General features: G+C 67.7%; 98 protein-coding genes, 2 rRNA genes and 1 riboswitch (2 of these 101 only partly in view). Of the genes, 30 read left to right on the top strand and 70 right to left on the bottom strand.

What is annotated here, in order from left to right; genetic code table 11:
- The 3 genes from UC35_RS12595 to UC35_RS12585 all read right to left on the bottom strand — a co-directional run.
- A protein-coding gene (locus tag UC35_RS12595) for a DUF5801 repeats-in-toxin domain-containing protein (protein WP_061500128.1) crosses the window boundary here: on the bottom strand, positions 1-552 show its 5' end (the start). The gene continues 3,366 nt to the left of window position 1, outside the view; the window shows 552 of its 3,918 coding nt (coding positions 1-552); its start codon is at positions 550-552; its stop codon lies off the left edge, out of view.
- 419 nt (positions 553-971) lie between these two features.
- Positions 972-7,730 (bottom strand): beta strand repeat-containing protein, encoded by a 6,759-nt coding sequence (locus UC35_RS12590; protein WP_061500125.1) that lies wholly within the window; start codon positions 7,728-7,730, stop codon positions 972-974.
- A gap of 131 nt (positions 7,731-7,861) precedes the next feature.
- Positions 7,862-8,074 (bottom strand): hypothetical protein, encoded by a 213-nt coding sequence (locus UC35_RS12585; protein ID WP_061500122.1) that lies wholly within the window; start codon positions 8,072-8,074, stop codon positions 7,862-7,864.
- Positions 8,075-8,220: 146 nt separating this feature from the next.
- Between UC35_RS12585 and UC35_RS12580 the strand changes: the two genes are divergently transcribed.
- Positions 8,221-8,871 carry a LuxR family transcriptional regulator gene (locus tag UC35_RS12580; RefSeq protein WP_061500118.1) on the top strand — a complete coding sequence of 217 codons (651 nt, stop codon included), beginning with the start codon at positions 8,221-8,223 and terminating at the stop codon, positions 8,869-8,871.
- Between the two features lie 22 nt (positions 8,872-8,893).
- Here the strand turns inward: UC35_RS12580 and metF are convergent, their stop codons facing one another.
- The 4 genes from metF to UC35_RS12560 all read right to left on the bottom strand — a co-directional run bounded on the left by metF (position 8,894) and on the right by UC35_RS12560 (position 12,803).
- Positions 8,894-9,727 (bottom strand): methylenetetrahydrofolate reductase [NAD(P)H], encoded by an 834-nt coding sequence (gene metF / locus UC35_RS12575; protein WP_061500115.1) that lies wholly within the window; start codon positions 9,725-9,727, stop codon positions 8,894-8,896.
- 9 nt (positions 9,728-9,736) lie between these two features.
- On the bottom strand, positions 9,737-10,477 hold the full coding sequence (locus tag UC35_RS12570; RefSeq protein WP_061500112.1) for a TlyA family RNA methyltransferase: 741 nt from the start codon (positions 10,475-10,477) through the stop codon (positions 9,737-9,739).
- Positions 10,478-10,585: 108 nt separating this feature from the next.
- Positions 10,586-12,025, bottom strand: coding sequence for an adenosylhomocysteinase (gene ahcY, locus UC35_RS12565; RefSeq protein ID WP_061500108.1), 1,440 nt, complete (start codon positions 12,023-12,025; stop codon positions 10,586-10,588).
- 58 nt (positions 12,026-12,083) lie between these two features.
- Positions 12,084-12,155: riboswitch (S-adenosyl-L-homocysteine riboswitch) on the bottom strand.
- A gap of 81 nt (positions 12,156-12,236) precedes the next feature.
- The gene (locus UC35_RS12560; protein ID WP_061500105.1) at positions 12,237-12,803 is read right to left on the bottom strand and encodes a DNA-3-methyladenine glycosylase I; all 567 of its coding nucleotides are present in this window, start codon (positions 12,801-12,803) and stop codon (positions 12,237-12,239) included.
- 80 nt (positions 12,804-12,883) lie between these two features.
- Between UC35_RS12560 and UC35_RS12555 the strand changes: the two genes are divergently transcribed.
- From UC35_RS12555 to UC35_RS12540, 5 genes are all read left to right on the top strand, one after another.
- Positions 12,884-13,960 carry an ATP-dependent DNA ligase gene (locus UC35_RS12555; protein WP_061500102.1) on the top strand — a complete coding sequence of 359 codons (1,077 nt, stop codon included), beginning with the start codon at positions 12,884-12,886 and terminating at the stop codon, positions 13,958-13,960.
- 371 nt (positions 13,961-14,331) lie between these two features.
- On the top strand, positions 14,332-15,972 hold the full coding sequence (locus UC35_RS12550; protein WP_061500100.1) for a peptide chain release factor 3: 1,641 nt from the start codon (positions 14,332-14,334) through the stop codon (positions 15,970-15,972).
- A gap of 35 nt (positions 15,973-16,007) precedes the next feature.
- Complete coding sequence (locus UC35_RS23945; RefSeq protein WP_158513890.1) at positions 16,008-16,151, top strand: hypothetical protein; 144 nt, start codon at positions 16,008-16,010, stop codon at positions 16,149-16,151.
- Positions 16,148-17,572 carry a S41 family peptidase gene (locus tag UC35_RS12545; RefSeq protein WP_145979413.1) on the top strand — a complete coding sequence of 475 codons (1,425 nt, stop codon included), beginning with the start codon at positions 16,148-16,150 and terminating at the stop codon, positions 17,570-17,572. The genes UC35_RS23945 and UC35_RS12545 overlap by 4 nt, the downstream gene beginning before the upstream one ends.
- Positions 17,569-18,351, top strand: coding sequence for an HAD-IIB family hydrolase (locus UC35_RS12540; protein WP_061500092.1), 783 nt, complete (start codon positions 17,569-17,571; stop codon positions 18,349-18,351). The genes UC35_RS12545 and UC35_RS12540 overlap by 4 nt, the downstream gene beginning before the upstream one ends.
- Before the next feature lie 34 nt (positions 18,352-18,385).
- Here the strand turns inward: UC35_RS12540 and UC35_RS12535 are convergent, their stop codons facing one another.
- Positions 18,386-19,348 (bottom strand): Bug family tripartite tricarboxylate transporter substrate binding protein, encoded by a 963-nt coding sequence (locus tag UC35_RS12535; protein ID WP_061500089.1) that lies wholly within the window; start codon positions 19,346-19,348, stop codon positions 18,386-18,388.
- A 267-nt stretch (positions 19,349-19,615) separates the two neighbouring features.
- Between UC35_RS12535 and UC35_RS23055 the strand changes: the two genes are divergently transcribed.
- On the top strand, positions 19,616-20,176 hold the full coding sequence (locus UC35_RS23055; RefSeq protein WP_158513889.1) for an outer membrane beta-barrel protein: 561 nt from the start codon (positions 19,616-19,618) through the stop codon (positions 20,174-20,176).
- A 110-nt stretch (positions 20,177-20,286) separates the two neighbouring features.
- Here the strand turns inward: UC35_RS23055 and uvrA are convergent, their stop codons facing one another.
- The 12 genes from uvrA to UC35_RS12470 form a co-directional block, all read right to left on the bottom strand.
- The gene (uvrA, locus tag UC35_RS12525) at positions 20,287-26,115 is read right to left on the bottom strand and encodes an excinuclease ABC subunit UvrA (protein ID WP_061500083.1); all 5,829 of its coding nucleotides are present in this window, start codon (positions 26,113-26,115) and stop codon (positions 20,287-20,289) included.
- A gap of 140 nt (positions 26,116-26,255) precedes the next feature.
- Positions 26,256-27,047, bottom strand: coding sequence for an enoyl-CoA hydratase/isomerase family protein (locus UC35_RS12520; protein ID WP_082793093.1), 792 nt, complete (start codon positions 27,045-27,047; stop codon positions 26,256-26,258).
- A gap of 39 nt (positions 27,048-27,086) precedes the next feature.
- On the bottom strand, positions 27,087-27,851 hold the full coding sequence (locus tag UC35_RS12515; protein ID WP_061500077.1) for an ABC transporter permease: 765 nt from the start codon (positions 27,849-27,851) through the stop codon (positions 27,087-27,089).
- 9 nt (positions 27,852-27,860) lie between these two features.
- On the bottom strand, positions 27,861-28,646 hold the full coding sequence (locus tag UC35_RS12510; protein ID WP_061500075.1) for an ABC transporter ATP-binding protein: 786 nt from the start codon (positions 28,644-28,646) through the stop codon (positions 27,861-27,863).
- A gap of 4 nt (positions 28,647-28,650) precedes the next feature.
- Positions 28,651-29,667 carry an ABC transporter substrate-binding protein gene (locus UC35_RS12505; RefSeq protein ID WP_061500072.1) on the bottom strand — a complete coding sequence of 339 codons (1,017 nt, stop codon included), beginning with the start codon at positions 29,665-29,667 and terminating at the stop codon, positions 28,651-28,653.
- A gap of 50 nt (positions 29,668-29,717) precedes the next feature.
- Positions 29,718-30,893 (bottom strand): thiolase C-terminal domain-containing protein, encoded by a 1,176-nt coding sequence (locus UC35_RS12500; protein ID WP_061500070.1) that lies wholly within the window; start codon positions 30,891-30,893, stop codon positions 29,718-29,720.
- A gap of 3 nt (positions 30,894-30,896) precedes the next feature.
- A complete protein-coding gene (locus tag UC35_RS12495) occupies positions 30,897-32,435 on the bottom strand; it encodes an AMP-binding protein (RefSeq protein WP_061500067.1) in 1,539 nt (512 codons plus the stop codon).
- Entirely contained in the window at positions 32,432-32,845 is a 414-nt protein-coding gene (locus UC35_RS12490) for a Zn-ribbon domain-containing OB-fold protein (protein WP_061500065.1), read from the bottom strand. Before UC35_RS12490 ends, UC35_RS12495 begins: the two co-directional genes overlap by 4 nt.
- Complete coding sequence (locus tag UC35_RS12485; RefSeq protein WP_061500061.1) at positions 32,842-34,350, bottom strand: hypothetical protein; 1,509 nt, start codon at positions 34,348-34,350, stop codon at positions 32,842-32,844. Before UC35_RS12485 ends, UC35_RS12490 begins: the two co-directional genes overlap by 4 nt.
- Before the next feature lie 264 nt (positions 34,351-34,614).
- The gene (locus UC35_RS12480; protein ID WP_061500058.1) at positions 34,615-36,048 is read right to left on the bottom strand and encodes a hypothetical protein; all 1,434 of its coding nucleotides are present in this window, start codon (positions 36,046-36,048) and stop codon (positions 34,615-34,617) included.
- Positions 36,045-37,460 carry an acetyl-CoA carboxylase biotin carboxylase subunit gene (gene accC / locus UC35_RS12475; RefSeq protein ID WP_061500055.1) on the bottom strand — a complete coding sequence of 472 codons (1,416 nt, stop codon included), beginning with the start codon at positions 37,458-37,460 and terminating at the stop codon, positions 36,045-36,047. Before accC ends, UC35_RS12480 begins: the two co-directional genes overlap by 4 nt.
- Before the next feature lie 3 nt (positions 37,461-37,463).
- Positions 37,464-37,949 (bottom strand): acetyl-CoA carboxylase biotin carboxyl carrier protein, encoded by a 486-nt coding sequence (locus UC35_RS12470; RefSeq protein WP_061500052.1) that lies wholly within the window; start codon positions 37,947-37,949, stop codon positions 37,464-37,466.
- Positions 37,950-38,162: 213 nt separating this feature from the next.
- On the opposite strand from UC35_RS12470, the gene UC35_RS12465 reads away from it, so the two are divergent.
- The 5 genes from UC35_RS12465 to UC35_RS12445 are packed head-to-tail and all read left to right on the top strand — an operon-like array spanning position 38,163 to position 43,077.
- Entirely contained in the window at positions 38,163-38,387 is a 225-nt protein-coding gene (locus tag UC35_RS12465) for a biotin/lipoyl-binding carrier protein (protein ID WP_061500050.1), read from the top strand.
- An 8-nt stretch (positions 38,388-38,395) separates the two neighbouring features.
- Complete coding sequence (locus UC35_RS12460) at positions 38,396-39,103, top strand: GntR family transcriptional regulator (protein ID WP_061500048.1); 708 nt, start codon at positions 38,396-38,398, stop codon at positions 39,101-39,103.
- A gap of 29 nt (positions 39,104-39,132) precedes the next feature.
- Positions 39,133-40,716: a class I adenylate-forming enzyme family protein gene (locus UC35_RS12455; RefSeq protein ID WP_061500045.1), complete on the top strand. Its 1,584-nt coding sequence runs from the start codon at positions 39,133-39,135 to the stop codon at positions 40,714-40,716.
- Positions 40,713-42,281: an acyl-CoA carboxylase subunit beta gene (locus UC35_RS12450; protein WP_061500043.1), complete on the top strand. Its 1,569-nt coding sequence runs from the start codon at positions 40,713-40,715 to the stop codon at positions 42,279-42,281. The genes UC35_RS12455 and UC35_RS12450 overlap by 4 nt, the downstream gene beginning before the upstream one ends.
- A 49-nt stretch (positions 42,282-42,330) precedes the next feature.
- Positions 42,331-43,077 (top strand): SDR family oxidoreductase, encoded by a 747-nt coding sequence (locus UC35_RS12445; protein WP_061500040.1) that lies wholly within the window; start codon positions 42,331-42,333, stop codon positions 43,075-43,077.
- A gap of 147 nt (positions 43,078-43,224) precedes the next feature.
- Here UC35_RS12445 and UC35_RS24075 read toward each other — a convergent pair whose 3' ends face one another.
- The 12 genes from UC35_RS24075 to UC35_RS12390 form a co-directional block, all read right to left on the bottom strand.
- Positions 43,225-43,380, bottom strand: a complete 156-nt coding sequence (locus UC35_RS24075) for a hypothetical protein (protein WP_173861257.1) — start codon at positions 43,378-43,380, stop codon at positions 43,225-43,227.
- Positions 43,381-43,450: 70 nt separating this feature from the next.
- Positions 43,451-45,121: an MFS transporter gene (locus UC35_RS12440; RefSeq protein WP_061500038.1), complete on the bottom strand. Its 1,671-nt coding sequence runs from the start codon at positions 45,119-45,121 to the stop codon at positions 43,451-43,453.
- Between the two features lie 204 nt (positions 45,122-45,325).
- Positions 45,326-45,967 carry a 2-hydroxychromene-2-carboxylate isomerase gene (locus UC35_RS12435; protein WP_061500034.1) on the bottom strand — a complete coding sequence of 214 codons (642 nt, stop codon included), beginning with the start codon at positions 45,965-45,967 and terminating at the stop codon, positions 45,326-45,328.
- On the bottom strand, positions 45,964-46,206 hold the full coding sequence (locus tag UC35_RS12430; RefSeq protein ID WP_061503816.1) for a DUF1289 domain-containing protein: 243 nt from the start codon (positions 46,204-46,206) through the stop codon (positions 45,964-45,966). Before UC35_RS12430 ends, UC35_RS12435 begins: the two co-directional genes overlap by 4 nt.
- Before the next feature lie 8 nt (positions 46,207-46,214).
- On the bottom strand, positions 46,215-46,715 hold the full coding sequence (locus tag UC35_RS12425) for a YbaK/EbsC family protein (protein WP_061500031.1): 501 nt from the start codon (positions 46,713-46,715) through the stop codon (positions 46,215-46,217).
- The gene (locus UC35_RS12420; RefSeq protein ID WP_173861256.1) at positions 46,697-47,626 is read right to left on the bottom strand and encodes a hydroxymethylglutaryl-CoA lyase; all 930 of its coding nucleotides are present in this window, start codon (positions 47,624-47,626) and stop codon (positions 46,697-46,699) included. Before UC35_RS12420 ends, UC35_RS12425 begins: the two co-directional genes overlap by 19 nt.
- Before the next feature lie 5 nt (positions 47,627-47,631).
- Entirely contained in the window at positions 47,632-48,552 is a 921-nt protein-coding gene (locus UC35_RS12415; protein ID WP_061503815.1) for a 2-hydroxyacid dehydrogenase, read from the bottom strand.
- A 12-nt stretch (positions 48,553-48,564) separates the two neighbouring features.
- The gene (locus UC35_RS12410) at positions 48,565-50,667 is read right to left on the bottom strand and encodes an acetyl/propionyl/methylcrotonyl-CoA carboxylase subunit alpha (RefSeq protein WP_061500025.1); all 2,103 of its coding nucleotides are present in this window, start codon (positions 50,665-50,667) and stop codon (positions 48,565-48,567) included.
- Between the two features lie 16 nt (positions 50,668-50,683).
- The gene (locus tag UC35_RS12405; RefSeq protein WP_061503814.1) at positions 50,684-51,307 is read right to left on the bottom strand and encodes a DUF4126 domain-containing protein; all 624 of its coding nucleotides are present in this window, start codon (positions 51,305-51,307) and stop codon (positions 50,684-50,686) included.
- A 12-nt stretch (positions 51,308-51,319) separates the two neighbouring features.
- A complete protein-coding gene (locus UC35_RS12400) occupies positions 51,320-52,105 on the bottom strand; it encodes an enoyl-CoA hydratase/isomerase family protein (RefSeq protein ID WP_061500023.1) in 786 nt (261 codons plus the stop codon).
- A gap of 21 nt (positions 52,106-52,126) precedes the next feature.
- Complete coding sequence (locus UC35_RS12395; protein WP_061500020.1) at positions 52,127-53,260, bottom strand: acyl-CoA dehydrogenase family protein; 1,134 nt, start codon at positions 53,258-53,260, stop codon at positions 52,127-52,129.
- Between the two features lie 13 nt (positions 53,261-53,273).
- Entirely contained in the window at positions 53,274-54,878 is a 1,605-nt protein-coding gene (locus UC35_RS12390) for a carboxyl transferase domain-containing protein (RefSeq protein ID WP_061500016.1), read from the bottom strand.
- 147 nt (positions 54,879-55,025) lie between these two features.
- Between UC35_RS12390 and UC35_RS12385 the strand changes: the two genes are divergently transcribed.
- From UC35_RS12385 to UC35_RS12370, 4 genes are all read left to right on the top strand, one after another.
- Positions 55,026-56,048, top strand: coding sequence for an AraC family transcriptional regulator (locus tag UC35_RS12385; protein WP_227820320.1), 1,023 nt, complete (start codon positions 55,026-55,028; stop codon positions 56,046-56,048).
- A 38-nt stretch (positions 56,049-56,086) separates the two neighbouring features.
- A complete protein-coding gene (locus UC35_RS12380; protein ID WP_061500009.1) occupies positions 56,087-56,548 on the top strand; it encodes a PaaI family thioesterase in 462 nt (153 codons plus the stop codon).
- A 113-nt stretch (positions 56,549-56,661) separates the two neighbouring features.
- Entirely contained in the window at positions 56,662-56,991 is a 330-nt protein-coding gene (locus UC35_RS12375; RefSeq protein WP_061500006.1) for a hypothetical protein, read from the top strand.
- Between the two features lie 336 nt (positions 56,992-57,327).
- A complete protein-coding gene (locus UC35_RS12370; protein ID WP_061500003.1) occupies positions 57,328-58,377 on the top strand; it encodes a hypothetical protein in 1,050 nt (349 codons plus the stop codon).
- A 10-nt stretch (positions 58,378-58,387) separates the two neighbouring features.
- On the opposite strand, the gene UC35_RS12365 is transcribed toward UC35_RS12370, so the two are convergent.
- The 5 genes from UC35_RS12365 to UC35_RS12345 form a co-directional block, all read right to left on the bottom strand.
- The gene (locus UC35_RS12365; protein WP_145979412.1) at positions 58,388-58,927 is read right to left on the bottom strand and encodes a pentapeptide repeat-containing protein; all 540 of its coding nucleotides are present in this window, start codon (positions 58,925-58,927) and stop codon (positions 58,388-58,390) included.
- On the bottom strand, positions 58,924-59,499 hold the full coding sequence (locus tag UC35_RS12360) for a hypothetical protein (RefSeq protein ID WP_061499998.1): 576 nt from the start codon (positions 59,497-59,499) through the stop codon (positions 58,924-58,926). Before UC35_RS12360 ends, UC35_RS12365 begins: the two co-directional genes overlap by 4 nt.
- Positions 59,500-59,666: 167 nt before the next feature.
- Positions 59,667-59,927, bottom strand: coding sequence for a translation initiation factor IF-1 (gene infA / locus UC35_RS12355; RefSeq protein WP_061499994.1), 261 nt, complete (start codon positions 59,925-59,927; stop codon positions 59,667-59,669).
- Positions 59,928-60,186: 259 nt separating this feature from the next.
- Complete coding sequence (locus UC35_RS12350; RefSeq protein WP_061499991.1) at positions 60,187-61,167, bottom strand: aldo/keto reductase; 981 nt, start codon at positions 61,165-61,167, stop codon at positions 60,187-60,189.
- Positions 61,168-61,220: 53 nt separating this feature from the next.
- The gene (locus UC35_RS12345; protein WP_061499988.1) at positions 61,221-63,713 is read right to left on the bottom strand and encodes a glycoside hydrolase family 5 protein; all 2,493 of its coding nucleotides are present in this window, start codon (positions 63,711-63,713) and stop codon (positions 61,221-61,223) included.
- 250 nt (positions 63,714-63,963) lie between these two features.
- On the opposite strand from UC35_RS12345, the gene UC35_RS12340 reads away from it, so the two are divergent.
- A complete protein-coding gene (locus UC35_RS12340) occupies positions 63,964-64,176 on the top strand; it encodes a hypothetical protein (protein WP_061499983.1) in 213 nt (70 codons plus the stop codon).
- Positions 64,177-64,221: 45 nt separating this feature from the next.
- Here the strand turns inward: UC35_RS12340 and UC35_RS12335 are convergent, their stop codons facing one another.
- Positions 64,222-64,695, bottom strand: coding sequence for a hypothetical protein (locus tag UC35_RS12335; RefSeq protein WP_061499980.1), 474 nt, complete (start codon positions 64,693-64,695; stop codon positions 64,222-64,224).
- Between the two features lie 209 nt (positions 64,696-64,904).
- Here UC35_RS12335 and UC35_RS12330 point away from each other — a divergent pair, with 209 nt between their 5' ends.
- A complete protein-coding gene (locus UC35_RS12330) occupies positions 64,905-65,174 on the top strand; it encodes a YkvA family protein (protein WP_061499977.1) in 270 nt (89 codons plus the stop codon).
- Between the two features lie 15 nt (positions 65,175-65,189).
- Here the strand turns inward: UC35_RS12330 and epsE are convergent, their stop codons facing one another.
- Entirely contained in the window at positions 65,190-66,059 is an 870-nt protein-coding gene (gene epsE / locus UC35_RS12325) for a polysaccharide export protein EpsE (protein WP_061503813.1), read from the bottom strand.
- Between the two features lie 116 nt (positions 66,060-66,175).
- Between epsE and UC35_RS12320 the strand changes: the two genes are divergently transcribed.
- Positions 66,176-66,859 carry an alpha/beta family hydrolase gene (locus UC35_RS12320; protein ID WP_321572368.1) on the top strand — a complete coding sequence of 228 codons (684 nt, stop codon included), beginning with the start codon at positions 66,176-66,178 and terminating at the stop codon, positions 66,857-66,859.
- Between the two features lie 19 nt (positions 66,860-66,878).
- Here the strand turns inward: UC35_RS12320 and UC35_RS12315 are convergent, their stop codons facing one another.
- Positions 66,879-67,364, bottom strand: a complete 486-nt coding sequence (locus tag UC35_RS12315; RefSeq protein ID WP_061499972.1) for a c-type cytochrome — start codon at positions 67,362-67,364, stop codon at positions 66,879-66,881.
- 214 nt (positions 67,365-67,578) lie between these two features.
- Here UC35_RS12315 and UC35_RS12310 point away from each other — a divergent pair, with 214 nt between their 5' ends.
- Both UC35_RS12310 and UC35_RS12305 read left to right on the top strand, forming a co-directional pair.
- Positions 67,579-72,750, top strand: coding sequence for a beta strand repeat-containing protein (locus UC35_RS12310; protein ID WP_061499969.1), 5,172 nt, complete (start codon positions 67,579-67,581; stop codon positions 72,748-72,750).
- 116 nt (positions 72,751-72,866) lie between these two features.
- A complete protein-coding gene (locus tag UC35_RS12305; RefSeq protein WP_061499965.1) occupies positions 72,867-73,640 on the top strand; it encodes a ferredoxin--NADP reductase in 774 nt (257 codons plus the stop codon).
- Positions 73,641-73,665: 25 nt separating this feature from the next.
- Here the strand turns inward: UC35_RS12305 and UC35_RS12300 are convergent, their stop codons facing one another.
- From UC35_RS12300 to UC35_RS12285, 4 genes are all read right to left on the bottom strand, one after another.
- Entirely contained in the window at positions 73,666-74,328 is a 663-nt protein-coding gene (locus UC35_RS12300) for an HAD family hydrolase (protein ID WP_061503812.1), read from the bottom strand.
- Positions 74,329-74,360: 32 nt separating this feature from the next.
- Positions 74,361-74,786 carry a hypothetical protein gene (locus UC35_RS12295; RefSeq protein ID WP_061499961.1) on the bottom strand — a complete coding sequence of 142 codons (426 nt, stop codon included), beginning with the start codon at positions 74,784-74,786 and terminating at the stop codon, positions 74,361-74,363.
- 203 nt (positions 74,787-74,989) lie between these two features.
- Positions 74,990-76,012, bottom strand: a complete 1,023-nt coding sequence (locus UC35_RS12290; protein WP_061499958.1) for a Fe(3+) ABC transporter substrate-binding protein — start codon at positions 76,010-76,012, stop codon at positions 74,990-74,992.
- Between the two features lie 63 nt (positions 76,013-76,075).
- Entirely contained in the window at positions 76,076-77,164 is a 1,089-nt protein-coding gene (locus tag UC35_RS12285; protein ID WP_061499956.1) for an ABC transporter ATP-binding protein, read from the bottom strand.
- A gap of 17 nt (positions 77,165-77,181) precedes the next feature.
- Here UC35_RS12285 and UC35_RS12280 point away from each other — a divergent pair, with 17 nt between their 5' ends.
- A complete protein-coding gene (locus UC35_RS12280; protein WP_061499954.1) occupies positions 77,182-78,804 on the top strand; it encodes an ABC transporter permease in 1,623 nt (540 codons plus the stop codon).
- Between the two features lie 61 nt (positions 78,805-78,865).
- Here UC35_RS12280 and UC35_RS12275 read toward each other — a convergent pair whose 3' ends face one another.
- The 10 genes from UC35_RS12275 to UC35_RS12230 all read right to left on the bottom strand — a co-directional run bounded on the left by UC35_RS12275 (position 78,866) and on the right by UC35_RS12230 (position 87,669).
- Positions 78,866-79,261: a YchJ family protein gene (locus UC35_RS12275; protein WP_061499951.1), complete on the bottom strand. Its 396-nt coding sequence runs from the start codon at positions 79,259-79,261 to the stop codon at positions 78,866-78,868.
- Positions 79,261-80,388, bottom strand: a complete 1,128-nt coding sequence (locus tag UC35_RS12270; RefSeq protein ID WP_061499948.1) for an acyl-CoA dehydrogenase family protein — start codon at positions 80,386-80,388, stop codon at positions 79,261-79,263. Before UC35_RS12270 ends, UC35_RS12275 begins: the two co-directional genes overlap by 1 nt.
- 9 nt (positions 80,389-80,397) lie before the next feature.
- Positions 80,398-81,066 (bottom strand): SDR family oxidoreductase, encoded by a 669-nt coding sequence (locus tag UC35_RS12265; RefSeq protein WP_061499946.1) that lies wholly within the window; start codon positions 81,064-81,066, stop codon positions 80,398-80,400.
- A gap of 79 nt (positions 81,067-81,145) precedes the next feature.
- Positions 81,146-82,327 (bottom strand): acetyl-CoA C-acyltransferase, encoded by a 1,182-nt coding sequence (locus UC35_RS12260; protein ID WP_061499944.1) that lies wholly within the window; start codon positions 82,325-82,327, stop codon positions 81,146-81,148.
- Positions 82,328-82,338: 11 nt separating this feature from the next.
- The gene (locus tag UC35_RS12255; RefSeq protein WP_061499940.1) at positions 82,339-82,821 is read right to left on the bottom strand and encodes a hypothetical protein; all 483 of its coding nucleotides are present in this window, start codon (positions 82,819-82,821) and stop codon (positions 82,339-82,341) included.
- Positions 82,822-82,850: 29 nt separating this feature from the next.
- Positions 82,851-84,716 (bottom strand): bifunctional isocitrate dehydrogenase kinase/phosphatase, encoded by a 1,866-nt coding sequence (aceK, locus tag UC35_RS12250; protein WP_061499937.1) that lies wholly within the window; start codon positions 84,714-84,716, stop codon positions 82,851-82,853.
- A 16-nt stretch (positions 84,717-84,732) separates the two neighbouring features.
- Complete coding sequence (gene can / locus UC35_RS12245; RefSeq protein WP_061499933.1) at positions 84,733-85,386, bottom strand: carbonate dehydratase; 654 nt, start codon at positions 85,384-85,386, stop codon at positions 84,733-84,735.
- 84 nt (positions 85,387-85,470) lie between these two features.
- Positions 85,471-86,652 carry an isovaleryl-CoA dehydrogenase gene (locus UC35_RS12240; RefSeq protein WP_061499931.1) on the bottom strand — a complete coding sequence of 394 codons (1,182 nt, stop codon included), beginning with the start codon at positions 86,650-86,652 and terminating at the stop codon, positions 85,471-85,473.
- An 18-nt stretch (positions 86,653-86,670) separates the two neighbouring features.
- The gene (locus UC35_RS12235) at positions 86,671-87,129 is read right to left on the bottom strand and encodes a PaaI family thioesterase (RefSeq protein WP_061499928.1); all 459 of its coding nucleotides are present in this window, start codon (positions 87,127-87,129) and stop codon (positions 86,671-86,673) included.
- A gap of 129 nt (positions 87,130-87,258) precedes the next feature.
- The gene (locus UC35_RS12230; RefSeq protein WP_061499925.1) at positions 87,259-87,669 is read right to left on the bottom strand and encodes a MerR family transcriptional regulator; all 411 of its coding nucleotides are present in this window, start codon (positions 87,667-87,669) and stop codon (positions 87,259-87,261) included.
- A gap of 106 nt (positions 87,670-87,775) precedes the next feature.
- On the opposite strand from UC35_RS12230, the gene UC35_RS12225 reads away from it, so the two are divergent.
- A complete protein-coding gene (locus UC35_RS12225; protein ID WP_061499923.1) occupies positions 87,776-88,831 on the top strand; it encodes an MBL fold metallo-hydrolase in 1,056 nt (351 codons plus the stop codon).
- Between the two features lie 15 nt (positions 88,832-88,846).
- On the opposite strand, the gene UC35_RS12220 is transcribed toward UC35_RS12225, so the two are convergent.
- The 9 genes from UC35_RS12220 to UC35_RS12180 form a co-directional block, all read right to left on the bottom strand.
- Entirely contained in the window at positions 88,847-89,773 is a 927-nt protein-coding gene (locus UC35_RS12220; protein ID WP_061499921.1) for a M48 family metallopeptidase, read from the bottom strand.
- Between the two features lie 72 nt (positions 89,774-89,845).
- Positions 89,846-90,580: a lysophospholipid acyltransferase family protein gene (locus UC35_RS12215; protein WP_061499918.1), complete on the bottom strand. Its 735-nt coding sequence runs from the start codon at positions 90,578-90,580 to the stop codon at positions 89,846-89,848.
- Positions 90,580-91,143 carry a D-glycero-beta-D-manno-heptose 1,7-bisphosphate 7-phosphatase gene (gene gmhB / locus UC35_RS12210; RefSeq protein ID WP_061499916.1) on the bottom strand — a complete coding sequence of 188 codons (564 nt, stop codon included), beginning with the start codon at positions 91,141-91,143 and terminating at the stop codon, positions 90,580-90,582. Before gmhB ends, UC35_RS12215 begins: the two co-directional genes overlap by 1 nt.
- Before the next feature lie 93 nt (positions 91,144-91,236).
- Positions 91,237-93,345, bottom strand: a complete 2,109-nt coding sequence (glyS, locus tag UC35_RS12205; protein ID WP_061499913.1) for a glycine--tRNA ligase subunit beta — start codon at positions 93,343-93,345, stop codon at positions 91,237-91,239.
- Positions 93,346-93,348: 3 nt separating this feature from the next.
- On the bottom strand, positions 93,349-94,254 hold the full coding sequence (gene glyQ / locus UC35_RS12200) for a glycine--tRNA ligase subunit alpha (protein WP_061499909.1): 906 nt from the start codon (positions 94,252-94,254) through the stop codon (positions 93,349-93,351).
- A gap of 26 nt (positions 94,255-94,280) precedes the next feature.
- Positions 94,281-95,771 carry an apolipoprotein N-acyltransferase gene (gene lnt / locus UC35_RS12195; RefSeq protein ID WP_082793567.1) on the bottom strand — a complete coding sequence of 497 codons (1,491 nt, stop codon included), beginning with the start codon at positions 95,769-95,771 and terminating at the stop codon, positions 94,281-94,283.
- 61 nt (positions 95,772-95,832) lie between these two features.
- A complete protein-coding gene (locus UC35_RS12190; RefSeq protein WP_061499903.1) occupies positions 95,833-96,711 on the bottom strand; it encodes an HlyC/CorC family transporter in 879 nt (292 codons plus the stop codon).
- A 91-nt stretch (positions 96,712-96,802) separates the two neighbouring features.
- On the bottom strand, positions 96,803-97,459 hold the full coding sequence (locus UC35_RS12185) for a GNAT family N-acetyltransferase (RefSeq protein WP_061499899.1): 657 nt from the start codon (positions 97,457-97,459) through the stop codon (positions 96,803-96,805).
- Positions 97,460-97,530: 71 nt separating this feature from the next.
- Entirely contained in the window at positions 97,531-98,019 is a 489-nt protein-coding gene (locus tag UC35_RS12180) for an Lrp/AsnC family transcriptional regulator (protein ID WP_061499897.1), read from the bottom strand.
- Between the two features lie 105 nt (positions 98,020-98,124).
- Here UC35_RS12180 and hppD point away from each other — a divergent pair, with 105 nt between their 5' ends.
- The 3 genes from hppD (at position 98,125) to UC35_RS23935 (ending at position 100,527) form a co-directional block, all read left to right on the top strand.
- A complete protein-coding gene (gene hppD / locus UC35_RS12175) occupies positions 98,125-99,261 on the top strand; it encodes a 4-hydroxyphenylpyruvate dioxygenase (RefSeq protein ID WP_061499894.1) in 1,137 nt (378 codons plus the stop codon).
- 121 nt (positions 99,262-99,382) lie between these two features.
- Complete coding sequence (locus tag UC35_RS23940; RefSeq protein WP_061499891.1) at positions 99,383-99,904, top strand: hypothetical protein; 522 nt, start codon at positions 99,383-99,385, stop codon at positions 99,902-99,904.
- Positions 99,901-100,527 (top strand): methyltransferase domain-containing protein, encoded by a 627-nt coding sequence (locus tag UC35_RS23935; protein WP_061499887.1) that lies wholly within the window; start codon positions 99,901-99,903, stop codon positions 100,525-100,527. The genes UC35_RS23940 and UC35_RS23935 overlap by 4 nt, the downstream gene beginning before the upstream one ends.
- On the opposite strand, the gene UC35_RS12160 is transcribed toward UC35_RS23935, so the two are convergent.
- From UC35_RS12160 to UC35_RS12140, 5 genes are all read right to left on the bottom strand, one after another.
- Entirely contained in the window at positions 100,508-103,732 is a 3,225-nt protein-coding gene (locus UC35_RS12160; protein ID WP_061499884.1) for an adenylate/guanylate cyclase domain-containing protein, read from the bottom strand. The genes UC35_RS23935 and UC35_RS12160 overlap by 20 nt on opposite strands.
- Before the next feature lie 41 nt (positions 103,733-103,773).
- Positions 103,774-104,832: a M4 family metallopeptidase gene (locus UC35_RS12155; RefSeq protein ID WP_061499880.1), complete on the bottom strand. Its 1,059-nt coding sequence runs from the start codon at positions 104,830-104,832 to the stop codon at positions 103,774-103,776.
- A 4-nt stretch (positions 104,833-104,836) separates the two neighbouring features.
- Positions 104,837-105,496 carry a Crp/Fnr family transcriptional regulator gene (locus tag UC35_RS12150; protein WP_061499877.1) on the bottom strand — a complete coding sequence of 220 codons (660 nt, stop codon included), beginning with the start codon at positions 105,494-105,496 and terminating at the stop codon, positions 104,837-104,839.
- Positions 105,497-105,562: 66 nt separating this feature from the next.
- A complete protein-coding gene (locus UC35_RS12145; protein WP_061499874.1) occupies positions 105,563-106,132 on the bottom strand; it encodes a helix-turn-helix transcriptional regulator in 570 nt (189 codons plus the stop codon).
- Positions 106,133-106,279: 147 nt separating this feature from the next.
- Positions 106,280-107,209 (bottom strand): esterase/lipase family protein, encoded by a 930-nt coding sequence (locus tag UC35_RS12140; RefSeq protein WP_061499872.1) that lies wholly within the window; start codon positions 107,207-107,209, stop codon positions 106,280-106,282.
- 63 nt (positions 107,210-107,272) lie between these two features.
- On the opposite strand from UC35_RS12140, the gene UC35_RS12135 reads away from it, so the two are divergent.
- Genes UC35_RS12135 through UC35_RS12120 form a run of 4 tightly spaced genes read left to right on the top strand, consistent with a single transcriptional unit; the run spans position 107,273 to position 112,268 of the window.
- Positions 107,273-108,010 carry an FFLEELY motif protein gene (locus UC35_RS12135; RefSeq protein ID WP_061499869.1) on the top strand — a complete coding sequence of 246 codons (738 nt, stop codon included), beginning with the start codon at positions 107,273-107,275 and terminating at the stop codon, positions 108,008-108,010.
- 46 nt (positions 108,011-108,056) lie between these two features.
- Positions 108,057-109,742: an AMP-binding protein gene (locus UC35_RS12130; protein WP_061499866.1), complete on the top strand. Its 1,686-nt coding sequence runs from the start codon at positions 108,057-108,059 to the stop codon at positions 109,740-109,742.
- The gene (locus UC35_RS12125) at positions 109,739-110,671 is read left to right on the top strand and encodes an MBL fold metallo-hydrolase (protein ID WP_061499862.1); all 933 of its coding nucleotides are present in this window, start codon (positions 109,739-109,741) and stop codon (positions 110,669-110,671) included. Before UC35_RS12130 ends, UC35_RS12125 begins: the two co-directional genes overlap by 4 nt.
- A gap of 13 nt (positions 110,672-110,684) precedes the next feature.
- Positions 110,685-112,268 (top strand): thioredoxin family protein, encoded by a 1,584-nt coding sequence (locus tag UC35_RS12120; RefSeq protein WP_061499859.1) that lies wholly within the window; start codon positions 110,685-110,687, stop codon positions 112,266-112,268.
- A gap of 100 nt (positions 112,269-112,368) precedes the next feature.
- Here the strand turns inward: UC35_RS12120 and rrf are convergent.
- Together rrf and UC35_RS12110 are read right to left on the bottom strand one after the other, a co-directional pair.
- Positions 112,369-112,481, bottom strand: a 5S ribosomal RNA gene (gene rrf, locus UC35_RS12115).
- Between the two features lie 111 nt (positions 112,482-112,592).
- Positions 112,593-115,022, bottom strand: a 23S ribosomal RNA gene (locus UC35_RS12110); it runs 444 nt beyond the window's last position.

Here is a 115,022-nt window from a genome sequence, read left to right as displayed (position 1 = left end):
CGATATGAACAGGTCCTGCGCCAGCGTCACGAAATCGTTGGCCAGCGTCGGGTCGTTGTGGTGAATGGCCTCGAACTGCGTCATCCAGAGCTTGGCCCCGGTTGCGCCCGCGTCGCTGATCGACCCCGTGCCCGTGTCCAGGTACAACGCGAAGGCGACGGCCCCGCTGGAATTCGCCGTGCCATCGGCGTTCGCTTCGCGGCCCAGCAGGACGTTGTTGTCGTTCGCGGACGTGTACAGATAGAGCTTGACCCCGGCCGTGGTCGTCAGGCCGCTGTCCTGCCCTGCCAGCAGCGCTCCGTTGGAATCGGTGAACTTGATGTCCGTCACGGCGCCGCTGAAGGTGGTGATATTGGTGCCGGTGGAAGTTGGCGTGGTGGCCCCGCTCAAGGCGGTGGCTGACACCGGGTTCACCGACCCCGCGAGGGTCTCGAATGCCAATGCATTCGAAAACAGCACCGGCAGGCTGGTCGTGACGTCGTTGCTGGTTGCGCCGCCTTGCGTCGTGTCCTGCGCGCCACTTGTTTCGTCGATGCCGAGAAGAATGGCCATGATTCGTGTCCTCGAACAGTGATGCGTGCGGCCAAAGAGGGGCCTGACCGCAAGGCCATGTGCTTGGGGAAAATGAGCGGGAAGCCCGCGTCAGGGATGAAACAAGGCCCCCGGAGGGCTCCGCTTCTATGAAGGCGGCGACACGCCGCAGCCGAGTTCGGCGCCTGCCAGGCTCGGCTGTAAATCACCCATCGGGATCATTACCGGCTCCTTGGACGTGGTTATTGGGCATCACGCTGAACGATAGGGGCCAGCACGGCATTGGCAATACACCGCATGGTGTAATGCCCGACACAGACTGCCGCGCCAGCCTGGGCGCCGGTTCATACCCAGCGCCTCGGCGCGTAACCCGCAACGAGAAGAAGCCGCCCCTGGGGCCAGCCTGGCCTCGATCAGGAGGCCAGGCCGCGCCTCCAGGCTCAGACGATGTTGGTAAACGCCAGGTCAGTCACTCCCGTGAGCTCCAGGATGGCAGTGATGCCGATGCCGTCGGTGTCCACGGCCAGGTAGCCGTTGCCGCCGATCACGCCGAAGTAGTACTTCACCGTGCCGTTGAGCGCAGCGTCGGCGGCGGCGATGTAGGCCGCCAGCGTGCCCGCATCGGCCAGCGATTCGCCGTAGTTGGTGGCCGTGCCGGCGGCGGTGAAGTCCAGGCTGAAGGTGCCGGCGTTGAAGCCGTTGACCACGGTCGTCACGGCCGCGAGCAGTGCGTCGGTGTCGGTATCGTTGCCACCGCTGAACACCGTGTCGCCCTCGATGCGAACATTCAGCGTCTGGGTGCCCGTGGAGTCGCCGTCGTTGTCGGTCACCGCCACGTTGAAGACCAGGGTCGCATCCGGCGTGCTGGAGGACACGAAGCCCATGTCGGAGATCTTCACCACGTCGGTGTCCCAGGTGCCTGCCTCGCCCGCCTCGTTCGGGTTGCTGGACGAACCTTCGTTGACCTCGTTGCCAAAGTTCAATGTGGCGCCGGTGCTCACCCCGTTGACGCCGATGGCGCCATTCAGGTTGTAGCCGCTGCCGGTCAGGCCTTCCGTGGAAGTCATGACCTGTACGCCCCGGATCAGGTAGTTTTCGGTGCCGAAGTTGAAGTCGTTCCTCTCGATGATCACCAGCCCGTCGTTCTGGTCCAGCGTGACGCCGTAGCTCGCCGGGTTGGCGATCGGATGGAAGTTGTTGGCGCGGGTGGAGGCCGTCTTGATGATGACGTCTTCGCTGTCGACGATGATGGCACGCGTCGTTTCATCACCCGTCACCAGATTGACCAGCTTGAGGATCACCACCAGGTCCTCGTTGCCGATGCCGTCGAACTTCAGGTAGATGCCGCTGGCCGTGGCATCCGGCTCGGCGGCCGTGTTGCCGAACGGGTTGGCTTTGAAGAAGTCCGCGTCCAGCACTTCTCCGCTCTGCATGGTGTCGCCCGCCACACCGACGGCCGCGCCGGAAACGCTGACCCAGGAGTTCGAGGCGGTCAGCACCTCGCCGGCGGCAAACGCCCGATTTCCGCCCGAGGTGATCGCCACCGGCGAGCTGCCGCCCACGCTTTGGACGCCCGAGAACTGCACCTGGAAGTCCGACACCAGGCGTGCCACCGATACCGGCGGCTGCTGGTTGATCGGCGTCTGGTCGATCGGCGGCGTGGTGTCGATGTTGTAGCCAGTGAAGCCCTGGGCGGTGGAGGTCCGGACGATGCTGAAGCTCTGGATCTCGTCGCTCAGGCGCACCGTGTAGGTGTCGTTGACCTTGTCGAAGGTCAGCGTGCCGGTGGCGTTGGTCGTGGTGTTCAGGACCGGATTGGACAAATAGGTGAAGCTGATGTTGAACACGGCCTGCGCATCGGTCTCCGACGCCCAGGTGATCACCGGGCTGGTGATGGCGGCAGCGCCCACCGTTCCCGTGAAGCTCATGGACGAGAAGTCGGTGCTGCTGGCGCTGTAGGGCGTGAGGTGCTTGTCCGCGCCGATGTTGTAGCCAAAGATGCCGGTGCCGCCCGCGTCCGCGTTGGGGGGCGGGTTGCCGGCGTTGGCGTACACCAGATTGGACGTAGCGGTGATCACCGGCGTGTCGTCGTCGACGTTGATGGTGAACGAGTTGTCGGCCGTATCGCCATCGCCGTCGGTGACGCGGTAGTTGATTGTGAAACTCTGGTTGTTCTCGGTGCTGCCTGCCGCGTGCACGATCGGGTTGTTCTGCGTCACCGTGTAGGCGCCGGTGGCGGCCACCATGGTGAGCGTCAGCACCGTGGTCGTGCCCTGCTTGACCAGCAGGCTGGTGCCGGCCAGTTCATAGGTGAACCCCGCCGGATTGCCGGTGGTCAGGTAGGCCACCGTGCCGGCACCGTCCGCGCCGAAGGTATTGCCCAGCGTGCCGCTGACGTTGGTCGAATCGGCGTCGTCGCCGGTGCCACCCGCGTTGCCGCCGGAGAGCGCGTCGTCGTCCAACTGGACCGCGATGGTGCCCGTGGCCGTCGGCCCGTCGTCGGCAAAGCGCACGTTGCCGCCCAGGTCGACGTCCACGCTGTGCGTGGCGGTGTCGCCGTCGCCGTCGGTGGTCAGCGCCGTGCCGGTGAGCTTGACCAGGTTGTTGGCCAGGGTGGCGAACTGGTCGTCGAAGGGCGAGCCGGTGGTCTGCTCCACCGCGTGGTCGATCTCGGCGAACTGCGTCAGGGTGACGATGCCGGTGGAGGCGCCCACGGTGATGGAGAAGATCGTGTTGGCGGCGCTGACGTCGTTGGCCGTGAGCGCAGTCGAGCCGACCACGCCGCTGGCCGTCGTGTACAGGTTGATGCCGACGCCGTTGCTGCTCATGCCCGATGCACCGCCGTTGGCCCCGTACAGGCTGACCACGTAGCTCAGGGTGGTGGTGCCGGCGCCGTCGGCGCCGTAGACGGGGATGCTGCCGAACACGCCGCTGAAGTTGGCGGTGGTGACGTCGCTGTCGCTGAGCGCGCCGATCGTCTGGGCGTCCTGCGTGGTCAGCACCACCGCCGCCTCGTTGGTGGCCGTGGCCGTCACGCTCGGGCCGTCGTCGGCAAAGCGCACGTTGCCGCCCAGGTCGACTTCCACGCTGTGCGTGGCGGTGTCGCCGTCGCCGTCGGTGGTCAGCGCCGTGCCGGTGAGCTTGACCAGGTTGTTGGCCAGGGTGGCGAACTGGTCGTCGAAGGGCGAGCCGGTGGTCTGCTCCACCGCGTGGTCGATCTCGGCGAACTGCGTCAGGGTGACGATGCCGGTGGAGGCGCCCACCGTGATCGAGAAGATCGTGTTGGCGGCGCTGACGCTGGCCGCGTCCGCGGCGGTCGAGCCGACCACGCCGCTGGCCGTCGTGTACAGGTTGATGCCGACGCCGTTGCTGCTCATGCCCGATGCACCGCCGCTGGCCCCGTACAGGCTGACCACGTAGCTCAGGGTGGTGGTGCCGGCACCATCGGCGCCGTAGACGGGGATGCTGCCGAACACGCCGCTGAAGTTGGCGGTGGTGGTGGCGCTGTCGCTGAGCGCGCCGATCGTCTGGGCGTCCTGCGTGGTCAGCACCACCGCCGCCTCGTTGGTGGCCGTGGCCGTCACGCTCGGGCCGTCGTCGGCAAAGCGCACGTTGCCGCCCAGGTCGACGTCCACGCTGTGCGTGGCGGTGTCGCCATCGCCGTCGGTGGTCAGCGCCGTGCCGGTGAGCTTGACCAGGTTGTTGGCCAGGGTGGCGAACTGGTCGTCGAAGGGCGAGCCGGTGGTCTGCTCCACCGCGTGGTCGATCTCGGCGAACTGCGTCAGGGTGACGATGCCGGTGGAAGCGCCCACGGTGATGGAGAAGATCGTGTTGGCGGCGCTGACATTCGCGGCGCTGGTGGCCGTGGAGCCCACCACCCCGCCAACGGCCGTGTACAGCCGGATGGCCACGCCGTCGCTGCTCATGCCCGACAGGCCGCCATTGGCGCCATACAGGCTGACCACATAACTCAGGCTGGTGGTGCCGGCACCGTCGGCGCCGTAGACGGGGGTGCTGCCGAACACGCCGCTGAAGTTGGCGGTGGTGACGTCGCTGTCGCTGAGCGCGCCGATCGTCTGGGCGTCCTGCGTGGTCAGCACCACCGCCGCCTCGTTGGTGGCCGTGGCCGTCACGCTCGGGCCGTCGTCGGCAAAGCGCACGTTGCCGCCCAGGTCGACGTCCACGCTGTGCGTGGCGGTGTCGCCGTCGCCGTCGGTGGTCAGTGCCGTGCCGGTGAGCTTGACCAGGTTGTTGGCCAGGGTGGCGAACTGGTCGTCGAAGGGCGAGCCGGTGGTCTGCTCCACCGCGTGGTCGATCTCGGCGAACTGCGTCAGGGTGACGATGCCGGTGGAAGCGCCTACGGTGATCGAGAAGATCGTGTTGGCGGCGCTGACGTCGTTGGCCGTGAGCGCAGTCGAGCCGACCACGCCATTGGCCGTCGTGTACAGGTTGATGCCTGCGCCATTGCTGCTCATGCCCGATGCATCGCCGTTGGCCCCGTACAGGCTGACCACATAACTCAGGCTGGTGGTGCCGGCACCATCGGCGCCGTAGACGGGGATGCTGCCGAACACGCCGCTGAAGTTGGCGGTGGTGACGTCGCTGTCGCTGAGCGCGCCGATCGTCTGGGCGTCCTGCGTGGTGAGCACCACCGCCGCCTCGTTGGTGGCCGTGGCCGTCACGCTCGGGCCGTCATCGGCAAAGCGCACGTTGCCGCCCAGGTCGACGTCGACGCTGTGCGTGGCGGTGTCGCCATCGCCGTCGGTGGTCAGCGCCGTGCCGGTGAGCTTGACCAGGTTGTTGGCCAGGGTGGCGAACTGGTCGTCGAAGGGCGAGCCGGTGGTCTGCTCCACTGCGTGGTCGATCTCGGCGAACTGCGTCAGGGTGACGATGCCGGTGGAAGCGCCGACGGTGATGGAGAAGATCGTGTTGGCAACGGTCACGCCGGCGGCTGTCGTCGCGGTCGAGCCAACCACGCCGCCTGCTGCCGTGTACAGGTTGATCGCCACGCCATTGCTGGCCATGCCCGAAGCACTGCCGTTGGCGCCGTACAGGCTCACCACATAGCTCAGGGTCGTGGTGCCCGCGCCATCGGCGCCGTAGGCGGGGGTGGCGCCGAACACACCGCTGAAGTTGGCGGTGGTGACGTCGCTGTCGCTGAGCGCGCCGATCGTCTGGGCGTCCTGTGTGGTGAGCACCACCGCCGCCTCGTTGGTGGCCGTGGCCGTCACGCTCGGGCCGTCGTCGGCAAAGCGCACGTTGCCGCCCAGGTCGACGTCCACGCTGTGGGTGGCGGTGTCGCCATCGCCGTCGGTGGTCAGCGCCGTGCCGGTGAGCTTGACCAGGTTGTTGGCCAGGGTGGCGAACTGGTCGTCGAAGGGCGAGCCGGTGGTCTGCTCCACTGCGTGGTCGATCTCGGCGAACTGCGTCAGGGTGACGATGCCGGTGGAAGCGCCCACGGTGATGGAGAAGATCGTGTTGGCGGCGCTGACATTCGCGGCGCTGGTGGCCGTGGAGCCCACCACCCCGCCGGCGGCCGTGTACAGCCGGATGGCCACGCCGTCGCTGCTCATGCCCGACAGGCCGCCGTTGGCCCCGTACAGGCTGACCACATAGCTCAGGGTCGTGGTGCCGGCGCCGTCGGCGCCGTAGACGGGGATGCTGCCGAACACGCCGCTGAAGTTGGCGGTGGTGACGTCGCTGTCGCTGAGCGCGCCGATCGTCTGGGCGTCCTGCGTGGTCAGCACCACCGCCGCCTCGTTGGTGGCCGTGGCCGTCACGCTGGGCCCGTCATCCTGGAACGAAAGGGCCGAGAACGGGTTGGGGGTGGACGAAGCACTGATCAGCCGGAAACCGCCGATGTCGAAGGGCGCGTCATAGGCTGAGTCAGCCGTCACGGGGTTGTCGATCAGCACCCGGTGGTGAACGCCAACGGTGTGGTACTGGATCACGTAGTCTTGTTCGACGCCCTGGATCTTCGCCGTGGAGGCGCCAAAGCTCACCGTGATCACATTGCCGGTGTTGGTCGTGACTGTGGTGGGCCCGCCGACCTTGTTGAACACGAATGTTTGGCTGGCAAAGGTGTTCGGGCCCTGCTTCACGGCCGGCGTGACGACGGTGACTTGGTCGATCCCGACCGCCGTGTTGTTGTGTAGGTTGTCGAGGAACTGCGTCCCCGACTGGTTCACCGTGGTCGAGGCGAACAGCTCCACGGTGGCGTCATCGCCGCCGCCCACCTGCACCACCTTGAATTCGGCCGCTGTGGCGCTGAACAGGTTGGTGAAGCTGATGTTGGCCTCCAGACCCGCCTCACCCTGTGTCAGGTTGGGCACCGTGAAATTGGGATCGGCGCCCGTTACGAAGGTGAAGTACAGGCCCTTGCCCTCGACGATCTGCTGACTGTTGGTGCCCAGGGTGGTCGGTCCGCCGCCTTGGCCGGTGTTGACGGTGTCGCCGCTGGTGATGGGATCCTTGCCGGTGACGACGATGGCGGTTTCAGTGAGGCTGGGCGTGCCGTCGCCGAACATCATGAACAGGTTCTGGCCCGAGGGTGCATTGTTCAGGTTGAAGTCGATGGAGCTGTTCACCGACACGTGAAGGTTCTGCAGGGTCAGGGAATCGTCCGGGTTTGTGGTGACCGGATGCTGGATCGCCTCGTACTGCACCAGCCACACCTTGGCTCCAGTCGCTCCCACATCGGAAGACAACACGGCGCCGTTGGCGTCCGTCGGTTGCAGGTAGGCGGCGAACACGACGGCGCCGTCCACCTTCGCACTGCCATCGGCGTTGGCCTTGCGGCCGAACACGACGTTGTCGTTGCCCGCATGGCTGTAGAGATAGATCTGGAAGCCGTCCGCAGTCAAAAGCGGCACATCCGGCGAGGCCGAAGACAGGGCCAGTTGCCCTGACAGAGCTCCGCCTGTGGAGTTCGTGAAGGCCAGGTTCGTCACGTTCGCAAGGCCGGTGATCAACGCAGAGCCGTCCGAGCTGTCGCTTGCGGCGTTGCTGACCGCCACGCCCGTGGGGGTGCCACCGGGCACCACCGCTGCCAGGATCGAATGGAACGGCAGCGCCTTGGTCTGGAGCGTGGTCAACCCGCCCGAGACATCGTTGCCAGTCTTGTCCGCGCCACTCGAGCCCGCGTTCTGCGTGCTCGCTGTCTCGTCAACCGCCAGGGAACCAGTGATCGTGAATGCCATGATTCTTCCTCGATGTGTTCAGCAGCGGCCAAAGAAGGGGCTGACCGCAGAGCCTCGAAATCTCTGAGGGGACGGAATGCGCGGCGAGCGCGCGAGGGAAAAGAAGAAAAGCTCCCGGACGGGAGCTCAGCTTATGAAGGGGGCGGCATCGCGAGCCGGGCGATCAGCGCGGCAGCGCCACCCACGGTCGAGTCGCCGCCGCAGCGGATGGCAGGCACGCACGCCTGCTTCTTCTTGTACGACCAAGGCATCGCCAGCTCCCTGTATGTTGCCTCGACGGCAACAGGCTCGACGATAAGCGCTGGCTCGGCGCTGGCAATACACCAGATGGTGTACGGGGCCACACGATCAAAATTTGCCTTGGATGAGTTTTCTTTAGTGGCAAAGTTCCTGCATTCCTGCTTTTTTGTGGCTTCTACGCCTCGGAACTGGACTACATAGCAGGACTGTCGAGACTGAGTTTGTTCGCTTGCCCTTGGGAGGGTTTGCAATGCAGATCGAGTTGCTCTTTGCCGGCGCTGATGCAGGCGTGCGCGCGGCCGCCGTGAACATGCTGGCGTGCGAGGGCGACGAATTGCGGATCAAGGTTGTCGACTTCGAGGAGGCAGCCTCTGCAGCAGCCTCCCAGCAGCCCGATGTCCTGCTGCTCGAACGATGCGAATGGACGCAGACTTTGGCGCTGCTGACGCAGATCGGCATCGCCAGCCCGCGAACCCGATCGCTGCTGCTTTGCGACGGCTGCGCGAGTGAGCGACTGATCGATGCGCTTCGCCATCACAGCTGGGGCTGCGTGATCAAGCCCGTCGAGCCGCAGACCCTGGCCAAGGCTGTTCGCACGGTGCACCAGGGCGGTACCTGGTATGGCCGCGGCGTGTTGTTGCAGGCCTTGCAGGCGCAGCTGGGCCTCATCGGGGCATCTGGCGCGGCTGAAGAAGGCAAGCTCACGCGCCGCGAGGAAGAAATCCTGCGCTTGATCGGCCAGGGCATGACAAACAAGGAAATCGGCCGCGTCCTGGACATCAGCGACCAGACGGTGAAGACGCACCTGCACCGCGTCTACGCCAAACTGCACCAAAGCGGCCGCTACAAGGCCTTCCTCGCAAAGCCGGGCTCTCGTCAGGCGCACCTGGGTCCGGCTTGAGCCGAGTCCAGGTCCCGTAGCGTCAGGGCGCGAGGCCGATGCGCCGGCAGATCTCCGCCGTCGCCTTTGCCTGGTTCATCGTGTAGAAGTGGAAGCCCGGCACGCCGCCGGCCTTCAGGTGCTCGCACAGCTGGGACACGACGTCGAGGCCGAAGGCCTTGATCGACGCGCTGTCGTCGCCGAAGCCCTGCAGCCGCAAGCGGATCCAGCGCGGGATTTCCGCGCCGCAGCTGTCCGAAAAGCGCATCAGCTGCGACGAGTTGGTGATCGGCATGATGCCCGGCACCACCGGCACGCGGATGCCGCGCCTGTGCAGTTCGTTCAGATAGCCGAAGTACGCGTCCGCATTGAAGAAGTACTGCGTGATGCCGGAGTCGGCGCCGGCCTCGACCTTGGCCGCGAAGGCGTCGAGGTCCGAGGTCGGCGACTTCGATTGCGGGTGCATCTCGGGATAGGCCGCCACTTCGAGGTGGAACTGGCGCCCGGTCTCGCTGCGGATGAAGGCGACCAGGTCGCTGGCATAGCGGAACTCGCCGCCCAGCCCGTAACCACTGGGCATGTCACCGCGCAGCGCGACGATGCGCTTGACGCCGGCGGCGCTGTAGGCGGCCAGCCGCTCCCGGATGCTGTCCTTGGTCTGGCCGATGCACGACAGGTGCGGCGCCGCCGGGCAGCCCTCGGCCATGATTTCGCTGACGGCCTGCAAGGTGCCTTCCTGCGTCGAGCCGCCGGCGCCGAAGGTGACCGAGCAGAACTCGGGCTTGAGCGCATAGAGTTGCTCCCGCGCGGCGCGCAGCTTGTCCGCCCCCTCGGGCGTCTTGGGCGGGAAGAATTCCAGGCTGATCGAAAGCGTCATCGTCTCGCCTCAGTGTGTGTTGCTTGCATGAATGAAAAATTCGCGGTTGCCGTCACCGCCGGCGATCGGGCTGTCGAACCAGCCGCGCACCGTCAGGGCGAGCGAGGCGCAGCACTCGCGCAGCCTGCGCTCCACTTCGGCATACAGCGCGGCGTCGCGCACGATGCCGCCCTTGCCGACCTGCCCCGGCTGCAATTCGAACTGGGGCTTGACCAGCATCAGCAGCTCGCCCCCGGGCTTGAGCAACGGCGCGAGTGCCGGCAGCACCAGCGTCAGCGAGATGAATGACAGGTCGCCGACCACGAGGTCGAAGTCGTGGCCGACCCGTTCTGGCGAGAGTTCGCGGGCATTGAGCTTCTCGATGGCGGTCACGCGCGCGTCCTGCCTCAGCTTCTCGTGCAACTGGCCGTGGCCGACGTCCACCCCCGTCACGCGGGCGGCGCCGTGCTGCAGCAGGCAATCGGTGAAGCCGCCGGTCGATTGGCCGACGTCCAGGCAGGCCTTGCCGGCCGCGTCGATGCCGGCGGCGCGCAAGGCGCCTTCCAGCTTCAAGCCGCCGCGCGAGACATAGCGCGCCTCGGCAGTGTCGAGCAGCTCGATCTCGGCCTGCGCCGGCAACTCGTCGCCGTTCTTGGCGACCGGCTTCCAGCCGTCCGCCGCCCGCCAGCGCACGCCCGAAGCGATCAGGCGCTGCGCCTGCGAGCGCGAGGCGGCCAGGCCGCGTTCGACGAGCAATTGATCCGCGCGCATGCTTTTACTCCCTCTCCCCTCCGGGGAGAGGGCGGGGGTGAGGGGCGCTGGTCAAAGTTGCGAGCGCCCCCACCCCTGCCCTCCCCCGGAGGGGGAGGGTGTCCTGGGTCAATACCGGTACGTGTCCGGCTTGTACGGGCCCTGCTTGGGCACGCCCAGGTATTCGGCCTGGGAGTCGGTGAGCTCGGTCAGCATCGAGCCCAGCTTCTTGAGTTGCAGGCGCGCGACCTTCTCGTCCAGGTGCTTGGGCAGCACGTAGACCTTGTTCAGGTCGTAGGACTCGCTGTGCGTGAACAGCTCGATCTGTGCGATCGTCTGGTTGGCGAACGACGAGGACATCACGTAGCTCGGGTGGCCCGTGCCGCAGCCCAGGTTCACCAGCCGGCCCTTGGCCAGCAGGATGATGCGCTTGCCGTCCGGGAAGATCACGTGGTCGACCTGCGGCTTGATCTCTTCCCACTGGTACTTCTCCAGCGAGGCGACATCGATCTCGTTGTCGAAGTGGCCGATGTTGCAGACGATCGCCTGGTCCTTCATCTTGGCCATGTGGGCGTGGGTGATCACGTCCTTGTTGCCGGTGGCGGTGACGAAGATGTCGGCCTTGTCGGCCGCGTAGTCCATGGTCACGACGCGGTAGCCTTCCATGGCGGCCTGCAGCGCGTTGATCGGGTCGATCTCGGTGACCCACACCTGCGCCGACAGCGCGCGCAGCGCCTGCGCCGAGCCCTTGCCCACGTCGCCGTAGCCGGCCACCAGCGCGACCTTGCCGGCAATCATCACGTCGGTGGCGCGCTTGATGCCGTCCACCAGCGATTCGCGGCAACCGTACAGGTTGTCGAACTTGCTCTTGGTGACCGAGTCGTTGACGTTGATGGCCTTGAACATCAGCTCGCCGCGCGCGGCCATCTGCTTCAGGCGGTTCACGCCGGTGGTGGTCTCTTCGGTCACGCCGATGATCTTGCCGCTCTTCCGGCTGTACCAGGTGGGGTCTTCGGCCAGCTTCTTGCGGATCGAGGCGAACAGGATCTTCTCCTCCTCGCTGTGGCCGTTGCCGGCGACCAGCGACGCGTCCTTCTCGGCGCGCTTGCCCAGGTGCATCAGCAGCGTGGCGTCGCCGCCGTCGTCCAGGATCATGTTGGGGCCTTCGCCCTCGGCACCCTTGGGGCCGAACTCGAAGATGCGGTGGGTGTAGTCCCAGTAGTCCTCGAGCGACTCGCCCTTGATCGCGAACACCGGCGTGCCGGTCGCGGCGATCGCCGAGGCGGCATGGTCCTGCGTCGAGAAGATGTTGCAGGAAGCCCAGCGCACGGTCGCGCCCAGCGCCTGCAGGGTCTCGATCAGCACCGCGGTCTGGATCGTCATGTGCAGCGAGCCGGTGATGCGCGCGCCCCGGAGCGGTTGGCTCTTCGCGAACTCCTCGCGGATCGCCATCAGGCCCGGCATCTCGGTCTCGGCGATGCGGATTTCCTTGCGGCCCCAGTCGGCGAGCGAGAGGTCGGCGATCGCGCAGTCCTGCGCGGCTTGGGGTTTGAGAACGGCAGCGTTCATGGTGACTCCATTGGTGTCGAGTTGACCACTGCCTGCTGGGATACTCACCGCACAGAACAGTGGGTGAGCGTCGTTGCGTAGGTTCCGAGCCTCACACCCGCATGGGGATGCTGCAACGCTCCTCGGATGCGGCCGATTTTAGCCCAAGCCCGGGCTTCGCGGCACCGCGCCGCTGCGGATGAGTCCGGGCGGCCGGCGCCGGCGCCGGAGCTCAGCGGGCGTCGCGCCGCCGGAAGCAGCCGAGCGCGTGGTCGTCGACGATCCCCACCGCCTGCATCCAGGCATAGACGATGACCGGGCCGACGAACTTGAAGCCGCGCCGCCGCAGCTCCTTGGAGATCGCTTCGGATTGCGGCGTGCTCGCCGGGACGCTGCGGCCATCGCCGGCCAGCACCTTGCCGCCGGTGAAGGCCCAGCAAAAGTCCGCGAAGTCCTCGCCGCGTTCCTGCATATCGCAATAGATGCGGGCTGCGGCAATGGTCGCGTCAATCTTCGCCCGCGAGCGGATGATGCCGGGGTCGGCGAGCAAGCGCTCGATCTGCCGGTCGCCGAAGCGAGCCACCTTGGCGGGTTCGAAACTGGCGAAGGCCTTGCGGAACGCCTCGCGCTTGGTCAGCACCGTCCGCCACGACAGGCCGGCCTGGAAGCCCTCCAGCATCAGCATCTCCCACAGCATGCGGCCATCGCGCTGCGGCACGCCCCATTCCTCGTCGTGGTAGCGGGCCATCAGGGCGTCGCCCTGGGCCCAGGCGCAGCGGTGCTGGTCGGTATGGCTCATGCAATCCCCGGGATTCGGACCCGGGAGTCTGTCACGCTTTGCGCTTGCCGCAGCTATAAAACCTGCGCTACAAGCAAGCCATGGCCGTCACGCCGCCGATCGCGCCCATGCTGGCCAAGCTTGCCGATGAGCTGCCGCAGCAGGACGGCTTCATCTTCGAGCCGAAATGGGACGGCTTCCGCGCCGTCGTGTTCCGTCCCGGGCAGGAGGCCTTCATCCAGAGCCGCGACCTGCGGCCGCTCAACCGTTACTTCCCCGAGCTGGAGCGGGCCTTCGTCGAGCGCCTGCCCAAGGGCTGCGTCATCGATGGCGAGATCGTGGTGGTGGGCCAGCGGGGGCTGGACTTCGACAGCCTGCAGCAGCGCCTGCACCCGGCGGCCTCGCGCGTGGCGAAGCTGTCTGACGCGACGCCGGCATCCTTCATCGCCTTCGACCTGCTGGCCGCCGGCGGGCGTTCCACCATGCAACTGCCGCAGTCCGAACGCCGCGCGCGGCTGGAGCGGTTGCTCGGCAGCGTGCTGCCGCCGATCCACCTCACGCCCGCCACCCAGGACCGCGTCACCGCGCAGGACTGGCTGCAGCGCTTCGAAGGCGCGGGACTCGACGGCGTGATCGCCAAGCCGATGGCCGCCACCTACCAGCCCGGCCGGCGCGCGATGCTGAAGGTCAAGCACGCGCGCACCGCCGACTGCGTGGTAGCCGGCTTCCGCTGGTACCGCGACACGCAGGACGCAGTGGGGTCGCTGCTGCTCGGCTTGTACGACGAGGCGGGCGTGCTGCAGCACGTGGGCGTGACGGCATCGTTCACCGCCGACATGCGCCGCCAGTTCGCCACCGAACTGGAGCCCCTGCGCGGCGATGCCCTGCGCGACCACCCCTGGCGTGACTGGGCCGAGGCCGTCGCGCAGGAACAAAGCCGCATGCCCGGCGGCGAGAGCCGCTGGAGCGCGGGCAAGGACCTGTCGTGGGAACCGCTGCGGCCGGAGCGCGTCTGCGAGGTCAAGTACGACCACCTGCAGGGCGACCGCTTCCGCCACGCGGCCCAGTTTCTGCGCTGGCGGCCGGACAAGCCGGCTGCGGGGTGCCGGTATGACCAGCTCGAAGTGGTGGCGCCGTTTGAGTTGGAGAAGGTGTTCAGGGCTGTCCAGCGGAGCTGAGTCCGCGCCTCGTTTTCCGGGCCGCCGGCCCTGGTGCCCCCACCCCGTCCTGTCCTGGGCCGGTGGTCGGGATGGGTCGGGCGCAGGTCCATTCGCGTGTTCGCTGACGTCGATGGCGCACGCCGGTCGTGGGCGGGCGCTGCCTGCAACCATTCACGGCCGTAGCCGCGAGCGTGACCGGAGAACGACCCGTCCCGGCCGCCGGCCCCGCCCCGAAAGGCGCCCTGCCCGAAATCGCCGTGACCAATTCACGCTCACCCCTGGGAGATGGCCGCCAAGCGCCGGCTTCCGGCCGCCAGCTCAACCCCATGGGAAAATATAGGGTTTGCACAGCGGCCTGCGTCCCGAGCCGCATCTCCCCGGAGTTCCCTTTGTCCGCATCGACCTACGCCGCAGAAACCCGGCGCCGCCGAACCTTTGCCATCATTTCTCACCCCGACGCGGGCAAGACCACGCTGACGGAAAAGCTGCTGCTGTTTTCCGGCGCGATCCAGATCGCCGGCTCGGTGAAGGCGCGCAAGGCCTCGCGCCACGCGACCTCGGACTGGATGGAGATCGAAAAGCAGCGCGGCATCTCGGTGGCGAGCTCGGTGATGCAGATGCTGTACCGCGAGCACGTGATCAACCTGCTGGACACGCCCGGCCACAAGGACTTCTCCGAGGACACCTACCGCGTGCTCACCGCGGTCGACTCCGCGCTGATGGTGATCGACGCGGCCAATGGCGTGGAAGCGCAGACGCGGCGCCTGATCGAGGTCTGCCGGCAGCGCGACACGCCCATCATCACCTTCGTCAACAAGATGGACCGCGAGGTGCGCGAGCCGCTGGAGCTGCTCGACGAGATCGAGCGTGAACTGGGCATGCCCTGCGTGCCCATGACCTGGCCGGTGGGCCAGGGCAAGACCTTCGGCGGCATCATGAACCTGCGCACGCAGGCCATGACCGTGTTCGAGGCGGGTTCCGAGCGCCTGCCGCAGGACTTCGAGACCATTCCCCTTTCGCAGCGCGACACGCTGATGAAGCGCTTCGGCCACGAGTTCGAGACGGCTGAGCAGAGCATGGAGCTGGCGATCGGCGCCTCGCCCGAGTGGGACCACGAGGCCTTCCTGGCAGGCAAGCAGACGCCGGTGTTCTTCGGCTCCGGCGTCAACAACTTCGGCGTGATGGAAGTGCTGGAGGCACTGGTGGACCTGGCGCCTTCGCCGCGTCCGCGCACCAGCCACCACGCCGTCAACCGCCAGTCGGTCGAGAAGACCGTGAACCCGGAAGACCCGAACTTCTCCGGCGTGGTGTTCAAGGTGCAGGCCAACATGGACCCGTCGCACCGCGACCGCATCGCCTTCGTGCGCATGGCTTCGGGCAAGTACGCGCCCGGCATGAAGCTCAAGGTGCAGCGCACCGGCAAGGAGCTGCGCCCGACCTCGGTCGTCACCTTCCTGTCGCAGCGGCGCGAGGCGGTGGATGAAGCCTTTGCCGGCGACATCATCGGCTTCACCACGCACGGCGGCGTGCAGCTGGGCGACACCATCACCGACGGCGCCAGCCTGCAATTCACCGGCCTGCCCTTCTTCGCGCCGGAGCTGTTCACCACCGTGATCCTGAGGAACCCGCTGCGCACCAAGCAGCTGCAGCAGGGCCTGGCGCAGCTCGGCGAGGAAGGCGCGATTCAGGTGTTCCGCCCGCAAGTCGGCGGGCCGATGCTGCTGGGCGCGGTCGGCCAACTGCAGTTCGAAGTGGTGCAGCACCGCCTCAAGGCGGAGTACGACGCTGACGTGCGGCTCGAAAGCAGCCAGTACACCGGCGCGCGCTGGATCACCGCCGACACGCCGGCGGAACTGAAGTCCTTCACCGACGCGTATCCGCAACGCCTGGCGCACGATGCCGCCGAGTCGCTGGCCTTCCTGTGCACCTCGCCCTACGACGTGCGCCTGGCGCAGGAGCGTTTCCCAAAGATACATTTCCATCCACTTCGAGAGCACGCGGGCTTGAGCTTGCAAAAGGCCAATGGATAATGGCTGAGCATGAGGGCCAACATCTCAGGAGAGGTATGCGTCTTTCGATGAACAAGGGCTTGCGCGCGGCCACCGCCGCTGCACTGGCTGCGGTCCTGCTGGCTGCCTGTGGCGGCGGCGGCGGCGATCCGGGCGAGTGCGTCAGCGGCAGCGCGCAGGTTTGCGCCGAAGGCCGGTGATCCCGGCCGGAGTTCGCGCCGCCGCAGCCGCGGCGTTGGCCGCCGGCTTGCTTGCCGCTTGCGGCGGTGGCGGCGGCAGTGCCGGCCAGTGCGTCAGCGGCAGCGCGCAAACCTGCGCAGAGGCGCAGCAGCCCGCGCCGCCGGCCCTGACCGCCGGGCCGTCCGCCAGCTACGCGGGCGTCTGCACGCTCGAAGGCCAGAAGCAGTTCACCCGCGCCTACCTGGACGAGTCCTACCTCTGGTATTCGGAAATGCCAGCGGTCAATGCCTCGCTCCACAACAACATCCCCGACTATTTCTACAGCCTGCTCACGCCGCAGCGCGACGCCACGGGACAGTTCAAGGACCGCTTCAGCTTCATCGTCAGCAACACCGTCGCGGACAGCCTGGAGACCGGCGCCGGTTTGGGCTATGGCATCCGCTGGGAGCAAGACGGCCAGGGCCGCACCCGCGCCGCTTTCGTCGATGCCGCTTCGCCCGCCGCGGCTGCCGGGCTGCAGCGCGGCGGCGAACTGGTGAGCGCCCCGGCCGGCGCCAGCTGGTATCCCAGCGCGGCGGCCAGCATCAGCTTCGTCTACCGATCCAGCCCCAGCGCGCCGACCCGCACGGTGAGCCTGTCGGCGGCGCAGGTGCAGGAAGACCCGCTGCCGATGTCGATGGCGGCCTCGGCCGCACCGTCCGACCGCAAGGTCTGGTACCTGCTCTTCAACGCGCACACCCGCGGCGCCCAGGACAAGCTGATCGCCGCGCTGGGCAACGCCAAAGCCTATGGCGTGCAGGATCTGGTGCTCGACATGCGCTACAACGGCGGCGGCTACCTGTACACGGCGCTGTCGCTGTCGTCGATGGTGACCGGCAGCGGCGCCGACGGCAAGGTGTTCGAGCAGCTGCGCTTCAACGACAAGCGGGGCCAGGAGACCGCGGAATCGACCTTCCGCTTCTCCGGCCAGGTCCAGTGGGGCGAATCGCTCTACGGGGAGGGCACGGCGCTGCCGCGCCTGGGCCTGCCGCGCGTCTACGTGCTCAGCACCGAGAACACCTGCTCAGCCAGCGAATCGGTCATCAACAGCCTGCGCGGCGTCGGCGTCAACGTGGTGATCGTCGGCAGCACCACCTGCGGCAAGCCCTACGGCTTCAGCCGCGCCGACAACTGCGGCTTCTCTTATTACCCGATCGAGTTCCAGGGCGTGAACGAGCAGGGCTTCGGCGACTACGCCAACGGCTTCACGCCGACCTGCGCCGCCGCCGACGACTTCGAGAACGCGCTGGGCAGCCCGGGCGAGCGCCTGCTGGCCACCGCGTTGCATCACATCAAGAACGGCAGTTGCCCGGCCCAGCCGATGGCAGCGCCGCTCGCGGCCCGCGCGCCCCTGCTGTCCTCCGCGCCGGTGCGCGGCAAGCTCCTGCCTTCACGCCGGTGATCCCGCTCAGCGCACCTGCCTTTTCGGGCCTGTCGATCCGCGGTGTCTTCACGGACATCGACGACACGCTGACCACGGAGGGCGCCATCACCGCCGACGCGCTGGCCGCGCTGGGCCGGCTGCGGGCGGCCGGCATCCACGTCATCCCGATCACCGGCCGTCCGGTCGGCTGGAGCGAACCCTTCGCCCGCGCTTGGCCCGTCGATGCCATCGTGGCGGAGAACGGTTCGGTCGCGGTGCTGCGCGAGGGCGATGGCCTGGTCAAGCTCTACCAGCAGGCGCCCGACGAGCGCGAGCTCAACTTCCGGCGCATGCAGCAGGTCGCGCAGCGGGTGCTGGCGGAAGTGCCGGGGGCGACGATCGCGCGCGACAGCGCCGGCCGCGAAACCGACATCGCAATCGACCACAGCGAGTTCGCCCACCTGCCAGCCGGGCGCATCGCGCAGGTGGTGCGGCTGATGCAGGCCGAGGGCATGACCGCCACCGTCAGCTCGATCCACATCAATGGCTGGTATGGCGAGCACAATAAGCTGGCCGGCGCGCGCTGGATCGTGCGCACATTGCTCGGCCGCGAGCTCGACGCCGAGATCGAGCACTGGGTCTACGTGGGCGACTCCACCAACGATGTGCTGATGTTCGAATGCTTCCCGCACAGCGTGGGCGTGGCCAACATCCGGCGCTTCGAGGCGGAGCTCACGCACCCGCCGAGGTACATCACACCGAGCGAGCGCGGCGCCGGCTTCGCGGAAGTGACGGCCGCCATCCTCGCCGCGCGCTGAGGCGCCCGAAGCGCCGAAGCCGCCCGAATCGCCGCTACTGCGGCTTGCCCAGGCCGAGCTTTTCGACCAGCGCCTTCTCGCGCTGGAAGGTCTCCTGCGCGAAGCGGGCGTACTGCGCCGAGTCCATGTAGATCGGCAGCATGTCGTAGCGCGCCAGCGACTGCACGTAGCTGGGCTCTTCCATCGCCTTCTTGAAGGCGTCGTGCAGCTTCTTGACCACATCCGGCGGCGTGCCGCGCGGCGCGCCGATGCCGAAGGGCGAGTTCTGCACGATGTCGATGCCCAGCTCCTTGAGCGTGGGCGCGTCGGGGAACTTCGCCAGGCGCTGCTCGCCCCAGGTGTTGAGCACGCGCAGCTTGCCCGATTCGACCAGCGGCGCGAAACCGGTGGAGTCGGCCGCCGCCATCAGCTGGCCGCCGAGGATGGCCTGGTTCAAATCGGCGCTGCCCTTGTACGGAATGTGGTTGAGCACAAGACCGAGCTTCTGCGCAATCAGTTCCGTGGTCAGGTGCGGGCTGGTCAGCGTGCCGGTGGATCCGTAGCTGAGCTTGCCGGGGTTGGCCTTGGCGTAGGCGACGAAGTCATTCCAGTTCTTGATGGGGCCGTCGGTCGGCGCCACGATGCCGAAGGCGTAGCCGGTGACGTTGATGACGTAGGCGATGTCCTTGACCGGGTCCCAGTTGATCTTGGTGGTGTAGGGCAGCCGGAACACGCCCAGCGGAATCTGCGCCAGCGTGTAGCCGTCCGCCGAGGTGGTCTGGAGCTGCTGCGCCGGCAGCGTGCCGCCCGCGCCCGGCTTGTTCTCGATCACCACCGGCTGGCCCAGCACCTTGGAGGCGTTGTCGGCGAGCGAGCGCATGGTGATGTCGGTGGGGCCGCCCGCCGGGAAGGCGACCAGCAACCTGATCGGCTTGGCCGGAAAGGCCTGGGCGAATGCCGACAGCGAAGGGGCGGCGATGGTGGCAGCGGCGAGCTGCACGAGGTGGCGACGGCGCATCGGATGTCCTCTGATTGGGAAAGTGCGCGCATTGGAACGCCTGTGTGCGGCGCGCGCATCGGGACTGTCCCCCTGTGCCGTCACACAGGCGACTCCTGCGAACGGCACCGTCGTGTCGCGTCTAGCCGACTCGTTGCAAAAGACACACGCTCAACAAGAAACGGCGGATGGGCGCCGCGGGCAGGATACGTATGGCCTTTCTGGCCGGACTCCCCCGCTGGAGTCATACAAGGAAGAAACCCAATCACTGAACCCAGGGATATTCAGATGAAACGACTCGCGACCGCGGCCGGTGCCGCATTTCTTTTGCTGGGCAGCGCCCAGGCCCAGATGACGATGCCGCAGTGGAGCACCGCGGGCCTTTACGGGGAACTCGGCTATACGCAGCTGAAGATCGACGCATTTGGCACCAGCCTCCGGCCCGGGGCGATACGCGGCATCATCGGGTACGACTTCCATCCGTTCTTCGCGGTCGAAGCCGCAGGCGCCTGGGGCATCGACGACGACGACAAGGGCATCGCGATCGGCGGTGTTCCGACCAGCGTCCAGGCCAAGCTGGATTACATGTACGGCCTCTGGGTCAAGCCGAAATACGCGTATCAGCAGTTCGAGTTCTTCGGCCGCCTGGGCTACGCCCACACCAAGGTGGAGGTCGATCGCACCGGCTTCATCGGGCGCACGGAAGGCCAGGACGACTTTGCCTGGGGCCTGGGCGCGAACTACCGGTTCACCCCGAACGCGTACGTGGGAATCGACTGGATGCGTTACTCCAATCAGAGCAACAGCCACGTCGACGGCCTGACGATCTACGGCGGCTGGCACTGGTAATAGACTCATTCAGGAAATTCGCTGCGCGAGTTTCCTGAATCGCCTGATCAGTTAAAGAGGCCCGGCAAAGCCGGTTCTTCACAGCGTGTGATCGGGCTGCGCGGGGAGTCCTATCGCGCCAGCACCGGCGCCAGCGCGCGGCCGGTGTGGGTCCCGCGGATCACCAGCTGCTCGGGCGACGCGGCCGCCACCACGCGGCCGCCCTCGCCGCCCCCTTCCGGGCCCAGGTCGATCACCCAGTCGGCTTCGGCGATGATGTCCAGGTCGTGCTCGATCACGATTACGCTGTGGCCGCCGTCCACCAGGCGGTGCAGCACACGCGCCAGCTTCTCCACGTCAGCCATGTGCAGCCCGACCGTGGGCTCGTCCAGCACATAGAGCGTGTGCGGCGCCTTCTGGCCGCGGCGCGTGATGTCGTCGCGCACCTTCGACAGCTCGGTGACCAGCTTGATGCGCTGTGCCTCGCCGCCTGACAGGGTCGGGGAAGGCTGCCCCAGGGTGAGGTAGCCCAAGCCCACGTCCTTGAGCAGCTGCAGCGGATGGCTGATGGCCGGCATGCTGGCGAAGAAAGCCACCGCCTCATCGACTTCCATCTGCAGCACGTCGCCGATGCTCTTGCCGCGCCAGGTGACGGCCAGCGTTTCGGGATTGAAGCGCGCGCCGTGGCAGGACTCGCAGGGCACCTTCACGTCCGGCAGGAAGCTCATCGCGATGGTGCGCACGCCCTGCCCTTCGCAGACCGGGCAGCGCCCCTCCCCGGTGTTGAACGAGAAACGACCCGGCCCGTAGCCGCGCGCTTTCGCCTCCAGGGTGTCGGCGAACAGCCGGCGGATCGTGTCCCAGAAGCCGATGTAGGTCGCGGGACAGGAGCGCGGCGTCTTGCCGATGGGCGTCTGGTCGACTTCCAGCACGCGGTCGACCGCCTGGTAGCCGTCCAGCCCCTGGCAGCCGATCCATGCCGGGCGCTTGCCGCGCGCGTCGGCATCGCGGCCCGCCTTGGTGGCGCGCTGCTGCACCGCGGCCTGCACGTTGGCCAGCAGCACGTCGCGCGCCAGCGTGGACTTGCCGGAGCCAGACACGCCGGTCACGGCGACCAGTCGACGCAGCGGGACGTCGACGTCGACGTCCTGCAGGTTGTGCAGGTCGGCGCCGCGCAGCTGGAGCTGGCCCTCGGTGCCGGGGTTGCCTCCTCTCCCCTCCGGGGCGGGGGCTGGGGTGAGGGGCGCTCCATTCAAGCCAACCTCGCGCCGCGGCTTCACCGGATGCTTCATCGCATGCAGCAGGTAACGCCCCGTCACCGACTCCTCGGCGGCCGAGATCTCGCTGGCGCTGCCCTGCGCCACCACCCGGCCGCCCCGCTTGCCCGCGCTGGGGCCGATGTCGATGATGTGGTCGGCGCGGCGGATGGTGTCCTCGTCGTGCTCCACCACCACCAGGGTGTTGCCCTTGCTGCCGAGCTTGTGCAACGCATCCAGCAGGATCTGGTTGTCGCGCGCATGCAGGCCGATGGTCGGCTCATCCAGCACATAGCACACGCCCTGCAGGTTGGACCCGAGCTGCGCGGCCAGGCGGATGCGCTGCGCCTCGCCGCCGGACAGCGTGGGCGCGCCACGGTCCAGCGTCAGGTAGCCCAGCCCGACTTCCTCCAGGAACTCCAGTCGGCTTTTGATCTCGGGGATCAGGTCGCGCGCGATGCCCTGCTCGCGATCGCTCAGCACGCTGCCGGCCTGCAGGCCTTCGATCCAGCGGCGCACCTCGCTCACCGAGAGGGCGGCGATCTCGGCAATGCCGGTGGCGCTGAACTTCACATGGCGCGCCTGCAGGTTGAGGCGCGTGCCGCCGCACGAGGAGCAGGATTCGTCGCTCACGTCCTCCACCTCGGGTTCGGCGAAGGTCTGCTCGCGGCCCTTGTCCTCGTCGCTGCGGAGGGTATCGTCGTAGGCCTTGCGCTGCTCGCGGCTGAGCTTCACGCCGGTGCCCACGCAGTCGGGGCACCAGCCGTGCTTGCTGTTGTAGGAGAACAGGCGCGGATCGAGCTCCGGGTAGCTGGTGCCGCATTCCGGGCAGGCGCGCTTGGTCGAGAACACCTCGACCTTGCCGATGTGGTGATGGCGGCCCTCGCCGGCCATCATCGCGCCGCGCAGCCCATCCAGCGGCGCCAGCACGTGCAGCACGCCCTTGCCATGCTCCAGCGCCTCGGCGAGCTTGGCGCGCAGCAGCTCCTCGTTGGCCGGTGTGATGTCGAGGTCGCACACCGGCAGTTCGATGGTGTGCTCCTTGAAGCGGTCGATGCGCGGGAAGCCGGTGGTCGGCAGGAAGTTGCCGTCCACCCGCAGGTGGGTGTAGCCGCGCGGCCGCGCCCATTCGGCCAGCTCGGTGTACACGCCCTTGCGGTTGACCACCAGCGGCGCCAGCAGGCCGATGTGCTGGCCCTTGTACTTGCGCATCAGCTGCGCGGCGATGCTGTCCGGCGTCTGCGGCCGCACCGGCGTGCCATCGTGCACGCAGTGCTGCGTGCCCAGCTTCACGTAGAGCAGGCGCAGGAAGTGCCACACCTCGGTGGTGGTGCCCACGGTGGACTTGCGCCCGCCGCGCGACAGCCGCTGCTCGATCGCCACCGTGGGCGGAATGCCGTACACCGCATCGACCTCCGGCCGCCCGGCCGGCTGCACGATGCTGCGCGCATAGGCGTTGAGCGATTCCAGGTAGCGCCGCTGCCCCTCGTTGAACAGGATGTCGAAGGCCAGCGTCGACTTGCCCGAGCCCGACACCCCGGTGATCACGCTGAAGCGGTTGTGCGGCACGTTCACCGACAGCGACTTCAGGTTGTGCTCGCGGGCATTGACGATCTGGATCGCCGAATTCACCAAATTGGGGTCAGAGTCCAATTTCGCGTATCTCGCGCCGTCGAGCGCCCCCACCCCTGCCCTCCCCCGGTGGGGGAGGGAGTAAACGGCCTTCGGTTCTTCCGCCGCACCCAAGGTCAAGTCGTATTCACGCAAGGCCTTGGCGGTGTGCGAACTCGGGTGGTGGCGCACTTCCTCCGGCGGGCCTTCGGCGACCAGCAGGCCGCCGGCGTCGCCGCCTTCCGGCCCCAGGTCAATCAGCCAGTCCGCCGCGCGGATCACATCGAGGTTGTGCTCGATCACGACGATGGAGTTGCCGCCTTCGAGCAGCTTGCGCAAGGCGCGCATCAGCTTAGCGATGTCGTCGAAATGCAGCCCGGTGGTGGGCTCGTCGAACATGAACAGCACGCCCTTGGTCGCCAGGCCCTGGCGCGTGGCCGAGCCGTTCTTCGCCGCCTGCGCCAGGAAGCCGGCCAGCTTCAGGCGCTGCGACTCGCCGCCGGACAGCGTGGGTACCGGCTGGCCCAGCTTGACGTATTCCAGTCCGACGTCGGCGATCGGCTGCAGCGCGCGGATCACCTCGCGGTCGTTGGCGAAGAGCTGCGCCGCCTCGCTCACCGTGAGCTCCAGCACATCGGCCACGTTCAGCACGCGCGCCTTGCCGCCCGCCGCCTGTCGCTCGATGGTGAGTTCCAGGATCTCGGGCCGGTAGCGCTTGCCGTCGCAATCCGGGCAGCGCAGGTACACGTCCGACAGGAACTGCATCTCCACGTGCTCGAAGCCGGAGCCGCCGCAGGTGGGGCAGCGGCCGTCGCCGGAATTGAAGGAGAACTTGGACGCGGTGTAGCCGCGCTGCCTGGCCAGCGGCGCGGTGGCGAAGATCTCGCGGATCGCATCCCAGGCGCCCACATAGCTCACCGGGTTGGAACGCGCGGTCTTGCCGATCGGCGACTGATCGACGAACACCACGTCGCCCAGGTGATCGGCGCCCAGCAGGCGGTCATGCGCGCCCGGCGAGTCGGTCGCCTTGCCGAAATGCCGCATCAGCGCCGGCGCCAGCACATCCTGGATCAGGCTGGACTTGCCCGAGCCGGACACCCCGGTCACCACCACCAGCCGCTGCAGCGGGAACTCGACCGCGAGGTCGCGCAGGTTGTGCTGGCGGGCCCCTTCCAGGATCAGCCGCGGCGTCGCTTCGGTCACCGCGCGCTTGAAGCCCATGCCCACGTGCTTGCGCGCGCCCAGGTAGGCGCCGGTGAGCGTATCGGCCTGGCGCAGCTGCGCGGTGGTGCCGTCGAACACGATCTGCCCGCCACGCTCGCCCGGCCCCGGCCCCATGTCGATGATGCGGTCGGCCGCGATCATCACCGCGGGGTCGTGCTCCACCACCACCAGCGTGTTGCCGGCGTCGCGCAGCCGCATCATCGCCTCGGTGATGCGGTGCATGTCGCGCGGGTGCAGGCCGATGCTGGGCTCGTCCAGCACGAACAGCGTGTTCACCAGCGAGGTCCCCAGCGCCGTCGTGAGGTTGATGCGCTGCACCTCGCCGCCAGAAAGCGTGCGGCTCTGCCGGTCCAGAGCGAGGTAGCCGATGCCCACGTCGACCAGGTACTTCAGCCGCGTGTTGATCTCATCAAACAGCAGCTTGAGCGCCTGCAGGTCGCCCTGGCCGGCGTGCGCGGCTTCGGCCTGCGGTTCGACCCGGTCGAAGAAGCGGCGCAGCTTGTCGATCGGCATCAGCATCAGGTCGTGCAGGGCCAGGCCCGGCATCGCTTCGAGCTGCTCGCGCGTCCACTTCACGCCGACCGGCATGAAGCGGCGCGAGGGCTCGATCACCGCGTCGGCGTCCTCCTTGGTGCCGAGGCGCCACAGCAGGCTTTCCAGCTTCAGGCGCGCGCCGCCGCACGTCTCGCAGGGCGTGTAGCTGCGGTACTTGGACAGCAGAACGCGGATGTGCATCTTGTAGGCCTTGCTCTCCAGGTACTGGAAGAAGCGCCGCATGCCGTACCACTGCTTGCTCCAGTTGCCCTCCTTGTAGCCGGGCGTCCCTTCGATCACCCAGGCCTTCTGCTCCGGCGTGAGCTTGTACCAGGGCGTGTCGCGCGGAACGCCGGCGGCCTCAGCGTGGCGCATCAGGTCGTCCTGGCACTCCGACCACGCGGGCGTCTGGATCGGACGGATCGCGCCAGCGCGCAGCGTCAGCTTGTCGTTGGGAATCACCAGGCCCCAGTCGACGCCGATCACGCGGCCGAAGCCGCGGCAGGCGTCGCAGGCGCCGACCGGCGAGTTGAACGAGAACATCGACGGAATCGGGTCGGCGTAGCGGATGTCGCTGTCCGGGCAGTGCAGGCCGGTGGAGAACTTCCAGCAGTCGAAGCTCTCGTCGGCCAGCTGGCGGTACACCGACAGGCGCCCCGACCCGCGCTTGAGCGCGACCTCGATCGCCTCGATGGCGCGCGCCCGTTCGGTGTTCTGCAGGCGGAAGCGATCGGCCACCACGTCCAGCACCTTGCGCGGGCCGGTCACCGTCGCCACCTCTCGCTGCCCGTGCACCCGGGTGAAGCCGCTGGCGGCCAGCCATTGCTCGACTTCCTCGGTGGTGGTGCTGGCCGGCAGTTCCACCGGGAAGGTCAGCACCAGGCGCGGATCGTCCTGCGCGGTGCGGCGCTTCAGTTCGTCGTAGATGCTGTCCGGCGAGTCGTGCCGCACCAAGAGCCCGGTCTGGCGGTCGAACAGCTGCGCGGCCCGCGCGAACAGCAGCTTCAGGTGGTCGTTCAGCTCGGTCATGGTGCCGACCGTGGAGCGCGAGGAGCGCACCGGGTTGGTCTGGTCGATGGCGATGGCGGGCGGCACCCCTTCCACCCGGTCAACCGCGGGCTTGTCCATGCGATCCAGGAACTGGCGGGCGTAGGCCGAAAAGGTCTCGACGTAGCGCCGCTGCCCTTCGGCGTAGAGCGTGTCGAAAACCAGGCTCGACTTGCCCGATCCGCTCGGACCGGTGACGACGGTCAGCTCGCCCGTGCGCAGGTCGAGGTCGAGGTTCTTGAGGTTGTGCTGGCGCGCGCCGCGGATGCGGATCTGTCCCTGGGTCATGCGGGAGGTTCTTTCGGTCGAAGGCGGAACATTCTAGAGATACCGCCTTGCCAAGTCCCGCCATGTGGTTATCCACGGCGTGGTGCCCCAACGACCTTCCCCCACCAGATCGGAAGTTTCCGCGGCAGCGGCCGCCCGTGCTAGGGACTCCTGAACTCCGGCGACCGGCCTCCCAGCCACGCCGTGAGACCTTCCGTGTAGTCGTCGCCGCCGTCCAGCGGGTCGCGCATGGCCTGCGACAGCGCGGTTGCCGCGCCGGTATCGAGATCGACGCTTTGCCGGATCAGCTGCCGGGCCGCGGCCACGCCCACCGGGCTGTTGCCGGCGATCTCGCCCGCCAGCGCCAAGGTCCGCTCCCGCAATTCAGCATGCGGAACGACCAGCTCCACGAAACCGAGCTGGAAGGCCTCCTGCGCGGAGAACTGGCGTGCACTGAGCACGATGTAGCTGGCGCGGCCGCGGCCGACCATCTTGGTCAGGCGAACCGGGCCGCCGGCACCGGGAAACGAACCGGTGTTGCGCAGCTCGGTGAGCGCCAGGACCGCCCGGTCGGAGGCGACCCGGATGTCACAGGCCAGCGCCAGTTCCAGGGACCCGGCGAACGCCGGGCCGTTGATCATCGCGATGACGGGCACCGGGAATGCTTCCAGCAGTTCGACGATCTGCAGCCCGGCATGGCGTTGCCGCTGGACGATTTCAGGCGTCAGATGAACCCGCTCCTTCAGGTCAGCGCCGGCGCCGAAGGCCGAGCCCTCACCCGTGAGAATGAGCACCCGGAAGTCCTGGCAGGCATGGAGCTCGGTCAGGCACGCCAGAAGTTCGCTCGCCATCTCGAAACTGACCGCGTTGCGCCGCGCCGGCCGGTTCATCGCCAGCGTCAAGACCTGTTCGGCAGGCCGGTAAAGCTTCAGGGTGTTCCAGTCATCACGCATGTCCGGGCTCCAGGTCCGCCGACTCCGCGGTTGTTTCAGTCACTGCCACTTCAGCAGCGCGCGTTCCAGCCGGCTCATCGCCGAGGTCACCAGCATGCCCAGCAGCGCCAGCACGACCAGCAGCCCCATGACACCGTTCATGTTGAACGTCGATTGCATGTAGGCCAGCGTCTGCCCCAGGCCGTGCTCAGCCGCCATCAGTTCGGCGCCGATCACACCCAGCATCGAGTACACCAGCGCGAGCCGCAGGCCCGACGCGATCACGGGGACCGCCGAGGGCAAGGTGACGTGCATGAACAACTGCAGCGGCGAGGCGCCGAGGCTGCGCGTGAGCGTGAGCAGGTCGCCGGACACGCCGCGAATGCCCGCGACCGTGCTGGATAGCACGATGAAGAAAGCCAGGCTGGTGCCCACGGCGATCTTCGAACCCAGGCCGAGTCCGAACCAGAGCAGGAACAGCGGCACCAGCGCGATCCGGGGCATCGCATTGAGCAACGTCAGGTAGGGATCGGCGGCGCGCTCGAAGCGCGGGAAGGCGACGAACACCAGGCCCAGCAGGATGGCCAGCGCGCTGCCGAGAACGAAGGACGCCACCGTGCCGACCATGGTGTATCCCAGCTCCAGCCAGAGTTTGGGCTTGGACACGAACCCTTCGTACAGGAAATTCGCGATGCCGGACGGACGTCCGAAGAAGGTCGCGTCCAGCCAGCCGCGCGAACAGGCGAATTCCCAGACCGCCAGGAAGGCGGCCAGGAAAACCAGGTGCGCAGCAGCATCACGCCAGGTGTGTTGGACATCTTTCACGGTCGGCCCTCAATGAACAAGTTTCGCGGCGGCGCCGGACTGTTGGATGCCGCGCTCGAGCTGCTCCCAGACATGGGTGTAGATCTCGTGGTACTCGGCGCTCTTTTGCAGGGCGCGGACCGAGCGCGGGCGCGCCAGCGGAATCTGGACGTCGGCGATGATGCGGCCGGGGCGCGCGCTCATCACCACCACCCGGTCCGACAGCGCCACCGCCTCGCCCAGGTCGTGCGTGATGAAGATGACCGTGCGGCGCTGCGCCTGCCACAGCGAAAGCAGCAGATCCTCCAGCGCCAGCTTGGTCTGCGCGTCCAGCGCGCCGAACGGCTCGTCCATCAGCAGGATCGGCGAGTCCAGCGCGAAGGTCCGGGCCAGCGCGCAGCGCTGCCGCATGCCGTGCGACAGCGCCTTGGGATAGCTGTCCTCGAAGCCGGCCAGGCCCACCTTCGCCAGCAGTTCGCGCGCGCGTGCTTCGGCCTGCGCCCAGGGCACGCCGCGCAGTTCCATGCCGTAGCAGGCATTGGCCAGGGTCGTGCGCCAGGGCAGCAGGCAGTCGCGCGCCAGCATGTAAGCCAGATCGGCATTGCCCTCGTGCGGCGGCTTGCCCAGGATCGAGATCCTGCCCTCCTGCGGCGGCAGCAGGCCGGTGAGCTGGTTCAGCACCGTGGTCTTGCCGCAGCCGCTGGGGCCGACGATCGAGACGAGGTCTCCTTCGTTGACCTGAAGCGAGAAGTCGTCCACGGCCAGCACCTGCTGGCCGAAGCGGATCTTGAGGTTGTCGATCGAGATCGCGGCCATCGAATCAGGGCGCGCGTGCGTCGATGATTTCCGCCGCTTCGATACCCTTGTCCCACTGGCCGGTCTTGAGCATGAAATCGACGGTCGCCTTGACGGCAGGGCGGCTGATGCGCGGATCGAAGATGCCGTGCTTGATCTGCCGCTGCAGCAGGGACCGCATCAGCTGGTCCCCATTCGGGATGTCGAACTTGAAGTGGGCGTCGTTGATCTTCAGCACCTCCTCGAAGTTCGCCGGGTCGTTGATGAACTTGTCGGCGTCGCGGGTGGCCTTGACCAGGGCCTCGACCACGTGCGGGTTGGCGTCGATGTAGGCCTGGTTCATGATCAGGCCGGCGCCGCCGCCGTTGGTGGCGAAGACCTCGGCCGGCTGCGGATCGGCATCGGCCCGGTAGACGACCTTGCATTGCTTGGTGACGTCGCACATGGTGCCCATCGGCTCGTAGGACATGGCGAAGTCGATCTGCTTGTTCACCAGCGCGGCGTAGGCGGTGTTGGGCGCCCCCACCGCCACGAAGGTGACGTCCTCGGCCTTCATCCCGGCCTTGTCGAGCAGGAAGCGCACGCCGGTCTCCACGCCGCTGCCGCGGCTGGTCACGCCGACCTTCTTGCCTTTCAGGTCCGCCACCCAGGCCGGAAACGGCTTGCCCGCATTGGGGGCGTCGACATGGTTGCCCACGACCATCAGGCCGAGGTTCTTGCTCATGATGTTGACGACCGCCTTCACCTTGGCGCCCTTCTGCACCGCCGGGATCCACACCTCCAGCGCCGCCACGGCGCCCTCGATGTTCTTGGCCATCAGCGCCTGCATGCCGAGTGCCGCGGTCGGGATCGGCTGGAGCTCGCACTTGATGCCGTAGTTGGCGCAATAGCCCTTGGCGATGGCCACACGCATGGGCAGCGTGATGACGCCGAGATGGTCCTGGATGCGCACCGTCTCGCCCTTGCCTTGCGCGGCGGCCGTACCCGCGAGCAGTGCCATGGACAAAGCCAGCGCGCTACGGATCTTGGATGGGATCTTCATGATGTCTCCTGTTGTTTGTGAAAGAAGGACTAGGGAAGGAATTCGTTGTCTCACGCGGCGGCCAGCACCATCACCATGTAGGCCGACATCACCATGCCGGTTGCCTGCACCAGCGCGTGGCGCGCACCGGGCACCTGGCGCGCGCCGCACTCGCCGCGCAACTGGCGCACCGTTTCTATGGTGAGCTGCATGCCGAACTGGCCGGAATGGTTGAACGACAGGCCGCCGCCCGAGGTGTTGACGGGGAAGCCGCCGCCGGGTGCGATGCGGCCGCCGCGCAGGAAGTCCGCCGCGCCGCCCGGCTCGCAAAAGCCCATGGCCTCGAGGCCGAACGGCACGTTGATCGTGAAGGCGTCGTAGATCTGGACCATGTCCAGGTCGCTGCGATCGATCCGGGCCATGGCCAGGGCCTCGTCGGCCAGGCCGCGCAAGGGCTGCTCGTCCAGCCAGTCGGTGACCGCGAACGGCGTCATGTGGTGGCGGTGGCTGTCGGCAAAGCCCTGCACCACCACCGGCGGCCGCTTCAGCGCGCGCGCCCGCTCCACGCGGGTCAGGACCATGGCGCCCGCGCCGTCATTGACCTGGCAGATGTCCAGTTTGCGCAGCGGGTCGGCGATCATCGGCGAGGCTAGGTATTGCGCCATGGTCAGCGGATCGCGGGCGCTGGCGTTCGGGTTCAGCTGCGCCCAGCGGCGCGCGGCGAGTGCCACTTCGCCCAGGCACTCGGGCCCGACGCCCCAGCGGTCCAGGTACAGGCGCGCCAGCATGGCGTACCAGCCGATCGGATTGAGCATGCCGTAGGGGGCGGCAAACTGCCCCATCGGCATGCGCGCGTCCTGCATCAGCCCGCCGCGCTGGCGGCTCTGGTCCAGCCGCTGGGTGCTGCCCCAGGTGACCAGGGCCACCTCGCACAGGCCGGCCTCGATGGCTGCCATCGCATGCACCAGGTGCGTGATGTTGGATTGACCGCCCACCACCGTGCTGTCGACATAGCGCGGCTGGATGCCCAGGTATTCGGACACCAGCATGGCGCTGGCCCGGTCGTCCCAATGCGCGAACACGCCGTCGACGTCGGTGAGAAGCAAGCCGGCATCGAGCAGCGCCTCGCGCGCGGACCGGCATTGCAGCGACAGCGCCGTGTCGCCGGGCGCCGCCTTGCCCAGGCCGGTTTCGCCGACGCCGACGATGGCGTAGCGGCCGCGCAGTTCCTGCTTGTCGATCGCCATGCTTCAGCCCCCGCCCGTGCCGGCGAGCCGGGACCGGACGTCCTTCTTCAGGACCTTGCCGACGGGGCTGCGCGGCAGCGTGGGCCAGAACTCGACGCGCTTGGGCGTCTTGGTGCTGCCGAACCGGGCCTTGCACATCGCCATGATCTCGTCGGCGGTGGCCGTCGCGCCGGCCTTGAGCTCGATGACCGCGGTCACCCGCTCGCCCCAGTCGGCGTCGGGGGTGCCGACCACGGCGCAGTCCTGCACCGCGGGATGCGACCAGATCAGCTGCTCGATCTCGCTCGGGTAGATGTTGAAGCCGCCCGAGATGATCATGTCTTTCTTGCGGTCCACCAGGTACAGGTAGCCGTTCTCGTCGAACACGCCGATGTCGCCCGTGTGATGCCAGCCGAAGGCGCGGGCGGCGGCGGTGGCTTCCGGGTTGTCGAAATAGCCCGGCGTCACCAGTTCGCCGCGCGCGACGATCTCGCCACGCTCGCCGGGCCCGACGATGTTGCCGTCGTCGTCCATCAGGGCTACCTCGCACGCGCCTGTCGGGCGCCCGGCCGACGCCAGGTGCCGGGTATCCCCGGAGTTGCCGCCGATGTCGTGGTCGCGACGGCTCAGGCAGGTGATCAGCCCCGGCACCTCGGACTGGCCGTAGATCTGCATGAACACCGGTCCCCACAGCGCCAGGCCTTCCTTCAGCTTGTCCACCGACATCGGCGCCGCGCCGTAGATCACGTATTCGAGCGAGCTGCAGTCGCGCCGCCGCGCGTCGGGGTGCGCCAGCAGGCGATAGATCATCGTCGGCGGCAGGAACATATGCGTCACGCGCTCGCGCTCGATCAGCTCCAGCACCACGGTCGGATCGGCCGAGGGCGCGATCACGTTGCGGGTGCCGAACGAGGACAGGCCGACCGCCGTGGCGCCTGCCGCATGGGTCAGCGGCGCCACCACCAGGTGCACCGGCTCCTTGGCCGGCGGGCAGAACTGGTTGCTGATGCGGTAGACGGCATGCAGGGCGCGATGGTTCTGCATGATGGCCTTGGGCCGCCCGGTGGTGCCGCCGGACGACTTGATCAGCGCGACGTCGTCGAGTTCGCGCTGCGCGATGCAGCGTTGCCCCGCGTACTGGCGCATCCAGCCCGCCACACTGGGTGTGCCGTCGGCTTGCTCGTCCAGCGCGATCACCGACTTGAGCGTGGGCACGCCGGCGCGGATGCGTTCGATCTGGGGCAGGAAGCTCTTGTCGACGACCAGCGCCGAGAGTTGCGCGAACGCCATGAACCAGATCAGGTCTTCCAGGGCATCGCGCGTGTTGAGCGGGACGAACACCGCGCCGGCACGCATGATGCCCAGCATGGTCACGAAGCCGATCGGATCGTTGGGGCACAGGATGCCGATGTGGCTGCGTTCCAGCCCGCGCTCGGTCAGGGCATGGGCCAGCGCATGCGAGGCTTCGGCCACCTGGGCATAAGTGAGGCGTGTCGTCGCGGTCTGCACGCAGACGCGTTCGGGGTACTTGCGCACGCCGATATCGAAATGGTCGATGATCATCGGCCTTCCTCCTGCAGCGTGAACTGCGGCAATGTGAACTCGTCGCTGATGGGCTCGAAGCGGACTTGCACCCGGGCCCCCGTGCGGATGCGCTCGACGTCGCAGCCGACCACGTTGGCCAGCATTCGCACGCCCTCATCCAGGTCGATCAGCGCCACCGCGTAGGGGGCGGTCATGGCCGGATTGGCGGCGATGCGGCAGATGGTGAAGGTGTAGATGCGGCCGGTGCCGCGGGCCTGCACCCACTCCAGGCCGTCGGCGAGGCACGCGGTGCAGAAGGCCCGCGGATAGAACTGGTGCCGCCCGCAACCCGGGCACCGCTGCACCACCAGCCGGCCTTCGCGCGCGGCGTCCCAATAGGGCCGGCTTTCCGCAGTCGCCACCGGTTGGGGCCTGGACACTTGCGTCATGCCAGCCCCGCGTTGGCGTGCAGTTCGAAGCCGGGCGAGATCACATGGATGGCGCGCCTGGCGGGCAGCCGCGCCAGCCCGGCCACCAATTCGACCAGCGGCCGCTCGATGCTGAAGTCGGTGGGCGTCGGGGCCAGGGCGTCGATCTTCTCGTCGCCGTACATGTAGCGCAGCACCAGTTCCTCGTCCGACAGGTGTCCGTAGCGCTTGCGCAGCTGCGGCACCACCGGCTCGAGCGCGGGCGGGCTCAAGGCGACGCTGCTGGATCCATTGGCGATGATCCTGTCCTTGACGTTCGGGTCGACCGGGATCGGCAGGGCGCCGAAGTAGCCGCAGACGTACTTCTTGACTTCGTCGGGAACCACCTTGTAGCGCTCGGTGTTCAGCACGTTCATCACCGCCTGCGCGGCCACGATGGCGGGATAGGGCGTCACCATCACCGGGGAGCCGAGCTCCACCCGTACCCGGGAAATCTCCTCGAGCACCTCCGGCAGCCGGTGCATGAGGCCGGCTTGCTTGAGCTGCGCCTCCAGGTTGGTCTGTGCCCCGCCGGCGTATTGCGTGTCGTACTGCGCGGGGTCGTATTCGGCGGGCACCCCCACCGGCTGGCCTTCCTGTTCCGCCAGGCGCCCCAGGTAGTCGCCGACCTCGTCGAGCAGATGGTCGTCCGCGGCCACGTCGAAGCCGATCTCGCGCAGGTTGCGCGCGAGCATCTGCGCGGCGGGCAGCGAATTGCCGTTGGCCAGCGGGTCCACCGCGCAGAGAATCCGGTCGGCACCGTGCACCGCACCTTCGAGCGCCACCAGCGGCCCCAGGCCGGTCAGGCAGTGGGTGTTCAGCTCCAGGGTGCATTCCGGGCCGATCGCGGCGCGCACGGCCGGGACCAGGGTGCGCGTGCGCTCCACTGTCAGGATGCCGCCGGCGTCGAGGATGCAGAACCCATCGGCGCCGAAACGCTGCCGTGCCTCCGCCGCCTTGCGGGCATAGAACGCATCGTCGTAACCCGGCGCGATGTTGTAGCCCAGCGCGATGATGGGACGGCACCCCAGTTCAAGGGTGCGCTTGACGGTGGCCTCGACGTTGTCCCAGCACAGCAGCGCCTCCATGATCGCCATGTCGCGCGCGCCATTGGCGATCAGGCGCTCGGCAAACAGCAGCGTGATGTCGTCGGCCACCGGATAGAAGTTGCGCATCAGGTTGCCGCGCACCGCCGCGCGCAGCGGCGTGCGCGTGATGCGTTCGCGCAGCAGGCGCAGACGTTCGAACGGGTTCTGGTTGAGGAACAGCACGCCCGCGTCGAACTGCACCAGGGCGATGCCTTCCATGCTGACGAAGCCGGCCTGGTCCAGGCGCTCGGCGATCGGCAGCATGTGCTCGGTGCGCATGCGCGTGGCCCACAGGCATTGGTGCGCGTCGCGCAGCGTCCCGTCGGACAGATGGATGGTGCGGCGCCGGCCGGTGCGTGCCGTCTCGGCAGCGACCTGGGCGCGAAGTTGGGACAGCATGGCTCTAGTCCAGTGAAACAGGGAAATAGCACCCCCCGCCGGGGCGAGAAGGGGTGCAGGAGTAGGCACGGGCCGCAGCCCAGGCTGGCCGCCTGGGCAAGGACCGTAACGCCCTCATGCGCCCCTTCTCGCCCCGGCCCTTCGGGTGAGCGCCAGAAGGGGCACTCTCGTTGTTGCAAATCCTCGCCAGGTATCCAACCTGGCTGCGGTTTGCGCCTAGATAGCGCCCCTTCTGGCGCTCACGGGGGGTGCTATTTCCCTGTTTCACTGGACTAAGCCCAGTTGGAGGCGAATTTCGATGCCGGCGCCGTTCGCCGACACCAGCGCGTACCGGGACGCGCGCTGCAACAGCCCACGCGCCAGCGCCACGGCCGGCGCGACGGATTCATAGCGGAGTGCTGCGAGGCGGGCATGTCCCGGCACCTCGCGCGCATCGACACCTGCGACACCTGCCAGCAGCGTCTGGCCGCCGGCGTAGCTCCGGTCGGCGGGGATGGCGGAGCTGGCCTCGATGCGGCCGACGCGCTGTTGCAGGCCGTCGTGCAGGGTCCCCGGCGGCGTGCCGTAGATGCCCTGCAGCAGGCGCCGCAGCACCGGCCTGAGACTCTGGTAGCGGGGCTCGCCCCGGAAATGACTCATGGCCTGTTCGGCGATCGCCTGGGCGAAAGGGGCCACCATGGGCGGCGACCCCATGTCGGCGCGCACGGCCGCACACTCGGCGGCGAAGGCGTGCACGCGCGGCCATTCGCCGCGTTCGCGCAGCTGCGACATGCATCGCGCCGCCACTTCGCCGGGCAGCTGGTGCGCGAACGGCGCCAGGTCGAACACCCACGGCTGCGCTGCGGGAAAGCCTTCCTGGTCGGCGATGGCTGCCAGGCCCTCGTTGGCCGCCGCCAGCGCCTGATGTGACGGTGCCGACGCCAGGATCTCCAGCCGCGCGAGCGAACGCAGCAGCAGCGGCAGTGCGGGCAAGGACGCCCCATTGGCCAGGCACGGCAGAGCCGTGTCGATGCCGCTGATGCCCAGCCGCGCTGCCTCGACTGCCAGCCAGGGCCCCAGGGCGGTCTGGCAACGCGTGTGCAGGTCCAGCGGCAGCTCGCCGAGCGCGGCGCGCAGCGCGGGCAGCAGGCTGCGGGCGCGGTCCGGCGTCAGCACGCCGCTCTCGTCGCGCAGCATCACCCGGTCGGCGCCGCAAGCCGCCAGCGCGCGCGCGCGCCGGGCGTAGTCGGCATCATCCAGCCCCGCATCGGCGACGTAGGGCAAGGCGGCGATCGGCACGAGGCCGGCGGCGATCGCGTCGCGCACCGCCCCGGACATGCGCTGGGGGTCCTGCAGTGCGTCCAGCAGCACGACCTGGGCGATGCCGGCGGCGGCCAACTCACCCAACCACGGGGCGAGCAGCCCGGGCCCGAGCGTGTCGTCCGGCGCGCGGCCGTGGCCCGTCAGCAGGTTCACCGTGGCGCGTAGCGGCACACCGGGGCAGCGGCGGCGCGCCAGGACCGCCCTTTGCAAGGGGTTTTCGCCGCGCGCGATGCAGGCCTCGAGCACCGACGGGCTGAGCACCTCGATGGCGGCCAGCCCGGAGCCGGCCAGATGACCGATGCACTCCAGCAGCATCGGGGTCGTCAGCCGCTGGTCCCAGACGGCGGCCTGGCCGTCGGTGAAGCTGGCGTCGCTGAAACGCAGCGCCGTATTCATGCCGTGGCCTCCTGCGTGGCCCGTGCCGCCTTGCGCGCGGGCAGGAAGGTCTCCTCGACCCAGCGGGTGGTGACCTGGCCGGCGGCGAAGTCGGCATCGGCCAGCACGGCCTCGTGGAAAGCGGCGGTGGTCGTCACGCCTTGCACCTGCAGATCGGACAGGGCCGCCGTCATCTTCGCGATCGCCTCGCTGCGGGTCGGCGCGTGCACGATCAGCTTGCCGATCATCGAGTCGTAGTACGGCGGCACGGTGTAGCCCGCGCAGCAGTGCGAGTCGAGCCGGATGCCCGGGCCGGCGGGCGCCTTCCAGCCGGTGATCAGGCCCGGTCGCGGCAGGAAGTTGCGGTCGGGATCCTCCGCATTGAGCCGACACTCGATGGCATGCCCGTGGAGCGTGATTTCGTCCTGCGTGAAGGACAGCGGCAGGCCCGCGGCCACCCGGATCTGCTCGGCGACCAGGTCGCGCCCGGTGATCATCTCGGTGACCGGATGCTCCACCTGGATGCGGGTGTTCATCTCGAGGAAGTAGAAACGGTTGTCGCGGGCGTCGACGACGAATTCGACGGTGCCGGCGCCGAAGTAGCCGACGTTGCGCGCCAGCCGCAGCGCGCACTGGCCCATGGCCGCGCGTTGCGCCGCGCTGAGCGCGGGCGACGGTGCCTCCTCGATCAGTTTCTGGTGCCGGCGCTGGGTCGAGCACTCGCGCTCGCCCAGGTGGACGATGTTGCCGTGCTGGTCACCGATGACCTGGATCTCGATGTGGCGGGCGCGCTCGATGAACTTCTCGACGTATAGCGTGGCGTCGCCGAAGGCCGACTGGGCCTCGGAGGCGGCGGAACGGAAGGCCGCCTCCATCTCGGCGCCGGAGCGCACGACGCGCATGCCGCGTCCGCCGCCGCCGGCCGTGGCCTTGACCAGAACGGGGTAGCCGATCTCCTCGGCGATCCGCCGCGCCGCCGCGGGGTCGGCCATGGCGCCGGAGCCGGGCACTCGCGGCACGTCGGCCTTGGTGGCCAGGCTGACGGCGGTGATCTTGTCGCCCATGGCATCGATCGCCTCTGCGCTCGGTCCGATGAAGATCAGGCCGGCGTCGCTGCAGGCGCGCACGAAGGACGAGCGCTCGGAGAGGAAGCCATAGCCGGGGTGCACGGCGTCGCAGCGGGTCTCGAGCGCAGCCTTGACCAGCAGGTCGGCGCGCAGGTAGCTTTGGCCCGACGGCGCCGGGCCAATGACCACGGCCTGGTCGGCCATGCGTGCGGCCATGCTGTCGGTGTCGGCCTCGGACACGCCGACGACCGATTCGATGCCCAGCGAGCGGCAGGCGCGCACGATGCGTACGGCGATCTCACCGCGGTTGGCAATGAAGACGCGCCGGATGTCGTGGCGGGCGAGGGGAATGGTGGCGTCGTTCATGGCTCACCCCTCGATCAGCATCAGGATCTGGTCGTGCTGCACCAGCTTGCCGTGCTCAGCCAGGATGCGGCGCACCCGACCAGCCACCGGCGCCTTGACGGTGTTGAACATCTTCATCACCTCGACCAGGCAGACGGTCTGGTCCAGCGCCACTGCCGCCCCCTCTTGCACGTAGGCCGGCTGTTCGGGCGACGGCTTGCAATAGAAGGTTCCCAGCATGGGCGCGCGAATGGCGGTCATGCCGGCCGGCACTTCCGTGACGGGCACTTCCGCGCCGGCCGCGGCGCCAGGGGTTGCCGCCGGCGGCGCGGGCTCGACCGGCCGCGCGCTCGGCGCGGGAATCTCGATGGGGACCGTGGCCAGCGGGGCGGCACCGTGCTTGCGCGCGCGCAGGACGAAGTCACCGAGCTTGATGTCCAGCGATTCGAGGCCCTCGGACCGGTCCAGGATGTCGAGCAGGCTGCGGACGTCGGAATGGGTAAGTGGCATTGACGATCTCATCAAATGGGTGCGTGTTCCGGAGGTCCATCGCCGATGGGCCGCCTTGGATGGAAAAAACTGTACGCCCCGATTATCTGATTGTCAACAATCAGACATGTGGCTAGAATTGACTTACGACAACCCGCCGCGTCAGGGCTGCCCGAACGGCGGGGCATCCGAAATCGACTGACCGCCGGTGTCCGGCTATCGAAGGAGCGCACATTGAAGACATCAACCATCACGTCCGAGATCACGGGCACGGTGTGGAAGATCGTGAGCCGTGTCGGCGACACGGTCGACGAGAACCAGGACCTGGTCATCCTGGAATCGATGAAGATGGAAATCCCGGCCTTGTCGCCGGAACGAGGCACGGTGCGCGAAATCCTGGTGAAGGAGGGCGAGCTCGTGAAGGAGGGCCAGGCCCTGGTGATCGTGGAACAGGCCTGAGCACCGCCATGCCCACCACCTTGAACTCCAATGGCGCCACTCGGGCGGCACCGAAGAGCCGTCCGCTGACCTTGCCCGAGCAGATCGCCGAAAGCATCACGCTGGCGATCCTGAGCGGCGAATACGGGCCCGGCGACCGCATCCTCGAGCAGCAGCACGCCGAGCAGTTCCAGGTCAGCCGCGGGCCGATCCGCGAGGCCCTGCGCATCCTGGAAAAAAGCGGTGTGGTGACCATCCTCGCGCAACGCGGCGCGCACGTGACCCGCCTGTCTGCCAAGGAAGTGAACGACCTGTTCGAGATCCGGCGCGAATTGGCGGGCCTGTTCTTCCGCGGCAGTTCGCCCGTGGATCCGGCCTTCATCGAGCGCCTGGAGCAGGACGTGGCCGAGCTGGAGCGCCTGGCCCAGGACCCCGACGGCTGGGATCGCTACACGCAGACGACCATGCAGCTGAGCCGCTTCATCTATTCGGCCTGCCCGAACGAGAAGCTGGCGGACATCTACCACTCGCTGTCCTTGCAGACCGCGCGCTACACCAAGCTCGGCTTGCGCGACCAGGACCGGCGGGTGCAGTCCTTGCGCGGCTGGCGCCGCGTGATCAATGCCTTGAAGAAGAACCGGTTCGAGGAAGCCGGCGACGCCCTGAAAAAACTGATCGACGACTCGCGGCTCGCCGTGCTGAAGGCCCTCCAGCAGGACGGTTCCGCCGGCAAGTGACGCAGCTTCCACCTGAATGAGATGACAGCATGACTTACCCACGAATCGCAGGCGGGCGGCTCACCTGGGCGGCAGTCCAGCATGGCGCGCGCCCTGCCCTGATCCACGGCGACCAGACCTTCAGCTTCGATGAAATCGAAGCGCGCACGAATCGCTTTGCCAATGCCCTGCTCGGGCTGGGCCTGGCGCCGGGGGACCGCGTGGCCGTGCTGCTGAACAACTGCGTGGACAGCGTTGTTGCCGTTTTCGGCGCAGAGAAGGCGGCGCAGACCTATCTCGCGCTCAATGCGCGGCACACGCTGCCCGAACACGCAGCCATCCTGAACGATTCGCAGGCCAGCACCGTCGTCCTGGGACCCGAGTTCGCAGCGCTGGCCGGGGAACTCCCGGCGCTGGTGCCTTCGCTGCGCCATGTGCTCGGCGTCGGCTTCAAGGCGCCGAACGCGCTCGACTACCACGATTTGCTCGGCGCGGCCGAAGTCCGCGCGCCGCGCATACCGATACCGGACGACCACATCGAGCGCATCGGCTACACATCGGGAACCACCGGCAAGCCCAAGGGCGTGGCCTACACCGCCTTGCGCTGGCAGCAACGCCTGGACAACCAGTTCCACGCCATGGAGTACGCGCTCGGCGTGGACGATGCGATGCTGCACGTCGGCCCGCTGACCCACGCGGCGGGCGTCTACCTGCTGCCCTGCTACCTGCGTGGCGCGCGCAGCGTGGTGGCCGACAGGTTCGACGCCGCGGCGATGCTGCGCGACATCGAGCGGCACCGGATCACGCAGCTGATGCTGGTGCCGACCATGCTCAGCCGCGTGCTGGATGCCCTGGACGCAGGGTCGAACGCCGACCTGTCCTCGCTGCGGATCATCAATTACGGCACCGCCCCGGCGTCGGTCGAGCTGCTCCGGCGCGCGGTCAAGCGCTTCGGACCGATCCTGCGCCAGCAATACGGCATGACGGAGGCGGTGCAGCCGCTGGCCGTGCTCTATCCGCATGAGCATGTGATCGAGGGCGCGCCGCAGGAGACGGCGCGCCTGGGCTCCTGCGGGAAACCGACGGTCAATGTGTCGATCACGATCCGCGGCGCCGATGACCAGGAGCTGCCGCAAGGCGAGATCGGTGAGATCGCCATCGCCCACCACGGCATCGGCGCCGTTCAGTTCTGGCGCCAGCCGCAAATCACGGCGGCGTCGATCCGCGGCGGCTGGTACTACACCGGTGACCTCGGATATTTCGATGCCGAGGGCTACATGTACATCGTGGGCCGCAACAAGGACATGATCATTTCCGGCGGCTTCAACGTCTACGCGCGCGAAGTCGAAGACGCCCTCGCCTCCTGCCCCGGCGTGCTCGAAGCCGCGGTGATGGGCGTTCCCGATCCCGAATGGGGCGAGCTCGTGGCCGCCTTCGTGGTTCCGCGCGAGGGCAGCCGGGTCACCCCGGAGGAGCTGACGGCACACTGTGGCGCGCGCATCGCCGGCTACAAGAAGCCCCGGGTGATCCGGCTGGTCAAGGAGCTGCCGCGCAATCACTCGGGCAAGGTCACGAAGCACGTCCTGCGTGACGCCTTCCTTCAGGAAACTGAAGCCGCAAAGGTGCCGGCATGAACGGGCAGACCGAATTCGAACCTGCCGGCGAATGGGTCGCCGAGCTGACGGAACTGCAGGCGCGCCGCGCCATGGCCCGCGCCATGGGCGGCGCGCCGGCGCTGCAAAAGATGCGCGACGCCGGCCGCATGAACGCGCGCGAGCGGATCGCTGCCCTGCTGGACGACGGCAGCTGGCGCGAACTCGGCTCGGTCGCCGGCAAGGGGCACTACGACGAGCAAGGGCACTTCCGGGAGCTCGATCCCTGCAACGCCATCGTCGGCACCGGACGGGTCGCCGGCCGCAAGGTGGCGCTGCACGTGGACGACTACTCGATCCGCGCCGGCTCGTCCGAAGCGACCATCGCCGACAAGTGGATCTACATCGAGCGCATGGCCTGGCAGCTGCGCATGCCGCTGGTCCGGCTGGTCGACTCGGCGGGCGGGAGCGTCAAGCTGCTGATGCAGAGCGCCGGCTCCAAACTGCCGGAGTACGTGAACTGGCCGGTCCAGGAACTGCTGCGCACCGTTCCCGTCGTCGGGGTCGCGCTGGGATCCTGCGCCGGCCAGGGCGCCATCAAGGTGCTGTTCTCGCATTTTTCCGTGATGGTGCGCGACCAGGCGCAGGTGATGGCGGCAGGGCCGCACGTGGTTCGCCAGGCCTATGGCGTCGACATCGACAAGAACGAGCTGGGCGGATGGTCGGTGCACCGCAAGAACGCGCTGGTCCACAACGAGGCGGCCGACGAGGCGGACGCGCTGGCGCAGGTTCGCAGCTTCCTCAGTTACCTGCCGCGCAGCGTCCATGAGCTGGCGCCCGTCGTCGCCTGCGACGACCCGGTCGACCGCGCCGACGACTGGCTGAAGGACGCCATTCCGCACGATCGGCGCAAGATCTACGACCCGCGCCGCATCCTCAAAAGCGTGTTCGACCGCGATTCGATTTTCGAGATCGGCCGGCATCAAGGCGGCTCGGTGATCACGGCGTTGGCACGGCTCAACGGCATTCCGGTCGGCGTGATCGCCAACGACCCGAAAGTGCACGGCGGCGCGATGACATCGCAGGCGGCCTACAAGATGGAGCGGCATACCAACCTGTGCAGCCTGTTCGGGCTGCCGGTGGTCAACTTCGTCGACCAGCCCGGCAACCAGACCGGACTGGAAGCCGAGCTGGGCGGCACGCTGCTGGGCGCGGTGCGCGTGGGCGATGCACTGCACGAAAGCCGCTCGCCCTGGGTCTCGATCATCGTGCGTCGCTGTTTCGGCATGGCCGGCGCACTGCACGGCCCGAAGGGCGGCGAGCAGCTCAATCACCGCTTCGCCTGGCCGTCGGCGCGCTGGGGCTCGATCCCGATCGAAGGCGGAGTGATGGCCGCCCACAAGAAGGAGATCGAGGAAGCCAGCGACCCGGCCGCCAAACGCAAGGAGCTGGAAGACTATTACCTGCGGATCAGCTCGCCATTCCGCACGGCCGAGAAGTTCGGCATCCTGGAGATCATCGACCCGCGCGAAACGCGCGCGGTCCTGTGCGACTGGATCGAGGATGCCTGGCGCGTCGTGCAGGGCGACCGGATCGGCCCGCGCTGACTTTTTTCCGGCCGCTGCGCCAACCCAACCCATTTCTGAGGAATAGAACATGCCTGTGATGATCGTGACCGGCGCCAGCCGCGGCATTGGTGCCGCCACGGCACGCATTGCCGCCGCCAACGGCTGGGACGTCTGCATCAACTACCTGAGCGACCGCGCATCGGCCGAAAGCGTCGCCGCGGATGTGCGGGCGGCCGGCCGGCGCGCCCTCATCGCCCAAGCCGACGTGGCCGACGAGCATGCGATCTGCCGCATGTTCCGCGTGGTGGACGAGGAACTCGGACGCGTGTCCGCGCTGGTCAACAACGCCGCCTTCACGGGAAGCGGCCGCCGCCGGGTCGACCAGATGAAAGCCGCCGACGTGAACGCGGTCCTCAGCGCCAATGTCACGGGAACCATCGTCTGTTCGCGCGAGGCGATCCTGCGCATGTCGACGCAGCACGGCGGCCAGGGCGGCGCCATCGTCAATGTGTCGTCGGCGTCGTCGCGGATTGGGGCACCCAACCTGTGGATGGACTACGCGGCCTCCAAGGGTGCGGTGGACGCGCTGACCTTCGGGCTGGCCGCCGAGGTAGCCGCGGACGGCATCCGCGTCAATGCCGTGCGGCCCGGACTGATCGACACCGACATCCACCAGAAGACCGGCATCGCCGACCGCCTGGAGCGCACCGTCAAGAACATCCCGATGAAGCGCGCCGGCACCGCGGAAGAGGTCGGCGAGGCGATCGTCTGGCTGGCTTCGCCTGCAGCCTCTTACGTCAGCGGGTCCATCCTGGATATCGCCGGCGGCCGCTGAACGGCGTCGAGCTCCTGAGGGAGCGCTTCGCAACGCGCACGCAAGGCTCGCCTTGCCGGGCGCTGGCATGTGACGCCTGGTCGTACCCGGGGAACGCCCTCGTTCGAGGGCTGGCTGCCGGCGCGGATGCTCACGCCGGTATCACTCTCACTTCGTCGCGGAAGCTGCCGGCTCCGGCGCGTGCGGCGTGACTGCTTCGGTGCCGTGCTTTTCCCCGCCCATGTCGAGCTTGTCGCCGCCTTTCATGATCACGAACATGGCCACCGCCGCGAACACGACGAAGGCAATCACCAGCTTCCACATTGCATGTCTCCTTTGATCGAGGTTTCAACAAAGGGCCCGCCACGGGGCAGGCCCTTCAGTGAAACGACGTTCAGTCCTGGGCGTAGATGTCCACGTCCTTGGTCTCGCGGATGAACAGCGTGCCGATCACGAAGGTCGCCGCCGCGATGATGATGGGATACCACAGGCCGTTGTACATGTTGCCGGTGGCCGCCACGATCGCGAAGGCGGTGGTGGGCAGCAGGCCGCCGAACCAACCGTTGCCGATATGGTAGGGCAGGCTCATCGAGGTGTAGCGGATGCGCGTGGGGAACATTTCCACCAGCATCGCCGCGATCGGGCCGTACACCATGGTCACCAGGATCACCAGGTAGGTCAGGATCAGCACCACCATGAACTTGTCGACCTTGGCGGGATCGGCCTTGGACGGGTAGCCGGCGGTCTTGAGCGCCTCGGCCACTTCCTTTTTGAAGGCCGCGATCGCCTTGGTGCTGGCTTCGTCGAACTTGTGGTTGGCCACGGTGGCGGCGGGCGCCGTGATGACCTTGTCGCCGATCTTCACGGTGGCGGGCTGGCCGGCGGGACCATTGGCGTTTTCGTAGCTGACCGAGCTCTGCGCGAGGTAGCGCTTGGCGATGTCGCAGGAGGTGTGGAAGTCGATCTCGCGGGCGATCGGGCTGCCCTGGAACGAGCAGTCGGCCGCATTCGCGCTCACCACCACCTGGGCCTTGGCCTGCGCGGCGGCGAGGTCGGGGTTGGCGGCCTTGGTCAGCGCGCTGAACACCGGGAAGTAGGTGAGCGCGGCCAGCAGGCAGCCGGCCATGATGATGGGCTTGCGGCCGATCTTGTCGGACAGTGCGCCGAACACGATGAAGAAGGGCGTGCCGATCAGCAGGGCGGCGGCGATCAGGATGTTGGCCGTGGCGTTGTCGACTTTCAGCGCCTGCGTCAGGAAGAACAGCGCGTAGAACTGGCCCGAATACCAGACCACGGCCTGGCCGGCGGTGAGGCCGATCAGCGCCAGGATGACGATCTTCAGGTTCTTCCACTGGCCGAACGATTCGGCCAGCGGCGCCTTGGAGGTCTTGCCTTCGGCCTTCATCTTCTGGAAGGCGGGAGATTCGTTCATCGACAGGCGGATCCACACGGAGATGGCCAGCAGGGCGATCGACACGATGAAGGGAATGCGCCAGCCCCAGTCGCCGAAGGCCTGCTCGCCCATCGCGGTGCGGGTGCCCAGGATCACCAGCAGCGACAGGAACAGGCCCAGCGTCGCGGTGGTCTGGATCCACGCGGTGTAGGCGCCGCGCTTGCCGTGCGGCGCGTGCTCGGCCACATAGGTGGCGGCGCCGCCGTACTCGCCTCCGAGCGCCAGTCCCTGCAGCAGGCGCAGCGCGATCAGGATCACCGGCGCGGCCACGCCGATGCTGGCGTAGCTGGGCAGCACGCCGACGATGAAGGTCGACAGGCCCATGATCAGGATGGTGACCAGGAAGGTGTACTTGCGCCCGATCATGTCGCCCAGTCGGCCGAAGAAGATGGCGCCGAAGGGACGGACCAGGAAGCCGGCGGCGAACGCGAGCAGCGCGAAGATGAACGCGGACGTCGGGTCCAGCCCGGCGAAGAACTGCTTGGCGATGATGGCCGCCAGCGAACCGTAGAGGTAGAAGTCATACCACTCGAACACGGTGCCGAGCGATGACGCAAAGATGACCTTCTTTTCCTCCGGCGTCATCGGCCGGGGTGCTGCAAGTGTCGACATCTGCTTGTCTCCAAGAATTAGGCACCCGACGCGGATGCTTGCAGGCATTCTTGGAGATCGCTCTGACCCTGCTCTGACGCGAAGCCAACGCGGGCTTGCACGAAACTGAATGGGTTCTGACGAATTAGGGTGAAACCCGCAGCGCCGGTTTCACGATGCGAGGAAGGTGCTGAGCCGCAAAGGGTAAACCCGGGACCGTCGGGCTCAGGATCGGGCGCGTTGCACGCCGACGGGCCGCTGCGCGGCGCGGTCCCAGTGCGCTTCGAACCAGGCATCGCCCTCCAGCCAGGCACGCAGCATCGGCAGCGAATCGAAGCCCCAGAAGATCTTGTCGTCGACCACCAGGGCCGGCACGCCGAACACGCCTTGCGCGATCGCCTGCGCGGTGTTCGACTTGAGTTCGCCTTTCACCGCATCGCCTTCCGGGTCGCGCTTCGGATTCAGCTGCCCGGCCAGTTCCGCCAGCCGCTGCGCGTCGGCGGCATCGGCGCCACCGCGCCAGACATGGCGGAACACCGTCTCGGCGACGTAGCGGTTGATGAGGCCGTCCTCGCCGCACGCCAGCGCCAGCCGCAGGTGCGGCAGCGGATTGAAGGGATGCGCCGCCGGCATGTCGATCGGCACGCCATTCGCGTGGCCGAGCCACGTCACCTGCCGGTAGGTCCAGTCGCGCTTGGAGCCGATCTCGGCCGGCCCGAGCTGGCCGTGGTGCTTGAGCAGGGCGCCGAACAGGACCGGCCGCAAGTCGACGCTGTAGCTCAGTCCCTTCAGGGCTTCGGGCAGCTTCTCGAACGCGAGCATGGCGTAGGGCGAGATGAAGTCCAGGTAGAAGGTGATGCGCTTCATCGGTCTTGCTCCTCGTCGCCCGTAGGCCCGTGCGCGATGCGCTTGCCGATCAGCGCCCACACCTGCTGCTTTTCCCGGTCGTCCATCCGGCTCCAGGCCGCGATCTCGTCCAGCGTGCGCAGGCAACCCTCGCACCAGCCGGTTCCCAGGTCCATGCGGCACACCGACATGCAGGGCGACGGCACGCCCTGCGCCGCGCCCGCGGTGAGCTCGCGCGCCCGCTCGGCCAACAACGCCATCGCTTCCATCAGGCGGGCGGCTGGACCACGTCGGCCACCGGCGCGCCGGTCAGCCGCTCGAGGTCGCTGGGGTGCAGCTTGAACACGCCGTGCGGATGGCCCGCCGCGGCCCAGATCTCGTCGAAGCGGAACAGCTCGCGGTCGATCAGCGTGACCGGCGGCTGCGCGTGCGCCACCGGCGAGACGCCGCCGATCGAGTAGCCGGTCTTGGCCTTGACAAACTCGGCGTCGGCGCGCCCGGTCTTGCCGACCAGCGCATCCACTTTCTTTTCGTCCACGCGGCGGTCGCCCGAAGCGATCACCAGCACGGCCGCGTCGTCCGACTTGCGGCGGAAGATGATGCTCTTGGCGATCTGCCCCACGGCGATGCCCAGCGCATCGGCCGCTTGCTGCGCGGTGCGCGCGGCATCGTCCAGCATCACCGGCGAATGGGGGTGGCCCTGCTCGCGCAAGACGCGGGCGACGCGCTGCACGCCCTCCGGCAGGGCGCTCAGCTCGGCACCGCACATGCTTCGTTGTTCCTTTTGGTGAGGATGGCGGTGGCAGCGCGCGAGTTCGGCTTGCGGCCGAGGAAATCGCTGATGTACTTGCCGGCGTCGATCAGCTTGTCGAGGTCGATGCCGGTGTCCACGCCCATGCCATGCAGCAGGTAGACCACGTCTTCGGTGGCGACGTTGCCGGTTGCGCCCTTGGCATAGGGACAGCCGCCCAGGCCCGCCACCGAGGTGTCGAACTGCCAGATGCCCATTTCCAGGCAGGCCAGCGTGTTGGCCAGCGCCTGACCGTAGGTGTCGTGGAAATGGCCGGAGACGTCGTCGAGCGCGTAGTGGCGCAGCGCCGCTTCCATCGCGGCCTGCACCTTGCGCGGCGTGCCGACGCCGATGGTGTCGGCCACGCCGATGTGCTGCACCCCAATCTGCTTCATCAGCCGCGCCACCAACTCGACCCGTTCCGGCGCCACCTCGCCCTCGTAGGGACAGCCGACGGCGGTCGAGATCGCGCCGCGCACGTAGATGTTCTTCGCCCTTGCCGCTTCCACCACCGGGGCGAAGCGCTCGATGCTTTCCTGGATCGAGCAGTTGATGTTGCGCTGGCTGAAGGCCTCGCTGGCCGCGCCGAACACCACGACTTCATCAGGCCTGGATTCCACCGCCGCCTCGAAGCCCTTCATGTTGGGCGTGAGCACCGAGTAGCGCACCCCGCCCTGGCGCCGGATGCCGGCCATGACCTGCGCGTTGTCGGCCATCTGCGGCACCCACTTCGGCGACACGAAGCTGGTGACCTCGATCTCCGTCAGCCCGGCGTCCTGCAGGCGATGCACCAGTTCGATCTTGACCTCGGCCGGCACGGGCTGCTTTTCGTTCTGCAGGCCGTCGCGCGGGCCCACGTCCACCAACTTGACTTTGCTTGGCAACTTCATGGGGCTCAGTATCCTCTTTCCGGGTCAACCACACCGGAGATGGGCTCTCCCCGCTCCAGCGCCCGGATCTTGCCGGTGATCTGCGCGATCGACTCGGCGCGCAGGGTCCGCGCCGAGGTGTGCGGCGTGACCGTGACCTTGGGGTGCCGCCAGAACGGATGACCCTCGGGCAGCGGCTCGGTGCGAAACACATCCAGCGCCGCGCCCGCCAGCCGGCCGCTGTCCAGCAGCGCGAGCAGGTCTTCTTCGACCAGGTGGGCGCCGCGCGCCACGTTGATCACGAAGCCACCGGGCATCAGCAGCGACAGCGTGCGCCGGTTCATGATGCCCTCGGTGTCGGGCGTGAGCGGCAGCAGGCACACCAGCATCCGCGTGCCGGCCAGGAAGGCATCGAATTCTTCCGCGCCGGCGAAACATTCGACGCCCGGCAGCGCCTTGCGCGTGCGGCTCCAGCCGCGCAGCGGAAACTCGAACTGCCGCACCGCTTCGCACACACGCTCGCCGAGCACGCCCAGGCCCATGATGCCCACCGGGAAGTCCGCGCGCTCGCGCGGCCGCCGGTAGGACCAGGCGCCGTGCCGCACATCGTCCTCGTAGCCGTCGAGTTCGCGGAAATGCCGGATCAGGGCATGGCAGACGAACTCGGCCATCTGCACCGCCATGCCGCCGTCGTCGATGCGCACCAGCTTCGCGGCCGGCGGCAGCCTCAGCTGCAGCAGCGCGTCGACACCGGCACCGATATTGAAGATGCCCTTGAGCCCCGGCTGCTCGTCCAGGAACTGCTGGGGCGGAGCCCACACCACCGCATGGTCGGCCTGGGGCGCGCCGGGCTGCCACTCCTGCACCTCGGCACCGGGCATGGCGCGCCGCAGGCCCTCGACCCAGGGCTGCGCCTTCTGCTGGGTGGCACAAAAAAGAATCCGCATGTTGGGCGGCACCTACAGCGACAGCTTGAGCAACTCGGCGCCCTCGGCCACCTGGTCGCCCGGCGCATACAGCAGCTCGGCCACGGTGCCGTCGGCCGGCGCGGCGATGGTGTGCTCCATCTTCATCGCCTCCATCACGGCCAGCGGCTGGCCCTTGGCCACCTTCTCGCCGGCCTTGACCGAGAAGGACACCACCTTGCCCGGCATGGGCGCCGTCAGCCGCCCCGCATCGGCCGCGCCTTCGCCCGCGTGCGCCAACAGGTCCAGCGACACGATCTGGGCGGCGCCGGCCGGGCTGAACACATGATCGGTCTCGCCGCTGGCGTACACCGCGGCGCTGAAGCGCTGGCCCGCGAAATGGATGTCCAGGCCCTGGCCGGTCTCGGCGAACGAGAGCGCGCCCGACACGTTGCCGACGGTCAGCACCAGGCTGCCGTCATGCAAGTAGCTCAGCAGCGCCTTGGCATGCTCGCCGCCGAAATCGAACTCGAAGCGGCGCGTGGTCACGCCGTGCGAGCGCCAGCCGTCGCGGCGGCTGAAGGGGTCGCGCCCCTGGGCCTGCCGGTCCTGCAACAGGGCCTGGGCGATCGCCGCGGCCGCGGCGTGCGCCAGCGGCAGCGGCTGCTGCTTGAACAGCACCGCCTGCTCGCGCGGGATCAGCGCCGTGTCCAGGTCGGCCTGGGCGAAGGAGCGGCTGCGCGCGGCATAGCGCAGGAACTGCACGTTGGTGGCCAGCCCCACGATGTGGGTGCGCGCCAGCGCCTCGTCCAGCCGGGCCAGCGCCTGCTCGCGGCTGTCGCCGTGGACGATCAGCTTGGCGATCATCGAGTCGTAGAACGGCGAAATCGCATCGCCTTCGCCGAAGCCGGCATCGATGCGCACCGGTGCGGCGGCGTGGAAGGGCTCGGCATCGGCGTTGCGGCAGAAGGCCACGTGCTGCGGCCAGCGCGCGACCTGAAGCCGCCCGGTGGCCGGCAGGAAGTTGTTGTCCGGGTTCTCGGCGCAGATGCGCGCCTCGATCGCATGGCCGCTGATCCTGAGCTCGTCCTGCTTCTTCGGCAGCGGCTCGCCGGCGGCCACGCGCAGCTGCCACTCGACCAGGTCCTGGCCGGTGATGGCCTCGGTGACGGGATGCTCGACCTGCAGCCGGGTGTTCATCTCCATGAAGAAGAAACTCATGGCCCCCACACTCCCCGCTTCGCGTGGTTCGCTGCCCCCCGAGGGGGCTGTCCCGCCTTGGGGCGGCCCGGCGTCGGGACTCATTTCGCGGCCACGCTGCTCGACGATGAACTCCACCGTGCCGGCGCCCACGTAGTTCACGGCGCGGGCCGCGGCCACCGCCGCCGCACCCATCTCGCGGCGCAACGCCTCGCTCATGCCGGGCGCTGGCGCTTCCTCCAGCACCTTCTGGTGGCGGCGCTGCACCGAGCAGTCGCGCTCGAACAGGTAGACATAGTTGCCGTGGGTGTCGCCGAACACCTGGATCTCGATGTGACGAGGCCGCTGCACGTACTTCTCGATCAGCACCGCGTCGTCGCCGAAGCTGTTGATGGCTTCGCGCTTGCACGACTCGAGCGCGGCGATGAAGTCGGCCTGCCTGTCCACCGCGCGCATGCCTTTGCCGCCGCCGCCGGCGCTGGCCTTGATCAGCACCGGGTAGCCGATGCGCTCGGCCTCGGCGGCCAGCAGCGAAGCGTCCTGGCCGGCGCCGTGGTAGCCCGGCACCAGCGGCACGCCCGCCTTCTCCATCAGCTGCTTGGATTCGGCCTTCAGCCCCATCGCCTTGATGGCGGAGGCCGGCGGACCGATGAACACCAGCCCGGCATCGGCGCAGGCCTGGGCGAAATCCTCGTTCTCGCTGAGGAAGCCGTAGCCGGGATGGATGGCCTCGGCGCCGGTGGCCTTGGCGGCATCGAGGATGCGCTCCCAGCGCAGGTAGCTGTCCTTGGGGGCGCTGCCGCCGATGTGCACCGCCTCGTCACAGGCGGCGACGTGCTTCGCATGGGCGTCGGCGTCGGAATACACCGCCACGGTCCGCAGGCCCAGGCGCCGCGCGGTGGCGGCGACGCGGCAGGCGATCTCACCGCGGTTGGCGATCAGTATTTTCTTGAACATTGTCATCCTTCAAACGCTAGCGCCGCAGCGCCGGGCTGCCGCCAAAAAACTCTGCCACCCTGCGCGCCGCCAGCCGCAGGAACTTGTACAGCAGCACCATCAGCGCGATCGCCAGCGCGATGCTCAGCACCAGCGCGACGGCGAAGATCACCGGGTGCTCGGCGGCCAGCCACAGCATGAACACCACCATGCCATCCTCGACCAGCGAGACCGCGACGTTGGAGAAGGGCTCGGGCGAAGTGTTGACGGCGGCACGCGTGGTGAGCTTGGCGGTGTGCGCGGTGGCCGCGAGGCCGCCGCCCAGCAGCGCGGCGATCCAGGTCATCGCGTCGTTGTCGGCGCCCAGCGCCGCCGCCGCCAGCGCCGCGCCGGCCGGAATGCGGATCACCGTGTGGATGGTGTCCCACACCGTGTCCACATAGGGAATCTTGTCGGCGAAGAACTCGACGAAGCACATGAAGCCGCTGACCCCCAGCACACCCGGGTGCTGCAGCACGTTCAGGCCGTGCGGCAGGTCGACCAGCCCGAAGTAGCCCGCCAGCCCGGTCAGCAGCACCGCCGCGTAGAGCCGGATGCCGCTCAGCCAGCCGAGCGCCGCCGCCAGCGCCAGCAGCTGCGGCGTGTCGACGATGCGGTCCAGGCCGTCCACGGGTCAATTCTGCGCGAGCCATCCGGGCTTGCGCTTTTGCAGGAAAGACTGGATGCCTTCGCGGCCCTCGTCGCTCACGCGGATGTCGGCGATGCCCTGCACCGTGCGCTCGATCAGTGAGCGCGTGATGTCGCGGCCGGCCACGTCCTGCACCAGCGCCTTGCACGCCTTCATCGCGGCCGGCCCGGCCTGCACCAGGGCCTGGGTGATCGCGCCGACGCGGGCCTCCAGCGCTTCTGGCTTGACCACCTCGTGCACGAAGCCGATCCGCAGCGCCTCGGCCGCATCGAAACGCTCGGCCGTGAGGAAGTAGCGGTGCGCCGCGCGCGCGCCCATCGCCCGGATCACGTAGGGGCTGATGGTCGCCGGGATGAGGCCGAGCTTGACTTCGCTCAGGCAGTAGTTCGCGGCGTCCACCGACACCGCCATGTCGCAGGCCGCCACCAGCCCCATGCCGCCGGCATATACGTCGCCTTGGACGCGCGCCACCGTCGGCTTGGCGCAGTGGTAGAGCATGCGCAGCATCTCGGCCAGCGCGCGCGCGTCCTCGAGGTTCTCCTCGCGGGTGTACTCCGCCATGCGCTTCATCCAGTTCAGGTCGGCCCCGGCGCAGAAAGCGGCGCCGTTGGCCGCCAGCACGATGCAGCGCACTTCGTCGCGCTCGCCGAGCTCGGCGAACACCGCGGTGAGCTCGGCGATGACCTCGTCGTTGAAGGCGTTGCGGACTTCGGGGCGGTTCAGCGTGACGGTGGCGATGCCGCTGTCGAACCGCAGCTCCAGGTGCTTCATGATGGGTTTCCTTCTTGCCGCTCAGTAGCGCTTGGCCACTTCCTCCAGCATCACCTCGGTGGCGCCGCCGCCGATGGCCAGCACCCGGGCGTCGCGCCACAGCCGCTCGATCGCGGTCTCGCGGATGTAGCCCATGCCGCCGTGGAACTGCTGGCAGGCCTGCACCACTTCATTGACCAGCTCGCCGGTCAGCGCCTTCAGCATGGACACGTCCTGCACGATGTCGTGGCCCTGCGTGACGCGCCAGGCGCAGTGGTACATGAACTGCCGCGCCGCGCGGGTCTTCGCGTCCAGCATCGAGAGCCGCTGGCGGATCACCTGCTGGTCCCACAGCGCGCCGCCGAAGGCCTGGCGCTGCTTCACGTACTCCAGCGTCAGCCGCAGCGCCTGCTGGCAGTGGCCCACGGCCATCGCGGCCAGCGCGATGCGCTCGGTCTGGAAGTTCTTCATCACCGAGTAGAAGCCCCTGCCCTCCTCGCCCAGCAGGTTGGCCGCCGGGATGCGCACGTTGTCGAACACCAGCTCGGCGGTGTCGGAAGAGAGCCAGCCGGTCTTCTTCAGCGCCCGGCCGACCGAAAAGCCGGGCGTGCCCTTCTCGACGATGAACATCGAAACCTCGCGCTTTCCCGGCCCCGACTTCGCCGCGACGAAATAGAGGTCGGCATGCACGCCGTTGGTGATGAACATCTTGGTGCCGTTGAGCACCCAGGCATCACCGTCGCGGCGCGCCGTCGTGCGGATGCCGGCGACGTCGGAGCCCGCGCCCGGCTCGGTGATCGCCACCGCCGTGATCAGCTCGCCGGCGATGACCCGGCGCAGGTACTTGTCCTTCTGCGCCGGGCTGCCCGCATGGTGCAGGTGGGGACTGGCCATGTCGGTGTGGACCAGCACGGTGATGATGAAGCCGGCATAGGTCGACTGCGACAGCGCCTCGGCGAACACCAGGTTGGTCAGCGCGTCGGCCTCGGCGCCGCCGTACGCCGACTCGTACATCAGCCCGAACAGGCCCGCCGCGCCCATGCGGCGCAGCAGTTCGCGCGGCACGAAGCCCTGCTCTTCCCACTGGTCGGCATGCGGCTCGACTTCGCGGGCAATGAAACGGGCGACCTGCTCACGCAGCCGCTCGTGCTCCTCGGAAAGGTAGATCGATTCCAAGCTCGTCCCCCGCTCACATCCGGAACACGCCGAATTTCGGCTCGCCGATCGGCGCGTTCATGGTCGCCGACAGGCCCAGCGCCAGCACGCGCCGCGTGTCGGCGGGATCGATCACGCCATCGTCCCACAGGCGCGCGCTGGCGTAGTAGGGATGCGCCTGGTGCGCAAACTGGTCCAGCAGCGGCTGCTTGAAGGCCGCCTCCTCCTCCGCGCTCCAGCTGCCGCCCTTGGCCTCGATGCCGTCGCGCTTGACGGTCGCCAGCACGCTGGCCGCCTGCTCGCCGCCCATCACGCTGATGCGCGCGTTCGGCCACATCCAGAGGAAGCGCGGCGAGTAGGCGCGGCCGCACATGCCGTAGTTGCCGGCGCCGAAGCTGCCGCCGATGATGATGGTGAACTTGGGCACGGTGGCGGTCGCCACCGCAGTCACCATCTTGGCGCCATGGCGCGCAATGCCTTCGTTCTCGTACTTGCGCCCGACCATGAAGCCGGTGATGTTCTGCAGGAAGATCAGCGGCACCTTGCGGTGGCAGCACAGCTCGATGAAGTGCGCGCCTTTCTGCGCCGACTCGGAGAACAGGATGCCGTTGTTGGCCACGAAGCCAACCGGCATGCCATCGATGTGGGCGAAGCCGCACACCAGTGTGGTGCCGAAGCGGGCCTTGAACTCGTGGAACTCCGAGTCGTCCACGATGCGCGCGATGATCTCGCGCACGTCGTAGGGCTTGCGCGTGTCGGTGGGGACGACGCCGTAGATCTCCCGGGGGTCGTACTTCGGCGGCCTGGGCTCGCGCCGCTGCACCGGCCAGTCCTTGGGCCGGTTCAGGGTCGCCACCGCCTGGCGCGCCAGCGCCAGCGCGTGCAGGTCGTTCTGCGCCAGGTGATCGGCCACGCCCGACAGGCGCGTGTGCGCGTCGCCGCCACCCAGGTCCTCGGCCGACACCACTTCGCCGGTGGCCGCCTTCACCAGCGGCGGGCCGCCCAGGAAGATGGTGCCCTGGTTCTTGACGATGATGGTCTCGTCGCTCATCGCCGGCACGTAGGCGCCGCCGGCGGTGCAAGAGCCCATCACCACGGCGATCTGCGCGATGCCCTGGGCGCTCATGTTCGCCTGGTTGTAGAAGATGCGCCCGAAGTGCTCGCGGTCGGGGAACACCTCGTCCTGGTTCGGCAGGTTGGCCCCGCCCGAGTCCACCAGGTAGATGCAGGGCAGCCGGTTCTCGCGCGCGATCTCCTGGGCCCGCAGGTGCTTCTTCACCGTCATCGGGTAGTAGGTGCCGCCCTTCACCGTGGCGTCGTTGCACACGATCATGCAGTCAAAGCCGCTGACGCGGCCGATGCCGGCGATCACGCCGGCGCAGGGCGCCTCGCCCCGGTACATGCCGTGCGCGGCCAGCGGCGCCAGCTCCAGGAAGGGCGTGCCGGGGTCGAGCAGCATCTGCACGCGATCGCGCGGCAGCAGCTTGCCGCGCGCGGTGTGCTTGGCGCGAGCCGCCTCGCCGCCGCCGGCCGCAGCCTTGGCGACCTGCGCGTTGAGGTCGTCCACCAGCGCCTGCATGGCGGCTGCGTTGGACTGGAATTCGGCGGAGCGGGGGTTGAGCTGTGTCTCCAGGTGCATGGTGCGGCTCTTCTGGCGCCCGGGCGGCGGGCAGGGTGCATGGCGATGCTCCCGATGCTAGCGCCGGGCGGGCCGGACGGGGCATCCGCGTCGCGGGGCAGGAATGCCGCCATGGTTGCAAATCCTGCCAGTAAACTTCGGTGCCATATGCCCCCTTCCGCCCCCACGGCCGCCACCCCGATGGCCTTCGCCCGGGTGATCGCCGCCGCGTGCCGGCGCGGCGGCGTGAACCCGGCGGAGGTCCTGAAGCAGGCACAGATCGCGCCAGAGCGGCTGCAGCTGGCGGACGCGCGCATGACCGCGCGGGAGATGGAAGTCCTGTCCGGGACGGCGATGCAGGCGCTGGACGACGAGGGCCTGGGCGCCTTCGCCCGCCCCCTGCCATGGGGCAGCTACGGCATGCTGGCGCGCGCCTCGCTCAGCTCGCCGAACCTCGGCGTTGCGCTCAAGCGCTGGTGCCGCCACCACGGGCTGATCACCGGCGACATCGAGTTGCAGTTGCAGTCCCACGGCGAGCTCGCGGCGATCACGCTCGAGGAGCGCGCCAACCTTGCGCGCCACGGCGCCGGGGCGCGCGAGTTCTGCCTGGTGCATGTGCTGCGCAACATCCACGGCCTGGCCTGCTGGTACGTCGACTCGCGCATCGCGCTGCAGGGCGCGCGATTTCCCTTCGCCGCGCCGCCGCATGCCGAGGCCTATCGCTTCATGTTCCCGGGGCCGGTCGAGTTCCGGGCGGCGCAGGCCTCGATCCGCTTCGATGCGCGCTACCTGATGCTGCCGCTGCGCCGCGACGAGACGGCGCTGCGCCGCATGCTGCAACGCGCGCTGCCGCTCACGGTGCTGCAGTACCGGCGCGACCGCCTGCTGGTCGAGCAGGTGCGGCAGGCCCTGGTCGGGCGGCCGGAACAGGCGCGCAGCGCCGAGGGCCTGGCCCGGCTGCTGCACCTGTCCGCGCGCACCCTGCACCGCCAGCTCAAGGAGGAAGGCGCGAGCCTGCAGCAGCTCAAGGACGAGGTGCGGCGCGAGCGCGCCGCCGAGCTGCTCTATCGCACCGAGCAGCCGCTCAAGCAGGTGGCCCAGGCCATCGGCTTTCGCAACGAGAAGAGCTTCATCCGGGCCTTTCGCCAGTGGACTGGCGCCAGTCCGGCCGAGTTTCGTGCGCGGCGTTGACTGACTACACTCGAGCGCCCTATTCGCGGAGAAAACCCATGGATGAAGGCCGCGCGCTGCAGGACGTCATCAAGGTGCACTGCTTTGGCTGCGGGTCGCTCAACGAGCGGGGCCTGCAGATCAAGAGCCACTGGGCCGGCCCGGAAGAGCTGGTCTGCCGCTGGCAGCCCCAGCCCTTCCACATCGGCCATCCCGGTGTGGTGTACGGCGGGATGATCGCTTCGGTGGTGGACTGCCATGCCATGTGGACCGCGATGGCCGCGCACTGCCGCGACAGTGGCATCGAAATGGATGGCACCGCGCTGCCGTTCGCCTACGTCACGGGCAAGCTGTCGGTGAGCTACCTCAAGCCGGCGGTGATCGACCAGCCGCTCGAGTTGCGCGCGCGGGTGGTGGACAAGGGCGAGCGCCGCTCCACCGTGGAGTGCGTCGTCCTGCAGCGAGGCCAGGAGTGCGCGCGCGCCGAGGTGATCGCCGTACGCGTCCAGCCGCTCGCCTGAACGCCGCCGATGAGCACGGTCGAGCGATATTCCTACATATTTTCCCTAACCCGCGACGCAGGATGAAGCTGACGGGCGACGAGTTCGTCGCCCGCTCCCGTGGGGAGTGACTCATGCGTTTCGCATTCATCTGCGTCGTGGCTCTTGCGGTGGCGCCTGCCTGGGCCGATGAGGTGGTGGCCAGCAATGGCGAAGATTCGGTCCGCCTGTCCGACCAGCCATGCACGAGCCAGAAGGTGCTGGACCGCCTGCCGCCGAACTTGCGCGTGCTGGTGCATGAAGCCACCGCCGAGGTCCAGGGCCAGCTCTTCAAAGCCTGCTGGGTGATCGACGGCGACGTCGCGCACCTGCTCTATGAAGATGGCGACCAGGGCCTGGTGCCCCTGTCGGACTTCAGGATGCCGGATGACCCGCGGCTGCGGCGCGCCGGCCTGGACGTGTAATTCCGCACGCTCCGGAGAAAATCCCGCCTCTCGCGCAAAACCTCACGACATCGCCAAGCGATCCGGGAAATTTCGCGCTCTCGCGTTTGCGCCCCCTGGACCGGCACACAGAATTCGGGCCTTTTTTGACCCGAGAGGTGCCACGTGTCCGGCAAGCACAAGCGACGAATGACATGGTCTGTTTTCAGCGCAGCGCTGATGGTGCTGGGGGGGTGCGGAGGCGGCGGCAAAGCGCCGAGCGCGATCACCCCGAACCCAGAGCCTTTGGCGAGCGCGCCAGCGGCCGCCGAACCGACTGCGCCATCGCCGGCGCCGGCCCCCGCGCCCGCACCGGCCATGGACACGTCCGCCTCAGCCCCGGTGCTCGCCGACTGCGAGATGTTCCCGGAGACCGCCATCTTCAACACGCGCATCGACGACACCTCGCGCTTTCCTGCGCACGCGAACAGCGACTCCTGGGTGTCCATCGCCGGCAAGAGCACGCCCTTCGGCGCTAATTGGGGCAACAGCAGCGACCCGGCGAAGTCCGATGACTACTGGGGCATGCCGATCAACGTCGTCGACGGCACCGCGGCCACCACGCAGTGGCCCATCGTGTCCTTCTCCGGCATCTCCGACGGCCAGAGCTCGCAGGGCTACGCCTTCAAGAGCGACTGCGCGGCGGCCGGTGCGGCGGGCGGCTATTCGATCGTGCGCGACTGCACTTCGCTGCCCGAGAACGCGCGGCGCTTTCCCTTTCCTTCCGGCCAGGTGTTCGCCGAGGGCGGCCTGTGCGCCGGCCCGTCGCAATGCGGTGACCACCATGTGCTGGTGGTCGAGAAGGGTGCCTGCCGCCTGTGGGAGTCTTACTACGCGCACAACAACACGGGCCAGTGGCGCGCGATGGCGACCGCGGCCTGGAACCTGCGCTCCAACGAGATGCGCCCCAGGGACTGGGCCTCGGCCGACGCCGCGGGCCTGCCGATCACGCCGCTGCTGGCCAAATCCTCGGAGGCGGCCGCAGGAGAAATCCGCCACGCGCTGCGGGTGACCTTCCGCGACGGCGCCCTGGCGCAACAACCGACCTGGCCGGCGCGCTTTGCCACGGGCCTGGACGACGGCGGCATTCCCTTCGGCGCGCTGATGCGCCTGAAGGCCGGCTTCGTTATTCCCGACAGCTGGTCACCTCAGGCCAAGGCCATCGCGACGGCGGCCAAGCGCTACGGGATCTACGTGGCGGACATCGGGGTCGACTTCTATGTCCAGGGCGAGCCGAGCAGCGCCTGGGACCCGGCGCTCTGGCAACAGCTGAAGTCGATCACGATGGCCGACATGGAATTCGTGGATCTGCGCGCGGTCACCGGCGATCCGCGCTTTTCGCCGGATTCGCTGCAGGCGCGCTGGTGACGCGCGCCGTTCAGAGCGACAGCAGGCGCTCGAAGAAGGAGCGGTAGCGCCGCAGCGCCAGCCGCATGTTCTCGGTGGACACCTGGTCGCCCGTTCCCATCGCGGCTTCGATTTCGTCGCGCTGCCGCGCGAAGCTCTCGGCCAGGCTCTTCATCACCTGGGCCACCAGTTCGTCGGCTTGCTGCACCGCGCGCTGCGGGTCGTCGACGAAGCCGATCTGCACGTTGCTCCAGCGCAGGCGGAAATCGTGCGCCAGCTCCGGGTCGAACAGCGCGGCCAGCGGCCCGTCCCCTGTCCGCATCCCGGGCTCGCGCAGCTCGGCGGCCTCGCGCATGTCGGCGTCGCGTATGTCGGCGCCGCGTATGTCGGCGCCGCGTATGTCGGCCTCGCGTATGTCGGCCTCGCGCATCTCATCGGCCTGCGGAGCGCCCATGGGCATGGGGATGGCCTCGCGGCCGGCTTCGTTGCGCTCTCGCCGAACTTGCGGCTCCTCGGCGGCGGAAACCAGGTCCGCCGTGCTCAATCCTCTTTCCTCATGTTCGCGGCTCATGATTGGGTCCTCAGCTTTGGGTCATCGTGGGCGGACCGCTCGACTTCGAGCAGCTCGGCGAACAGCGCGCGGTAATGGATCACCGCCTGGCGCATGGCCTCGGTATCCACCTCGCCTGGCCGGTCGCGCACCGCGATCCCGTGCGCCGCGCGGTAGTGGTCCACCACAGCCGGATGGTCCACCGAGACATCGGCGGCACGGCGCTCGAAGTCCCCCATGGGGTAGCCGCGCGCCTGCATCAACTCACGCACCAGCACGTCGGCCTCGACCAGCGATCCCTTGGGGTCGTCCACGAAGCGCGCCTGCAGCGACCTCCACTCGTCGTCGAATCGCTCTGCATCGGCGCGCGACAGCGGCCGGATGTGGAATTCCTCCACACGCTTTTGACGCGCCCTCAATTCGGCTTCCGCTTTCGAGCGGCTGCCGAACTCGTCGACCGTGCGGCCGTACTCGGGACCGAAGCGCTTTTCCAGGGTGTGCGACGCATGCCTGCGTGCGTGCAGGAACACGGCCACCGCCAACAGCGCCAGGATCATGAGGATGACCAGCATCAGGTTGGTGTCCATGGTCATGGGGTGCCTCCTTTTGCATGACAGCCATGCCAAGGTAAGGCAACGCGTGCGGCGCGGCTGTCGGAATGCAGCCAGACGGCCGCGCCAGTGGTCCTGATGCGGGTGTAGGAGGGGTCGTGCGCTGCACGGCTGCACGACCCGCGGAGCCGGGGGCTCCGGGACGCGCGTCAGCGGCGCGTGGTGGGCCCGGTCGGGCGCGGCCCGCGATCCGGCAGATGACGGAACATGATGCGGCCCTTGTTCAGGTCGTAGGGCGAGAGCTCCAGCGTCACGTCGTCGCCCGCGATGATGCGGATATGGTTCTTGCGCATCTTGCCGCCGCTGTAGGCGATCAGTTCGTGTCCGTTGTCGAGCACGACGCGGTAACGCGAATCGGGGAGCACTTCCGCCACGCGGCCGCGCATTTCGATCAGTTCTTCCTTGGCCATCTCTAATCCTTTCGGGCATGGGCGCCGCACCGCCTGGCGCGGATCACGCTCGCCGCGGCCCACGCGCTGCGGCGTGGACCGATCAATGGGGAAATGGGCCGGGACCTTTGGCGTTCGTCACCAGGTCCCGGGACGGACAAGCCGGTTGGACGTGACGCCCCGCAGAGGCGAGCCGGCCTGGTGCCCGCGTCCGTGCGGGCCAGCCTCCATTGTAGAGGCGAACAGAAAATCCGGCAGCGCAGTCGGGCTTGCGTCCCCGTCACAGGCCTTGGGCGCTGCTGGCAGCCTCCGGCGTGCTGGCGCGGGCCAGCAGTTCCATGATCTCGCGATCCAGCACCAGACGCGCCGCCTGCACCAGTTCCTGCAGTTGCGCCGGCGTGCTGGCGCTGGCGATGGGGGCGGTGACGCCGGGCTGCGCCATCACCCATGCCACGGCGATGCGGGCCTGCGGCGCGCCGGTGCGCCGCGTGGCCTCGTCCAGCGCGGCCAGGATCTTCAGGCCGCGCTCGTTCAGGTATTTCTTGACGGTGTTGGCGCCGCGCGGGCTCTTGGCCACGTCATCGGCGCTGCGGTACTTGCCCGAGAGGAAGCCGGCCGCCAGCGCGTAGAAGCTGAACACGCCGATGTCCTGCGCCAGGCACAGGGGCCGCAGCTCGCTTTCGAAGGCGTCCCGGTCGTACAGGTTGTACAGCGGCTGCAGGCTCTCGTAACGCGGCCAGCCCTCGCGCCGGCTGATCGCCAGCGCCTCGCCCAGGCGCGCGGCGCCGTAGTTCGAGGCGCCGATGGCGCGCACCTTGCCGGCCTTGATCAGCCTGGCGAACGCCTCCAGCGTCTCCTCGAGCGGCGTGTCGGCGTCGTCCCGGTGCGCCTGGTACAGGTCGATGCAGTCGGTCTGCAGCCGCCGCAGCGAGTCGTTGACCGCCTGCTCGATCCAGCGTGCCGACAGGCCGATGCGGCCCTCGCCCATGTCGAAGCCGACCTTGGTGGCGATCACCACCTTGTCGCGGCGCCGGCCCTGCTTGAGCCAGCGGCCGATGACGGTTTCGGATTCGCCGCCCTGATGGCCGGGCGCCCAGCGCGAATAGACGTCGGCGGTATCGATGAAGTTGAAGCCCGCCTCGACCCAGCCGTCGAGGATGGCGAAGGACATGCGCTCGTCGGCGGTCCAGCCGAACACGTTGCCACCCAGGCACAGCGGCGAAACCATCAGGCCGGAGCGGCCGAGTTGGCGGTAATCCATGGCGGTGAGTCTCCTGCGCGCAGGATTGTCGCGCAGGATTCCAGACAGGCGGCTCACGCGCCGGCCACCGAACGCAGGTAACGTTCGAGCACGCCGAGCTCGGCCACGGTCGGCGCGCCGCGGCCGCTCAGCACCGCGTACACGTTGCCGCCAAAGCCGGCGCGCGGCGCGAACTGCAGGAAGCCCCAGGCGATGAGCATCTGGTCCAGCGGGCTCGCCGCGAAGCTGGCGCTGCCGGCGGCCACCTGCTGCGAGTCCACCCGCAGCCGCTGCGCGCCGGGCGCGCTGGTGAGCGTCAGCACCGCCGGAGCGCCCGGCACCAGCGCGGCCGGCGCCGCCAGCGTCACGGTGGCGCCGGCCTGGTCGGTCCAGCGCGCCTGCGCGCGCGATGCGCTGAGCGCCAGCTCCGCCGCATGGGACTGGCTGGCGCGCGAGGCCTGGAACACCAGGCCGGTGCGGGCCACATCGGGCACGCTGATCGCGGCGATCGCGAAGTGCGGGTCGTGCAGGCCATAGGGCATGCGGTTGCGCGGGTTCGCCTGCACGCCGGCGAGCGGGGTGAGCTTGCGGCACCAGAAGCCGGAGGTGTTCGGCGCCGAGTGATCGGTGCAACGGCGGCCGTTCACTTCGCGCATCAGCGGCACGGCCATGCCCGGATCGCGCTCGGTGTTCATCCAGTTGAGCATCTCCATCGCGTTGCCGGGGCCCGAACCATAGCCCGAGTCGGCGATGGCGCGCACCGGCTGGCCGGGCGCCGCCGGCACGCCCAGCAGGTAGTCGGTGTAGCCGTCGGCCATCTCCCACTTGCAGGCGCCGTACCTGGCGATGATCGCCAGCGCCGCATCGGGCAGGCTGGTGGCGGCATAGGCGACCGGGTCGGCCAGCGAGAACACCTTGCGCGGCGCGGGCGCCGCCGCGCTGCCCGACACCACGGTGTAGCTCAGGGTGGTCACCGCGTTCGCGGCCGGCGTGAAGCTGAACGTGGCCTGCCCGTTCGCGCCTGCCGGCACAGTGACGGTGGGGCTGGACAGCGCGCCGCCGTTGCTTGAGGCGATGGCCAGCGTCACCGGGCTGGCCAGGTTGCCGCGCGCCCACACGGTGATGGTCAGCGGAGTCCCGGCTGCGCCGAAGCCCGGCCCGTCGTCGAACAACTCGGCGGACGGAATGGCTGCGGAGGCCTTCAGCACGCCGGACACCTCGGGCTCCAGCGTCTTGTTCTGGTGCCAGCCCGGCACGTGCTGCAGGCCCGCGTTGTGCATGCTCCAGTGGTTGCCGCCGTTCCACGAGAACACCTCGATGCCGTTGGCGCGCGCGAAGTCCACCAGCCGCTTGAACATTTCGTTCCAGCGCGGGTCGTCCACCGGCATGCCGGTCTCCGCCAGTGACAGCGTGAGCCCGCGCGGCCGGGCCCACTCCACCGCGATGCGCAGGCGCTCGACGCCCGTGTTGAGCGTGATCGGGACGTTGCCGAAGCCGGCGCTGAAGCCGCTGGCCACCTCCGTGTCGAAGTCGAATGCCTGCCCCGTGCTGCGGGCATCCAGGTACATGTGGACTTCGTAGATGATGTTGGTGCCGGCCAGCGGCCAGGCCGGATTCAGCGCGACGATACTGAAAGCGCCGCCCCAGGAGTTGCCGTTCAGGTAGATGGGGCCGCTGGGGTCGATCGCGCGGATCGCGTCGATCGCCGCGCGGGCGAACGCCGGCCAGATGAACAAGTCCTGGCCTTCGTCCGTGCTTTCGACGATGCCGCCCGGCGCGGGCATGTGGAACGGCTCGTTCATCAGGCCGTAGCCGCCGAAGGCGGGGTGGTCCTTCCACAGCCGCGCCGCACGCGTCCAGAAGTCGGTGAAGTGCGCCGGCACCAGCGTCGCGCCGGGCGCGGTGGCGAAGATGCGGGTGTAGACCTGATTCGGGTCGCTGCTGTAGGGCATGGCGCCGCCGCCGGGATCGACCAGGCCGATCACCGAGCCATCGGCCTGATAGCGAAAGTCGCGGTAGCGGCAGTAGTTGTGCAGGTCGATCAGGCAGCGCATGCCGACCGCCGCGTGTTCGTCCAGGATCGCCTGGATGTGGCCGAGATAGACCGCATTGAACGCGCCGGGCTCGCCCACCAGCGCGCGCGTGGCGGCGTTGGCGCGGGTGTCGAACAGCATCGGCTGCAGCATTTCCCACTGGATCGGCAGGCGCGACTTGGTGAAGCCCTGGGCCGCGAGCCACTGCACGTCGACGCGGCGCGCCGCCGTGATGTCCACGTTCGGACGGGTGCCGGGGCCGAACCGCAGGTTGGTCTCGGCCGTCTGCAAGCCGGCGAGGTTGGTGCCGATGCCCGGCCCCGCGGCACGCACCGCAGGCGCCGGCGGCGCGGGTGCAGGCACCGGCGCCGGTGCGGGCGCGCTGCCTGGCGCCGGTGCGCCGTCCCCCGGAGGCGTGGCCCCGGGCGCGCCCGGGGCGGGGTCCGAGCCGCCCCCGCCTCCACCGCCCCCGCAACCGCTGATGAGAACTGCCGCGGCTGCCGCCGCTCCCTGATTGAATTGCCGGCGCTTCATGCATGAAGTGTCCGGACCGAAGCCGCCTCACGGGCTCATTCCCAGCCGCGCCCCGCAGCAAATCAGCGCGCCCCCTACGCGGGCGACGGATGGAGTCCGACAGGCGTGGCACGTGTCAAGCGCGGCCTGTGGCGCGCTTGCGTCGAAAACGCGGTCCCGTTCGCCACGATGCGAGTGACGCGCGTTCTTACATCCTCAGCCGCGCTGTGGCGGCGTAGATTTGCCTGCCCATCGTTGAAAAGGAGATGCCATGCCCAGTGCGAAGGACAGAGCGAAGGCCACCGGTGATACCCATCTGCCGGAGATCGAACCGGAAGAGTTCCAGACGCACAAGCCCCGCCCGGCATGGGCCGGCGTGCCGGGCAGCCGCATTCGCGCGAGCCGGCGCGACGACATTGGCGAGAAGAATAGCGACGCGACCGGCGAGGGCCGGGGCGAAGCGCGCGACAGCGCCGAAAGTTGACAGCACTTGGCGAGGCGCCGACGGCGCCTCGCCCCTGGGCGCGGCTTACTTCTTGCCCTCGCGCTCCTTGAGGATCGCTTCCTTGTCTTCCTTGCTGTAGGAAATCCCGCCGCACTTGTCGTTGTGGGCCACCAGTGACTTGTTCAGGCCCTCGTAGTCGGCCTGCAGCGATTCAGTGCCGGCTTGCTGGGCCTTGACCCGGGCGTTGTGCGCGCGCACCTTGCGCTCGAAGCGCTCGCGCTGGCCCATGCCCGAAGAGCTTTCCTCGGCTCGCTTCTGTTCCGCCGACAATTCGGTCGCTTCGGCCTTGATCGCCACCGCTTCCTCGTTGTTCTTGCCCCTGCGCTCCTCGAGCGCCTTGCGCCGCGTGGCCAGGTCGCTCTCGGAATCCATGCAGGCGCGCAGTTCGTCGCGGCTGACGACTTTGTCGCCCTTGGCCTGGGCCTGGGCGCCGTGCATGGAGGAGATCAGGGTGAGGAGAAGCGCGCCGGCGACCGCGCTGAAGGTGATGCGTTTCATGACAGACTGGCTGGACAGTAAAGGCACGAATGTTAGCTGCGTCGCCCATCGCGGCCAGCCCCGCAAGCCAAGCCCTGCTCGCTCGCGCCCGGTATTCCCGCACGACTTCGCCGAATAAATGACGCGCGCGCTCACCTGCGCCCCTTGTGATGGCCGGTGACCGCCGCAATCTCACCGTCTTCCCAACCGAATGAGGAAACGAACCATCCATGTGGAAACGACTGTCCCTGCTGTGGAGCCTGGTGCGCGGCGACGCGCGGCAGCTGTGGTGGGCGCTGCGGCATCCCGCGGCGCCAGGGTGGCTCAAGCTCGGCGCCGCGCTGATCGTGCTGTACGTGCTGTCACCGGTCGACCTGCTGCCGGACGTGCTGCCGGTGGTGGGCGTCGTCGATGACCTGGTGCTGGTGCCGCTGGCGATCCGCTGGCTGCTCAAGCGCTTGCCACCGGAGCTGGCGCAGGCCACCGCCGGCCGGCGCTGACGTTGCCGGCGCCGGCTAGAAGATGCTTTCGCGCACGAACAGCACGTCGCCGGGCTGGATCGGATCGGTCAGCCCGGGTGTGAGCTGCACCATCTTGCCCTCGGCATCGGTGCGCGTGAGCTGCAGGCGCTTCTGGCTGCCCCGTGAGGTGATCCCGCCGCCGGCCGCGATCGCCTGCATCACCGTCATGCCGCGCTCGACACGATAGGGGCCGGGCCGTTGCGCTTCGCCGTAGATGTAGAAGACCGGCGCCTTGCCGACGAACAGCGTGTCGCCGGAGGCCAGCACGATGTCTTCGCCGGACTTGCCCGCAAGCAGGGCCGGGATGTCCACCGACTTGCGGAAGGGCTTGCGGTTGCGGGTGCCGGTGATCACCAGCACGTCGTCGCCGGTGGATGCGACGCCGCCTGCGGCCGCGAGCACGTCGCTCACGCGCATGTTGGTGGTCTCCAGCGGAAAGCGGCCGGGCTTTTGCACCTGGCCGAGCACGGACACCTGGTTGCCGCGCACCTGCAGCAAATTGACGTTGACCTGCGGCGACTTGAGGATGTTGTTCTTGCGCAGGGCCTGCGCGATGCGCGCTTCGGCCTCCGGCAAGGTGAGCCCGCCGATGTTCACGCGCCCCACCAGCGGGTAGTTGATGATGCCGCTTTCGGAGACGCGCGATTCCAGCGTGAGGTCAGGGTTCTGGAAGACCTGCACCCGGATCGAGTCGCCGGGGCCGAGCCGGTAGTCGCGCGCGGTATCGACTTTGGCGGCGTCGGTTTTGGCGGCGTCGCGGTTGGCCGTATCGCGGTTGGCCGTATTGCGGCTGGTCTGCGCCGGCGCCACGGCCACCCACAGCGCAATCGCGGAAATCGTGGCGACGCGAAGCACGGAATTCATCATCGCGGTCTCCCTGGCTGCCTCGAGCCCATGGCTGATCCTGTGCCCGAACTGGAGCACAGGCAATGGCTCCATCGCACTATGCTTGATGGTTCGACGCGATTCAAGTTTCGGCTGTGACAGACAAACCGATGCCCTTGATGGTGCCGCTGTCCGAGGACGCCGCGGTCTCGGCGCTGCTCGATGTGCCCGACGACCCGCAGGCCTGTTATGTGTTCGCGCACGGCGCGGGCGCCGGCATGCATCACTCGTTCATGGCAGAGATCGCCCGGGGGCTGGCCCGCCGCGGCGTGGCCGTGCTGCGCTACCAGTTCCCGTACATGGAGCAGGGATCGAAGAGGCCGGATTCCCCCAAGGTCGCCCACGCGGCGATCCGCCAGGCCGCGGCGTTCGCCGCGCGCCGCCTGCCTGATGTGCCGCTGTTCGCGGGCGGCAAGTCGTATGGTGGCCGCATGAGCTCACAGGCGCAGGCGGCCGAGCCCCTGCCCGGCGTGCGCGGCCTGGTGTTCGTGGGCTTTCCGCTGCACGCGGCCGGCCAGCCTTCCACCGATCGCGCCGCCCACCTGGACGCCGTGCAGCTGCCGATGCTGTTCCTGCAGGGCACGCGCGATGCCCTGGCCGACCTGGCGCTGATCCGCGACACGACCGGCGCTTTGGGCGAGCGGGCGACGCTGCACGTGGTCGAGGGCGCGGACCACTCGTTCCACGTGCTGGCGAAGTTCGGGCGCACCGACACGCAGGTGCGCGAGGAACTGGTCGACACCATGCACGGCTGGATGATGCGCGTCGCCGCCGGGTGACACGCGGCTCAGGTGCGGATCAATCCGCGCGCTTCTTCTGGGCCTCGTTCAGCTCGTCGTGGCGGCGGCGGATTTCCGGCGGCCACTGCGACTTGATGAAGGACAGCGCGGCGACGATCTGCGCGTCGGTGAGGACGCCGTCGTAGGCCGGCATGCCCGAGTCGTAATCCTTCAGGTTGGCTGCTTTTGCCACGCCCATCTTGGTGATGCGGAACAGAACCTCATCGGTGTGATGCCAGGTGTGGCCGCTGGCGTCATGCGGCGGCGCCGGCAGGCGGCCGTTGCTGTCGCGCTCGCGCCAGTTGGGCTGTCCTTGCAACTGCATGCCATGGCAGGCGGCGCAATGCGCCTCGTACACCTTGCGGCCCGCGGCCACCACCGCGGCGTCGGCGGGCTGCAGGCGCAGCGGATCCGGCGCGGGCGCCCGGTCGCAGGCCGCCAGCACCACCAGCACGGTGGTCGCGAGAAGCTGGTGCGCACGTGATGCCAAGCGATCGATGGTCATGGTCCGGAAGAGGAGGTTTGTGTCGAAATTGCGCAATGTGTTCCATTATGAAAGCCCTGCCTTGAAAGTGTCTCGCCCCGGGGCAGGACAAACCTCACCTCGGTCTCCCATGCAACTCCTGCCCCAGCAGTGACATCGCGCTCATGCGCCCGCGCCACGCGACAGCGCTAATGAAGCTCGACCGGCCGTGTGGCTGGCACAACAGGGAAGAGACATGGCGAACGGCACTTCGGGATCCGACTCGCTCGTCGCGAGCGCAGGCGGCGACAAGATCAACGCGGGGGCGGGCGACGACACCTTGGTCGGCGGCGCCGGCAGTGACACGCTCAAGGGAGACGCCGGCCGCGACCTGTTCATCTACAACGTCACCCAGGGCAGCGCGGGCACGCAGGACGTCTACACCGGCGGCTCGGACATCGACACGGTGCTGATCGAGTTCACGCGGGCGCAGTGGATGGAGGCCAGCACCCAGCAGCAGATCGCCCAATACCTGGCGCACCTGGTGAAGGTCACCAACACCGTCACCGGCCAGGTGTCGAACGCGCTGGCCAGCGACTTCACCTTCCGTTTCGGCTCGTCGACGCTGACCCTGCAGATGATGGAGCGGCTAGAGGTGAAGGTCGACGGCGTGGCCCTCGACCCGGCCAATGCGCTGGTCGCCGCGGCCAATGACATGGCGGCGGCCAGCGAGGATGGACCTTGCGTCACGATCTACGTGCTGACCAACGACAGCGTGCCGGACCTGGTCAAGGATCTCGCCCTAGATTCGGGGCCGCATCATGGCACGGTGACATTGGTGAAGCCCAATGCCGCCAACGCGTCGACCTGGTACTTCAAGTACCAGCCCGATACGACCTACTACCAGTACCTGGCCGCCGGCCAGACCGCGGTCGACACCTTCAGCTACCGCGTCACCGATGCGAATGGCGACACCTCGGTCGCCACGGTCAGCGTGACCATGACCGGGTCCAATGATGGCCCGGTGGTCGCTGCCACCGATGTCACCGGCGGCGTCACCGAGCTGGGCACCGCCGCCGGCTCGCTCACCGATTCGGGCACCATCGACTTCTCCGACGTCGACCTGGCCGACGTGCACACGGTTTCGGCCGTCACGCCTTCGGCCGGCGCCTTGGGCACGCTCACCGCGCAGGTCACGACCGACACCACCAACAACGGCAGCGGTGGTGTCGTGACCTGGAACTACAGCGTCGCCGCCAGCGCGCTGGAGTTCCTGGCCAAGGACCAGACCAAGCTCGAGAGCTTCACTTTCAGCCTGAGCGATGGCAATGGCGGCAGCGTCTCGCGCACGGTCACCGTCACCCTCACCGGCACCAACGACGGCCCGGTAGTCGCGTCCACCGATGTCACCGGCGGCGTCACCGAGATGGGCACCGCCGCCGGCTCGCTCACCGACTCGGGCACCATCGATTTCTCCGACGTCGATCTGGCTGACGTGCACACCGTCTCGGCCGTCACGCCTTCGGCCGGCGCCCTGGGCTCGCTCACGGCGCAAGTCACGACCGACACCAACGACACTACCGGCACCGGCGGTGTCGTGACCTGGAACTACAGCGTCGCCGCCATCGCGCTGGAGTACCTGGCCAAGGACCAGACCAAGACCGAGACCTTCACCTTCTCGATCAGCGATGGCAACGGCGGCACGGTTTCGCGCACGGTCACCGTCACGCTCACCGGCACCAACGACGGCCCGGTGGTCGCCGCCACCGATGTCACCGGCGGCGTCACCGAGATGGGCACCGCTGCCGGTTCGCTCACCGACTCGGGCACCATCGGTTTCTCCGACGTCGACCTCATCGACGTGCACACCGTCTCGGCCGTCACGCCCTCGGCCGGCGCGCTGGGCGCGCTCACCGCTCAGGTCACCACCGACACCACATCCACCGGCACCGGTGGCGTCGTGACCTGGAACTACAGCGTCGCCGCCAGCGCCCTGGAGTACCTGGCCAAGGACCAGACCAAGCTCGAGAGTTTCACTTTCAGCCTCAGCGATGGCAACGGCGGCAGCGTTTCGCGCACGGTCACCGTCACCCTCACCGGCACCAACGACGGGCCGGTGGTCGCGTCCACCGATGTCACCGGCGGCGTCACCGAGATGGGTACCGCCGCCGGTTCGCTCACCGACTCGGGCACCATCGGTTTCTCGGACGTCGACCTCATCGACGTGCACACCGTCTCGGCCGTCACGCCCTCGGCCGGCGCGCTGGGCTCGCTCACCGCGCAGGTCACGACCGACACCACATCCACCGGCACCGGTGGTGTCGTGACCTGGAATTACAGCGTCGCCGCCAGCGCCCTCGAATACTTGGCCAAGGACCAGACCAAGCTCGAGACCTTCACCTTCTCGATCAGCGACGGCAACGGTGGCACGGTTTCGCGCACCGTCACCGTCACCCTCACCGGCACCAACGACGGGCCGGTGGTCGCGTCCACCGACGTCACCGGTGGCGTCACCGAGATGGGCACTGCTGCCGGTTCGCTCACCGACTCGGGCACCATCGACTTCTCGGACGTCGACCTCGCCGACGTGCACACCGTCTCGGCCGTCACGCCTTCGGCCGGCGCGCTGGGCACGCTCACCGCTCAGGTCACCACCGACACCACCTCCACCGGCACCAGTGGTGTCGTGACCTGGAACTACAGCGTCGCCGCCAGCGCCCTCGAATACTTGGCCAAGGACCAGACCAAGCTCGAGAGCTTCACTTTCAGCCTTAGCGACGGCAATGGCGGCAGCGTTTCGCGCACCGTCACCGTCACGCTCACCGGCACCAACGACGGGCCGGTGGTCGCGTCCACCGACGTCACCGGCGGCGTCACCGAGATGGGTACCGCTGCCGGCTCGCTCACCGACTCGGGCACCATCGACTTCTCCGATGTCGACCTCACCGACGTGCACACCGTCTCGGCCGTCACGCCCTCGGCTGGTGCGCTGGGCACGCTCACTGCGCAAGTCACCACCGACACCACATCCACCGGCACCGGTGGTGTCGTCACCTGGAACTACAGCGTCGCCGCGGCCGCCGTGGAGTACCTGGCCAAGAACCAGACCAAGATCGAGACCTTCAGCTTCGACCTCAGCGACGGCAACGGCGGGATCGTCACCCGCACCGTCACCGTCACGCTTACCGGCACCAACGACGGGCCGGTGGTCGCTGCCACCGACGTGACCGGCGGCGTCACCGAGATGGTGACTGCCGCCGGCTCGCTCTCCGACTCGGGCACCATCGACTTCTCCGATGTCGACCTCGCCGACGTGCACACCGTCTCGGCCGTCACGCCCTCGGCTGGCGCGCTGGGCGCGCTCACCGCGCAGGTCACCACCGACACCACGAACACCGGCACCGGCGGCGTGCTCACCTGGAACTACAGCGTCGCCGCCAGCGCCCTGGAGTACTTGGCCAAGGACCAGACCAATACCGAGACGTTCACCTTCTCGATCGGCGATGGCAACGGCGGCAGCGTTTCGCGCACGGTCACCGTCACCCTCACCGGCACCAACGACGGGCCGGTGGTCGCCGCCACCGATGTCACCGGCGGGGTCACCGAGATGGGCACCGCCGCCGGCCAGCTCACCGACTCGGGCACCATCGATTTCTCCGACGCCGACCTCACCGACGTGCACAGCGTCTCGGCCGTCACCCCTTCGGCCGGCGCGCTGGGCTCGCTCACCGCGCAGGTCACGACCGACACCACATCCACCGGCACCGGTGGTGTCGTGACCTGGAACTACAGCGTCGCCGCCAGCGCCGTCGAGTACCTGGCCAAGGACCAGACCAAGCTCGAGACCTTCACCTTCTCGATCAGCGACGGCAACGGCGGCACGGTTTCGCGCACCATCACCGTCACCCTCACCGGCACCAACGACGCTGCCACGATCAGCGCAGCCACCGTGACCGGTTCCGTCACCGAAGACGCTTCGCCGACCACGCTGAGCACGAGCGGCACTATCACCTTCGACGATGTCGATCTCACCGATTCGCACACGCCGACCGTGGCGCCGGTCGCCGGCAACCTGTGGGGCGGCACGCTCACGGCCTTGGTCACCGATATCGCGACGGGCGCGGGTGACGGCACCGTCACCTGGACCTACACCGTGGCGAATGCGGCCGTGCAGGCGCTCAACAGCGGCCAGAGCGTCAGCGAGTCCTTCACCGTGACGATTTCCGATGGCAAGGGCGGGACGGTGAGCCGGACCGTCACCGTCACCATCAACGGCGTCAACGATGGACCGATCGGCGGTGCGGACAACATCATCACCAACGCCGGCTTGGGCAGCGGCAACCCCTTTGTCGTGCCCGAGTCGGCCCTGCTGGCCAACGACACGCTGACAGGCGGTGGCACGCTGGACATCTCCAGTGTGAGCGACGCCACCGGGGTGACCGTGGTGCACGCCGGCGGCAGCGGCAGCAATGGAACGCTGACCATCGTCGACCTGGCGCCGTCCGGCGGCACCTTCAGCTACACGCCCACCGACGGCACGAGCGCGGGCGCGGCAACGCTAGTGACGGTGAGCCAGGACAATGACGGCACTATCAACAGCACGGCGGGCAATGACATCCTGGTGAGCCCGCGCAGCAACACCGTCTACATGTTCGGCCTGGCCGATGGCAAGGACATCATCGTCGACTCGGGCGGCAACAACGAGATCCGGATCGCGACCACCGCACCGGCAAACAGCCAGGCCATCGCCGTGCTGAATTTCGAGCAGGTCGGCTCCGACCTGCTCATCAAGGCCGGCGCGACCGAGATCACCGTGAAGAGCCACTATGGCTCGGGTGCGATCAAAGCCATCTCGTTCGCCCAGGGCGGTGTCTACGCGGGCTACACCATCGGCACGGCCGCCTACAGGATCGGCGCGGACCAGACCGGCACCGGCCAGGAAGATGTGATCGCCTCATCGCTGGCAGGCCAGACGCTGACCGGCGGCGGCGGCAACGGCAACGACATGCTGTTCGGCAACGGCGGCGCGGACACCATCCAGGGCGGCGGCGGGAACGACCTGCTGGTGGGCGGCGCGGGCAACGATCGCCTGGAAGGCGGCGACGGCGCGGATGTCTTCGTGTTCAACACGGCGCTGGACGCTGCGAGCAACGTCGACACAGTGGCGGACTTCGATGGAAGCGCCGACAGGATCTCGCTGTCGAGCGCGATCTTCGGCGGCATCGGCAGCGGCGGTCCGCTGGCCGCCGGCGACTTCGCGGCGGTCAGCGCCAGCGCCAGCGTGGGCGCCGGCGTGAACATCATCTACGACAGCGCCGACGGCAGGCTTTACTACGATGCCGACGGCGGCAGTTCCGCCAACCGCACCCAGTTCGCGACCGTGACCGTGGTCGGCGCGTTCGACCACACCGATTTTCTGGTCTTCTGAGGCCCGTCCGGGGTTCTGCCGCGGGCAGCTGGGATCGCCGCTGGCCGCCCGATCAGCCCGCCCGCCGAGGCCTTTTTCAGGCCTTGCGATAATTACGGCTGACAACGCCCCAATCCATGAGTGCATTCAACGAGGAGAAGGTCCTCTCCGTTCATCATTGGACCGACCGCCTGTTCACTTTCAAGACGACGCGCGATTCGTCGCTGCGCTTCTCCAACGGTCATTTCACGATGATCGGCTTGCGCGTGAACGGCAAGCCCCTGCTGCGCGCCTACAGCATCGTCAGTGCCAACTACGAGGACCACCTGGAGTTCCTCAGCATCAAGGTGCCCGAGGGACCCCTGACCTCGCGGCTGCAGCATATCCAGGTAGGCGACAGCATCATCGTCGGCCGCAAGCCGACCGGCACGCTGCTGGTCGACTACCTGCTGCCCGGCAAGCGCCTGTTCCTGCTGTCCACCGGCACCGGACTGGCGCCCTTCATGAGCATCGTGCGCGACCCGGACACCTACAACAAGTTCGAGCAGATCATCCTCGTGCACGGCGTGCGACAGAAGGACGAACTGGCCTACCACGACATGCTGGTGGAGCACCTGCCGGCGCACGAATTCCTCGGCGAGATGGTCACCAGCCAGCTGCGCTACTACCCGACGGTCACGCGCGAGCAGTACAAGAACATGGGGCGCGTCACCGACCTGATCGAGTCGGGCAAGATGTTCGGGGACATGGGGATGCGTCCTCTCGACCCGAGCGAAGACCGCGTGATGATCTGCGGCAGCCCGTCGATGCTCAAGGACCTCAAGCACATGCTCGAAACGCGCGGCTTCAACGAGGGCAACACCTCGCGCCCCGGCGATTTCGTGATCGAGCGCGCCTTTGCCGAGCAGTGACGCGGCGCGGCCGGCGCCGCAAAGCTCAGCCGACCAGCGCCGGCAGGTCTTCCATTCGCGTGAAGATGGCCGCAGCGCCGGCGCGGCGCAGCGCCGCGGGCGCGTCGTGCCCTGCTTCCGGCGGGCTGTAGCCCCACACCGTGGCGCCGGCGGCGACGCCCGCCGTCACGCCGGTCACCGTGTCTTCCACCACCAGGCAACGCTGCGGCGGCACCGCCACGGCATCGGCGGCGGCCAGGTACACATCCGGTGCCGGCTTGGAGCGCGGCAGGTCGTGCCCGCTGAAGACGCGCCCGTCGAAATAGGGCATCAAACTGCAGCGCCGTAGCTGCAATTCGACCTTCGGCCGGTCGGCACCGGAGGCGCAGGCAATGCGACCCGCCAGCCGTCGATGCAGCGCGGCGACCGCATCGACGGCGCCGCGCACCGCCTGCACCTCCAGGTCCAGGCGGGCATTGCGGCGCGCGCGAAAGCGCCCGATCCAGTCCTCGGTCAGCGGCTGCCCGGTGTGCGCCTCGATCAGCGCGGCCTCATCCTTGATCGCCTTGCCCACGAAGATGCGCATGCACTCCTCGAGGCTGAGCGTCCAGCCCAGTTCTTCGAGCATGTCGCGCAGCACGCCGTTGGTGATCGGCTCGCTGTCGACGAGCACGCCGTCGCAATCGAACAGGATCGCATCGAATTTCATCATCGGCGCATCCTAGCGTGCGCCGATGGAGCTCAGCGCGCGGCCAGGCCCCCCACCGTGGCGGCAGGCTCGCGCGCCGGAGTGGCTTCGCCGGTGTACTTCCACACGATGTAACCGAAGAGAACGATGGCGAGGCCCACGATCATCGACACCAGCCCCAGCAGCGGCTCGATCGACGTCATGCCGCGGTACAGCGCGAACAGGGCCGCCATCTGCACGAAGTGGGCCGGCACATAGGCCCAGAAGTGCACCTTGGCCAGGCGCGCGCCCGCGGCTTCTGGCCACAGGCGATAGAAGAAGCCGAACATCCCCATGATCACGAAACCCAGGAGGTTGAGGTGGGCGTGCACCGGATGCATCTGATGGTCGTGGCTCGCCGCCATCACGATGCCGAGAAGCACGCCGGCCACCAGGTACAGGACGGCCAGACGCAGGAACCAGTTGCTGATGCTTTGCATGGACGACTCCGCTTCAGGTTGTTGAGGCAGGCGAAGTCTAGGCGGATGCATACACAAGTGGAACTGGATGTAACAGCAGGTCGCTTCCCGCGGGTGGCGTGGGGTGGCGCTGCGGCCGCCGCGCCAAGAAAAAAGCCGCGGGGCGAACCGCGGCTTTTCCTTTTTGATCGAGGGGCGGCATTGCACCGCGCCTCAGTGTGCGCTCACTTGTATCCAGCGCGATCCATCATTTTCTGGGCCGCCGCGGCGTTCTTCAACAGCGCCGACACGGGCATCGGGTCGGCCTTGAAGTCGCCCAGCTGCTCCAGCGCGGGGTTCTTCACCGCCGCGGACTTGACCACCGGCCACTCGTTATTGCCGTTGGCGAAGTAAGCCTGGGCCTGGTCGCTGGCCAGGTATTCCAGGAACTTCACCGCGTTGTCGCGGTTCTTGGCCGACTTGGCCACCGCGCCGCCCGAGATGTTGATGTGGGTGCCGCGATCGGCCTGGTTGGGCCACAGCACGCCGACCTTGGCAATGGCTTCCTTGTCCTCGGGCTTGGTCGACCGCATCAGGCGCGCGACGTAGTAGGAGTTGCTCAGCGCGACGCCGCATTCGCCGGAAGCCACCGCCATGATCTGGTCGGTGTCGCCGCCGCGCGGCGGGCGCGCCATGTTGGCGACCACGCCCTTGGCCCACTCCTCGGCCTTGGCTTCGCCCAGGTGCTCGATCATCGAGGCCGCCAGCGACAGCTGGTAAGGATGCGCGCCCGAGCGGGTGCAGACCTTGCCCTTGTTCTTGGGGTCGGCCAGTTCCTCGTAGGTGTCCACGTCCGCAGCCTTCACTGCGACCTTGTTGTAGACGATCACCCGGGCACGCGTGGAAAAGGCGTACCAGGAGCCATCGGGGGCGCGCAGGTTCGCGGGGATCTTCGCATTCAGTTCCGCCGATTGCACCGGCTGGAACAGGCCGGCCTGCTGCGCCTTGGCCAGACGCGCGGCGTCGACCAGCAGCACGACGTCGGCGGGGCTGTTGGCGCCCTCGTTCGCGAGCCGCTCCAGCAGCGCCTCATCGCCCGCCTCGATGCGGTTGATCTTGATGCCGGTGGCCTTGGTGAAGTTGGCGTACAGCGCCTCGTCGGTCTGATAGTGACGGGCGGAATACAGATTCAGCTCTTTGTCCTGGGCAAGCGCAGGAAGGGCGGCGGCGGCCAGCGCCAGCACGGCGAGACGAAGGGTGGTCTTCATTGGGTCGACTCCGTTTGCAAATGCGATTGATTCGCAATTGTAGTCAAAAAGCCCAACGCCAGGTCAGCCCGCCCCCACCGGAAACGCCACAACTTGATCCACCTCAAGCCGCACGCCGATCCGCTCGCCGATCGCGTGGTTGTGATGGCTGGGCACCAGCGACAGCACCTCCTCGCCCGAATCCAGCCGCAGGGTGTAGAGGAACTCGGCGCCGCGGAACAGCTTGCGCACGACCGCCGCGGTCATGGGGGCGGCGTCGTCGTGCAGCACGTCGTCCGGGCGCAGCAGCACGTCCACCACCTGGCCCGGCGTGCCATGCGCGAGCGCACCGGCGTCCAGATCGCCCAGCGCGATCGAGATGCGACGCTCGCCGGCGATGTCGCGCACCAGGCCGCGCACGAACACGCCGGCGCCGACGAAATCGGCGGCGAAGCGGCTGGACGGGTAGTGGTACAGCTGGTAAGGCGCGTCCCACTGGTCGATCCGGCCCTCGTGCATCAGCCCGATCACGTCGGCCATGGCGAAGGCCTCGTGCTGGTCGTGCGTCACCAGGACCGCGCTGGTGCCGCTGGCCTTGAGGATCTCGCGCACTTCGCCCGACAGGCGCTCGCGCAGGTCGACGTCGAGATTGGAGAAAGGCTCGTCCATCAGCACCAGCGCGGGCTGGGGCGCGAGGGCGCGGCCCAGGGCCACGCGCTGCTGCTGCCCGCCCGACAACTCGTGCGGGTAGCGCCGGGCCATGCCCTGCAGTCCCACCAGCTGCAGCATCTCGCCCACCCGGCGCTCGCGCTCGCGCGCGTCCCAGCGGCGCAGGCCGAAGGCGATGTTGTCGGCCACGCTCAGGTGCGGGAACAGGGCGTAGTCCTGGAACACCACGCCGACGCCGCGCCGCTCGGGCGGCTCGGCGTGCGTGGGCGAACTCGCCTCGCGCCCGCCGACGACGATGCGTCCGTCGAGGAGGGGAACGAAGCCGGCGACCGCCCGCAACACCGTCGTCTTGCCGCAGCCCGAAGGCCCGAGCAGGCACGCGATCTCGTTGACGCGCAACTCGAAGGAGAGTTCGCGCACCACGGGCGCGTTCAGGCCATAGGCCACCGTCAGGCGCTGGACCTGCAGCGGCGCGCCGGCGTCGGCAAGCGGGGACAAGCTCATCCCTACAATTCTCGCCGATGGTACGCCGCCGCTTTCCGCCGCTCGCAGTGAGCGCCTTTGTCGTGGCCCTGCTCGTGGCAGGGCCGGTGGCGGGCGTCCTGGGTCATTTGTTCACCACCGGAACCGCCGATGTGCTTGGTCACCTGCTGCGCACGGTGCTGGCCGAATCGGTGTGGACCACCGCGCTGCTGGGCCTGCAGGTGACGGTGGGCGCGGTGCTGGTGGGCACCGGCGCCGCCTGGCTGGTGACGCAGTACGAATTCCCCGGACGCCGCTGGCTCACCTGGGCGCTGATGCTGCCCCTGGCCATGCCCGCCTATGTCGCCGCGTACGCCTACACCGACTGGCTGCAGTTCAGCGGGCCCGTGCAGTCGGCGCTGCGGCGGCTCACCGGCTGGGGCCCGCGCGACTACTGGTTTCCCGACATCCGCTCGCTGTACGGCGCGGGCCTGCTTTTCATCGCCGTGCTGTACCCCTATGTCTATGCGCTGGCGCGTCCCGCCTTCATTGAGCGCAGCCCCAACCTGGTGGACGCGGCGCGCACGCTGGGCTGCTCGCCGCGCGCGGTGTTCTGGCGCGTCGCCCTGCCGCTGGCGCGGCCGGCCATGATCGCCGGCGGCATGCTGGCGCTGATGGAGACGCTGGCCGACTACGGCGCCGTCGCCTACTTCGGCCTGCCCACCTTCACCCAGAGCCTGTACAACGCCTGGTTCAACCTCGGCGATCGTGCCGCGGCGGCGCAGCTGGCGGCGGGACTGCTGCTGACGGTGGCCCTGGTGGTCTGGGTGGAGCGGCGCGCGCGCGGCGCCCGGCGCTTCGCGACCACGGCCGCCCAGCCGGCACGCGAGCGGGTGGCGCTGCGCGGCTGGCCGGCCTGGCGCGCGACGCTGCTGTGCCTGCTGCCCTTCGCCGCCGGCTTCGCGCTGCCGGCCGCGCTGCTGATGCGGCTGCACCTGGCGCTGGAAGGCGGCCCGCGCTGGGACGCATTCGGCCACTGGGTGGCCCACAGCGTGACCGCCGGATCGATCACCGCGATCGCTGCCGTGGCGCTGGCGCTGCTGGTGGCCTACGCCGGACGGCTGTACCCGCGCCGCTGGGTGCGCGGCGCCAACATGCTGGTGGGCCTGGGCTATGCCTTGCCGGGCTCGGTGATCGCGGTCGGCATCCTGGTGCCCCTCGCCTGGATGGACAACACGGTCGACGCCTGGATGCGCGCGCATCTGCAGGTATCGACCGGGCTGCTGCTCACCGGCAGCCTGGCCGCGCTGGTCTATGCCTACCTGGTGCGCTTCCTGGCCGTGTCCTACCACGGCATCGACGCCGCGCTCACGCGCATCACGCCGGCCATGGACCAGTCCGCCCGCAGCCTGGGCGCCACGCCGGGCGAAACCCTGGTTCGCGTGCACGTGCCGCTGCTGTCGCGCAGCGCGCTGGCCGCGGCAGTGCTGGTGTTCGTCGATACGGTGAAGGAACTGCCGGCGACCCTGGTGCTGCGGCCTTTCAACTTCGACACGCTGGCCGTGGTGGCGCACAACTTTGCGCGCGACGAGCGACTGGCCGAAGCGGCGCTGCCGGCGCTGGCGATCGTGCTGATCGGCCTGCTGCCGGCGCTGCTGCTGGCGCGCACCACGGATCGCTAGAGCGGCGGCTCAGGCCGTGCAGGTGGTGATCGCCACCGCGGCCACATCGACCAGACGCTATTCAGCCGACGTCACCGTCCACGTAGAACCACCGCCCGTCTTCGCGCACGAACCGGCTCGTCTCGTGCAGCCGCCCGGCCCGGCCGCCGCCCGAGCGAAACCGCGCCACGAATTCGACTTCGGCGCGGTCGGCATCGGTCAGGCGATGGCGCTTCACCGCCAGCCCGAGCCAGCGGGTGGCGGGGTCGAGTTCCACCTGCGCGGGACGCGTGGACGGATGCCAGCTCGCGAGCAGGTAGGCTTCGTCGCCGCGAGCGAAGGCGCTGTAGCGGGATCGCATGAGGGCTTCTGCATCCGGCGCCGGCGCACCGTCCAGCACCGGCCCGCAGCAGCGCGCGAACGGCAACGGCCGCGCGGCGGCATCGAGGCGGCCACAGGGGCAGGCGGGCTCGCTCATCACAGCGCGCGCTGGATGATGATCTTCTGCACGTCCGACGTGCCTTCGTAGATCTGGCAGACGCGCACGTCGCGCCAGATCCGCTCGACCGGGAAGTCGTTCACATAGCCGTAGCCGCCCAGGGTCTGGATGGCGGCGCTGCACACCTGCTCGGCCATTTCGCTGGCGAACAGCTTGGCCATCGCCGCTTCCTTCAGGCAGGGCCGGCCGGCATCGCGCAGCGCGGCCGCATGCCAGATCAACTGGCGCGCGGCCTCCAGCCGGGTGGCGCATTCGGCGAGCCGGAAGCCCACTGCCTGGTGGTTGAAGATCGCCGTGCCGAAGCTCTGGCGCTCCTTGGCGTAGTCGATCGCGACTTCGAGCGCGCTGCGCGCCATGCCCACGCTTTGCGCGGCGATGCCGATGCGCCCCCCTTCCAGCGCCGACAGCGCGATCTTGTAGCCCTCGCCCTCCTCGCCGATCAGGTTCTCCGCCGGAATGCGGCAGTCCTCGAACTGGATCTGCGCGGTGTCGCTGGAGTGCTGGCCGATCTTTTCCTCCAGCCGCGCCACGACATAGCCGGGCGCGTCGGTCGGGACCAGGAAGGCGCTCATGCCCTTCTTGCCGCCCGTCTTGTCGGTGACCGCGATCACGATGGCGAGATGGCCGTTCTTGCCGCTGGTGATGAACTGCTTCACACCATTGAGCACGTACTCGCCGCCGTCGCGCCTGGCGGTGGTGCGCAGCGCCGAGGCGTCGCTTCCCACGTGCGGCTCGGTCAGGCAGAACACCCCCAGCAACTCGCCGCGTGCCAGCCGCGTGAGCCACTGCTGCTTCTGCGCCTCGCTGCCGTAGCGCATCAGGATGGCGTTCACCGGGCAGTTGGTGACGCTGATGGCGGTGCTGGTGCCGCCATCGCCCGCGGCGATCTCCTCCAGCACCAGCGCCAGCGTCAGGTAGTCCAGGCCGGCGCCGCCGTATTCTTCGGGCACGCAGATGCCGTAGGCGCCCAGCGCCGCCAGCCCCTGGTGCGCCTCGTGCGGGAAGTGGTGCTCCTTGTCCCATCGCGCGGCGTTGGGCCAGAGCTGCTCCTTCGCGAACGCGCGGACGGCGTCGCGGATCATTTCCTGGTCTTGGGTCAGCAACATGATGGTCGGTTACCAGCCGTCGAAGGGACGGCCGTCGTAGTTGAGGAAAGTACCCTGGTCCTTCTTCGACAGTCCGGCGATGACCTCGCGCATCGCGCGCACGCTCACTTCCAGTGCCAGCGGTGCGCCGGCCCCGCCCATGTCGGTGCGCACCCAGCCCGGGCTCATGGCGACGAAAACCGCTTCGGGGTAGTCGGGTTGCGCGGCTGCCACCGTCATGTTCAGCGCGGCCTTGCTGGCGCGATACACCCAGCTGTAGCTGGACGAGACATCGGCAATACGGCCCATCGCGCTCGTGATGAAGACGAACCTGCCACGCGCCGCCTCCACCAGCGGCGCGACCTGCGGGATCGCCTGCATCGCGCCCCAGACGTTGGTGCGCATGACGCGGTCGAAATCGCCCTGCGCCGGCGGCTGGGTGGCGCCGCCGCGCGACATCACGCCCGCGACGTACAGCGCCAGGTCGATCTTCTCGCCATCGAGCTGCCAGCCCAGGGCGCTGACGCTCTGCGCGTCGCTGACGTCGATGCGCAGGGTCTCGGCCCCCAGCGCGTGCAAGCGCGCCAGCCCCGCCTCGTCGCGCGCGCTCGCGATCACGCGCTCGCCCGCCTCGCGGTATTGCCTGGCGAACTCCAGTCCGATGCCGCGCGACGCGCCGAGGACGAGGACCGTCATCATTCCGCCCCCACGCTTGCAGGCAAACCTGCTGCGCTGCCCCCCGAGGGGGCCTTCGCGCCCAGGAGCGGTCCGGCGGCGCTCAGATCAGTTCCAGAGCCACCGCGGTGCCCTCACCGCCGCCGATGCACAGCGTGGCGATGCCGCGCTTGCCGCCGCGCGCCTGCAGCGCGTGGATCAGCGTGACCATGATGCGCGCGCCCGAGGCGCCGATCGGGTGGCCCAGCGCGCAGGCGCCGCCGTTGACGTTGACGATGTCGTGCGAGACCTTCAGCTCCGTCATCAGCGCCATCGGCACCACGGCGAAGGCTTCGTTGACTTCCCACAGGTCGACGTCGGACACCTTCCAGCCGGTCTTGGCCAGCAGCTTCTGGGTGGCACCCACCGGCGCGGTGGTGAACCACTCGGGCTCCTGCGCATGCATGGTGTGGCCGACGATGCGCGCCAGCGGCTTGACGCCCAGGCGCTTGGCGGTGCTCTCGGTCATCATCACCAGCGCGGCGGCGCCGTCGTTGATCGACGAGGAGGACGCGGCCGTGATCGTGCCGTCTTTCTTGAACGCGGGCCGCAGCTGCGGGATCTTGTCGAGCTTGACCTTGCCCGGGCCTTCGTCGATGGACACCACGGTCTCGCCGGCGCGGCTCTTCACCGTGACCGGCGTGATCTCGGCAGCGAAGGCGCCTGACTCGGTGGCCTTCTTGGCGCGCTGCACCGAGGTGGTGGCGAAGGCGTCCTGCGCCTCGCGCGAGAACTTGTACTTGGCGGCGCAGTCCTCGCCGAAGGTGCCCATGGCGCGGCCCGGCTCGTAGGCGTCTTCCAGGCCGTCGAGCATCATGTGGTCGTACACCTTGTCGTGGCCCATGCGGTAGCCGCCACGGCCCTTGAGCAACAGGTAGGGCGCGTTGGTCATGCTTTCCATGCCGCCGGCGACCATGACTTCGTGCGTGCCGGCCAGCAGCATGTCGTGTGCGAACTGCGCGGCCTTCATGCCGGAGCCGCACATCTTGGACAGGGTGACGGCACCGGCGCTCTTGGGCAGCCCCGCCTTGAACGCCGCCTGGCGGGCCGGCGCCTGGCCCTGGCCGGCCATCAGGCAGTTGCCGAACAGCACTTCGCCCACGGCATCGCCGGGCACGCCGGCGCGCTCGAGCGCGGCGCGGATGGCGGCGCCGCCCAGGTCATGCGCGGCAAGCGCGGAAAAGTCGCCCTGGAATGCGCCCATGGGGGTTCGGGCGGCTCCGACGATGACGATGGCTTCGGACATGGTTCACTCCTTTAGGAAAATTGGATGGACGTGCTGCGCTCTTCATCGGCGATGCGGCGCAGGTAGCTCTGGAATTCGGGGTCTTCGCCGCGCAGCAGCAGCGGCAGCGCAGTGCGGAAGTCTTCGCGGCGGCACCACTCGCGCATGTAGTCGTCCCAGCTGTTCCAGCGCCGGGCTTCGGTTTCGCTCATTCCCGGCTTGTAGGCGACCAGGTAGGCGCGCTCGAACAGCGACATCAGCATATCGAAGATCACCAGCATCCGTTCCCTCTGCTCCAGGGTGGGATTCGCCAGCGGCTCGTTGGTTCGCAGGTGCAGGTCCGGATGAGCCAGCACGACCTTGAGAAAATCGTTGTAGGCGTTCGACAAAAGCTGGTACGCCTCTTCGTCCTCGTTGTCGCGTTCCTTGCGCTGCTCCCAGGCAAAGAACAGGATCGCGAACGGCAGGCCGAGCGCCGTGACGATGAAGCTGGCGAGTTCCCAAGCATCGCGCATGCCTCACTGCCCCGAGTCGCCGCGGCCGTTCATGCCGTGAATTCCAGCGCGCCGGCTCCCGCGGGTGCGGCGGCGTAGCGGCGCGCGAAGCGTTTGGCGCGGTCGTAGGGGAACACGTCGTGCACATGACCGGCCAGGATGCGGTCCTTGCGGTCGAGCCAGAAGGCCGGGTCGAGCAGGTCGCCGTGGTGCTGCATGAACACCTCGCGCACCGCCGTGTTGCCCAGCAGGAAGGGGCCGAAGGTTTCCGGGAACACGTCGCGCGGGCCGACGTTGTACCAGACCTCGCCGGACAGTTCCTCCTCCTCGTTGTGCGCCTTGGGCACCTTGCGGAAGTTGCAGTCGGTGAGGTATTCGATCTCGTCGTAGTCGTAGAACACGACCTTGCCGTTGCGCGTGACGCCGAAGTTCTTCCACAGCATGTCGCCGGGGAAGATGTTGGCGGACACCAGGTCCTTGATCGCGTTGCCGTACTCGATCACCGCGCGCTCGATCTGGTCATGCGCATGCTGCCCCGCCAGGCTGCCGGGGGCAGCCGCCTGTAGCGCGTCGAAGGCCTCCTGCAGGTAGATGTTCAGCGGAATCATGCGCCGCTCGATATAGAGGTGCTTGATGATCACCTCTTCATGGCCGTCGCCGTCGCGGTCGCTGATCTCGAGCTGGCTGGGCGCGAACTTGCGGATCTCCTCGAGCAGCTCTTCCTCGATGCGTTCGCGCGCGAAGGCGACTTCGCTGTACTCCAGCGTGTCGGCCATGCGGCCCACGCGGTCGTGCTGCTTGACCAGCAGGTACTTGCCCTTGATCTGCTCGCGCGTGGTGTCCTTTTGCGGCGGGTAGTAGTCCTTGATCAGCTTGAAGACGTAGGGGAACGAGGGCAGGTCGAACACCAGCATCACCATGCCCTTGATGCCGGGCGCGATGCGGAACTTGTCGCTCGAATGCCGCAGGTGATAGAGCAGGTCACGGTAGAACAGCGTCTTGCCTTGCTTGGCCAGGCCGAGCGCGTTGTAGATCTCGTTGCGCGGCTTGCGCGGCATCAGCGAGCGCAGGAACTGCACGTAGGCCGACGGGATCTCCATGTCCACCATGAAGTAGGCGCGCGCGAAGGAGAACAGCGCCTGCAGGTCGTCCTCGCCGAACAGGACGGTGTCGATGATCAGCCGGCCTTGCTTGTTGTGCAGGATGGGCAGCGCGAACGGCACCTCGTTGAATCCGTTGATCAGCTTTCCGACCACGTAGGCGCCCTTGTTCCGGTAGAACAGCGAGGACAGCACCTGGATCTGGAAGTTGGCGCGCAGCTTCACCTGCGCCAGCCGCGCGCTCATCGCTTCGATCACATAGCCGGCGTCGCGCGGCAGGTCCTCGAAGGGCCGCTGCAGCTGGTAGTTGTCGACGATGCGCTCGATCGTGTCCTGCAGCGTGTCGCGCGTGGGGTAGTACGAGCGGTAGGTCGGCTTGGCCGCCGGCTCCTCGTTCTCGATGTACTCGGTCGACACCGCTGGCCGCACGAAGATGAAGTCGTTGTGGAAGTGGGTGCGGTGCAGGATCTTGCAGGTGACCGAATTGAAGAAGGTCTCGGCCAACTCCGGCTGGTGGTGGTCGACCAGCAGGCCGATGTAGTGCAGCTTGACCTGCTGCCATACGTCCATGGGCTGGTCGCCGGCCCGGAACTCCTTCTCCAGGCGGGTCACCGCCTCGCGCACGCGCAGGTCGTAGAACTGGATGCGTTCGCGCTGCGCGCGCTGCTGGCCGTGCCAGTCGGCGGTCTCGAAACGGTGCTTGGCCCGCGCCGACTCGGTGCGGAACAGCCGGTAGTGGCGGTTGAAGCCGTCGAGCATCGCGCGGGCGATGTCGTAAGCGAGCGGGGAGTCGAGGCGCTGGGGAAAGACCGACATGCCGCTCGTCCGTGCTTCAGCTGCGCGCCGCGATCACGCCTTCGATTGCGGCGCGGTACACCGGCTCGAGCGAATCGGCGCTCGAGACCGTCATGTGTAGGTCCTGCAGCAGGCCGTCGTTGACACCGAAGGCCCAGCCGTGGATGGTGACGTTCTGGCCCTTGGCCCAGGCGTCCTGCATCACGGTGCTGACGCACAGGTTGACCACCTGCTCGATCACGTTCAGGTCGACCAGCGCGTCGCCGCGCTGCTCCGGTGCCAGCTTCTCGAGGATGCCGCGATGCCGGTCACGCACGTCCTGGATATGGCGGATCCAGTTGTCGGCTAGGCCGATGCGCTTGCTGTGCAGCGCCGCCAGCACGCCACCGCAGCCGTAGTGGCCGACCACCATGATGTGCTCGACCTTCAGCATCTCGACCGCGAACTGCACGGTCGACAGCGCGTTGAGGTCGGAATGCACCACCACGTTGGCGACGTTGCGGTGCACGAACACCTCGCCCGGCTCCAGCCCGGTGATCTGGTTGGCCGGCACGCGGCTGTCGGAGCAGCCGATCCACATGTACTTGGGTGACTGCTGCTTGGTCAGGCTGGCAAAGAAGCCCGGGCGGTCGCGCTCCATCTGCGCCGCCCAGGCGCGGTTATGGGCAAAGAGGTCGGCGATGGAGGGCATGTCAGGATTCTCGCAGTAGCCAGCGATGAGGCATCAGGGTAGGGAATTCTGCGTAAGTCGCACCCCCCGCAAGCGGGGGTGGGCCTACATCGTCTCCGCGAACAGCTCGCGTCCGATCAGCATCCGGCGGATCTCGCTGGTGCCGGCGCCGATCTCGTACAGCTTGGCGTCGCGCCACAGGCGCCCGAGCGCGTACTCGTTGATGTAGCCGTTGCCGCCGAAGACCTGGATGCCCTCGCCGGCCATCCAGGTGGCCTTCTCGGCGCACCACAGGATGACCGAGGCGCAGTCCTTGCGCACCTGGCGCACGTGCTCGCTGCCGAGCTGGTCCAAATTCTTGCCCACGGTGTAGCAGAAGGCGCGCCCGGCCTGCAGCACGGTGTACATGTCGGCGACCTTGCCCTGGATCAGCTGGAACTCGCCGATGCTCTGGCCGAACTGCTTGCGGTCGTGGATGTAGGGCACGACGTTGTCCATCACCGCCTGCATGATGCCGATCGGGCCGGCGGCGAGCACCGCGCGCTCGTAGTCCAGGCCAGACATCAGCACCTTGGCGCCGCCATTGAGCGCGCCCAGCACGTTGACCGCCGGCACTTCGACATCCTGGAACACCAGCTCGCCGGTGTGCGAACCGCGCATGCCCAGCTTGTCGAGCTTCTGCGCGATGGAAAAGCCCTTCATGCCCTTTTCAACCAGGAAGGCGGTGACGCCGCGGGCGCCGAGTTCGGGCTCGGTCTTGGCGTACACCACCAGAGTGTCGGCATCCGGCCCGTTGGTGATCCACATCTTGTTGCCGTTGAGCAGGTAGTAGCCGCCCTTGTCCTCGGCCTTGAGCTTCATGGAGATCACGTCGCTGCCGGCGCCCGGCTCGCTCATGGCGAGCGCGCCCACGTGCTCGCCCGAGATCAGCTTGGGCAGGTACTTGCGCTTCTGCGCCTCGCTGCCGTTGCGCTTGATCTGGTTCACGCACAGGTTGCTGTGCGCGCCGTAGGACAGGCCGACCGAGGCCGAAGCGCGCGAAATCTCCTCCATCGCGATCATGTGCGCCAGGTAGCCCATGTTGGCGCCGCCGTACTCCTCGGGCACGGTGATGCCGAGCACGCCCAGCTCGCCCATCTTGCGCCACAGGTCCATCGGGAACTGGTCGCTGCGGTCGATCTCCGCCGCGCGCGGCGCAATCTCGGCCTGCGCAAATGCCTGCACCGCCTCGCGCAACGCGTCGACGTCTTCGCCAAGCTGGAAGTTGAGTCCTGGGAGGTTGTTCATGCAGCTGTCTCCGGTGAATCAGTGTTGGATGCCTTCGCGTCCGGCGATGGTCATTTCGGTCGCCGTCATGGTGGCGATGAGCTTTTCCTGGCCCTGGTCGATGGCCCAGGCCCGGCCTTCGACCACGGTGATCGTGCGGCCGGGCTTGACGACGACGCCTTCCATGCGAAAGCGCTCGCCACGCCCTGGCGCCAGCAGGTTGACCTTGTACTCGATGGTCAGCACCCCCGCGTCGGGCGGCATGAGGGTGGAGGCCGCATAGCCGCAGGCCGAATCCAGTGCCGTGCCGATCATGCCGGCGTGCATGAAGCCATGCTGCTGGGTCAGCGCCTTCGAGTACGGCAGCTCGACCACGACCCGGCCCGGGGCGACCTCGGCCAGGCGAGCCCCGATCGTGGTCATCGCCGCCTGCCGTTCGAAGCTGGCGCGGACGCGCCGTTCGTAGTCCGGGTCTTGGGGCTCGAAGGGCACTGGCATGGCGGACGGCTCCTTGAATTGACGTTTACGTAAACGTCAATTATGGCGAAAACGCCGGCATCGGGCCAGTCGGACGGCGCGCGGGGCAAGGTGGGCGAGGAACGGGACCCGCGGCCCGTTCGGCCGAGTTCAGGCCTGCCGCAGCGCCTTGTCGACCTTGGCGAGCAGCGCCCTCGCCTCCCGCTCGTGGGTGCGCACCTCGTCCAGGTTGGCCTCGAGTTCGGCCATCTGCTCTTCCAGCTGCGCGCGGTGTTCCGCCAGCACCGCCAGGAACTTGCGCAGCTGCGGCCCGGTGTCGCGCGGGCTGTCGTACATGTCAATGATGTCCTTGGCCTCGGTCAGCGACAGGCCCAGGCGCTTGGCCCGCAGCGTGAGCTTCAGCCGGGTGCGGTCGCGGGCGCTGTAGACGCGGTTGCGCCCGCCCGGGCCTGAACGCTCCGGCTGCAGCAGCCCCATGTCCTCGTAGAAGCGCATGGCGCGCGTGGTGAGGTCGAACTCCCTGGCCAGGTCGCTGATGGTGTACGTCGTCGTGGTCGCCATAAAGTTCTCGTGCACGCCCGGGACAGCGAATGTCCCTGCCCCTGCCTACAATGCGTCGATTACATATGACGTTTACGTCAACGTCAATCCCGTACCGATGAGCCCGATGAGCCCACTCGAACAGCGACTGCAATACCCCCTCGGCGACACCCTGCCCGTGCCGGGCGAATCCCTGGAGCTGGCCGATGGCGTGCGCTGGATCCGCATGGGCCTGCCGTTTCAGCTTGACCACATCAACCTGTGGCTGCTGCGCGACCAGTTCGAAGGCCGCGAGGGCTGGACCGTGGTGGACTGCTGCATCAGCCGCGAGGAAGCGCAGGCGCAGTGGGAGCGCATTTTCGAAACGCAGCTGCAGGGCCTGCCCATCGTGCGGGTCATCGTGACCCACATGCACCCGGACCATGTGGGCCTGGCCTGGTGGCTGTGCGAGCGCTGGAACGCGCCGCTGTGGATCAGCGCCACCGACTACAACGCCGCGCGCCTGGCCTCGCAGTCGACCACCGGTTTCGGCGGGCCGGCGGCGGCCGACTTCTTCGCTTCGCATGGCCTGACCGATCCGGACGCGGTCGAGAAGATCAAGGCGCGCACCGGCTACTACCCGAGCATGGTGCCGCAGGTGCCGCGGCAGTTCCGGCGGCTGCAGGGCGGCGACACGGTGTCCATCGGCGGCCTGGACTGGTCGTGCATCAGCGGGTTCGGCCATGCACCGGAGCACATCGCCCTGCACTGCGGCGAGCTCGGGCTGCTGATCTCGGGCGACATGCTGCTGCCCCGCATCTCGACCAACATCAGCGTGCACGACATCGAGCCCGAGTCGAATCCGCTGCGGCTGTTCCTCGAGTCGATCGACAAGTTCCGGGCGCTGCCCGAGGAGACGCTGGTGCTGCCCTCGCACGGCAAGCCGTTCCGGGGCCTGCACGAGCGGGTGCGCCAGCTGCACGAACACCATGAAGAACGCCTGCAGGAAGTGATCGCCGCCTGCAAGGCCGCCCCGCAGTCGGCTGCGGACGTGCTGCCGGTGCTGTTCAAGCGCAAGCTCGACCTGCACCAGACCACCTTCGCCATGGGCGAATCGATCGCGCACCTGCATGCGCTGTGGTACGACGGTCTGCTTTCACGCCGGCGCGACGCCGACGGCGTGTGGCGCTTCACGGCCACCTGAATTCCCCGGAGCCGCTCACCAGGTCGGGAGCGCTTCGTCCTTCAATTGGCCGCGCAGCTGCGCGTAGTCCGGCACCACCGTGGCCACGGTGTCCCAAAAGCGCGGACTGTGGTCCATCACGCGCAGGTGGCTCAGCTCATGCGCCACCACGTAGTCGATCACCGGCAGCCGGAAGTGGATCAGTCGCCAGTTGAGGCGGATCAGTCCGTCCGAGTGCGCGGTGCCCCAGCGCGTGCCGGCGTTGGACAGCACCAGCTTGCGCCAGCGCACGGCCAGCTGCGGCGCGATGTGATCCAGCCGCTCGGTGAACACGCGCTTGGCCTGGCGCATCAGCCAGGCCTGCGCGGCATCGCGGATCTGGGCCGGTTCGGCGTGGTGCGGCAAGCCGATGTGCAGGGCATGCCGCGGCTCCCCGGGCAAGCCGCCTTCGGCCGGCTGCAGGATGCCGCCCACCTCCTTGAACGCATGGCGCGGATCGAGCACCACGCTGACCGGCTCGCCCAGATAGGGGAAGGTGGCGCCTTCGCGCCAGTCGATGCGCGCCGACTCGACGCGCTGCTGCCGCTCATGCGCGTCGCCCAGCTTGCGCAGGATCCAGGGCGACTTGCTGCGCACCGCCGCATCCACTTCGTACAGCGGCACCCAGTTGGGCGCGCTCACCGTGAGTCCTTCCGGCCCCACCATGAAGCCGATGTTGCGGCGCTTGGCGCGCCGGAATTCGAAGGCGACGACGGAGTCGCCGAGGACGGCTTCGCGGTTGGCGCGCGGATGGCGGAATGATGCGGGCTGCAGGATCTCGTCCAGGCGCGGCGCCGGGGTGGTGGGCGCCGCCGACGGCGGTTCGGCCGGACGCTTGCGCGGCTCCTTCGTCTTGGGGCCCGGCACCGGGGCGGCGTCGACAGAGTCGAAGAAGTCCAGGGTAAGCTGCAACAGCCGGTGCATATGGGCAGCGAGTTTAGCGGCTGCACCCTCGCGCATCGATAGCGCGATGGAGCCAGTCGCGCGGAGCGCGAACTATTTGTAGGCTTCGGGATCGAGCCGGTGCATTTCCGCCTCGATCCAGGTCTCGACTTCGCGCATCAACTCCTCGGGGTCGCGGCCCTGGCTCGCGATCGGCTTGCCGATCGACACGTCGACGACGCCCGGGACCTTGACGAATGCGCGCCGCGGCCAAGCCTTGCCGGAACTGACGGCGATCGGGATCACGGGCGCCCCGGTGGCCACCGCCAGCCGCGTGCCACCGCTCTTGTAGGCGCCCTTCTTGCCGCGCGGGATGCGCGTGCCCTCGGGGAACATGATGATCCAGACGCCCTTGGCCAACAGCCGTGCGCCCTGCTCGATGACTTTGCTGAAGGCCAGCGCGCGCTGGCTGCGGTCAATGTGGATCATGTCCAGCCGCCCGATCGCCCAGCCGAAGAAAGGAATCTGCAGCAGTTCCTTCTTGAACACGTAGGCCAGCGGATGCGGCATCAGCACCGGCATCAGGAAGGTTTCGAGCGTGGACTGGTGCTTGACCAGCAGGATCGCGGGGCTGGTCTCGCCGTCCGGCAGATTTTCCATGCCGGCGACGCGCCAGCGCACGCCGCACAGCACGCGAAGGCCATGCATGCTCCAGGCGAGCCAGGTCACCGCCATCCGGTACCGCGCGAGGCTGCCGGCCCACGCCGACGCAACCACGATCGCCGTCGCGAACGGCACGACCGTGACGAGCATCCAGAGGGCGTGGAGGACCGAGCGGACGAAGGCCATCAGGCGATCGTGCGGGCCGGCTGGGCGATGACCCACTCGGCGAAGGCCGCCAGGTCCTCGTGCACCCGCGTGCCCGGCGGGTAGTTGTCCGGCAGCGGCTGGCCGCGCAGCGGAGCGCCCTTGCCGGTGAGCACCAGGTGCGGCTCGCAGCCGACCGCCACGCCCGCCTGCAGGTCGCGCAATCCGTCGCCGACCACCGGCACGCCGTGCAGGTCGACGCCGAAGCGCTCGGCGATCTGCTCGAACAGGCCGGGCCGCGGCTTGCGGCAGCGGCAGCCTTCGTCGGCTGCGTGCGGACAGTAGAACACCGCGTCGATGCGGCCACCCTGGGCGGCCAGCAGCTTGTGCATCTTGGCGTGCATCGCGTTGAGCGAGGCGACATCGAACAGCCCGCGCCCCAGCCCCGACTGGTTGGACGCCACGGCCACGTGCCATCCGGCGTGGTTCAGGCGCGCAATCGCCTCCAGGGCGCCCGGCAGGGGCTTCCACTCGTCCGGCGACTTGATGAATTCGTCGCTGTCGTTGTTGATCGTGCCGTCGCGGTCGAGGATGACGAGTTTCATGGCCGGACTGCCGCCGGGCCGCCCCAAGGCAGTCCAGCCCCCTCGGGGGGCAGCGACGACACGAAGTGCGGAGCGTGGGGGTTCATTGGAGTTTCAGGAGGCCAGGCGCGACAGGTCGGCGACGCGGTTCATCGCCTGGTGCAGGGTCGCCAGCAGGCCCAGCCGGTTCAGGCGCAGGTCGGCCTGCTCGGCGTTCACCATCACGCCATCGAAGAAGGAATCGACCGGCGTGCGCAGCGCCGCCAGCGTCTGCAGCGAGCTGGTGTAGTCGCCCGACTCGAACTGCTGCCGGGCCTTGGGCGCCACGCCCTTCATCGCCTCATACAGCGCCTGTTCCGCGGGCTCCTTCAGCAGGACTTCGCTCACGTGCGGATCCACCGCGCCGTCGGCTTTCTTCAGGATATTGCCGATGCGCTTGTTGGCCGCCGCCAGCGCGGGCGCCTCGGGCAGGGCCGCGAAGGCGCGCACCGCCGCCAGTCGCTTGGCGACGTCGCCCAGGCGCTGCGGGCGCAGCGCCAGCACGGCGTCCACTTCGTGCGCGCTGTAGCCCTGCTCGCGCAGCAGGCCGGCGAGCCGGTCGTAGATGAAGTCGGACAGCTGCACGGCGGTCCCAGCCGCCGCCTGCGGAAACAGGCCGAGCGCTTCGGTCACCAGGCCGTCGAGTTCCAGTGACAGGTCCTTTTCCATCAGCATGCGCACGATGCCCAGCGCATGCCGGCGCAGCGCGAACGGATCCTTGTCACCGGTGGGCAGTTGGCCGATGGCAAACAGGCCGGCCAGCGTTTCCAGCTTGTCGGCCAGCGCCACGACGATGCCAACCGGGTTGCGCGGCAGCGCGTCGCCGGCGAAGCGCGGCCGGTAGTGGTCCTCGATCGCATCGGCGATCTCCGCGCCCAGGCCGTCGTTCAGGGCGTAGTAGCGGCCCATGATGCCCTGCAGCTCGGGGAACTCGCCCACCATGTCGGTGAGCAGGTCGGCCTTGGCCAGTTCCGCGGCGCGGTCGGCGTTCTGCGCCAGCGCATCGCTGCCGAGCTGGGCGCCGATCACCCTGGCGATGGCGCGCACGCGTTCGATGCGCTCGCCCTGGGTGCCCAGCTTGTTGTGGTAGACCACCCGGGCCAGCCCCGGCACCCGCGCCGCCAGCGGCTTCTTGCGGTCATGGTCGAAGAAGAACTTGGCGTCGGCCAGGCGCGGGCGCACCACGCGCTCGTTGCCGCCGGTCACCGCGCTCGCATCGGCCGGTCGGATGTTGCTCACGACCAGGAAGCGGTTGGTCAGCTTGCCGGCCGCGTCGAGCAGGGGAAAGTACTTCTGGTTGGCCTTCATCGTCAGGATGAGGCATTCCTGCGGCACTTCGAGGAACTGCGGCTCGAACTCGCACGCCAGCACGTTGGGGCGCTCGACCAGCGCCGTGACCTCATCGAGCAGCGCCTCGTCGTCGACCGGGCGCACGCCGCCGCCGACCTGCGCCGCCGCCTGCGCCAGCTGGCGCACGATCTCGGCGCGGCGTGCCTCGAAGCCGGCGATCACCGCACCTTCGGTTTCCAGCGTGGCCGCGTAGCTGTCGGCGTCGCGGATGCCGATCGAGTCGCTGGCGGCCTCGAAGCGATGGCCGTGCGTGGTGCTGCCAGCCTTCAGGCCCAGCGTCTGCACCGGCACGACCTCCGTGCCGTGCAGCGCCACCAGCGCATGCGCCGGACGCACGAACTTCACGTCGGTCCAGCCGTCCTCGAGCTGGTAGGTCATCACCTTGGGAATCGGCAGCCGGGCGAGGCTCTCGTCGAGCGCCTTCTGCAGGCCTTCGGCCAGGGTCGCGCCCTTGACGGTGCTTTCGTAGAACAGGGCCTCGGCCTTGCCATCCATGGCGCGCTTCAGGCCCGCGGCGGCAGCCGCGTCGGCACCCAGCGCCTGCAGCTTCTTGAGCAGCGCGGGAGTGGGCTGGCCGTTCGCGTCCAGGCCCACGGCCACGGGCATCAGCTTTTGCGACACCGGCTTGTCCGCCGCCTGCGACGCGACGGCGGTGAGGTGCGCGGCGAGCCGCCGCGGCGAGGCGAAGGAGGTGAGCACCGAGCCGGCGCCGGTCAGTCCCTGGGCCTTGAGCTGATCGAACAGCACGCCCGCGAATGCCTCGCCCAGCTTCTTCAGCGCCTTGGGCGGCAGCTCCTCGACAAACAGTTCGACCAGCAGGTTATTCGTTGCCATGGATCAGGCCGCCTTCTTCTGCAGTTGCGCGACCCATTCGCGCGGGGCCATCGGAAAGCCCAGGCGCTCGCGGCTGTCGTAGTAGCTTTGCGCCACGGCGCGCGCGAGGTTGCGGATGCGGCCGATATAGGCAGCGCGCTCGGTGACGCTGATCGCGCCGCGCGCATCCAGCAGGTTGAAGGTGTGCGCCGCCTTGAGCACCTGCTCGTAGGCGGGCAGCGCGAGCTGCTGCTCCATCAGGTTTTTCGCTTGTTTTTCGTACGCGCCGAAGGCCGTGAACAGGAAGTCGACGTCGCTGTGTTCGAAGTTGTAGGTCGACTGCTCCACCTCGTTCTGGTGGTAGACGTCGCCGTAGCTCAGCCCCTCGGTCCACTTCAGGTTGTAGACGTTGTCGACGCCCTGCAGGTACATGGCCAGCCGCTCCAGGCCGTAGGTGATCTCGCCGGTGATGGGCTTGCAGTCGATGCCGCCCACCTGCTGAAAATAGGTGAACTGCGTGACTTCCATGCCGTTGAGCCACACTTCCCAGCCCAGGCCCCAGGCGCCCAGGGTGGGGTTCTCCCAATCGTCCTCAACGAAGCGGATGTCGTTCTTCTTCAGGTCGAAGCCCAGCGCCTGCAGCGAGCCGAGATACAGCTCCAGGATGTTGTCCGGCGCCGGCTTGAGCACCACCTGGTACTGGTAGTAGTGCTGCAGGCGGTTCGGGTTCTCGCCGTAGCGGCCGTCCTTGGGCCGGCGGCTGGGCTGCACGTAGGCGGCTTTCCAGGGCTCGGGGCCCAGCGCGCGCAGGAAGGTGGCGGTATGCGAGGTGCCCGCGCCCACTTCCATGTCGTAGGGCTGCAGCAGCGCGCAGCCCTGGGCGTCCCAGTAGGACTGCAGCTTCAAGATGATTTGCTGGAAGGTCAACATCGGCGCACGAGGGGAAACCGCTGATTTTACGGTCGGGCGCGCGGCCGGCGCCCCCCCGCTGCCAGCGCTACCCCGGTCAGCGCGACGCCAGTGATCCACAAGGGCCACAGCCCGAAGCGCGACACCCACCAGGCAAACGGGGTGATGCCGGTGCGGCCCTGCACCTCGCCCACCAGCACGCCGCGCGTATGGCGCGCAAGCTGGTGCGTGACGCGGCCGCGGTGATCGACGATGACGGTGGCGCCGGTGTTGGTGGCGCGGATCATCGGCCGTTCGAGCTCCAGCGCGCGCATGCGGCTGATCTGCAGGTGCTGGTCGATCGCCACGGTATCGCCGAACCAGCCGATGTTGCTCACGTTCACCAGGATGGTGGGCGCGCGCGCGGCGTCGCGAAAGCCCGCCCCCAGTTCCTCGCCGAACAGGTCTTCGTAGCAGATGTTGGGCGCCAGCCGCTCGCCCGCCCAGGCGAAGGGCGGCTGCGGCAGCGCGCCGCGGTTGAAATCGCCCAACGGGATGTTCATCAGGCGCACGAACCACTTGAACAGCGGCGGGATGAACTCGCCGAAGGGCACCAGGTGGTGCTTGTCGTAGCGGTAGGGCGCGGCCGCGGCCGTGCCGGGCGCCAGCCCGATCACCGAGTTGGTATAGCCCTCCTGAAAGCTGCCGAGCGGGATGCCGATCAGCGCCGCCTGGCTGGTGCGCGCGAACTTGGCCGCCATGGCGTCGTAGTAGCCCATGGGCAACTGCTGGGGCAACATCGGCACCGCGGTCTCCGGCGTCACCGTCAGCGAGGACTGGCTGGCATCCAGCTGGCGCCGGTACCAATCCAGCGCCAGCGCCACGCCGGTCCCGGGCTCGAACTTCTCGTCCTGCGGGATGTTGCCCTGCAGGAGCGCCACGGACAGGGGCGGCCGCGCCGGACCCTCATCGTGCGACACCGCCATGTTGCAGGCGGCAAGCAGCGCGGCGGCGCCGGCCGCCGCCAGCCAGGCCTTCCACGAGCGGCGCACGGCCGGCTGCAGCAGGGCGCACAGCACGAAGGCGATCAGGCTAGCGACGAAGCCGATGCCGTAGACCCCCAGCTGCGGCGCGAAAACGGCCAGCGGCCCGTCCACGTGCGCGTAGCCGCCCGCGCCCCAGGGGAAGCCGGTGAACCAGGTGCCGCGCAGCAGCTCCGCCACCAGCCAGGCTCCGGCCAAGCCGAGGGCACGCACGACCGCACTGCGCCCGTGCATCAGCGCGGCCAGGCCGCAAGCCGCCGCGTAGTACAGGCCGAGGAATGCCGCCAGCGCCAGCACCGCGACCGCCGCCAGCACCGGGTTCAGGCCGCCGTACACGTGCATCGAGATGAAGAGCCACCAGAAGGTGCCGGCCAGCCAGGCGATGGCAAAGGCCCAGCCGGCGGCGGCCGCCGTTTTCCACGACGCGGCGCGCTCGAGCAGGCCGAACAGGACCGCCAGCGAAGCGAGCTGCAGCCACCACTGCGGCTGCCCGTTCCAGGGGGACGCCATGGACATCGCCTGGGCGATGCCGGCCAGCGGCGCGAGGATCAACGGCAACGGGCCCAAGCCGCGTGCCCTAGGCCGCACGCTCTTCGCCGGCCACCGGCCACACCTTGAACCAGCGCACGGCCCCGCCCTTGGTGTGGAGCACGGCGAAGTTCAGGCCGGCCAGCACATGGTGCTCGCCGCGCTTGGGGACGTACCCCATTTCATGAGCAATGAGGCCGCCGATGGTGTCGAAATCGTTGCCGTCGTCGCCGGGCTCGATCCGCACGCCGAAGGCCTCCGCCACCCGCTCGACCGAGGTGTTGCCGCTCACGCGGTAGGTGCGGTCCGCCAGGCCGAAGATGTCGCCCTCGTCCTGCTCGATGTCGAACTCGTCCTCGATCTCGCCGACGATCTGCTCGAGCACGTCCTCGATGGTCACCAGCCCGGCCACCCGGCCGAACTCGTCGATCACGATCGCCAGGTGGTTGCGGTTGCCCCGGAACTCGCGCAGCAGGTCATTCAGGCCCTTGCTCTCGGGAATGAAGACGGCCGGCCGCAGCAGCGCACGGATGTTCAGCTCCGGGGCCCGCCGCAGCTTGAGCAAGTCCTTGGCCAGCAGGATGCCGATGATGTTTTCGCGGTTGTCCTCGTAGACCGGGAAGCGCGAGTGCGCGGTGTCGATCACCACGCCCAGGATCTCGTCCAGCGGCGAATCGATGTCGATCAGGTCCATGCGCGGCGCGGCCACCATCACGTCGCCGGCGCTGAGGTCCGCCATGCGGATCACCCCTTCGAGCATGACGCGCGACTCGGCGCCAATGATGTCGTTGTCCTCGGCGTCGGCGAGCGTTTCGATCAGCTCGGCCTTGGAATCCGGTCCCGGGTGGATGAACTCGGCGATCTTCTGGAGGAAAGTGCGCTTGTCTTCCTTGTCCGCGGAAGCGCGCGCAGGGTGCGGGTCGGACACAGACGGGTGTGCAGGACGTGCGGTCGTTCAGGGACCGCTAGGATAGCCCAAAGGGGGGCGCCCGCCTGTCGGCCGGCGCGAACTTTTCGCTTCAGCTCGCCGACTTGTGCCGGGCCGCGCGCACGCCTTCACGGACCTCCATCACGCCGGCCAGGAACTCCCGGAAATTCCGGGCCTGAAGCTTGAGGCGGTAGTCGGTTTGCGCCATCTGCTCCTCCACCAGCTCGGCGATTCGGCTGTCGAGGTTGGCCGGCGGCAGCCGCAGGTAGGCGTCGGTTTCCGAGCCCTCGCGCTCCAGCCTGGCGCCGGCGTTGCGGGCGATCTTCAGCATGGCCGTGTTCTCGCTGAGCGCATGGATAAAGATCAGGTCCACGCCCTCGTTGCGGGCGTGCATCACGGCCCGATCCCACAGCCGCGCGCCCAGCCCGCGGCCGCGCGCCTTCTTCAGCACGGATACGCCGAACTCGGCGCAATTGAGCATGGAGGCATCCTGCGAGAACGCCAGGTGCGCCACCGCGATCAGCTCGAGCTTGCGGTTGTAGACACCGAAGATGTCGTCGCGCTCGAAGTCCAGCCCGTGGACATAGCGGTCGATCTGCTCGTCATTTGCGGCAAAGCCGAACCGCAGGTAGCGGTCTTCATCGTCCAGCGCCTTCAGGTGCGAGGCAATCCGCGTGCGATGGCCGGGTCCGAGCGATCGGATCGGCACCACCACCAGCGAGGGCTTGTGGGCCTGTAGATCAGTCATGCCGATCAATATACGGGTTTCTACTAGGGGCTGCACCCCTAAAGATCAACTGTTACAGCTCATCCGTGCTTCTACGTAAGCAAGGGCATGGCTGTGGTGGCTTTGACCCGGTCGAGCACGAAGCTGGTCTTGCAGTCCTGCACCGAGGGGTGCTTGAGCAGGGTGTCCATGATGAACCGGCTGTAGTGCGCCATGTCTTCCACCACCACGCGCAGCAGGTAGTCCATGTCCCCGGTCAGGGCCACGCATTCGACCACCTCGGGCCAGGTCTGGACGCTGGCGCGGAACAGGTCCATCGGATTGCGCTTGTGGCTTTCGGTGTGCTTTTCCAGGCGCACGTTCAGGTAGGCGGTCAGGCCCAGGCCCACGGCTTCGGGCCTGACCAGGGCCACGTAGCGCTCGATGACGCCGGCTTCTTCCAGCCGCTTGACCCGGCGCAGGACGGCGCTGGCCGACAGGCCCACTGCCGCGCCGATCAGGTCGTAGGTTTCGCGTCCATTCTCCTGCAGTCGGCGCAGAATTGCCTTGTCGAGCCTGTCTAGTGTTTCCTCGGAGTTCATGGCGCAGGATTATTGCGCGACTCATCGATTTAGCGCCTGATTCGCGGGAAAACTGCCCGCCGCCGGGCCTAAAGTGCTTGGCCAAAGAAAATGCCGGAGACCAGCATGACCCCATCCCTTCCCGAAGCCGCCCAAGCCGCCGCCTGGGACAACCCCATGGGCACCGACGGCTTCGAATTCATCGAGTACGCGGCCCCCGATCCGGAAGCCATGGGACAGCTGTTCCAGCGCATGGGTTTTCGGCCCATCGCGCGCCACCGCCACAAGAACGTGATCCTGTATCGCCAAGGCGGCATCAACTTCATCATCAACGCCGAGCCGGACTCCTTCGCGCAGCGCTTTGCGCGCCAGCACGGTCCCAGCATCTGCGCCATTGCCTTTCGCGTACGCGACGCCAAGTCCGCCTATGAACGCGCGATCTCGCTGGGCGCCTGGGGTTACGCCGGGCAGGCCGGCCCCGGCGAGCTGAATATCCCGGCGATCAAGGGCATCGGCGACAGCCTGATCTACCTGGTGGACCGCTGGCGCGGCAAGAACGGCGCCAAGGAAGGCGACATCGGCAACATTGGCTTCTACGACGTCGATTTCGAGCCCCTGCCCGGCATCGATTCGCATGAAGCGCTGAATCCCGCGGGCTACGGCCTGACGTACATCGACCACCTGACGCACAACGTGCATCGCGGCCGCATGCAGGAGTGGGCCGAGTTCTACGAGCGCTTTTTCAACTTCCGGGAGGTCCGCTATTTCGACATCGAGGGCCAGGCGACGGGCGTGAAGAGCAAGGCCATGACCAGCCCCTGCGGCAAGATCCGCATCCCGATCAACGAGGAAGGCAAGGACAAGGCCGGCCAGATCCAGGAGTACCTGGAGTTGTACCGCGGCGAAGGCATCCAGCACATCGCGCTGGGCGCCATCGACCTGCATCACGCGGTGGATTCGCTGCAGATGGCCGGCGTGAAGCTGCTCACCACCAGCGAGACCTACTACGAACTGCTGCCCAGGCGCATTCCCGGGATGGAGGAGGACATCGAAGGACTCCGGCAGCGCCACATCCTGGTGGACGGGCGGCCGGGCGACCTGCTGCTGCAGATCTTCAGCGAGAACCAGTTGGGCCCGATCTTCTTCGAGTTCATCCAGCGCAAGGGCAACGAAGGCTTCGGCGAGGGCAACTTCAAGGCGCTGTTCGAAACCATGGAGCTGGACCAGATGCGGCGCGGGGTGCTGGATCCGGCCAAGCGCTGACGACGCGCTTCCGCAATCGCCGGAGCACGGGAGGCGCCACACTGCTTTTCAAACTCGACAGGGCTCCGCTACACTCGACGTGAGCGTTACATCTGTAACGTCACCTTTAGGAGGAGGGGTCATGGGCGCTTTCATGAAAGAGCACGATGTCTTCGTCGGACATCTGCAAGAACAACTCAACCTGCGCTTCGCGCCCAATCTGGGCAAGAGCAAGCAGCATGGACTGGCGGAGATGATCAAGCTGCAGAGCGAGTTCGGCATCTTCAAGGAGGGCCGCTCGTTCGAGTCCAGCATCGCAGCGCTGAACCTGGCCGGCCAGAACCACCAGGAAGTCAAGGAACGCTTCCATGGCTACCTGCGCAGCCTGCGCCGCGCCAAGTCGAACCTCAGCGGCCTGAATGGCGACCAGGCGATCGTGAAGTCACTAGTCCAGAACCTTGCCGCCAAGAAGCCGCTGCCGGTGTATTTCGAACTGCACGACATGAATGGCGCCGACGGCGGCAACCGCGTGCTGATCACCGGCGCCGCCCGGCCGCTCTTCTACATGAAGCAGGACTACATGGTCGTCTCGCTGCCGCTCGGCGCGGACGATGGCAAGCCGGCAGCGAAGGCCAAGCCGAAGGCAAAAGCCAAGGCGAAGTGACCGCCGCGCAGGGTCGGCTCGCCGACATCGCGCGCCACTACGACAGGAAGGTCCTGGCGTTCGGCGCGACGGCCTTGGGCATCGATTGGCCGACCCTGTCCTCGGTTCATGCGCGGCTGCTGACGTTGCTCGAAGCGGGCGACCTGGGTGCCGGCGCCCGCCTCAATGACCTCGGCTGCGGCTGGGGGGCGGCCCTCGAGGTCATCGATCACCTGCTCCCCGCGGCGCCGATCGACTACCTGGGCATCGACGTGGCGCCGGCCATGGTCCGTACCGCGCGCACGCGCTGGGCGAAGCGCCCGCGCACACGGTTCGCCGTGGGCGCCAGCTGCCCGCGCGTGGCGGACTACAGCATCGCCAGCGGGATCTTCAACGTGAAGCTGTCGCATCCCGCCGCCGATTGGGAACAGCATGTCCGGGAGGTCCTCACGGACATGCACCGGCACAGCGCCGGGGGCTTCGGGGCCAACTTCATGCTGCCGACCGTCGCGACGCGGAGCGTGCCCGAGCTTTATTGCACCGAACCGGAACCATGGGTCCGGTTCTGCGAGCAGTTGCCGGGACGCGCGGTGCGGGTGGCGCCGGTGCCGGGCCTGTCGGAGTTCACTTTGCTGGTGAACTGACGGCGTCGGGGCGAGCGTTCCGGTCCAGCCGCGCCAGCGCCGCCTCGAGGTGCCTGCCGTAGGCCCGGGCCCCGGTTTCCTTCAGCAGCGCCTGGGCATCTTCGAGCAGGCGCGCCGCGACGTGGGCCTCGTGGCCGGCATCCAGCAGCGCCGAGCCCAGCGTGATCAGGGCGCGGCACTGCGCCAAGCGCATGGTCCTCTGTTCGGCGATGCCCAGTGCCTCGCGGGCCGTCACGTGCGCCAGGTCGGGCCGGCCGGCGCGGCGGTGCGTCTCGGCCAGGCTCACGAGGATTTCGGTTTCATTCTCTGCGGCCACGTTGTCCTGGCGCACGAGCTGCAGGGCCTGCTCGAAAGCCTCCACGGCACCTTCCCAGTCGCCGGTCATGGTCAAGGCCACGCCGCGGCAATAGAGCACCACCGGCTTCAGATAGGCCACTGCGTGCTGCTGGGCGAGGCGCGCGAGGGCGTCTGCATGTTGCTGCGCGCGCTGCGCATCGTCCTCGCAGAAGGCGAACTCCACGTTCGCGAGGTGCCGGATCATGTGGACGGTCGGGTCGGCGACGCCGCTCTTCACGGACAGCATGCGGTCCCAGCACTCCTGCGCCTCCTGCGCGCGCCCGGATCGCAGCAGCGCACGGCCGCGCATGCCCCACACCCACTGCGCCACGCTGAATCCGATGAACTCATGGTCGGCGTGGTCGATCAGGTGGACCCCCGAAAGCGCCGCCTCGCTCGCGGCCAGGGCGCGGTCCAGCAAACCGGCCCAGCCATAGGCCTGGGCGAGCGCGGCGTTCAAGGTCGCCAGCCGGCCGTGGTCCTGCGGATCCGCCAGCCGCAGCGCTTCGTTCACCCGCTGCACGTACCAGTCCGAGGGCCCGCCGCTGGCCTGCAGCATGCGCCCTTCGATCGTCAGGAGCAATTGCGTCAGCCGATCGTCCAGCCGGGCGGCGAGATCCATGGCCTCGTCGATGAAGGGCTGGACCTGCTCCAGGCTCAAACCCTCCCGCCAGCCGAGCAGGCAGATCTGGCTGCACGCCTTCGCCCGCAGCTGTTCGGACTCGCCCCCGTCCGCCTGCGACGCCAGACTGCGAACCTTGTGCCAGTGCGCGATCGCCCGTGCCGGATCGGTCGCGCCGAGCCAGCGCGCCGCGCGCGCCGCATAGCGAGCGGCAGGCTGGGCCTGCCCCGCCGCCTCGAAGTGATGGGAAATGAGAGCCGCGAACTCCTCGATCTGTTCCGCGTAGTAGCGCTCCATCGACTGCGCCACGGCGGCGTGGATGGTGGCGCGCTTGGCTCGCATCTGCGTGCCGTAGGCGACTTCCTGGATCAGCGGATGGCGGAAGACGTACCGGCGGCCGCCGACCGCCGGCTGCGGCTGGATCAGTTCGGCCATGCACAGCCCCTCGATGGCGTGGTCGAGCGCCGGTCGCGCCTGGCCGGCGACGTCTTCCAGGATGGCGAGCGGCACGTCCTTGCCGATGATCGAGCACATCTGCAGGACGGCTTTTTCCACCTCCCCCAGCCGGTCGATGCGGGCGCCGATCACGGCCTGGACCGTGGCGGGCAGGGCTCGCTCGACGGAATCGATGCCGTTGCCGAAATGGCCGGGATCGCCGCTCAGGACGCCGCGTTCCGCGATCGCGCGCACCAGTTCCTCGGCGAAGAAGGGATTGCCGCCGCTGCGCTTGGCGACCAGCTGCGCGATGTCCTGGAACTCGCGGCGGTAGCTGATCAGCTCACGCACGATCGCATCGGTATCGGCCGCGCTCAGCTCGGTGACTTCGATCTCGCGGAAGTTGTCGCGCGCGGCCCAGGGAGAGCGATAGGACGTGCGGTAGTTCAGGACGACCAGCGTGCGGGTCGAGGTGATGGCCTCGATCAGCGCGGCGACGAATTCCTCGCTGGCTTCGTCCAGCCAGTGCATGTCCTCGACCAGGATCACGGCGACCGACGGCGCCGACAGCTTGACAAGGGCCGTCATGATCGCCAGCAGGCGCGCGCGCCTCGTCTTCGGCGGCAGGCCGATGGGCGCGGCGCCCTCCTCGGTCACGCCGAGGAACTCGAACAGCAGGGCATCGTCGAAGTCGGCCCGGTCCGGCAGCTGCGCGGTGCGCTGGACGATCTTCGCGCGCGCCTGCGCCGGCGTGTCCGTCGGCGCGATGCCGAAGAAATAGACACGCGTCAGCTCCAGCACCGGCTGCAGCGGCATGGCGCTGCCGTACACCTGCGCGCGCACCTCGAACACCGGCTTGCCGCGCGAGCGGCACCATTGCGCGAATTCGTAGCACAGCCGGCTCTTGCCGGCGCCGGGGCCGCCGGCCACGCCGACCACCTGCGCCTCGCCCATCTCGGTCAGCCGCTGCGCCTGTTGCAGCAGCGCCATTTCCTTGTCTCGGCCGCGGAACGGGGTGAGCTTGCCCTGGCGGAAACTCGCGCTGGCGAACGCGGGCTTAAGCGCGCCGAGACGGAAGATTTCGACCGGATGGCTGATGCCCTTGAGTGGCGGCGTCCCGATCGATTCCACATCCACCGAGGCGCGCACCAGCGAGTAGCAATCCTGCGTGATCGTGACGCCACCCGGCGGCGCCACGCCGACCACACGACTGGCCAGGTGGATGGTCAGGCCGTGCGCGCCCCCGCCCTTGCCGGTATCCGGCGCATAGGGGTCGGAGGCGACCAGGCCCGAGTGCAGTCCGACGCGGATGCTCAGACCCTGCGGATTGCTGGTGAACGCCTGCTGCATGTGCAGTGCCGCCTCGCACGCCAGCGTAGCGTGGCCTTCGAGTGACTTGGGCACACCGAACAAGGCCATCACGCCATCGCCCAGCGTGCGCATGATGGTGCCGCCGAAGCGCTCCACGGCTTCGCACATCAGCGTGACCGCCGGCTTCAGCCGGTCCATCGCCTGCTCCGGATCGAGCTGCGCGATCTGCTCGGTGGAACTGACGATGTCCGCGAACAGCACAGTGGCTTGCTTCAGCTCGCCCCAGCCCGCCGGCGGCGCTGCCGCGACCGGCGGCGCTGTCGCGGCTTCCTGCGACTCGCCATAGGCGCGTAGCAAGGGCTTGCCGCAGCCGCCGCAGAATCTCGCGGCCGGTCCGCAGTCGAACCCGCATGCCGGGCACTTCTGCGCGAACGACGCGCCGCAATGCTCGCAGAAGCGGTTGGAGTCGGGATTCGCCTTGTGACAGGCCTGGCATTCCATGGCCGGAATGTTACGCAAACCTTATCAGTACCGCCTCCGCTTCAGGTCAAAACGTGCACCTTCTGCCAGCCCGCCTTCACTGCACGCTGGGGCGCCGAGTCCTTGCCGTGTAGCGCAGCTGCAACAGCGACAGTGGCATGCGCGGCGTTCAGGAAGGTGGCGCGCGGCCGCAGGCGGTCGAAAGCCCGCAGCCACACGGCCGCCAGCGGCTCCCAGGAGTTTCCACCCAAGGCCATGGCGGCCGTATAGAACGCGTGGTTCGCGATGCCGGCCGCCTTGTGCGGCTCGTCGGTGCTGCGATAGAGCCGGTAGTCCTGGATCTGGTCGTCCTCGCGCCAGGTCTGGCGGCGGTTGCCGGGGTCCTTGAGGGAGCGGATCGCCTTGCCCGCGCCGGGCGCCAGGATGTCTTCGCCAAGCAGCCAGTCGGCCGCGTGCACGTCCTGGCCGGCCTGCCATTGCTTGATCATGCTGGCAAAGCAGTCGGAGAAGGATTCATTGAGCGCGCCGGCTTCGCCCTTGAGCGCAGGCGGCTGGCCGGCCACCAGCACGACGCCCAGCCCGCCCTTGACCAGGTGCTGGCTCACGCCGTGGGAGAGTTCGTGCGCAATGATGCCCAGGGAGTGCGCCAGCCCCTCGATGTGTCGGCCGTCGCCATCCCCCACGATCATCTGTTCGCCGGTCCACATCGCATTGGCGAACCGCAAACCGTAGTGCACCGACGCATCCACGCGCATGCCGCGCCCGTCGATCGAGTCGCGGCCCAGCACCTCCTTGAAGAAGCGCAGCGCAATGCCGACGTTCTCGTAGGCCTGGTCGGCATGTTTGTCGCTGGTCGGTGGGTCGTCTTCATCGCGCAGCAGGCGGCCGGGCAGGTAGGTGCGCCCCTGGGCATCGAACACCTGCCGGTGCAGCAGCTGCTCGCCCGGCGTTCCTGCCGCCGGCGACCTGGCATGGGACGCACGCGTGCCGCGCAGCTTTGAACTGTGCTGGATCTGCTCGTGCAGGATTCGGCGGTGATGCGGGTCGTCGGAGTCGTCGGCGAGCTGCTTCAGCAGCTTCTTGGGCACCGCGAAGCACACGCAGCCATAGGGGGTCCTCACGCCGTCACCATCTCGCGGGAAGTTTCTTGAGCAGGGTGAGCCGCTTGACGCCCAGCTCGATGTAGCCGCCCTTTTCCAGATCCTTGAGCAGGCGGCTGACCATCTCGCGCGAGGCGCCGACCCGGTTGGCGATGTTCTGGTGCGTGATCTGGGTCAGAGTGACCGGCGCGCCCGGCGCGGCCGGGCCCTTCTGCCCTTCCAACGTGATGACAACCCGCCCATACACATCGAGCAAGGCCATGTTGCGCGCGGTCTCGGTGGCCGCGCGCGCGCGGCGGATGACCTGTGACACCAGTTCGAGCGCGAACTCCGGCTCGGCGGCCAGGTGGTCGCGCAGGGCAGTCCGGCCGACCACCGCGCAGACGCTGGGCTCGAGAGTCATGACCGAAGCCGAGCGCGGGCCGCCATCGAGCCACATCTCGGCGAAGTAGTCGCCCTGCTCGACCACGTTGTACGTGATCTCGCGGCCGTCGGCATCGGTGGAATAGACCTTGACCCGGCCTTGCAGCAGCACGAAGAGCGATTCGCCGACCTCGCCTTCGTTGATGATCACGCTGTTCTTGCGGTAGTTGCGGAACGTCCCCCGCAGCGCCAGGGCGCGCAAGCTGGGGTTCAAGGCAGCGACCAACCTCTCATGGGCCGCCGTCGGGCTCGGCATGTTCATGATTGTTCTCTCTAGACCGAGGGCACTCTAGCATGAGCTGCGAAGCGGCAGCCGGGCGGGCGCAGCTCAATGAACGGGCAACCGGGGCAGGGCCGGGCCCACGGCCGGCAGGCTGGCGATGCGCGTGACCAGTTCACGCACGCTGTTGCAGCGCGTCTTGGCGCATATGCTGCGGATGTGGCTGCGCACCGTCGAGACGGCCACCTTGAGATCGCGCGCAGCCTGCGGCGCCGACAGGCCTTGGCAGAGGATGCCCAGAACCTCCTCTTCGGCCGGCGTCAGCCGGTGGTTGCGTGCGAACAGGCACAGCGTGACGTTGTCCGAGATCGAGGTCCGGGCAAAGAACAGCGCCGCATGGGTCGGCTCGCCAAAGCGTGGGCTTCGAAGCGGCAGCACCGCCATGGACAGCCGCAGGCCGTCCGGTGCCCGCAGTTCGATCAGGCTGCGCTTGCCTTGCATGGCCTTGGCGATCGCGCGCCGCATTTCGGCTTCGCTTTCCGGCAGGGCAAATTCGAGCTGGCCCTGCCGGCAGCCCACCACCGCGGACAGCTCCAGCTGGTGCCTGGCGGCCCGATTGGCCTGAACGACCCGCCCGTGGAAATCGATCACCACGATCCCGTGGGCCACTTCATCCATGAGTGCAGCCCAGCCCCAGTCACAAGCGGCGGCACTGTCAGCCGCGCTGCGGCCTTGCTGGATCGCTGATGCGGATGCAATGATTTCCATGGCATTTCCCAACCTCGTTTCATTGGAGGGAAGCCTAGGGCGTGCCAGCCGCAGACTCTATGAATTGCGCTCGCGATTTGTTGTGCGAAATTCACCTTGCTCGAGCAGGGCAAGCGTGTGCGCCAGGACCTGCGGCTGAAAGGCCAGGTGGACGTGGGCGACGCCGCGCACCAGCCGGTTGTCAGCACCGGGCAGGGTCGCGCTCGACACCGGGAACACGATGTTGTCGCAGTTGGAATACCAGCAGGTTGCCGGGGTCCCCGAGGGTTGTGGCGGCATGTCCTGCAGCCACCGGCTGCCCAGCTGCATCTGCCGGCCATTGGCGAATTGGCTGAAGCGCCCGAGCCAGGTCCCGCGGTGCGGGCTGCCGATGGTGACCAAGTGGTGCACCCGGCCGTCGCCGCCGTGCGAGCGCATCCAGGCACGCGCGGCCAGGCCGCCCATGCTGTGGCACACGATGAGCGGCGCAAGTCCGGTGGCACCGGTGACGCGCTGCACCGCGTCCTCGATGATCGGCGCATACCGGTCGATCGAGCCGAAGACCGGCTCCAGGTTGACGGCGATAAAGGGATGGCCGGCGCGCCGCAGCCGCGCCAGCCAAGGGGTCCAGAAGCCGCGATTGCAGACGAACCCGTGGACGAGGACCACGCCGCGCCGGCCCGTGGCGTCCAGCCAATCGGGCTCGGTGTTCCAGCGGAACGGCTGGCGCCAGCAAAAGACGCGCGGCGCGTCCAGCACCTCACCACCCCAGGCCCGGGCCAGTTCCACGCAAGTCGGCACGGGCGCGGCCTTGTCGCGGCCGACGCTGCGCAGCAGGATGAATTCGGCGCCGAGGAAGCCCGCGTACCCCGTCAGGATCGCCACAAACCCGAACAGTCCCAGCAGTGGCGCGGCGCCCCACCACCAGGCCAGCCATGCAAAGGCCGCCAACAGCAGCCCGATCGTGGTGAATCGCTGGAGCCGCGCGAGGGTCGAATGCGGACGCATCGGCCAAGTATCACATCCGGTCCTGGCTGGCTCGCCGGCCATCCCGATAGACTCGGGTGCCGGATGAACGCCGCCACCAGAATCCGCGCCGCCGTCGGGCGGGTTTCGCTCCTGCGCACCGAGCAGCGCACGCAATCGGCATTGCATGCGGCCGTCGAACGTACCAAGGCGCTCCAGGCCAGGCGCTTTGCCGGCACGTATGCCGACGCCCTGGCGTCCGGCCCGTACGCCGCGGCGGTGCGCTTCTTCCTGGTAGAGCTCTACAGCGACAAGGATTTCAGCGAGCGGGATGCGCAGTTCGCACGCATTGCGGGTGCCATCGAAAAGCTGTTTCCGGCCCAGGTGGCCGAGACGGCAGTCTCTCTGGCACAACTGCATGCCTTGACCGAGGAACTGGACCATGCGGTGGCTTCGGCGTGGCTTGGCTTGCCGCCCGGACTGGGCGAAGTGCCCGCCTATGTGCAGGCGTGGCGCGCAGTGGGGCGGCGCGATGAGCGCCAGGCCCAGCTGCAGGCGGTGTTGGCCATCGGCGATGAGATGGTGCGACTCACGCGAAAGCCCGGCTTGCGCACCATGCTGCGGATGATGCGCGGCCCCGCGGCGGCGGCCGGCCTTGGCGCCCTGCAACGCTTTCTCGAGACCGGGTTCGACACCTTTGCGGCCATGTCGCGCAACGGCGTTGCCGCGGGCTTCCTGCACCTGATCGCCGACCGCGAACAGGCGCTGATTGGATCGATGTTCGACGCCCCGCTTGTCGCCTGCGAGACCGGGCTCGCGCGTATCCTAGGTGAAGCACCCTAACGCGGCTGTCCGGCTGCTTCGACAATCCGCGGAAGGAGAGTGTCGAATGGACAAGTATTGGCTGAAGAGTTACCCCGAAGGTGTTCCGCACGACATCGATGTGGGGGCGTATCGCTCGCTGACCCAGTTGCTGGAGGAATCGTTCCGCAAGAACGCCTCGCGCCCCTTTTCCGTCTGCCTTGAAAGCTGGATGTCGTACGGCGAGCTCGACAGCCTGTCGGCTGCGCTGGGCGCCTGGCTCCAGTCCCGGGGGCTGGAGCCAGGCGCGCGTGTGGCGATCATGCTGCCGAACGTCCCGCAGTTCGCCGTGGCGATGGCGGCGGTGCTGCGCGCCGGTTACACCTGCGTCAACGTCAATCCGCTCTACACCGCGCGTGAGCTGCAGCACCAGCTCAAGGACTCGGGCGCCGAGGCGATCATCATCCTGGAGAACTTCGCCACGACGCTGGAGGAAGTGATCGGCCAGTCCCAGGTGAAGCACGTGGTGCTGGCCTCCATGGGCGACCTGCTCGGTGTGGTCTACGGACGCTGGGTCACTTTCGCGGTGCGCCACCTGGCGAAGATGGTGCCGGCCTTCAAGCTGCCCATGGCGGACGGCCGGACCGTGACGCCTTTCAGTCGTGCGGTCGCCGAAGGCTCGCGCATGTCGCTCAAGCCGACGCCGCAAAACCTGGAGTCGATTGCATTCCTGCAGTACACCGGCGGCACCACCGGCCTGTCCAAGGGCGCGGTGCTCACGCACGGCAACATCGTGGCCGCGGTTCTCCAGGCGGAAGCCTGGTTCAATCCGGCCCTCAAGCGCGTGGGCGAGGCCAGCAAGCTCAACACCATTGCTGCGCTGCCCCTGTATCACATCTTCGCGCTGACGCTATGCCTCCTGGCGATCCGTTGGGGCGCGCACCTCACACTGATCCCGAACCCGCGCGACGTCGGCAAGTTCGTCGAAGTGCTGAAGAAGCGGCCGTTCCACCTGCTGCCGGCAGTGAACACCCTGTTCAACGCGCTGATGCAGCACCCGCAATTCAAGACCATAGACTTCTCGCAGCTTTGCATGTCGCAGGCCGGCGGCATGGCCGCCTCGGAAGGCACCGCCCGCCAGTGGCAGCAGCTGACCGGCTGCCCGATGGTGGAGGGTTGGGGGATGAGCGAGACTTGTGCGATCGGGACCAACAACGTGGTCACCAACCGGGAATTCACCGGCACCATCGGCCTGCCTCTGCCGGGGATCGAGATCGCCATCAAGGACGACGCCGGGGCCTCGCTGCCGCAGGGGCAGTCCGGGGAGATCTGCATCAGGGGGCCCAACGTGATGAAGGGCTACTACCAGCAGCCGGCGGAAAACGAGAGGGCATTCACCGCCGACGGTTTCCTTCGCACGGGTGACGTCGGCTTCATGGACGAGCTGGGCTACACCAAGATCGTGGACCGCAAGAAGGACATGATCCTGGTGAGCGGTTTCAATGTGTTTCCCAACGAACTCGAGAACGTCATTTCGATGTGCCCCGGGGTGGTCGAGTGCGCCGCCATCGGCGTTCCGGACGAAAAGCAGGGCGAGGCGATCAAGGTGTTCGTGGTCAAGAACGATCCGATCCTGACCGAGGAAGACGTGGCCAACTACTGCCGACAGAACCTGACCGGGTACAAGATGCCCAAGTACATCGAATTTCGCGACGACCTGCCCAAGACCAACGTCGGCAAGATCCTGCGGCGGGAGTTGCGCGCCACGCGATGAGTGAAGCACTGGGCTTGCCGACGGGCGTCACGGTTTTCGAGCGCGGCTGGCTCTCGTCGAACAACATCCTGTTTGTCGGCGACGAAGGCTCGGCGCTGGTGGACTCCGGCTACGGCAGTCACGCCGGCCAGACAGTGGCCCTGGTGCAGCGCGCTCTCGGTGGCCGGACACTGGACGAACTGCTCAGCACCCATTTGCACAGCGATCATTGCGGCGGCAACGCGGCACTGCAAGCGGCGTATCCGGGCCTGAAGACGCTCATTCCGCCCGGACATGCCGATGCCGTGGCGCACTGGGATGAAGACGTGCTGACCTTCGAGGCCACCGGCCAGCGCTGCGACCGCTTCCGCTTCGACGCGCTGTTGCAGCCGGGCTCCGAGCACCGACTGGGTGGCTCAGCGTGGCAGGTGCATGCGGCGCCGGGCCACGATCCCCACTCCGTGATTCTTTTCGAGCCCGTGTCGCGCACCCTGATCTCGGCCGATGCCCTGTGGGAAGGCGGTTTCGGCGTCGTCTTTCCTGAGTTGGAGGGTGACGCAGCCTTTGACGAAGTGGCCGCGACCCTGGATGTGATCGAGAAGCTGGCGCCGCGCATCGTGATTCCGGGCCACGGCCCGGTTTTCGAAGGGAAGGCCAGGGTCGCGGCGGCACTGTCGCGCGCCCGCAGCCGCCTGTCGAGCTACGTGCAGGACCCGAAACGGCATGCGGCGCACGCCATGAAGGTACTCATCAAGTTCAAACTGCTGGAATGGCAGTCGATTTCGGAGCCCGATTTCGCCGATTGGGCCGAGCGCACGCCATACTTCAGTCTGGTCCACACACGCCACTTCGCTCCCGGCGATCGGCGGGAGTGGCTCGAATCGCTGCTGGCCGAACTCGAGCGGTCGCAGGCGATCGGCCGCTCCGGCGGGACGATTTTCAATGTTTGAACGAAGTTTTCCGATGTCCAAGAAAGTACCTGCGCGCTTGCGGCTGGCCGCGGCCGCCGCGGCTGTTCTCTTTGCCACCGCCGGCGCCCTCGATGTTGCGGTCGCTGCAGCGCCAGATTCCAAATCGGCCATTGCCTGGCAGGTCGCTTCCACGGATGCCGAGGTCGATCGGGCCTTTGCGCTTGCTCGCCAGACCGGCAAGCCGGTGTTTCTCTATTGGGGGGCCGTGTGGTGCCCACCCTGCAACCAGGTGAAGGCGACGCTGTTCTCCCGGCCAGACTTCGTCGAGCGCTCTCGCGCCTTCATCCCGGTGTACGTTGACGGCGACAAGCCGGGGGCGCAGAAAGTGGCTGCGCGCTTCAAGGTCACCGGCTATCCGACCATGGTGCTGTTCCGCGCCGACGGCTCGGAGGTCACCCGGCTGCCGGGCGAGGTCGATCCTGAGCGCTATCTGCTGACGCTCTCGTCCGGGCTGGATTCGCAAGTGCCGGTCAGGGAATTGGTCCAGCGTGCCATCGCGCACAAGACGCTGACGCCGGAGCAGTGGCGCCTTCTTGCCTTTTACTCCTGGGACACGGACGAACAGCAGGTCGTGAAGACCGCGGAGCTTGGCTCGCGCCTGTCCGAGCTGGCGGCGGCGGTGCCGCCGGATCTGTCGACGGTGAAGGACCGCCTCAACCTCAAGGCCATTGCCGCCCGTGCGCGCGCCGAAAACAAGCCGGATCAGGCCAAGGTCGATGCCGATCGCGCCATGGTGGACTCGCTGCTGGCCAGTTCTGAAGCGGCCCGCGCCCAATCCGACCTGCTGATTTTGTATGCCGAGCCGATCGTCAAGTATCTGGCGCGGGCGCTTGAGGCCCGCGCAGCATTGGCATCGATATGGGACGGCGCAATGGAGAAGGCGATGGCCGCGAGGCCGTTGTCCCGGGCCGAGCAAATCGACGCGCTCGATTCGCGCGTTGCGCTCTGGAAGTTTGCCGATCGGACCGAAAAGCTGGCGCCGCAGCGTGCCCAATCCGTCTATACCGACGTGCAACGGGTGGTGGCGCAAACCACCGACCGCTATGAACGGCAGGCCGTGGTGCCTTCTGCAGCGCATGTGCTCACTTCGGCTGGGCTGGTCCAGGAGTCGGACGCGCTGCTGAAGACCGAACTGCCCCGTGCTGTCGCACCCTACTATCACATGCTGGGCCTGGCAGCGAATGCGAAAGCACGCGGCGACAAGGCCGGTGCACTGCAGTGGTCCGAGCAAGCCTGGCGCAAGTCCGAAGGACCGGCCACCCGGCTGCAATGGGGAACATCGTATGTGCGCTCGGTGATTCAGCTCACGCCTGACGATTCAACCCGTGTCGCCGCGGCGGCCGGCGCTGTCATAGCCGACCTCGAGCCCCGCGGGGAAACGTTCTTCGAGCGCAATCAGCGCTCTTTGCAGCGCATGGCGACGGAGCTCGCCAAATGGCAGGGCAATGATCCAGCGCGCGAGAAAGTGGTCGTCGGGCTCAGGAAGCAGTTGACCCGCACTTGCAGCAAGCTGCCGGCCAAGGATGCCGGCCGCACCAATTGCGAAAGCGTCTTCGCTTCCGCCACTCAATCCTGATTCGTTCAGCCCGGGCCGCCGGCCCGCGGGTTTCTTTCCCAATTTCGCGCACAAAAAGCAAAAGGCCCGGCATTTCTGCCGGGCCTTCGCCGCTGTAATAGCCTGACGATGTCCTACTTTCACACGGGAATCCGCACTATCATCGGCGCAGAGGCGTTTCACTGTCCTGTTCGGGATGGGAAGGAGTGGGACCACCTCGCTATGGTCATCAGGCATAACTTTTTGCCGGCCTGACTGGGTCAGGACGACCAATTCATAGAGCAAATCAGCTTATTTAGATTGCGTCACTTGGCATAACAACCTGACCGATTCGGTCAAAGTTATAGGGTCAAGCCGCACGAGCAATTAGTACTGGTTAGCTTAACGCATTACTGCGCTTCCACACCCAGCCTATCAACGTCCTGGTCTTGAACGACTCTTTAGGGGGCTCGAGGCCCCGGCAGATCTCATCTTAGAACGAGTTTCCCGCTTAGATGCTTTCAGCGGTTATCTCTTCCGCACTTAGCTACTCGGCAATGCCACTGGCGTGACAACCGATACACCAGAGGTGCGTCCACTCCGGTCCTCTCGTACTAGGAGCAGGCTTCTTCAAATCTGCAGCGCCCACGGAAGATAGGGACCAAACTGTCTCACGACGTTTTAAACCCAGCTCACGTACCTCTTTAAATGGCGAACAGCCATACCCTTGGGACCGGCTACAGCCCCAGGATGAGATGAGCCGACATCGAGGTGCCAAACACCGCCGTCGATATGAACTCTTGGGCGGTATCAGCCTGTTATCCCCAGAGTACCTTTTATCCGTTGAGCGATGGCCCTTCCATACAGAACCACCGGATCACTATGTCCTGCTTTCGCATCTGCTCGACTTGTCGGTCTCGCAGTTAAGCACGCTTATGCCATTGCACTATCGTCACGATGTCCGACCGTAACTAGCGTACCTTCGAACTCCTCCGTTACGCTTTGGGAGGAGACCGCCCCAGTCAAACTGCCTACCATGCACTGTCCCCGACCCGGTTAACGGGCCTAGGTTAGAACCTCAAACGCACCAGGGTGGTATTTCAACGTTGGCTCCATGCGATCTAGCGACCGCACTTCAAAGCCTCCCACCTATCCTACACAGATCCGTTCAAAGTCCAATACAAAGCTACAGTAAAGGTTCATGGGGTCTTTCCGTCTTTCCGCGGGGAGATTGCATCATCACAAACATTTCAACTTCGCTGAGTCTCAGGAGGAGACAGTGTGGCCATCGTTACGCCATTCGTGCAGGTCGGAACTTACCCGACAAGGAATTTCGCTACCTTAGGACCGTTATAGTTACGGCCGCCGTTTACTGGGACTTCAATCAAGAGCTTGCACCCCATCATTTAATCTTCCAGCACCGGGCAGGCGTCACACCCTATACGTCCACTTTCGTGTTTGCAGAGTGCTGTGTTTTTATTAAACAGTCGCAGCCACCGATTTTTTGCAACCTCATTGGGCTCCATCCGCGAGGGACTTCACCTACTAAAGGCACACCTTCTTCCGAAGTTACGGTGTCAATTTGCCGAGTTCCTTCTCCTGAGTTCTCTCAAGCGCCTTAGAATACTCATCTCGCGCACCAGTGTCGGTTTGCGGTACGGTCGTGTGCAGCTGGAGCTTAGTGGCTTTTCCTGGAAGCAGGGTATCACTCACTTCGGCGGCAAGCCGCCTCGTTATCACCTCTCATCTAAGCCCGGCGGATTTACCTACCAGGCACGACTACAGGCTTGAACAGACACATCCAACAGTCTGCTGAGTTAACCTTCTCCGTCCCCACATCGCACTGCACATCGGTACAGGAATATTGACCTGTTTCCCATCAGCTACGCATCTCTGCCTCGCCTTAGGGGCCGACTCACTCTACGCCGATGAACGTTGCGTAGAAAACCTTGCGCTTACGGCGAGCGGGCTTTTCACCCGCTTTAACGCTACTCATGTCAGCATTCGCACTTCTGATACCTCCAGCACGCTTTACAACGCACCTTCACAGGCTTACAGAACGCTCTCCTACCACGCACATTGCTGTGCATCCGCAGCTTCGGTAACTGGCTTAGCCCCGTTACATCTTCCGCGCAGGACGACTCGATCAGTGAGCTATTACGCTTTCTTTAAATGATGGCTGCTTCTAAGCCAACATCCTGACTGTTTTAGCCTTCCCACTTCGTTTCCCACTTAGCCAATTTTAGGGACCTTAGCTGGCGGTCTGGGTTGTTTCCCTCTTGAGTCCGGACGTTAGCACCCGGTGCTCTGTCTCCCGCGCTGTACTCTTCGGTATTCGGAGTTTGCATAGGTTTGGTAAGTCGCCATGACCCCCTAGCCTAAACAGTGCTCTACCCCCGAAGGTAATACGCGAGGCACTACCTAAATAGTTTTCGGAGAGAACCAGCTATTTCCAAGTTTGTTTAGCCTTTCACCCCTATCCACAGCTCATCCGCTAGTTTTGCAACACTAGTCGGTTCGGACCTCCAGTACCTGTTACGGCACCTTCATCCTGGCCATGGATAGATCACTTGGTTTCGGGTCTACACCCAGCGACTGATCGCCCTGTTCGGACTCGGTTTCCCTGCGGCTACCCTATTCGGTTAACCTTGCCACTGAATGTAAGTCGCTGACCCATTATACAAAAGGTACGCCGTCACCCTTGCGGGCTCCGACTTTTTGTAAGCATGCGGTTTCAGGATCTATTTCACTCCCCTCCCGGGGTTCTTTTCGCCTTTCCCTCACGGTACTAGTTCA

Source organism: Ramlibacter tataouinensis (assembly GCF_001580455.1).
GTDB lineage: Bacteria > Pseudomonadota > Gammaproteobacteria > Burkholderiales > Burkholderiaceae_C > Ramlibacter > Ramlibacter tataouinensis_B.
This window is presented reverse-complemented; position numbering and strand designations above follow the sequence as displayed.

Coding starts and splice junctions, on each gene's coding strand:
- UC35_RS12590 (WP_061500125.1), bottom strand. CDS start 7,730: ATGGCATTCACGATCACTGGTTCCCTGGCGGTTGACGAGACAGCGAGC.
- UC35_RS12580 (WP_061500118.1), top strand. CDS start 8,221: ATGCAGATCGAGTTGCTCTTTGCCGGCGCTGATGCAGGCGTGCGCGCG.
- metF (WP_061500115.1), bottom strand. CDS start 9,727: ATGACGCTTTCGATCAGCCTGGAATTCTTCCCGCCCAAGACGCCCGAG.
- UC35_RS12570 (WP_061500112.1), bottom strand. CDS start 10,477: ATGCGCGCGGATCAATTGCTCGTCGAACGCGGCCTGGCCGCCTCGCGC.
- ahcY (WP_061500108.1), bottom strand. CDS start 12,025: ATGAACGCTGCCGTTCTCAAACCCCAAGCCGCGCAGGACTGCGCGATC.
- UC35_RS12560 (WP_061500105.1), bottom strand. CDS start 12,803: ATGAGCCATACCGACCAGCACCGCTGCGCCTGGGCCCAGGGCGACGCC.
- UC35_RS12555 (WP_061500102.1), top strand. CDS start 12,884: ATGGCCGTCACGCCGCCGATCGCGCCCATGCTGGCCAAGCTTGCCGAT.
- UC35_RS23945 (WP_158513890.1), top strand. CDS start 16,008: ATGCGTCTTTCGATGAACAAGGGCTTGCGCGCGGCCACCGCCGCTGCA.
- UC35_RS12535 (WP_061500089.1), bottom strand. CDS start 19,348: ATGCGCCGTCGCCACCTCGTGCAGCTCGCCGCTGCCACCATCGCCGCC.
- UC35_RS23055 (WP_158513889.1), top strand. CDS start 19,616: ATGAAACGACTCGCGACCGCGGCCGGTGCCGCATTTCTTTTGCTGGGC.
- uvrA (WP_061500083.1), bottom strand. CDS start 26,115: ATGACCCAGGGACAGATCCGCATCCGCGGCGCGCGCCAGCACAACCTC.
- UC35_RS12520 (WP_082793093.1), bottom strand. CDS start 27,047: ATGCGTGATGACTGGAACACCCTGAAGCTTTACCGGCCTGCCGAACAG.
- UC35_RS12510 (WP_061500075.1), bottom strand. CDS start 28,646: ATGGCCGCGATCTCGATCGACAACCTCAAGATCCGCTTCGGCCAGCAG.
- UC35_RS12505 (WP_061500072.1), bottom strand. CDS start 29,667: ATGAAGATCCCATCCAAGATCCGTAGCGCGCTGGCTTTGTCCATGGCA.
- UC35_RS12500 (WP_061500070.1), bottom strand. CDS start 30,893: ATGGCGATCGACAAGCAGGAACTGCGCGGCCGCTACGCCATCGTCGGC.
- UC35_RS12495 (WP_061500067.1), bottom strand. CDS start 32,435: ATGATCATCGACCATTTCGATATCGGCGTGCGCAAGTACCCCGAACGC.
- UC35_RS12490 (WP_061500065.1), bottom strand. CDS start 32,845: ATGACGCAAGTGTCCAGGCCCCAACCGGTGGCGACTGCGGAAAGCCGG.
- UC35_RS12485 (WP_061500061.1), bottom strand. CDS start 34,350: ATGCTGTCCCAACTTCGCGCCCAGGTCGCTGCCGAGACGGCACGCACC.
- UC35_RS12480 (WP_061500058.1), bottom strand. CDS start 36,048: ATGAATACGGCGCTGCGTTTCAGCGACGCCAGCTTCACCGACGGCCAG.
- accC (WP_061500055.1), bottom strand. CDS start 37,460: ATGAACGACGCCACCATTCCCCTCGCCCGCCACGACATCCGGCGCGTC.
- UC35_RS12470 (WP_061500052.1), bottom strand. CDS start 37,949: ATGCCACTTACCCATTCCGACGTCCGCAGCCTGCTCGACATCCTGGAC.
- UC35_RS12460 (WP_061500048.1), top strand. CDS start 38,396: ATGCCCACCACCTTGAACTCCAATGGCGCCACTCGGGCGGCACCGAAG.
- UC35_RS12455 (WP_061500045.1), top strand. CDS start 39,133: ATGACTTACCCACGAATCGCAGGCGGGCGGCTCACCTGGGCGGCAGTC.
- UC35_RS12450 (WP_061500043.1), top strand. CDS start 40,713: ATGAACGGGCAGACCGAATTCGAACCTGCCGGCGAATGGGTCGCCGAG.
- UC35_RS12445 (WP_061500040.1), top strand. CDS start 42,331: ATGCCTGTGATGATCGTGACCGGCGCCAGCCGCGGCATTGGTGCCGCC.
- UC35_RS24075 (WP_173861257.1), bottom strand. CDS start 43,380: ATGTGGAAGCTGGTGATTGCCTTCGTCGTGTTCGCGGCGGTGGCCATG.
- UC35_RS12440 (WP_061500038.1), bottom strand. CDS start 45,121: ATGTCGACACTTGCAGCACCCCGGCCGATGACGCCGGAGGAAAAGAAG.
- UC35_RS12435 (WP_061500034.1), bottom strand. CDS start 45,967: ATGAAGCGCATCACCTTCTACCTGGACTTCATCTCGCCCTACGCCATG.
- UC35_RS12430 (WP_061503816.1), bottom strand. CDS start 46,206: ATGGCGTTGTTGGCCGAGCGGGCGCGCGAGCTCACCGCGGGCGCGGCG.
- UC35_RS12425 (WP_061500031.1), bottom strand. CDS start 46,715: ATGTGCGGTGCCGAGCTGAGCGCCCTGCCGGAGGGCGTGCAGCGCGTC.
- UC35_RS12420 (WP_173861256.1), bottom strand. CDS start 47,626: ATGAAGTTGCCAAGCAAAGTCAAGTTGGTGGACGTGGGCCCGCGCGAC.
- UC35_RS12415 (WP_061503815.1), bottom strand. CDS start 48,552: ATGCGGATTCTTTTTTGTGCCACCCAGCAGAAGGCGCAGCCCTGGGTC.
- UC35_RS12410 (WP_061500025.1), bottom strand. CDS start 50,667: ATGTTCAAGAAAATACTGATCGCCAACCGCGGTGAGATCGCCTGCCGC.
- UC35_RS12400 (WP_061500023.1), bottom strand. CDS start 52,105: ATGAAGCACCTGGAGCTGCGGTTCGACAGCGGCATCGCCACCGTCACG.
- UC35_RS12390 (WP_061500016.1), bottom strand. CDS start 54,878: ATGCACCTGGAGACACAGCTCAACCCCCGCTCCGCCGAATTCCAGTCC.
- UC35_RS12385 (WP_227820320.1), top strand. CDS start 55,026: ATGCCCCCTTCCGCCCCCACGGCCGCCACCCCGATGGCCTTCGCCCGG.
- UC35_RS12380 (WP_061500009.1), top strand. CDS start 56,087: ATGGATGAAGGCCGCGCGCTGCAGGACGTCATCAAGGTGCACTGCTTT.
- UC35_RS12375 (WP_061500006.1), top strand. CDS start 56,662: ATGCGTTTCGCATTCATCTGCGTCGTGGCTCTTGCGGTGGCGCCTGCC.
- UC35_RS12370 (WP_061500003.1), top strand. CDS start 57,328: ATGGACACGTCCGCCTCAGCCCCGGTGCTCGCCGACTGCGAGATGTTC.
- UC35_RS12365 (WP_145979412.1), bottom strand. CDS start 58,927: ATGAGCCGCGAACATGAGGAAAGAGGATTGAGCACGGCGGACCTGGTT.
- UC35_RS12360 (WP_061499998.1), bottom strand. CDS start 59,499: ATGACCATGGACACCAACCTGATGCTGGTCATCCTCATGATCCTGGCG.
- infA (WP_061499994.1), bottom strand. CDS start 59,927: ATGGCCAAGGAAGAACTGATCGAAATGCGCGGCCGCGTGGCGGAAGTG.
- UC35_RS12350 (WP_061499991.1), bottom strand. CDS start 61,167: ATGGATTACCGCCAACTCGGCCGCTCCGGCCTGATGGTTTCGCCGCTG.
- UC35_RS12345 (WP_061499988.1), bottom strand. CDS start 63,713: ATGAAGCGCCGGCAATTCAATCAGGGAGCGGCGGCAGCCGCGGCAGTT.
- UC35_RS12340 (WP_061499983.1), top strand. CDS start 63,964: ATGCCCAGTGCGAAGGACAGAGCGAAGGCCACCGGTGATACCCATCTG.
- UC35_RS12335 (WP_061499980.1), bottom strand. CDS start 64,695: ATGAAACGCATCACCTTCAGCGCGGTCGCCGGCGCGCTTCTCCTCACC.
- UC35_RS12330 (WP_061499977.1), top strand. CDS start 64,905: ATGTGGAAACGACTGTCCCTGCTGTGGAGCCTGGTGCGCGGCGACGCG.
- epsE (WP_061503813.1), bottom strand. CDS start 66,059: ATGAATTCCGTGCTTCGCGTCGCCACGATTTCCGCGATTGCGCTGTGG.
- UC35_RS12315 (WP_061499972.1), bottom strand. CDS start 67,364: ATGACCATCGATCGCTTGGCATCACGTGCGCACCAGCTTCTCGCGACC.
- UC35_RS12310 (WP_061499969.1), top strand. CDS start 67,579: ATGGCGAACGGCACTTCGGGATCCGACTCGCTCGTCGCGAGCGCAGGC.
- UC35_RS12305 (WP_061499965.1), top strand. CDS start 72,867: ATGAGTGCATTCAACGAGGAGAAGGTCCTCTCCGTTCATCATTGGACC.
- UC35_RS12300 (WP_061503812.1), bottom strand. CDS start 74,328: ATGAAATTCGATGCGATCCTGTTCGATTGCGACGGCGTGCTCGTCGAC.
- UC35_RS12295 (WP_061499961.1), bottom strand. CDS start 74,786: ATGCAAAGCATCAGCAACTGGTTCCTGCGTCTGGCCGTCCTGTACCTG.
- UC35_RS12290 (WP_061499958.1), bottom strand. CDS start 76,012: ATGAAGACCACCCTTCGTCTCGCCGTGCTGGCGCTGGCCGCCGCCGCC.
- UC35_RS12285 (WP_061499956.1), bottom strand. CDS start 77,164: ATGAGCTTGTCCCCGCTTGCCGACGCCGGCGCGCCGCTGCAGGTCCAG.
- UC35_RS12280 (WP_061499954.1), top strand. CDS start 77,182: ATGGTACGCCGCCGCTTTCCGCCGCTCGCAGTGAGCGCCTTTGTCGTG.
- UC35_RS12275 (WP_061499951.1), bottom strand. CDS start 79,261: ATGAGCGAGCCCGCCTGCCCCTGTGGCCGCCTCGATGCCGCCGCGCGG.
- UC35_RS12270 (WP_061499948.1), bottom strand. CDS start 80,388: ATGTTGCTGACCCAAGACCAGGAAATGATCCGCGACGCCGTCCGCGCG.
- UC35_RS12265 (WP_061499946.1), bottom strand. CDS start 81,066: ATGATGACGGTCCTCGTCCTCGGCGCGTCGCGCGGCATCGGACTGGAG.
- UC35_RS12260 (WP_061499944.1), bottom strand. CDS start 82,327: ATGTCCGAAGCCATCGTCATCGTCGGAGCCGCCCGAACCCCCATGGGC.
- UC35_RS12255 (WP_061499940.1), bottom strand. CDS start 82,821: ATGCGCGATGCTTGGGAACTCGCCAGCTTCATCGTCACGGCGCTCGGC.
- aceK (WP_061499937.1), bottom strand. CDS start 84,716: ATGTCGGTCTTTCCCCAGCGCCTCGACTCCCCGCTCGCTTACGACATC.
- can (WP_061499933.1), bottom strand. CDS start 85,386: ATGCCCTCCATCGCCGACCTCTTTGCCCATAACCGCGCCTGGGCGGCG.
- UC35_RS12240 (WP_061499931.1), bottom strand. CDS start 86,652: ATGAACAACCTCCCAGGACTCAACTTCCAGCTTGGCGAAGACGTCGAC.
- UC35_RS12235 (WP_061499928.1), bottom strand. CDS start 87,129: ATGCCAGTGCCCTTCGAGCCCCAAGACCCGGACTACGAACGGCGCGTC.
- UC35_RS12230 (WP_061499925.1), bottom strand. CDS start 87,669: ATGGCGACCACGACGACGTACACCATCAGCGACCTGGCCAGGGAGTTC.
- UC35_RS12225 (WP_061499923.1), top strand. CDS start 87,776: ATGAGCCCACTCGAACAGCGACTGCAATACCCCCTCGGCGACACCCTG.
- UC35_RS12220 (WP_061499921.1), bottom strand. CDS start 89,773: ATGCACCGGCTGTTGCAGCTTACCCTGGACTTCTTCGACTCTGTCGAC.
- UC35_RS12215 (WP_061499918.1), bottom strand. CDS start 90,580: ATGGCCTTCGTCCGCTCGGTCCTCCACGCCCTCTGGATGCTCGTCACG.
- gmhB (WP_061499916.1), bottom strand. CDS start 91,143: ATGAAACTCGTCATCCTCGACCGCGACGGCACGATCAACAACGACAGC.
- glyS (WP_061499913.1), bottom strand. CDS start 93,345: ATGGCAACGAATAACCTGCTGGTCGAACTGTTTGTCGAGGAGCTGCCG.
- glyQ (WP_061499909.1), bottom strand. CDS start 94,254: ATGTTGACCTTCCAGCAAATCATCTTGAAGCTGCAGTCCTACTGGGAC.
- lnt (WP_082793567.1), bottom strand. CDS start 95,771: ATGTCCATGGCGTCCCCCTGGAACGGGCAGCCGCAGTGGTGGCTGCAG.
- UC35_RS12185 (WP_061499899.1), bottom strand. CDS start 97,459: ATGACTGATCTACAGGCCCACAAGCCCTCGCTGGTGGTGGTGCCGATC.
- UC35_RS12180 (WP_061499897.1), bottom strand. CDS start 98,019: ATGAACTCCGAGGAAACACTAGACAGGCTCGACAAGGCAATTCTGCGC.
- hppD (WP_061499894.1), top strand. CDS start 98,125: ATGACCCCATCCCTTCCCGAAGCCGCCCAAGCCGCCGCCTGGGACAAC.
- UC35_RS23940 (WP_061499891.1), top strand. CDS start 99,383: ATGGGCGCTTTCATGAAAGAGCACGATGTCTTCGTCGGACATCTGCAA.
- UC35_RS12160 (WP_061499884.1), bottom strand. CDS start 103,732: ATGGAATGCCAGGCCTGTCACAAGGCGAATCCCGACTCCAACCGCTTC.
- UC35_RS12150 (WP_061499877.1), bottom strand. CDS start 105,496: ATGAACATGCCGAGCCCGACGGCGGCCCATGAGAGGTTGGTCGCTGCC.
- UC35_RS12145 (WP_061499874.1), bottom strand. CDS start 106,132: ATGGATGAAGTGGCCCACGGGATCGTGGTGATCGATTTCCACGGGCGG.
- UC35_RS12140 (WP_061499872.1), bottom strand. CDS start 107,209: ATGCGTCCGCATTCGACCCTCGCGCGGCTCCAGCGATTCACCACGATC.
- UC35_RS12135 (WP_061499869.1), top strand. CDS start 107,273: ATGAACGCCGCCACCAGAATCCGCGCCGCCGTCGGGCGGGTTTCGCTC.
- UC35_RS12130 (WP_061499866.1), top strand. CDS start 108,057: ATGGACAAGTATTGGCTGAAGAGTTACCCCGAAGGTGTTCCGCACGAC.
- UC35_RS12125 (WP_061499862.1), top strand. CDS start 109,739: ATGAGTGAAGCACTGGGCTTGCCGACGGGCGTCACGGTTTTCGAGCGC.
- UC35_RS12120 (WP_061499859.1), top strand. CDS start 110,685: ATGTCCAAGAAAGTACCTGCGCGCTTGCGGCTGGCCGCGGCCGCCGCG.